A 114462-nucleotide genomic window follows, 5' to 3' on the forward strand; every position below is an offset into this window, starting at 1 on the left:
CTGCAGGGCGCCGCCGTCGGACGGGTCGGCCAGGTCCGCCCAGAAGTCGAGCAGGCCGCGCGGGCCGACGGTGGTGGCGAGCCTTTCCTGGAAGAGCCGGTCGTCCTTGTACTTGGCCAGGTCGGCGTTCAGCCTGTCGAACTCCTCGGGGGACATGTCGTCTCCCTTGGTTTTGAGGAGCTTCGCGATCCGGTCGGCGTCCTTTATGGCGTCTGCCGCGCGGTCGCGGTCGTAGTAGGCGGCGTCGGAGAAGCCGTACGGGGTCTGGCTGACCAGCATCGTCAGAGCTTGCGCCGCCGTGGTGTCGCTCTCGGTCGCACCCTCCAGGATCCGCTGCACCTCGTCCCGCAGTGCGGTCGCATCGGCCTCGGTGTGCTCGGGCACCGAGGTGCCCTTGGCGGCGCGGTCGGGGTGGACGTTCATCGTGACGGTGAAGCTGCCGTCACCCGTCCCCACGACCGTGAGGTTCTTCTCCAGCCCGCGCCGGATGGCTTCGTTCAGCCTGGTCTTGTAGTCGACGAGCTCGCCGTGGGTGTCGCGCAGGATGTTCCCGATGCTGGTCGCCTCGGTCGCGGCGTCCGCGAACTCCTTGGCGGTCTTGCCGATGAACTCCCGCGTCACGGTCGCGTTCACCCCTGCCCAGTCCGCCTTCGCGGCTTTCCCGCCGAGATCGCCGCGGGCATCCGACTCCAGCTCCCACAGCTTGGTGGCCATGGCCGTCCAGTCGGCCACGGCCGTGGACAGCTTCGAGAAGTCCGCGAAGCGCAGTGCGTCCAGGTCCATCAGTGCTGCGCCCTTTCCTCGAAGCCTGCGTTGAGCTGCGCGAACTTGAACTGGGTGGCGATCCAGTACTCGTCTTCGGCGTGCGCGTTCTGGGTGTAGTCCAGGTGGTTGGAGATGTGGGCGCAGGCGTCCAGCAGGGTGCCGACCTGGTCGTGCCATTTGTCGGCGACCGTCGAGAGGGCTGCACCCAGGGCGAAGTCCTTCTTCAAGGAGCCCGCAGCCTCGTACGTGCTGGCCTTGGCGTGGTCCCCGTCGGTGCCGAGCCGCTGGCGGAGCTTGAACGCCGCGTCCCCGACGGCGGCCAAGTCCTTCTGGGTGACCACCAGGTCCCCCTGCGGCCCCGCTCCTCCTCCTCCGGGATCCAGCTGATTGAGCCGCATGGCGGTCTGCTTGTCGGCAGCGGCTGACTTGAGCTGCGCCCATTCTTCGTCGAATGACATGCGTTCCCCCATGGTGGAAATGACCTCACCCTGTGTGATCCAGGGCCAGGACTGTGCGGTGCTGCGATGCCGGTGAATGCGAGATCACTCGGCCCGAAGACGGTGGGTTGGCAAGGACACGCCGGTCAGAGCCGTTCTGCGCCCGCATCAGTGATCGGCCGCGGGCAGGGACAGGACCATGGTCAGACCGCCACCAGGGGTGTCCTCAGCGGTGAGAGTGCCGTCCATGGCCTCGGTGAGCCCGCGGGCCAGGGCGAGGCCGAGGCCGAGACCGGCGGTGTTGTCGCGGTCGCCGAGGCGCTGGAAAGGCTCGAAGGCCCGCTCGCGGTCATCGGCGGCGATCCCGGGGCCCCGGTCGGCGATCCTGACCTCGACCCGGCCGGCCAGGGCGCTCGCCGTCACCAGCACGGGATGGTCCTTGGGGGCGTGGCGGACCGCGTTGCCGACCAGGTTCGCCAGGACCCGTTCGAGCAGAGGGGGGTCGGCCTGCAGCGCCGGCACGGTCTCCAGGTTCTGAACGTCGATGCCGGGCGTATCCGCCGACGGCAGGTCAAGTGAATCCAGAGCGGCGGGCAGGACTTCCTCGAGAGTGGTGGCCCGCAGTTCGAGGGTGAGGGCGCCGGCTTGCAGGCGGCTGAGGTCGAGCAGGTTCTCCACCAGCCGGTTCAGCCGGTTCAGAGACATCTCGGCGGATTCGAGCAGCTCCGCCCGGTCCTCCTCGGAGAAGTCCACGTCCGGGGCGCGCAGCGAGCCGATCGCGGCCAACGCCCCGGCCAGCGGGGTCCGCAGGTCGTGGCTGACGGCCCGCAGCAGGGCGGTGCGCAGGCGGTCGGCGGCCTTGATGGGTTCGACTTCGGCGGCGGCCTCGGCCAGGCGGGCCCGCTCGACCGCGGCGCCGACGTGGGCGGCGAAGGCGGCCAGGACGCGGCGCTCGGAGGACGGCAGCGTACGGCCGCGCAGGACGAGGACGTCCCCGGGTCCGGCCGCGACCACCAGGTCGGGGCCCGGTCCGCCACGGATGCGGTGCCCGCTCTCCGTACCGGAACCGGAGTCAGGCGCTCCCGGCGCCAGCTCGACGGTGTCCATGCCGAAGGTCTCCCGGGTCCGTTCCAGCAGGGCCGGTATCGTCTGGTCGCCGCGCACGATGCTGCCCGCGAGGGAGGACATCGTCTCGGCCTCGGCCGCGGCCCGGGCCGCGCGGCGGGAGAGCCGTAGGGACCTGTCCGCGGCGGCGGCCACGGTGGCGGCGACGACGGCGAAGACCACCAGCGCCAGCACGCTGTCCGGGTCGCTCATGGTGAACTCGCCTATGGGCGGCATGAACCAGTAGTTGAGGAGCAGGGCGGCGGTCAGCGCCGCGATCACGGCGGAGGCGACGCCTCCGATGCAGGCCACGCCCACGACCGCCACCAGGAACAGCAGTGCCTCGCTGGTCAGGTTCAGGGTGCCGCGCATCCGGTCCAGGGCGAGGGTGAGCAGTACCGGGAGGACGACGCCGGCCACGGGCCCGGCGATGAGGCGGGAGGTGGGCAGCGTGCGGCGGCGGGAGGGCAGCAGCCGGCCGTGGCCGGCCCGCTCGTGCGTGACGATGTGGACGTCGATGTCCCCGGAGAGCCCGACGACCGTCTCGCCGATTCCCGGGCCGGTGAGGAAACGTTCCAGCCTGCGGCGGCGGCTCGTACCGAGGACGAGCTGGGTGGCGTTCTCCGCCGTGGCGAAGTCCACGAGGGCGGTGGGTACTTCGTCGCCGACGACGGAGTGGTAGCTGCCGCCCAGGTCCTCGACGAGGGCCCGCTGCGCGGCGAGCGCCGCGTGCGAGACCCCGGCGGCGAGACCATCGCTGCGTGCGATGTGTACGGCGAGCAGTTCGCCCCCTGCGGAGCGGCCGGCGATGCGGGCGGCGCGACGGATCAGGGTCTCGCCCTCAGGGCCGCCCGTGAGCGCCACCACTACCCGCTCTCGGGTCTCCCAGACGTCCCCGATGCCGTGCTCGACGCGGTACTTGTGGAGCGCCTCGTCCACTCGTCCGGCCAGCCACAGCAGGGCCAGCTCCCGCAGCGCGATGAGGTTGCCGGGGCGGAAGTAGTTGGCGAGGGAGGCGTCGATCCGTTCCGGGGGATAGACGTTGCCGTGGGCCATTCGACGCCGAAGCCCCTCGGGGGGTATGTCGACCAGCTCGATCTCGTCGGCGCGGCGTACGAACTCGTCGGGCACCGTCTCGCGCTGCGGCACCCCGGTGATCTTCTCGACGACGTCGCTCAGCGACTCCAGGTGCTGGATGTTGAGGGTGGTGACGACGTCGATCCCGGCGGCGAGGATGTCCTCGACGTCCTGCCAGCGCTTCGGGTGCCGGCCGCCGCCCGGGACGTTGGTGTGGGCGAGCTCGTCGATCAGCACCACCTGCGGACGCCGGGACAGCAGCGCCTCCCGGTCCAACTCCGCGTACCGGCCCCCTCGGTAGTCGTGGCCGGCCAAGGGCAGCATCTCCAGGCCGTCGAGCTTCGCCTCGGTGTGCCGGCGCCGGTGGCACTCCACGAAACCGACCACCACATCCGCCCCGCGCGCCACCCGGCGGTGGGCCTCGTCGAGCATGCGGTACGTCTTTCCGACCCCGGGGGCCGCGCCCAGGAAGACCTTGAGCCTTCCGGGCCGGACGACCGGCTGTGCCGCCCCTGCCGTCAGGCCGGCCGCGTCCGTCGTCGTCATGCTCAGAACTTCTCGGGAAAGAAGAACGCCAGGATCAGATACCCGACCAGGCAGACCGCAATGATGACGCCGACGACATTCTCCGTACTCACCCGTACCCGACTCCTCCGGACGCCCTCAACCTCACCAGCGAACACCAGCGAGGTCGTGAACGAAACGTCCCTGATGCACTCCTAACGGCACTGGGGTGGGACTTTGACGGTGTATTGACGGCCGTTACATCGATAGGGTGAAGGCGGTGTGCCGGGAAGCCTGGTCGGCGTCGCGTGACCGCATGGTCCGCGTCGACTCGGGTGGGGGCGGAATGCGCAGCGTCGGTACGGTCTTGTTCCTCGTGGTGCTGGCCACGGTCGTGGCCACGGGTGCCCGCCGCTGGCGAATCCCCGCGCCCTCACTGCTCGTTGTCGCGGGCCTCGTCGTCGCGCTGATACCGGGCACCCCCGAGATCCGGGTCAGTCCCGAAGTCATCGGGCTCGTCGTGCTGCCGCCCCTGCTCTACGCCAGCGCGGAGGAACTGTCCTGGCGCGAGCTGCGCCTGGTGTGGAAGCCGGTCAGTGTGCTCGCCGTCGGCCTGGTGCTGGCCTCGGCGGCCGCGGTCGGGGTGATCGCGTCGCTGATCACTCCGCTGACGTGGCAGATGGCGCTGGTACTCGGGGCCATCCTCGCGAGCACGGACCCGGTGGCGGTCACCGCACTCGGCCGGCGCCTGGCCCTGCCGCCCCGCGTCCAGGTCCTCGTACAGGCCGAGAGCCTGTTCAACGACGCCACCTCGCTCGTGCTCTTCCGGGTCGCCGTCGTCGTCGCCGCGGCCTCTGCCGGAGTGTCCTGGCAGGCGGCGGGCACCGAGTTCGCACTGCTCGCCGGGGGCGGCACTCTCATCGGGGGAGCTGTCGCCGGGGTGGTGGCGCTGATCCGGCGCAGGACCGAGGACCCGGTACTGGAGACGGTCATCGCCCTGGTGACCCCGTACGCCGCCTACGTGCTGGCGGAGGCGGTGCACGCGTCGGGCGTGACCGCAGTCGTCGTGGCGGGTGTCGTGCTCGGAGGCCGGGCGGACCGGTTGACCAACGCCGGCATACGGATCCAGTTGCACGCCGTCAACGGCACCGTGGTCTTCCTGCTGGAGAGCGTCGTCTTCAGCCTGATCGGGCTCACCCTGCCGGGACAGGTCGCCGCGCTGACCGCCGCCGACGGACTCTGGCCGCTGTACGCCCTGGCGGTCGCCGCGACCCTGGTCACCGTGCGCCTGCTGTGGGTCCTGCCGCTCTCGGCCGTCGTCCAGCGCAACGCCGGCGTACGCCCGTCCTGGCGCGTCCCGGCCGTGCTGACCTGGGCGGGAACGCGCGGCGTCGTCCCGCTGGCCGCGGCGCTGTCCATCCCGGTCCTTGCGGACGACGGAAGCCCCCTGGACCAGCGGCCACTCGTACTCGTGCTGACGACGTCGGTGGTGGTGGTCACCCTCGTCGCCCAGGGCTTCACGTTGGCCGACGTGGTCCGCCGCTCCGGAATCGCCCTCGAACCGGACCACACCGAACGCGAGGAGGCCTCAGCCCGGTGCGCCCTCGCATCCGCCGGGATCCGGCGACTGGACGAGATGTCCGACCTCGAAGCGGTGCCGGACGTCGTGGCGGACCGCCTGCGGCGCAGTCTCCAGGCCCGCCTTGAACATGCCCACGACCGCCTGGAAGAAGCCGACCTGGCCGAGTCCGCGGACTACGTGTACCGGCTGCTTCGCCGTGACCTCATCCGGGTGGAGGCGACTGAGCTCCAGCGGCTGTACGACGAACACCACATCAGCGACACCACGCGCCGGAACCTTCAGCGCTCCTTGGACCTGGAGGAGGCACGGCTGGACCTGGCGAGTTGAGGTTCAACTGCGTTGGCTGGCTTGGCCGGTACTCGCCAGGTGATGGCGCCGGGTCAGCCGCAGCAGTCGCAGCCGGGCCGGCATCCGCACGCGTCCGTCGCCGTGTCGACGGACGGCACGACGGTGGCGGCGGGTGTCGCGCAGCAGCCATTGCCCTGCCAGGCGTCTCGGCCTTCCTTGAGCGCGATGGCGGCGATGACCAGGGCGGCGATGGGGTCGGCCCAGGACCAGCCGAGGGTGGCGTTGAGAACCAGGCCGACCAGGAGGACGGCGGAGAGGTAGGTGCACAGGAGGGTCTGCTTGGAGTCGGCCACCGCCGACGCGGAGCCCAGTTCGCGCCCGGCCTTGCGCTGGGCGGCGGACAGGAACGGCATCACCGCGAGCGAGAGGGCGGCGATGACGATGCCGGGAACGGAGCGTTCGGCCTCACCGGTGCCGGCCAGCGTGCGGGCGGCGTCGACGGCTACGTATGCGGCGAGCGCGAAGAACGACACCGCGATGATCCGTAGCGTGGTCTTCTCCCGGGCCTCGCGTACCGCATGCTCGCGAGCGGAGAACTGCCAGGCGACCGCGGCGGCGGAGGAGACCTCGATGACCGAGTCGAGGCCGAATCCGATCAGCGCGGTGGACGAGGCCATCGTCCCGGCGGTGATCGCGACGATCGCCTCGATCATGTTGTAGGTGATGGTGGCCGCGACCAGCAGCCGTATCCGGCGGGCCAGTACGTCGCGACGGGCCGGGGCCGGGCTTACGCCGATGGGTATCTCGGCGGCCATCAGCAGCACCCCTTTTCTTCTGCGTCCACACAGGTCTTGTCGGCCGCGACCGCCACCACGGCGGTGCGCAGGTCGTCGAGTGCGTGGCCGAAGCGTTCGTCGGCGAGCTCGTAGCGCGTGCGGCGGCCGTCGGGGACGGCGACGACCAGGCCGCAGTCCCGCAGGCAGGCGAGGTGGTTGGACAGCCGGGTGCGCGAGATGTCCAGGGCGTCGGCGAGGTCGGACGGGTACGCGGGGGCCTGGCGCAGCGCGAGGAGGATGCGGCAGCGGATCGGATCGGCGAGAGCGCGGCCGAACCGCACGAGGACCTCGATGTCGGAAGCAAGGGTCAGCACATCACGAAAGTACACCAGATCCTGAATTCAGGATATCGTGGATTGTGGTGGCTGGAGCGTCCTGGTCATAACGGATGAGGGCGAGCCGCGCGGCCGTCTGGTTGGGGTGTATGGCGATGAACCGGGAGGACGGGGCGATGAGGATCACGGTATTGGCCGTTGCGGACTGCCCGAACGCGACGCCGGCCATCGAGCGGATCGCCGCCGCGCTCGTGGGCCGCACCGCCGAAGTGGTACTCGTCGAGGTGCACGACCAGGCCCAGGCCGCCGAGTACGGAATGGCTGGCTCGCCGACGATCCTGTTCGACGGCGTCGACCCCTTTGCACCCGGGGGAGCGGCACCGAGTATGTCCTGCCGCCTCTACAGGCACGATGACGGCACGGTTTCCGGCGCGCCGAGCGAAGCCGCGCTGCGCGAGGCACTGGCGGGTACGGTCCTGCCACAGCCCGCCGCGTCGGGTGACCGGTGAGAGCACGACGTATTCGACGTGGTGAGTCGGCCATCAGGCCAAAGCTGCGGCCACGCCCGACGCCGGCACCGGCGTTGCCCGGACCTCGCGTACCAAGGCACGGCCCGTGGCGTGGTGGACGTATTCGCGGGTGAGCCGGAATCCGGCCGTCCAGGCCAGCAGCCGGCTGGGTCGGTTGTCGCGCGAGCAGCACCAGCTCGCGGTCCGTCCGCGTGCCTGGATATCGGCAGTCAAGCCGGCGACGCAGGCCAGTGCGAGACGTTCGCGGCGGTGGTCGGGCACGGTGACGACCGCGATGTCCTCGTAGGCGCTGCCGAGAAAATAGGTGCAGGCGACGGAGAGGATCCGGTCCTTGGCGAAAGCGGCCCAGGCGTGGCCCGAGGCGGCCAGCCCGAAGGGTCCACCCCAACTGGCGTGGATCCAGGCGTCCTCGGAGTCCAACTCGGCCAGCGTCGGAACGTCCTCGGGCGTCAGCCGCCTCACCGTCACGCCACGCGGCATACGGGGGAGGCATACCGATGCCTGCGCCTGGTGGACGTACAGCATCCGTTCCCACGGGACGACGCGCTCGAACGCGGAGCCGAGGGCGGGCCAGAAACGTGAGGGCGTCTCGACGTACTGGTCAGCGAACCGGGCCAGGGCATCCGGGGCGAGCACGCTGGGGTCCCCGCGCAGCAGCACGTGGTCCGCGCAGGTGACGGCGAGGACGCGGGGCCGGTCGGGACGATCGGCCCACCAGCAGCCGGCGCCCGTGGTCAGTACGTGCTCGGCGAGTGCCCCGAGACCGGGGGAGCCGGTGGGAAACCACCGGCTCAGGGTGGGCAGTTGCTGCGGTGCGATTTCGATCATCAACGCTCCCTTGTGGTGCGCGGGCTGTGATGCAGGGGAGTGAGGCGCTGCCTGACGGCGGCCGTCCCGTCCCGGGGTGGTTCGCCTTCAGGCGTCGCGGCCGACGAGCAGTCCGGCAAGCTCGCTCAGGCGCTGGATCGGGCGCTCCTCGGTGGGTGCAGACGGCCCGGGCCACGCGCTCATCACGGTCGTAGGACGCAAGGTGAGGCCCGGTGCCTGCCCGGCGGGGCAGGCACCGGGTGGAAGCGGCCGCCCGCTATACGGGCGGGGGCGGGCGGCCGCGGTTCGGAAGCGGTGCGTCAGCGCACCGGCAGGTGAGCAGCGCGCGAGGGCGGGCGCACCGTATGCGGTGGCCGGTCGTCGTGGCGCAGACCGCTGTTCACGTCACTCATCCAACTGCCTTGCGAGGTAAGGCTCAAGACAGTCATCCAGTCCTTGACACAGCTCTGATGCCGACGTGCCCCGGACGGATGATGCCGGGCATCAGAGCAGAGCGAGTTCACGCCCCAGGACCTGCCTGGGATGAGGCAAGGCAGGTCTCCCGTCGTGACGTATGAGCGGATAGCGTGCGGATCCATGGGTGAGCTGATAGTGATCAGGCACGGCCAGACCGAGTGGAGCCTGTCGGGCCGGCATGCCGGCCGTACCGACGTTCCGCTGACGGATGTGGGTGAGGCGGCAGCCAAGACGCTCGCTCCGAGGCTGTCCCAGCGCCGTCTGGTTGCCGTGTTCAGCAGTCCGCTGAACCGGGCCCTGCGGACGGCAGAGCTGGCGGGTCTGACCGATGTCAGGCCTGACCCCGACCTCATGGAGTGGGATTACGGCGCCTACGAGGGCCTGACCGCCGGGCAAATCCGGGAGACGAGGCCGGGTTGGGACCTGTGGCGGGACGGCGTCGTAACTGGCGACGCCGACCATCCTGGCGAGCAGCTCCAACAGGTGGCGGCCCGCACGGATGCGGTGCTGGACCGGATCCGGCCGCTCTTGGACGACGGCGATGTCGCCGTCGTCGCGCATGGTCATCTGGCGCGGGTGCTGACCGTGCGCTGGCTCGGCCTTGACGCGTCCGCCAGCCGACTGCTCGGCCATCCGCATCCCGGCACTCTCAGCTTCCTCGCCACCGAGGAGGGGCAGCCGGTCATCTCCGCCTGGAACGTGCCGTAGCGACAGAGGCGCTGCATCACGTCTACCGCGCGGGACGCCGGTCGCGGATGAGGGCGCCGGAGATGCCGATGGAGGCGCAGGCGGCGGCAGCCGGCCGGCCACCGGGACTCACCCGACATCAGCGGTGCGTCAAGAAGCACAGGCTGGCCGTAAGAGGGGTGTCAACGTGGCACGTCGGCTTCCGGCAGTGATCGCAGACTGAGCGCAGGGGGGAATCGGACGGCCGTCCGTGATGTGAGGTTGGAGGGCGCGAGTGATCTCCGCCGAGACCATGCCCAGCCCGGACCTAGGGGGGGCGGATTGGAGCCGGACGCATCACGGTCGGGCCGTCACCTCCGGGGGAAAGCCAACGGTCCGATCCGGATCTCCACATGCGACAGGAAGGCGGCGCGCCGATGCCTCGGGTGCTGGTGGTGGATGACGAACCGCAGCTTGCGCGGCTGCTGGTCATCAATCTGAAGGCGCGGAAGTACGAAGTCGACTGCGCGCAGGACGGGGGTACGGCCTTGGAGGCCGTGGCGGCCCGCCGCCCGGACGCGGTCCTGCTCGACCTCGGGCTTCCCGACATGGACGGGATCGATGTGATCAAGCGACTGCGCGTGTGGTCGCAGGTACCCGTCCTGGTGGTCTCCGCCCGCCACGGCTCCGAGGAGAAGATCCACGCCTTGGACGCGGGTGCCGACGACTACATCACCAAGCCCTTCAGCATGGACGAACTGCTCGCCAGACTGAAAGCCGTGGCTCGCCGCACCCCGACACAAGGCACGGCCGCACCGGACGAAGCGCTGGTCGAGACCGAGGAATTCACGGTCGACCTGCTCGCCAAGAAAGCCCGGCGCAGGGGGAAGAACATCAGGCTCACGCCGACGGAATGGCATCTGCTGGAAGTCCTGATCCGCAATCGCGGCCGACTCGTCAGCCAGCGGCGTCTGCTCCAGGAGGTGTGGGGCTCCTCGTACGGAACGCAGACCAACTACCTGCGGGTGTACATGGCCCACCTGCGGCGCAAGCTGGAGGCGGACCCGTCGCACCCGCGCCATCTGATCACCGCCCCCGGCATGGGCTACCGCTTCGAGGCGTGACCGAGGCGAGGCCGACGGGGCTTCTGGACGGGGCCCAGGTGCAGGGGAGCCGGTGTCAGTATGCGCCGAAGGACCAGAAGACCCCGACCTCTTCGTCGGACACGGCGATGAGGCCCAGTTCTTCGAACAGGTCGAGGCCGTTGATGTACTCGCCCGTGATGAACCCGTGGACCCTCGTCCCTTCCAGGCCGGCCTGGACGAAGTCCCGGGCGGGGTCCGAGGCCGCGTCCCGGGCATTCGTCCAGAACCGGGCGTCCGGGCCGTAGCGGTCCAGCAGGAACCGTGCGTCGGCCAGCAGGGCATCGCGCTCCGGCCGGCTTCGGACGGGCCGGCCTTCGTTCCACTCCTCCGCCATGACGGCGAGCGCGGTGACGGCCCCCGCCGGCTCCAGCTCGTGCAGGCGGTCCCGGAACTCGGCGGCGGGCGGCGGCTCGAAGGGGTACGCCGGCACGGCGTAGCGGGCGTTGTTGGTGCGGTCACCGTCGATCCGCAGCCAGCCGCGCGGGTCCGGGACCTGGCGGTGCATCAGGGCGAGCACGTCCTCGGCCCAGTCCTCATGGCGGCGCGGACCGGTGGCGAGGAAGACGTACGGGTCATCCAGCAGGCGCAGGGCTGCCGCGTTCCAGGGGCTGCGGCGCCGCCGCAGCTCCATGAGGGTGCTGCCGACGCTGCGGGCGAACACGTCGGCCGGTGAGCGCGGAATGCCGGCCAGCTCTCCGTACCCCCACCGCAGGAGTTCCGCGGACGCACGGTCCGCAGCGGCTCCGGCCAGCTCGCGCGGTGCCTCGGGGACGACGGCCCGGTTTCCCCGCTGGAGTTCGATGGCTGCCCGCCACATGTCTTCGAGATGGGAGTCGAGGAGGTCGAGGGCGATGCGGTCGTCGTCTGCCGTGCTCATGGTCCAATCCTAGGCCCGGCTCCGGATCTTGCTCCTTGGCGATGGCTGGGGGAGACGCGGGGTCGACAGGCCGGATTCGAAAGAGACGGTCTGGCGGTCCGAGCGGGCCGCTGACCGCACAGGCCCCGATGGCCGGCGAGGCGCTGCTGCTCACTGCAGGGTTGACCGTGCTGGGGCTGCGGCGACGGCTGGCCGAGTCCGGTGAGGGGGCCCCGCCGACTGCGGGGCGCTGCCGTCCCCGGGCTGCCCGCACGTCGCGTCATACGCCCAGGTGTGCGCGAATGAGCGTGTCGAGTCGCTGCCATGCCGGAGACGAGGCGTTGACCGTGCCTTGGATGAGGGAGGGGATCTCCGAGCCCGTATCCAGCGCGGGAAGTACGTCGCGTCCGTAGCGTTCCCGCGTCGCATCGGCGATCCGGCGGGCCAGATCGTCGATGCGGGGGTCGTCGGGGCCGAGGTCGTACGCGTGGTCGTAGTCGAGGTAGAGCTGCCGCAGCGCCGGGTCGGCCGTGGTCTCGGCCTGGTCGTGGAAGAGGATGAACGCGCGGTCCGGGTGGGTGGCGAACACGAGGATCCACAGATCGCGCTGCAGGTCCACCCACCTAGGCGTGAATCCCCAGCGAGCCAGACGCTCGAGATGGGCTCCGACCTCGGCGGGCAGCGGTGTCAGCCGGCCGGCGGCCAGCTGACGCAGGCGCCCTTGCGTTGCCTGCAGACCACGGATGCGGGCGGTGAGCTCGTCGTCGATCTCGCCCAAGGCCTGCTGGAACTCCGTGTCGGTAGCCGATCTCAGGCCTCGGATACGGGCCAGTGGAACACCTGCTTCGGCGAGCGTCCGGATCTTGATCAGATCGATGGCGTCGTTCGCGCCGTACCTGCGGTAGCCGGACGCGTCGCGGTCCGGTTCGGGGAGCAGGCCCTTGTCGTGGTAGACGCGGATGGTCTTGGTCGACACTCCGATGTACTTGGCCAGCTGCCCGATGGTGATCACCCGGTCATCGTCCCACTTGACCTTTCCCCTGGGGCAGGGTTGCAGCATGGCGTCATGGCGAACATGAACATGAGCTTCGACCGGGAGACCCTGCGCGAGCTGGCCGATGAGGGCAACGAGACCGCTCTGGACCGGCTGGCCGATATGGCCGACGCGGCCGGCGACCTCGGGGAGCTCAGCGAGCTGTTGGATGAGGGATGCATGCATGCCGGGTTCCTGCTCACGCGACGTGCGGCCGCGGCCCGCGATCTGCGGGAGCTGCAACGGATCTCCGATGCCGGGTACGACGAGGCGGGGGACGAGATGGATCGGCTGCTGAAGGGGAATGGCGAAAGCGGATCCGACCGGCCGCTGTAGTCGGCTGTCCAGACTTCGGCCACCGATGTCGCTTCATCCCGCGGCCGCTCTTCCGGTCGCCGCGGGTGCGCCGACGGCGTAGTGGGCGTACTCCCGCTCCGGGCGGAAGCCGGCGGTCCAGGCGAGCAGGCGGCCAGGGCGGTTGCTCGTCGAGCAGGTCCAGCTGGGCGTGTGGCCGCGGGCCGCTATGTCCGAGCACAGGGCGTTGACGCAGTCGAGCGCCAGGTACTGCAGGCGAGGGTCGGGCACGGTGACGCAGGCGACGTCCTCGTAGCTGGTGCCGAGGAAGTAGGTACAGGCCACGGCCACGATGCGGTCGCCTTGGAATGCGGCCCAGGCGTGGCCGGAGCGGGCGAGGGCCTCGGGGCCGCCCCAGGTGCGGTGGATCCAGCTCATCGCCGGCGGAAGCGTGGTGAGCGCCCGGGCATCCCGCGCGTTGAGCCGGCGCACGGTGACACCCCTCGGCGGTCGGGCGGCCGGCACGGAAGACCGCTTGACGTACACCACGCGCTGCCATGGCACCACGCGCCGGAAGGCCGCACCGATCAGCGGAAGGAAGCGGCCCGGAGCCTCGACGTAGCGGTCCGCGAAGACCGCGAGATCGCTCGGCGTGAGGGCCCGCGGGTCACCGCGCAGGAGTACGTGGTCCCCGCACTCGGCGGCGAGCACGCGCGGCTGGATCACGCGGTCCACCCACCAGCGGCCGGCCTCGGTGGTCAGCACATGCTCGGTCAGGGCGGCCGAGCCAGGGGCACCCGTCGGGAACCAGCGGACGAGGGCCGGGAGTCGGTGGGGCGGCAGGTTGATCACGAGAATCCTTGCTGGGACATGGAAGTGGGGCGGACCTGTCGGAGGGCCGCCCCACGGGGTGGGCTGATGACTAGCAGTTGGGTTTGCTGCCGTGGTTGGAGCCCTTCTTGCGGCGGGCCCTCTTCTTGCGTGCGCGCTTGGACATGTCCGTGGATCCCTTCAGGCGGTGTGGCCGACGAGGAGGTCGGCGAGCTTGTTGAGGCGCTTGACGGTGCGGTCCTCGGTGGCGGCGGGGGCCGGGGCGACGCGCTCGGAACGGTCGTAGTAGGCGCCGTTGACGATCTCGGTGGCCGGGTCGCAGAGCCGTACGACGTGCTGCGCGCCCTCGGCGGCCGGCGCGCCTTCGTGCCCGTACAGCGGGAGGAGGCCGGTCTCGCACACGCCGGGGTTGACGGAGACGGCGGTGACGCGCGGGTCGGCGGCGAAGACGGTCAGCGCCAGCTGCGACTGGGCGTACGCGGCGAGGCGCGAGTAACGCCGCACGCGCTGTGGGTCGTTCCACTGGATGGCGCCCGTGCGGTGGAGTGCGGAGGAGACGTTGACGACGCGACCACCGGGGTCACTGGTGAGGGCCGGCTCCAGCATGGTGGTGAGGAGGTAGTGGGCCAGGAAGTTGACCTGGAAGGAGATCTCGTTGCCGTCGGCCGTGAGCGTGTGGCGCTCGGGTGCCGCGATGGCCGCGTTGTTGACGAGTACGTCCAGGCGCGGGTGCTCCCGTACGACGGCGTGGGCGAGGTTCTCGACCTCCTCCAGGCGCACGAAGTCGGCGGCGAGCGGCCGGAGACGGGCGCCGTCCACCCCGGCGGTGGCAACGAGCCGGTCGGCGGCGGCCTGGGCCTCCTCGGGCGTACGGCCGTGGAGGAGGACGGTGGCGCCGCGCTCGGCGAGCTGGCGGGCGGTCTCGTAGCCGATGCCGGAGGTGGCGCCGGTGACGAGGACGGTACGGCCGGACAGGGATGAAGACATGTGGGATTCCTGGAAGCAGGCATGGCCGAAGCGCCCGGCGCCCCAGCGCGAGGCTGGTGCGTGGGCTCGGTCCATGCGGTGAAGGTGAGGATGCGTACGCGGCCTCGGTCAGCGCCCTTCAGGGGGCTGACGGCAGGTACGGGGAGGACGCGCGGCCGACGTCAGAGGGCCGGGCGGACAGCGGGCGCCGTCGGCTGCACCGGATTCGGTGGCCGATCGTCATAGCGCGGACCGCTGTTCATGGCGCAATCCCAGCGCATCGGGGACCCGGAGGCAAGCGCTCGAAGACTTCTTGACGGCCTCCTGATGACCCTTCGTCAGAGCCGCATCAAAGATCGACTTCCGTGCGGAAGGAACCCGTCAAGGAGTACTGCCAGGGCCATCCGCCTGGAGCAGACTGGTGTTGCGACGGAGCCGGACGACGGACCGGCGGCACGCGGCCGACGGGCGGTGACCTGAACACCGCCCGAGGGCGCATGGTCCCACCGTGGGGGTACGGGCCGATGCGACCGCGTGTCGGTCACCCGTCGCACAACACATGAGCCGTCCGGCTCTCCGGTGTGGGGATACCGGGGCCGGACGGCTCGCGTGTTTCTGTCATCAGCCCATACGCGGGGCAATCGCGGGACTGCTGCGCTGACTGATACGGAGACGATCGCGGGCCATGAGGTGACCCGCGATCGTCGGCCTGAGTCGCCCTGCCGGTCGCCTCGTCGTCAGGTGACCGCAGACGTCGGGAGCTCCGGCGATACCGGAGGGACGTCCCCTGCTATGGGGAGGGTTATGACCATGGTGAGGCCGCCGCCCGGGGTGTCCTCTGCGGTGAGGGTGCCTCCGATGGCCTCGGTGAAGCCGCGGGCCACGGCCAGGCCGAGGCCGACGCCGGCGCCGCGCGGGGCGTCGCCGTGGCGCTGGAAGGGTTCGAAGATGCGGTTCTTGGCCTCGTCGGGGACGCCGGGCCCGCGGTCGACGACGCGCAGCTCGACGCGGCTGGCGAGCGCGCTGGCGGAGACGTGGACGGGTTGGCCGTCGGGGCTGTACTTGACGGCGTTCTCGACGATGTTGGCGACGGCCCGTTCCAGGAGGCCGCGGTCGACGGCGACCATCGGCAGGGTCTCGGGGATGTCGAGCGCGACGCTGTCCTCGGGCACGCCGCCCAGGGCCATGGGGACGACCTCGTCGAGATCCGTTTCCCGGATCAGTGGGACGACGGTGCCGGTGTTGAGGCGGGACATGTCGAGGAGGTTGCCGATGAGGGCTGCGAGGCGGTCGGCTCCGTCCTCGATGCCTTCGAGGAGTTCGGCCTTGTCGTCCTCGGACCATTCGACGTCGTCGGAGCGCAGGGAGGTGACGGAGGCCTTGATCCCGGCGAGCGGGGTGCGCAGGTCGTGGCTGACGGCGGCGAGGAGCGCGGTGCGGATGCGGTTGGCCTCGGCGAGTTCGCGGGACTTCTCGGCCTCGTCGACGAGGCGCTGGCGGTCGAGTACGACGGCGGCCTGGGCGGCGAAGGCGCCGAGCACGCGGCGGTCCTCGGCGGGCAGGACCCGGCCTGTGAGGGCGAGGGCCATGTTGTCCCCTATGGGGAGGTCGACATCCGCCTCCTCGGGCCGGCTGACGGGACTGGTGCCGACGGACGCCGCCGTCGTCCAGGGGTCCACCTCGCTGCTGCGCTCCAGGAGGACGACCGACTGCATGGCGAAGGTCTCGCGAAGCCGCTCGAGGAGCGCGTCGAGGGAGTTCTCACCGCGCAGGACGCTGCCGGCGAGGAAGGAGAGGATCTCGGATTCGGCGCGCAGCCGGGCGGCCTGGTGCGTACGCCGGGCGGCCAGGTCCACCACCGAGGCAACCGACACCGCGACACCGACGAAGATCGCGATGGCGACGATGTTCTTCGGGTCGGAGATCGTGAACTCGTGCAGCGGCGGCGTGAAGTAGTAGTTCAGCAGGAGGGACCCGAACGCCGCCGAGGCGAGCGCGGGGAGCAGGCCGCCGAGCAGGGCCGCCGCCACCGTGAACGTGAGGAAGAGCAGCATGTCGTTCGCGAGACCGAGCTCGGGGACGAGCTGGCTCAACAGCACGGTGAGCAGGGCGGGGCCGGCGATGCCGGTGAGCCAGCCCCAGATGATGCGGGAACGGCCGAGCCGTGCGCCGCGGGCTACGGGCAGACCGCGGCCCTTGGCGGCCTCGTCGTGGGTGACGATGTGGACGTCGAGGTCCGGGCCCGATTCGCGGGCGACGGTGGCGCTGACACCGGGGCGGAACACGGACTGCCAGGAGCGCCGACGGCTGACGCCCAGCACGATCTGGGTGGCGTTGACCCCGCGGGCGAACTCCAGGAGCGCGTCGGGGATGCTGTCGCCTATGACGTGGTGGAAGGTACCGCCGAGGTCCTCGACCAAGGTGCGCTGGACGGCCAGTTCCTTGGGGGAGGCGGAGGTGAGGCCGTCGCTCGCGGCGATGTAGACGGCCAGGACCTCGCCGCCCGCGCCCTTCTCGGCGAGCCGGGCGGCGCGCCGGATGAGCGTACGTCCCTCGGGGCCACCGGTCAGACCGACGACGATGCGCTCGCGGGCCTGCCAGGTGGAGCGGATGTTGTGCTCGCCCCGGTACTCCTGGAGGTACTCGTCGACGCGGTCGGCGACCCACAGCAGGGCCAGCTCGCGCAGGGCGGTGAGGTTGCCGGGCCGGAAGTAGTTCGAGAGGGCGGCGTCGACCTTGTCGGGCTTGTAGACGTTGCCGTGGGCCATGCGGCGGCGCAGAGCCTGCGGGGACATGTCGACGAGTTCGATCTGGTCGGCGCGGCGCGCGACCTCGTCCGGGACCGTCTCCCGCTGGCGGACGCCGGTGATCGTCTCGACCACGTCACCCAGTGATTCGAGATGCTGGATGTTGACGGTCGAGACGACGTCGATGCCGGCCTGGAGCAGCTCCTCCACGTCCTGCCAGCGCTTGGCGTTGCGCGAGCCCGGCACGTTCGTGTGCGCGAGCTCGTCCACGAGAGCCACGGCGGGGCGGCGGGCGAGGATGGCGTCGACGTCCATCTCGGTGAACGTGGAGCCGCGGTACTCGATCTCGCGCCGCTCGATGAGTTCGAGGCCGTGCAGCATGACCTCGGTCCGCGGGCGGCTGTGGTGCTCGACGAAGCCCACGACGCAGTCGGTGCCCCGCTCGACGCGGCGGTGTGCCTCGGAGAGCATCGCGTACGTCTTGCCGACGCCCGGTGCCGCGCCGAGGTAGATGCGGAGCTTGCCGCGTCCCATGTGCAGACTCTTCTTCTCTGGTGACGATCGGATGGGCGGGTGGGTGGTCAGGGTTCGAAGCGGTAGCCCATGCCCGGTTCCGTGATCAGGTACCGGGGGTGCGAGGGGTCCGCTTCCAGCTTGCGCCGGAGCTGGGCCATGTAGACGCGCAGGTAGTTGGTGTTCTCCCCATAGCTTGGGCCCCAGACTTCCAGCAGGAGCCTGCTCTGGGTGATCAGCCGGCCCGGGTGGGTGATGAGGATCTCCAGCAGGTGCCACTCGGTCGGGGTCAGTCGTACGGTGCGTTCGCCGCGGTGGACCTTCTTCGCGATCAGGTCGACGCTGAACTCGTCGGTCGTCACGACGGCGACCTTGTCGGCCTGGGAGGCGGCAGTCGGTTCCTGCCTGCGGGCGGCGGCCCGCAGGCGGGCCAAGAGCTCGTCCATGCTGAACGGTTTCGTCACGTAGTCGTCCGCGCCGGCATCCAGCGCCCGGATCTTGTCCTCCGAGGTGTGACGCGCGGAGAGGACCAAGATGGGGACCCGGCTCCAGCCGCGAACGCTCTTGATGACGTCGATGCCGTCCATGTCCGGGAGACCGAGGTCCAGCACTATGACGTCCGGCTTGCGGGCGGCCGCGAGCCGCAGGGCCGAGCCGCCGTCGGAGGCCTCTTCAACGTCGAACTTGCGCGCCTGGAGATTGATCTTCAGTGCGCGGACGAGCTGAGGGTCGTCCTCCACCACCAGCACCCGGGTCATCGGTGTGCAGCCTTTCCTTCGTTGCGGGCACGGTAAGGGGCCGGCGGGACGCTGGGGGCTCCTCCCAGCGTCAGCTGGGGGAGTTCCGCGTCCCGCCGGCCCCCGGTCCGTGCGATGTGGAACATCAGCTCTTGGTCAGTGCCTTGAGGGCGGTGTTCAGTTCGAGCACGTTGACGCGGGGCTCGCCCATGAAGCCGAGGGTTCGGCCGGTGGTGTGGTCGGCGACGAGCTTCTCGACCTGCTTGACGTCGAGCTTGTTCTGCTCGGCGACCCGGTGGATCTGCAGCTCGGCGTAGGCGGGGGAGATGTCGGGGTCGAGGCCGGAGCCGGAGGAGGTGACGGCGTCGGCCGGCACGTCCGAGGGCTTGACCTGGTACGTCGCCGTGGAGTTGTCCGCGATGACGGCTGCCTTGGCGTCCTCGACCAGCTTGACCAGGTCCGGGTTGTCGGCGGCCTTGTTGGTGGCACCGGAGAGGATCAGCGAGTACTGGGTGTTGACGCTGTTGGAGCCGAGTCCGTTGGAGGGGCGCGGCTGGAACCACTTCAGGTCCGGCTTCGCCGCCTCTTCCGGGTCGTCGGGGTTCTGCTTGGGCAGGTTGTACGTCTGGCCGATGAGGGAGGATCCGACGACCTGGCCGCTCTTGTCCTTGATCTCGGAACCATTGGCCTTGTCGCCGAAGGCGACCTGGGCGATGCCGGTGACGGCCAGCGGGTACAGGACGCCGCAGACGATCGTCAGGACCAGCAGCGCGCGCAGACCGGCCCACAGCAGACGAGCGGTGTTTCCTACGGAGTTGTTCATGGCTCAGCCGATTCCGGGGATGAGGGAGATGAGCATGTCGATGATCTTGATTCCGATGAACGGGGCGATCAGACCGCCCACGCCGTACAGACCCAGATTGCGGCGGAGCATCTTGTCGGCGCTGGTCGGCTTGTACTGCACGCCCTTGAGGGCGAGCGGGACCAGGGCGATGATGATCAGCGCGTTGAAGACGACTGCGGACAGGATGGCCGACTCGGGCGAGGACAGGCCCATGATGTTGAGCTTGTCGAGGCCGGGGTAGACCACGGCGAACATGGCCGGGATGATCGCGAAGTACTTGGCGACGTCGTTGGCGATGGAGAAGGTCGTCAGGGCACCGCGCGTGATCAGCAGCTGCTTGCCGATCTCCACGATCTCGATGAGCTTGGTGGGGTTGGAGTCCAGGTCCACCATGTTCCCGGCCTCCTTGGCGGCCGAGGTGCCCGTGTTCATCGCCACGCCGACGTCCGCCTGGGCGAGGGCGGGGGCGTCGTTCGTGCCGTCGCCCGTCATCGCGACGAGCTTGCCGCCGGCCTGCTCCCGCTTGATGAGGGCCATCTTGTCCTCGGGGGTGGCCTCGGCGAGGAAGTCGTCGACGCCGGCCTCCTCGGCGATCGCCTTGGCCGTCAGCGGGTTGTCACCCGTGATCATGACGGTCTTGATGCCCATGCGGCGCAGTTCGTCGAACCGCTCGCGCATGCCCTCCTTGACCACGTCCTTGAGGTGGATGACGCCCAGGACCCTGGCGCCCTTGTCGTCCCTGACGGCGACGAGCAGCGGCGTGCCGCCGGCCTCGGAGATCTTGTTGGCCAGGAGGTCGGCGTCGTCGGAGACCTGGCCGCCCTGCTCCTTGACCCAGGTGATGACCGAGCCGGCGGCGCCCTTGCGGGTCTGCTTGCCGTCCACGTCCACGCCCGACATGCGGGTCTGGGCGGTGAAGGCGATCCACTCGGCGTTCGACAGCTCGCCCTGGTGGCGTTCGCGCAGGCCGTACTTCTCCTTCGCGAGAACGACGATGGAGCGGCCCTCGGGGGTCTCGTCCGCGAGGGAGGACAGCTGGGCGGCGTCGGCGAGTTCGGCCTCCGTCGTCCCCTTGACCGGGACGAACTCCGAGGCCTGACGGTTACCGAGGGTGATCGTGCCCGTCTTGTCGAGCAGCAGCGTGGAGACGTCACCGGCGGCTTCCACCGCACGACCGCTCATCGCGAGGACGTTGCGCTGGACGAGCCGGTCCATGCCCGCGATGCCGATCGCGGACAGCAGGGCACCGATGGTGGTGGGGATCAGGCAGACCAGCAGCGCAGTGAGGACGATCATGGACTGCTCGGCGCCCGCGTAGATCGCGAACGGCTGCAGGGTCACCACGGCCAGCAGGAACACGATGGTGAGGGACGCCAGCAGGATGTTGAGGGCGATCTCGTTCGGCGTCTTCTGCCGGGCGGCACCTTCGACCAAGGCGATCATGCGGTCGATGAAGGTCTCGCCGGGCTTCGTCGTGATCTTGATGACGATCCGGTCGGAGAGCACCTTGGTGCCGCCGGTGACGGCCGAGCGGTCGCCGCCGGACTCGCGGATGACGGGTGCGGACTCGCCGGTGATGGCGGACTCGTCGACGGAGGCGACACCCTCGACGACGTCACCGTCGCCGGGGATGATGTCGCCCGCCTCGCAGACGACCAGGTCGCCGATGCGCAGGTCGGTGCCCGGTACCTGCTCCTCGCTCTTGCCGTCCTGGGTCAGGCGGCGGGCGACGGAGTCGGTCTTGGCCTTGCGCAGGGTGTCGGCCTGCGCCTTGCCGCGGCCCTCGGCGACGGCCTCGGCGAGGTTGGCGAAGATCGTGGTCAGCCACAGCCAGGCGGTGATCGCCCAGCCGAACCAGTCCGTCGGGTTCTTGACCGCCAGGACGGTGGTGACGACCGAGCCGATCAGGACCACGAACATGACCGGGGACTTGATCATGACGCGGGGGTCGAGCTTGCGGACGGCGTCCGGGAAGGACTTCAGCAGCTGCTTGGGATCGAACAGGCCGCCGCCGACGCGTCCGGCGCCAGGCTTGTGGCCGGTGGGCACGTCCTGGTGCGGAGCCCTGGTGGGAGTGGCGGTGCTCATGATGCGAGCCCTTCGGCGAGCGGACCCAGCGCCAGGGCCGGGAAGTAGGTCAGACCGGTGATGATGAGGATCGTGCCGACGAGCAGTCCGGTGTAGAGCGGCTTGTCAGTACGGAGGGTGCCCGCCGTCTCCGGAACGGGCTTCTGCTCGGCGAGCGAGCCGGCCAGCGCCAGGACGAACACCATGGGCAGGAAGCGGCCGAGCAGCATCGCGATGCCGATGGTGCTGTTGAACCACTGGGTGTCGGCGTTCAGGCCCGCGAACGCGGAGCCGTTGTTGTTGGCGCCCGAGGTGTAGGCGTAGAGGACCTCGGAGAAGCCGTGCGCGCCGGAGTTCAGCATGGAGTGGGGCGGGGTGGGCAGGGCCATGGCCGCGGCGGTGAAGCACAGCACGAGCGCCGGGGTGATGAGGATGTAGCAGGCCGCGAGCTTGATCTGGCGGGTGCCGATCTTCTTGCCCAGGTACTCGGGGGTGCGGCCGACCATCAGGCCGGCGATGAACACCGCGATGATCGCCATGATCAGCATGCCGTAGAGGCCGGAGCCGACGCCGCCGGGCGCGATCTCGCCGAGCTGCATGCCCAGGAGCTGGATGCCGCCGCCGAGGCCGGTGAAGGAGGAGTGGAAGGAGTTGACCGCACCGGTCGAGGTCAGCGTGGTGGCGACCGAGAAGATCGCGGAGGCGCCGATGCCGAAGCGGGTCTCCTTGCCCTCCATCGCGCCGCCGGCTACCTCGAAGGCCGGGCCGTGGTGGGCGAATTCGGTCCACATCATCAGCGCGGTGAAGGCGAGCCAGATCGTCGCCATCGTGGCGAGGATCGCGTAACCCTGGCGCAGGCTGCCGACCATGCGGCCGAAGGTGCGGGTCAGGGCGAACGGGATCACCAGGATGAGGAAGATCTCGAAGAGGTTCGAGAACGGGGTCGGGTTCTCGAAGGGGTGGGCCGAGTTGGCGTTGAAGTAGCCGCCGCCGTTCGTTCCCAGCTCCTTGATGACCTCCTGCGAGGCCACCGCCCCGCCGTTCCACTGCTGCGAGCCGCCCATGAACTGGCCGACCTCGTGGATCCCGGCGAAGTTCTGGATCGCACCGCACGCGACCAGGACCAGCGCGCCGATCACGGAGATCGGCAGCAGGATCCGTACGGTGCCGCGTACCAGGTCGGACCAGAAGTTGCCGAGCTCACCGGTGCGCGAGCGCGCGAAGCCCCGTACGAGGGCCACCGCGACGGCCATGCCGACTGCGGCCGAGACGAAGTTCTGTACGGCAAGGCCGCCGGTCTGCACGACGTGGCCCATGGCCTGCTCGCCGTAGTACGACTGCCAGTTGGTGTTCGCGACGAACGACGCGGCGGTGTTGAAGGCCTGGTCGGGATCGATCGCGGAGAAGCCCAGCGAGCCGGGCAGGACGCCCTGGGCGCGCTGCAGGGCGTAGAGGAAGAGGACGCTGACCGCGGAGAAGGCCAGGACGCCGCGCAGGTACGCGGGCCAGCGCATCTCGGCCGACGGGTTGGCGCCGATGATCTTGTAGATCCACTTCTCCGGCTTGTAGTGCTTCTCGGAGGAGTAGACCCGGGCCATGTAGTCGCCCAGCGGGCGGTAGGCCAGCGCGAGCGCGGCCATCAGTGCGAGGAGCTGGAGCACACCAGCGAAAACGGGACTCATCGGTGGCTAGAACCTCTCCGGGTACACAAGGGCGAGGACGAGGTATCCGAGCAGGGAGACGGCCACGACGAGGCCGACGATGTTTTCGGCGTTCACAGCTTGGTCACCCCCCGGGCGATGAGAGCCACCAGTGCGAAGACCGCGACCGTGGTGACGACGAAGGCCAGATCGGCCACCGTGAGCTCCTGGATGAAGAGGGAAGAAATGAATCGGCCAGATGGCCGATGACGAGATAACCGTGTCTTCATCCCGGCGTTAAGACACCTTGACGGGGTCCATACGGACGCACGGGAACTCTTAACGCCGCCCTTACGTGAAGCGCCGGAGAAAGCCTGGTCAGCCCTGGTGGGACAGGCCGGCCGTGTCCAGGGCGGAGCCGGCCTGGGCGGCCAGTGCGACGGCCACCAGGCGGTCCTGTTCCGGGGGGAGCGGGCCGGGGAGCGGATCCAACAGGAAGCGGCCGTAGTAGTGCCCACCGCCGACGACGCGCAGCTCGGTCTCGCCGTCCGGCCAGCCGGCGTACTCCGTCACCCGCCCCGGGCGGTGCAGCCACAGGCCGCCGTCGTGCTCGAGGCGCGGCAGGTTTCCCATGAGGGTGCCGTATTCGAAGCGGCAGCCGCGCAACCCCAGCAGGCCGACGAGTTCCCGGCGCACGTATTCGACCACGGCCTCCGGCGAGCGGCCCTCCTCGGTCAGGCGGGCGGTGCCCTGGAGGCTCGACAGATGGGCCGCGTCAGTGATCACGGTCCGCCGGAGCCGCCGTGCGCGTACCGCCAGCTGAGAGACGACCAGGCCGACGACGAGCAGCAGGACCGCCGTCTCGATGTCATCGCGGCCGGCGATCAAGAACCGTTGATAGGGCTCGGTCAGGAAGAAGTCGAACCAGGCGGCGGCCGACAGCGCGGCCGCCGCTCCGGCGGCGCGTGTGCCGACGGCGGCGACCGCGACCACCGCGACGACGAGGATCAGGGCCGCGTTCGTCGCCGAGATATCCGTGCGGAAGGGCACGAGCGCGAGCGCCACGAGGAAGGGGACCACGAGGGCCGCGAGCAGGGCGGCCGCGTCGTGAAGTCGATACCCGGACATGTGATGCCTCCTGTCCGGACACGAGGGGTTCGAATATCAGAACTTCTCGGGCCTGATCAGAGCGACCACGAGATAGCCGAGCAGAGCGAGGGCGATGACCAGTCCGACCACGTTCTCCGCATCCATCTGGACCTTCTCCCTTTCACGGAGGCAGGCGGGGAAGCCGCCTGTATGAACACTGCCCCTTGGCAGAGGGACGGTCACACACTGCGGCCAGGTCTTGACGCACCTCATACGGCTGCCCCGCCTCGGCATCAAAGGCGCGTGAATACTGGAGCAGCGGCCGTATGGATGACGCCAAGAGCACTGGTAATCAAGCCACGGCGTTCCGACGCTGTCCTCACTTTGTCCAACGGAGGAACAGCGAAAGATGTCCATAGACATGGGAAAGCCGAGCACGGCAGGACAGGCCCCGGGCACGGAGGAGCCTCCTGATACCGGCGTACGGGCGCCCGCGGCAGGCGACCGCCACCGGCTGACCGCCCTCCAGGGACTGGCCGCACTGTCGCTGGACGCGATGGCTTCCGTCGCGTACGGGCCGGAGTCGATCGTGCTCGTCCTGGCCGCGGCCGGTGCTTACGGCATGGGCTTCACCCTCCCCGTCACCCTGGCGATCGCCGCCCTGCTCGCGGTCCTGGTGGCCTCGTACCGGCAGGTCATCGCCGCGTTTCCGGACGGCGGCGGCTCGTACGCCGTGGCCAAGCGGCACCTCGGTCGACGTACGAGTCTGGTGGCCGCGGCCTCGCTGATCCTCGACTACGTGCTGAACGTCGCGGTGTCCGTCACGGCCGGCGTGGCTGCCCTGACCTCGGCGTTTCCCGAGTTCTACGGGGAGCGGGTGTGGATCTGCCTGGGTGTCCTGGTGCTGGTCACGGCGGTGAACCTGCGAGGGGTCGTGGAATCCGCCAAGGCGTTCCTCGTGCCCACCGCCGTCTTCGTCGGGTCGATCCTCGCGATGGTCGTCGTCGGCCTCTTCCGCGACGGTCCCGTCAGCACCGCCTCCGCTGCCGGGCACGCCTCCGCGCTCGGCGAGGGAGCCACCACCGTCGGTGCGCTCCTGCTGCTGAAGGCCTTCGCAGCGGGCTGTTCCGCCCTGACGGGCGTCGAGGCCGTCGCCAACGCCGTGCCTTCGTTCCGGGCGCCGGCCGCCCGCCGGGCCCAACGCACGGAGGTCGCCCTCGGCGCCCTGCTCGGTGTGATGCTGATCGGCCTGTCGATCCTCATCGGCCGCTTCCACCTCCAGCCGGTCGAGGGCGTGACCGTGCTCGCGCAGCTCGCGGACGCCTCCTTCGGGCACAACGCGGCTTTCTACGTGGTCCAGTTCGCCACGATGGTGCTCCTCGCGCTGGCGGCGAACACCTCCTTCGGTGGTCTGCCGGTCCTGATGAGCCTGCTGGCTCGGGACAACCACCTGCCGCACGTCTTCGCGCTCAAGGCCGACCGTCAGGTCCACCGGCACGGCGTGGTCTGGCTGGCCCTCGTCTCCGCCCTGCTGCTCGTCTTCTCCGGGGGTGACACCAACACCCTCGTCCCGCTCTTCGCGATCGGCGTCTTCATCGGCTTCACCATCTGCCAGATCGGCATGGTCCGGCACTGGTACGGGGAACGGCCGCGCGACTGGCAGGCGAAGGCGGCACTCAACGGCTTCGGTGCCCTGCTGACCGGTGTCTCGGCCGTCGTCGTCACCGCCACCAAGTTCGCCGAGGGTGCCTGGCTGATCGTCGTCGCGCTGCCGCTGCTCGTTCTCGGCTTCGAGAAGATCCACCGCGCATACACCGAGATCGGCGAACGTCTGGAGCTCGGCCGGATTCCCCAGGCCCCGCATCGCTCCCGCTCCTTGGTCGTGGTTCCCGTCTCCGGTCTGTCCCGCCTGACGAGCCAGGCTCTCAACGCTGCCAGCTCACTCGGCGACGACGTCCTCGCCGTGACCGTCACCCACCCGGCCCCCGAGGACCACCAGACCGCTGAAGCCCTCAGGCGGGACTGGGAGTTGTGGAAGCCCGGCGTCGAGCTGATCGAGCTCTCCTCGGAGACCCGCTCTCTCGGCCGTCCCCTGGCGGCATACGTGCGGAAGCTGGCCCAGTCCCACCCGGACGCCCAGGTGACCGTCCTGATCCCGGAGACCGAACCGGCCCACCTGTGGCAGCGGCTGCTCCAGAACCAGCGCGGCTCCGTCGTGGCCCACGCGATCCGCCGCGACACCGACGCCGTGATCTGCCGACTGCGCTTCCGCATCACGGCAGACGCACGCTGACGTGCGTTGACGCACCTCTGACGGCGGCTTGACACGTCTCGTGCGCCGCCGTCAAGAAGGTGCCAATTCCCGCGCCCACAAGCGTATTTCCAAGGGAACAGGCAGTAGTTTCCTGCCTGTTGCGCTGCCGGGGACCTCTAATACTCACATGACGGCCGAGGGGGTCCATGGGGGACGGTTCCCGGCGGCGACACCCTCTTCCGCGCCCTGGCCGCGAGCTGCCGGGGCTGCCACGCCTCGAACCCATCCAGAAGGTCGCTTCATGCCTCCCGCCACCGCGCAGCACGTTCCTCCGGGTCTCGGGACACCTCCGCGGACTCCGACCAACCGACCGTCGCGGAAACGCTCCGGCCAGGTGAACGTGGTGGACCCCGAGCTGCTCGCCGCCTCCGCACGGGAGGCCGTCGGCAAGCTCCATCCGCGCGAACTGGTCAAGAAACCCGTGCTGTTCGTTGTAGCCGTCGGATCCGTGCTGACCACGCTCTCGGCGCTCATCCACCCGTCCGTCTTCACCTGGGTGATCAGCGTCTGGCTCTGGCTGACAGTCCTGTTCGCCAACCTCGCCGAGGCCGTTGCCGAAGGCCGGGGCCGGGCTCAGGCGGAGTCGCTGCGCAAGGCGCGTACGGACACCGTCGCGGTACGGCTCAACCACTGGACGTACGGGGCGAACCTGAACCGGGCCGAGACCGAGGTCGTCACACCGGCCGAGCTCCAGCCCTTCGACTTCGTCCTCGTCGAGGCCGGCGAGCTGATCCCGGCCGACGGCGACGTGGTCGACGGGGCCGCGATGGTGGACGAGTCCGCCGTCACCGGCGAATCGGCCCCCGTCTTAAGGGAATCGGGCGGCGACCGGTCCGGGGTCACCGGTGGCACGACCGTGCTGTCCGACTCGATCGTCGTACGGGTCACCTCGCGCCCCGGAAACAGCTTCATCGACCGGATGATCGCCCTGGTCGAGGGCGCCACCCGGCAGAAGACGCCGAACGAGATCGCGCTGAACATCCTGCTGGCCGCACTCACCGTCATCTTCATCCTGGTGGTCGTCGCCATCCAGCCGATGGCGGCCTACGCTCACGCCGCACAGTCCACGACCGTCCTGGTCGCCCTCCTCGTCACCCTCATCCCCACCACGATCGGCGCCCTCCTTTCGGCGATCGGCATCGCGGGCATGGACCGGCTCGTCCAGCGCAACGTCATCGCGATGAGCGGACGCGCCGTCGAGGCGGCCGGAGACGTGAACACCCTGCTCCTGGACAAGACCGGCACCATCACCCTCGGCAACCGCGAGGCCGCGGCCTTCATCCCCCTGCCCGGCGTGGATCACATCAAGCTGGCGGACGCCGCCCAGCTGTCCTCGCTCGCCGACGAGACGCCCGAGGGCCGCTCCGTCGTCGCCCTCGCGCAGCAGTACGGACTCCAGCCGGCCGCCGCGGAGGACCTCAGCAATCCCCGCTTCACCGAGTTCAGCGCCCGGACCCGGATGAGCGGCATCAACCTGAGCTGGGACAACGGCGCCGGCTGCGCCATCCGCAAGGGCGCGGTGACGCAGGTCTGCGACTGGGTGGTGGCGCGCGGCGGGACCGTACCGCCGCAAGCAGCAGCCTGGTCGGCCACCGTGTCCGAGTCCGGGGGTACGCCCCTGCTGGTGGCCGTCCACGACTGGGACGGCCCGAGGGTGCTGGGGATCATCCACCTCAAGGACGTGGTCAAGGAGGGGATCCGGGAGCGGTTCGCGGAGCTGCGCAGCATGGGGATCCGTACGGTCATGGTGACCGGCGACAACGAGCTGACGGCCCGCGCCATCGCGCAGGAGGCCGGCGTCGACGAATACCTCGCCGAGGCCACCCCCGAGGACAAGCTCGCCCTCATCAAGCGGGAACAGGCCGGCGGCAAGCTCGTCGCGATGACCGGCGATGGTACGAACGACGCCCCCGCCCTCGCCCAGGCCGACGTCGGCGTGGCGATGAACACCGGTACCTCGGCCGCCAAGGAGGCCGGGAACATGGTGGACCTGGACTCCAACCCGACCAAGCTGATCGACATCGTCGAGATCGGCAAGCAGCTGCTGATCACGCGCGGCGCCCTGACCACCTTCTCCATCACCAATGACGTGGCGAAGTACTTCGCGATCATCCCCGCCATGTTCACCGCGGCCTACCCGGGACTCGAAGCCCTCAACATCATGGGCCTGAGCAGCCCGACCTCCGCCATCACCTCGGCGATCATCTTCAACGCCCTGATCATCGTCGCCCTCATCCCGCTCGCCCTGCGCGGCGTCCGCTACAAGCCTGCCTCCGCACACGACCTGCTCCGCCGCAACCTGGGCGTCTACGGGCTCGGCGGCCTGATCCTGCCGTTCGTCGGCATCAAGCTCATCGACCTGCTGGTGTCCACCATCCCCGGCCTCGGCTGAACTGCGCCGGGTCCTCTGCGGGGGCGGTTCCCGTCCGGGCCGTCCCCGCTCCGGCAATCTCCGTCCTGAGCGTGAGTGCCTCCACTACGCCACAGGTGGCACTGTTTGCGTTAAGGACGCGTCAGGGTTTGTCCGCTCGCGTGCATGACTGATCAGCCTGCGTACGCTGGCTCAGCCGTCGATGTCGACGGCTGATTCTTTGCGTACGACAGGAGCACCCCACGATGGCCACCCCTGCCCGCTCCTCGCGCCTGCGCGCGTGGATGCTGGAAGGCTTGACCGCCCAGACGAGTTCGCCCGCCGCCAAGGAGGCGGCGGCCCAGCCCCACGGCCGGCCGTGGTGGCGCGTCATGTGCCTGACCGGTCTCGACTACTTCTCCACCCTCGGCTACCAGCCCGGCATCGCGTTCCTCGCGGCCGGACTGCTGTCGCCACTCGCGACCATCGTGCTCGTGCTGCTGACACTGTTCGGCGCGCTCCCGGTCTACCGGCGGGTGGCGGAGGAGAGCCCGCATGGCGAGGGCTCCATCGCCATGCTGGAGAAGCTGCTGTCGTTCTGGAAGGGCAAGCTGTTCGTCCTGACCCTGCTCGGGTTCGCGGCGACCGACTTCCTCATCACCATCACCCTCTCCGCCGCCGACGCGACCGCCCACATGGTGGAGAACCCGCACCTCACCAGCACCCTGCACGGCCACGAGGTACTGATCACCCTGATCCTGATCGCGCTCCTGGGCGGGGTGTTCCTGAAGGGGTTCAGCGAGGCCATCGGCGTCGCCGTGGTCCTGGTGGTCACCTATCTCAGCCTGAACGTCGTGGTCGTGGCCGTCGGGCTGTGGAACGTGTTCAGCGAACCCCAGGTCATCACCGACTGGACGACAGCCCTGACCACCGAGCACGGCAACGTCTTCATGATGATCGCCATCGCCCTCGTCGTCTTCCCCAAGCTGGCACTGGGCCTGTCCGGGTTCGAGACGGGTGTGGCGGTCATGCCACACGTCCAGGGCGAGCCCGACGACACCGAAGCCAAGCCTGCCGGCCGGATCCGTGGTGCGAAGAAGCTGCTGACCACGGCCGCCGTGATCATGAGCATCTTCCTGATCTGCTCCAGCCTCATCACGACCCTGCTGATCCCGGCCGACCAATTCGAGCCGGGCGGCGAGGCCAACGGCCGCGCCCTCGCCTACCTGGCGCATGAGTACCTGGGCTCCGCCTTCGGCACGGTCTACGACATCTCCACGATCCTGATCCTCTGGTTCGCCGGCGCGTCCGCGATGGCCGGTCTGCTGAACCTGATGCCGCGCTACCTGCCCCGGTACGGAATGGCCCCGCACTGGGCGAGGGCCCTGCGGCCGATGGTCATCGTGTTCACCCTGGTCGCGTTCCTCGTGACGTGGATCTTCAATGCGGACGTGGACGCGCAGGGTGGTGCGTACGCCACCGGTGTCCTCGTCCTGATCACTTCGGCCGCGGTCGCCGTAACCATCGCGGCGCGCCGGGCGGGGGAGCGCGGCTGGACGATCGGCTTCGGCGTCATCTCGGCCGTCTTCATCTACACGACGGCCATCAACGTCGTGGAGCGACCGGACGGCGTGAAGATCGGTGCCTGCTTCATCGGCGGCATCATGGCCCTCTCCCTCCTCTCCCGCCTCGCCCGGGTCTTCGAGCTGCGCGTCACGCACATCGAGTTCGACGACATGGCCCAGCGGTTCATCCGCGACACCGCCAACCGCACCATCCGGTTCATCGCGAACGAGCCCGACAACCGGGACCTCGAGGAGTACCGGCAGAAGAAGGCGCAGATCCGCGCGGACAACGACATCCCGGCCGAGGACGACGTGATGTTCGTTGAGGTCACCGTCCTGGACGCGTCCGAGTTCGAATCAGGCATGCGGGTGCGCGGTGAAGTCCTGCACGACCGCTACCGCGTCCTGACCCTGGAGAGCTCCAGCATCCCCAACGCGCTGGCCGCCCTCCTCCTTCACGTCCGGGACGAGACCGGCCAGCGGCCCCACATCTACTTCGAGTGGACCGAGGGCAACCCGATGGCCAACTTCTTCCGGTTCTTCCTGTTCGGCCAGGGCGAGGTCGCCCCCGTCACCCGCGAGGTCATCCGGGAGGCCGAGCCCGACCGCGCCCGCCGCCCCCACGTGCACGCCGGCTGACGCGGCGTAAGGAGCCCGACAGGAATCCCGCTGGACCCTCGCCACGGCGAAGGTCCAGCGGGATTCTCATTACTGTGAACACTCGCTCGCGCCCAGACCACCAGATCCGCCAGACCGTACTGGTCCTCGGAGCGGCCGGACTGACCGTCATCGCCACCGGCGCCGCACTGGACGCCCTGTGGCTGCTCGGGATCGGGGTCTGGGGCGTCATAGCAGCGATGGTGATCGAACTCGTCTACCAACCGTAGACGGGCATGCCGCAGGATCCGTTGCATCGGCCCTAACCGCCGATGTCGCGGTTGCGGAAGTCCTCCAGCGTCTCGCGCCGGACCAGCATCCGGGCCGAGCCCTCATGGACCGCGATGACCGCGGGCCGGCCCACGAGGTTGTAGCCGGAGGCCATGGACAGCTGGTACGCCCCCGCCACCGGTGTGGCGAGCAGGTCGCCGGGGTGGATGTCGCCGGGCAGCTCCACGTCGGCCGCGAGGATGTCGCCGGCCTCGCAGTGCCGGCCGACGACCGTGGCCGTACGGCGTCCGGCTGTCGAGGCGCGGCCGATCAGACGGGGCGCGTAGCGCACTCCGTACAGGGCGGGTCGAGGGTTGTCGCTCATGCCGCCGTCGACGGCGACGAACACCTTCTCCCCGGTGTGCTTGACGGCGAGGACCCGGTACAGGGCGACTCCGGCCGGCCCCACGACGGCCCGCCCGGGCTCGACGACGAGCCGGGGTACGGTCAGTCCGGCGGCCGCGCAGCCTTCGATGAGCTCGGCGCGCATCCTGCGCGCGAGCGTCGTGAGGTCGAGGGCGGGCTCGCCGGGCTGGTACGCGATGCCATGGCCACCACCCATGTCCAGCTCGGCCAGGACGACCCCGTGAGCGTCACGGACACGGGCCATCAGTCCGACCATGCGACGCAGCGCCACCAGATAGGGCTTCACGTCCGAGATCTGGGAGCCGATGTGGCAGTGCAGTCCGGTGAGTTCGAGCTGCGACTGACCGAGTACCCGGGTGATCGCGTGCTGTGCGCCCCCGTCGGTGAGGGAGAGGCCGAACTTCTGGTCGTCGGTACCGGTACGGATCTTGTCGTGCCCGCCGGCCGCGACGCCGGGCACCACCCGCACCATGACCTTCTGGCGCCCGCCGGGCCCGACGGCGGCCGCGATTCTCGCGATCTCGGACGGGCTGTCGATGACGATCCGCCCCACGCCGAGGCGCAGCGCCGCCTCCAAGTCGCGAGGCGACTTGGCATTGCCGTGCAGCACGATGCGGTCGGGCGGAAAGCCGGCCGTGACGGCGAGCTCCAACTCGCCCGCCGAGCACACATCGAGCCCCAGGCCCTCCTCGTCGACCCAGCGCACCATGGCACGGGAGAGGAACGCCTTGGCAGCGTAAAGGACATCGGCATCGGGGAACGCATCCCGATAGGTTCGGCACCGCTCGCGGACCTCGCCCTCGTCCAGGACGTAGGCCGGAGTGTCGAACCGCTCGGCGATCTCCGCCAGTGATACTCCGCCGACGGCCAGGCCACCAGGCGTCACCTGAGTCGTGGAGGCAGGCCAGATCGACAGGTCATCCGCACCGGCCTTGTGCTCGGACAGAACGGCTGTGGTCACCGTGTGATCCCCCATCAGGCGATCCGGGCCGCGACCGGGGAGGCCTGGGGCAGTGGAGCCGTGACCGGAGGCCCCGCGGTGACCGCCGGAGCGGTGAACGTCGGGTCGACGGTCAGCAGGGATACGCCGAGAGGCTCGGCCATCGCGCGGAGCGCGGTCTCGGAGAGCCGGATCCACGGCTGCTGGACGCCCAGTGTCGCGGCAAGACGGTCCGGGTCGGTGAAGCCGACGATGGTGCGAGCTCCCAGCGGGGTGCGGAACAGGCGCACCACCACCTCCGCTCCTCCCGGCCGGACCGGCACGTACAAGGTTCCGGCCGGGTCCTGTTCTTCAGGTTCGGGATCGTCGTCGTACTGGAACAAACACATGGGGCCCTCCCTGAGGAACCATGAGCGGTAGGTGACGCCCCGGGTGCGGGGAGGCAGTCCGGGGCGCGGGTCCGAAGCTATCTCCGCCTCCCCGCACCCGGGGCCACCCCGTAACGAGACCCATACGGGGGCGGGCCAAGTCCTGACGGATCACTGACATCGGAGGGTTGGGGCATCAGAAACCCGTCATGGTCAGGGATCTCCGCGCTAGAAGCCCATCAGCAACCGCACCTCATCGTCCGATGAGGCCCTTTCATGGGGACCGTCGGACGAGACGAGAGGGAAGACGCCATGCGGAGAGTCGTGGCCGGTGTGACCGGAACGGTGGGCAATCTGGCCGCGTTGCACCGGGCGGCCGCGGAAGCGCGCGTACGTGGTGCGGACCTGTGGGCCGTCCTGGCCTGGCAGCCACCGGGCGGCGGACTCGGAAGCCGCAACGGCCTCGGGCCCCATGCCCTCGCCCAGTGCCGTGCCGCGGCCGCCGAAAGACTCCGCGAGGTCCTCGATACGGCGTTCGGCGCCGTGAAGCCCGGTGTCACCCTTGAGGGCATCACCGTACGGGGGACCCCGGGGGCGGCCCTCGTCGACGTCGCCCGCGATCCGGAAGACCTCCTCGTGGTGGGCACGGGATCCCGCGCCGCGCTGCGCCGCCTCGTCCGCCCCTCGGTGGCCCGCCACTGCCTCGCGCACGCCGCCTGCCCCGTGTTGGTGGTTCCCCCGTCCCCGCTTCAGGCCGAACTCGACGCGGCACACCGACGCAACTTCTGGAGAATGCCGCTGGACCCGCGGGAGCTCGCGCAGTGAGTCGCACGCATCGGTGACGTCGTACGCTGCCGGAGCTCCACCACGTCAGCCGCCGACCGGGAGAATCCGCGTGACCGAGCCGCAGCCGTCCAAGCCCGTTCTGTACGTCGTCGTTTGCGCTGCCGGGATCGCCGGCGACGTGCGGAAGCTGATCACTGCCGCTCAGGAACAGGGCTGGGAAGTGGGTGTGGTGGCCACCCCGCAGGGTCTGCTGTTCCTCGACACCCATGCGATCGAGGCACAGACCGGAATCCCGATTCGCTCGGCGTGGCGCTCGCCGAGCGAATCACGGTCTTTCCCGCCTGCAGACGCCATCGCCGTGGCGCCGGCGACGTTCAACACGGTCAACAAGTGGGCAGCCGGCTTCGCTGACAACCTGGCCCTGAGCATCCTCTGTGAGGCCCCGGGCATGGGCATCCCCATCGCTGTCCTTCCATACGTGAATACGGCTCTTGCCGCCCATCCCGCCTACCGGCGCAGCCTCGCCGAACTCCGCGAGATGGGAGTCCTGCTCGGCAGCTACGAGCCTCACCGTCCCAAGGGGGGCGGAGGCGCCGACCGCTTTCACTGGGACGAAGCGGTCCAGCTGCTGGCTCCGTCCATGCGGAACCAGCGTGCCTGACGGCCGTCCTCCGGGGAGCGGGGCTGGTGGTGCTCGGCTGCGGGTGGCCGCCGCCGTCGTGGTGCACGAGGACCGGGTCTTGTTGGTGCGGCGTCGAGTGGCGGAGGGGAACCTCTCGTGGCAGTTTCCGGCGGGCAAAGTCGAACCCGGGGAAGCCTGGCAGGCCGCGGCTGTACGGGAGACGAAGGAGGAGACCGGCCTGGACGTATCGGTGGTCGGGGTACTGGGCGAGCGGGTCCACCCGTCCACCGGACGCCTGATGTCGTACGCCGCATGCGATGTCGTGGCTGGTTCCGCCCGCGCCGCCGCCCCGACTGAGATAGCCGAAGTCGCGTGGGTAACCCTCGCAGAGCTCCCGCGGTACATCCCGGACGGGATCCACGAGCCGGTACAGCGGTACTTGGACACCGCACTCACGTGACTCGTTCTGCGACGGACCCCTGTATCGCTCTCCGCCCGCACACGGATCGAGCCGGTCACGACGAGGCACGCTCTGAAGCCGGCCCGGGCTTGACCTTCGAGTCGGGTCGAAGGTTTACCGTCGGAGGCATGAGCACCTACCGGATCTCGCAGCTGGCCGAACGCAGCGGCGTTCCCGCCACCACGCTGCGCTTCTACGAAGACGCCGGGCTCCTCCCAGCCGAGCGGACCCCTTCGGGCTACCGCGTGTACGGGGACGACGCCGTCGAGCGGCTGGGCTTCATCTCCTCGGCCAAGCTGTTGGGCCTGGCCCTGGATGAGATCCGCGAGCTGCTGGAGGTCCGGGAGGAAGGGGTGTGCGCGGAGGTCCGTACGCGGATGGTGCCGCTGGTCGCCAGCCGGATCGCGGAGACCGAGATCCGGATCGCCCAGTTGTCGGCGTTCTCCGCGCGTCTGGCAGCCGTGCACGCAGACCTCTCGGGTCCGGCCCCGGAGGGAGCATGCGGGCCGGACTGCGGCTGCACGACTGGTCCGGCCGCGGCCGGACCGGTGCCGGTGACGCTGTCACCCACTGGGCCCGCCGCGCCGGTATCGGCAGCCGAGTCCTGGCGGGAGGCTCCGGTGGCCTGCGCCCTGGGCGGCTCCGTGCTGGAAGGCCGCACCCAGGAGTGGCGGCAGCTGGTGAAGCAGGCCGCCACTCGTGAAAAGGCCCCTGACGGCCTGCGGCTTACGTTCCCGGCTACCGCGGAGCTGGCCGGGCAGGTCGCGGCCCTGGCGGCGGCCGAGCAGGGGTGCTGCTCGTTCTTCGACTTCACCCTCCACCTGACCCCTACCGCACTGGAGCTGACCGTGCGCGCGCCCGAAGCCGCGGCACCGCTGCTGGCCGACCTGTTCGGAGTCACCACATGAGCCACCCCGCCCCTTCCCCCTCCCGCAGCAACGGCCCATGGGGGACGGTGGGCGCCGGCCTCGCCGCGGTGGCCGCTTGCGCAGGGTGCTGCGCGGGCCCGCTACTGGCCCTGCTCGGCAGCATCGGCGCCGCCTCCGCGCTCGCCTCGTTCTGGATTCCCGCCCTCGCGGTCGTGGCGGCGGCCGCCACCACAGGCGCGTACGTGCTCCACCGCCGACGTCGGGCCACCGCTTGCAAGACGACGCCGGGCCCGGTCGACCTCGGCTTGCCCGCCGTCGGCACCACCCCGCACGACCGAGCACGCTGAGCTGGGCAGAGTCAGCCCGCCGGCCTGTGAGGATGAGGGAAGCGGTCCGTCACCAGAGGCGGGTCGGTACGGGCAGGGAGCAGTCGGGTGTCGCAGGAGCCGTCAGGTCTGGTCGAGCGGATGGAGCACCACCAGATCGCGGTGTACCTCGGCGCGATGGCGGCGGGCGCGCTGGTGGGCTGGGCCGCACCGTCGGCCGGGCCGGGCCTGGAGCAGGCCATCAACCCGGTGCTCGGCGCGCTGCTGTTCGTCACCTTCCTCCAGGTACCGGCCGCCGAACTGCTCCGCTCACTGCGCGACGGACGGTTCTTGTCCGCCACGCTGGTGGTGAACTTCGTGGTGGTACCGCTGGTCGTCGCCGCGATGTTCGCCTTCCTGCCCGCCGACCAGGCGGTGCGGATCGGTGTCCTGCTGGTGCTGCTGTGCCCGTGCGTGGACTACGTGATCGTCTTCTCAGGGCTGGCAGGCGGCTCCAGCCGCCGTCTGCTTGCAGCCACCCCGCTGCTGCTGGTCGTCCAGATGCTTCTGCTGCCCGGGTTCCTGTACCTGTTCATGGGCTCGGAGCTCGCCGACATCGTTGAGGTCGGACCGTTCGTCGAGGCGTTCCTCGTCCTGATCGTCATCCCGCTGGCCCTCGCGTGGACCTTGCAGGCGTGGGCGGCTCGCCGTCCGACCGGGCAGAAACTCTCCGACGCCGCGACGACCACGATGGTCCCGCTGATGACCGCCACCCTGTTCGTGGTGGTCGCCTCCCAGGTCCCCAAGCTCGGGGACAGCCTCACCGACGTCGCGGCGGTCATTCCGTTCTACGCGGCCTTCCTCGTCGTCATGGCGTTTGCCGGCAAGGCCGTCGCCCGCCTGTTCCGGCTGGACGCCTCCGCCGGACGGGCGGTCGTCTTCACCGGCGCGACCCGCAACTCCCTGGTGGTCCTGCCCCTCGCACTCTCCCTGCCCGACACCTTGGCCGTGGCCGCGGTCGTCGTGGTCACCCAGACCCTCGTCGAAGTCCTCGGCATGGTCGCCTACGTCCGCCTCGTCCCCCGCCTCGTCCCTACGGACGAGCGCCCAGCGACCTCAGTCGGCACCTGACCGCGCCTGCGGATGATGGGCTGGCCCCGACACCCGGCGGAGATGCTCTCCGACTATCGGAGCTGACCGCGACCCGGACAGGATGAGAGGGGAGAAATGGGGCTGGTCAGCCGCTCGGCGTCGTCGGGCGCGGCGGGACGTTCTGACATTGCAGGCGTCTTCGCGGGTGGGCATGGTTGAGGTATGAGGCCCCGCACGGTGCTGGTGACGCTCTATGACGGCGTCGAGGCGCTGGATGTCACCGGCCCCGTGGGCGTACTGGCCGGGGCCAACGCATACCTCGCTGCCACCGCGCCGGGGCAGCCCGGGTACCGCATCGCTACGGCTTCCCCGGGCGGCACCGCCGTGGCGTCGCTCAGCGGTGTGACCCTGATGCCTGACGTGGACCTGGCGGAGGCGCAGGCTCCCCACACGCTGCTCGTGCCCGGCGGTGCCGGAGGCGTCCCCGAGCCGGGTGCTGGTCATCCGGACGTCGTTTCGTGGCTGAAGGCGAACGCGCCGAAGGCGGAGCGAGTCGTCTCCGTGTGTACGGGCGCGTTCCTGCTCGCCGAGGCAGGTCTGCTCGCAGGCAGGAGGGTGACGACGCACTGGGACAGCGCCAACGAGCTGGCGCAGAGGTATCCCGGCGTCGCCGTCGAATCGGACTCGATCTTCATCCGGGACGGCTCGGTGTATACCTCCGCGGGCGTCACTGCCGGCATCGACCTCGCTCTTGCCTTGGTAGAGGAGGACATGGGGAGGGACGCGGCCCTGACAGTGGCGCGATACATGGTGGTCTTCCTGCGGAGGTCCGGGGGCCAAGGGCAGTTCAGTACCCAGCTGCAGTCACAGCTCGCGCATCGCCAAGAACTCCGTGAACTCCAGCAGTGGATCGCCGACCACCCGGACGCAGACCTGTCGGTCGACGCCTTGGCCCAGCGCGCGAATCTGTCAGCTCGCCAGTTCACACGGGCGTTCGCCGAGGAAACGGGCGTCACCCCCGGACGCTACGTCGCCAACACCCGGCTGGAGACGGCGAGGCGGCTGCTCGAGGACACCGACGACGATGTCGCGCGCATCGCTGCTCTGAGCGGATACACCACTACCGAGGCGATGCGCCGCGCCTTCCAGCGAGTTCTCGGGCTCTCCCCGTCCCAGTACCGGACTCGCTGTGGCTGAGTCGTTCTGCATGGTCTGACGCGGTCGCGTTCGACGAGGGCCTCGGGGCACCCCAAATGTTGATCACCTGGGGCGCCACCGCCCTCCTGCAATGGCGGCTCGCTCGGACCGGCAGCACCCCGGCCGGCCGAGGAATCCTGCGCCGGCCGACTCGACCGGATAGGCGGGTCAGTCGTCGATTGCCTGGTAGAGGGTGGTCCAGAAGTCCTGCATGGCGCGCGCGGAGTCCGGGGTGGACATCCCGGTCTGGGTGAGCAGGATGCCGACGAGCTGGTTGTCCGGGTCGGCGTAGGTCGTGGTGCCGGCTCCGCCGTCCCAGCCGAACTGGCCGATGGGCGCGTAGTCGCCCCGGTAGGTGCGCACCGTCATCCCGAAGCCCCAGCCGCCGGTCTGCCCCTGGCCGTGTGAGAGATGTACGACGTTGCGGGCCCAGGCCTGCAGGGCGGCTGTCTGCTCGGGGGTGAGGCGGTTGGTGGTCATCAGCTCGACGGCCGGCCGGGACAAGATCCGCTCGGTGCCGTGCATCCCGTGGTTGAGCAGCATCCGGAAGTAGGCGTGGTAGTCGTCGACGGTGGAGTCGAGTCCGCCGCCGCCGGACTGGAACGCCGGGGGCTTGCTGTGGTGTCCCCCCTCGGCCGGGTCCTCCACGGTGAACGCCCCGGTCTGCGGATCGGGGGCGTAAAGGGGAGGCAGCCGGTGAATCTTGTCGGCGGGCACGTGGAAGCCGGTGTCCTTCATGCCCAGCGGGTCGAAGATGCGCTCGCGCAGGAACGCCTCGAACGACTGGCCGGTGACCCTGGCGACCAGCACCCCGAGCACGTCGTCGCTGACGTTGTACAGCCATCGTTCTCCGGGCTGGTACATCGAGGGGAGCGCGCCAAGTCGGCGCATCCACTCGTCCGGCTCCACTGCCGGCAGCATCCATCCGTTCTCGCCGTAGACCTTCTGCTCGAAGTAGGCGCTCATCATCGGGGAGCCCATCGCCGTCATGTCCAGCCCGAGCCCGCAGGTGGAGGTGAGCAGGTCCCGCACGGTGATCGGACGTCGCGCCGGCACGGTGTCGTCCAGCGGGCTGTCGGGCCGCTGGAGTACCCGCCGGTCGGCCAGTTCCGGCAACCACTGGTCTATCGGGTCGTCCAGCCGCAGCCGGCACTCGTCCAGCAGGACCATGGTCGCGGCAGCGGCGACCGGCTTGGTCGTCGAGGCCATCCGGAAGATGGTGTCCCGGCGCATCGGCGCGCCGCCGTCATGGCGCATCGTCCCGATCGCCTCGACATGGGTATCGCCGCCCCGTCCGACCAAGGCGACGAGTCCGGGGATCTTCTTGGACTCGGCATGAGCTTCCAGTACCTCGCGCAGTCGGCGAAGCCCCGCTTCGGACAAGCCGTTCTTGCCTTTTCCCATCATGAATCTCCTTGCACGCAGTGGTCGGTATCGACGATGCCGCCGACAGGCGGCGAGAGGCGGCCGAGAGGGCATGGCTCCGCGGCCGTGCTGTGCAGAAAAAGCGATGAAAGTGGTGCTCGGCCCCGGGCGGGGCGATGTGCCGAGGCCCGATCAGACCGTCTCGTCCTCTGCCCCGGTCTCGTCAGCAGCAGCACGCTCGATGTCGTCGGTGAGCCGCTTTCGTGCGCGGGCCGGGGCGTAGCCGCCCTCCGAGTAGTTCTGGACGAAAGCCTCGACGAACTCCACCGGGTCCTCCCCGACAACCCCACGGATCGGCGTTCCGTCCGCCACGGCCTGCTCGAACAGGTCGGCCAGGTCTTCGAACATCGACGCATTGCTGTCGCCGTCGGTCGGCACGAAGTGCATCAGGTACCGCTCGACCGCCTCGACCGCCGCGCGGTAGTTCTCGGGAAGCTCCTTGACGCGCGCCTTGTACGCCCGCCAGCGCTTCTTGGGCCCGATCACCTTCGAAATGAAGCCGGCCTTCTCGGCATCAGACATGGTTACTCGCCCTCCCCTTCGCGGAGCTGTTCCAGTCGTTCCATGAGGAAGCTCCACGTCCTCCAGAACTCCTCGAGGTACTCGCGTCCCTGAGCGTTGAGGGAGTGCACCTTGCGTGGCGGCCCCTTCTCGGAGGGGACCTTCTCCACGTCGACGAGGCCGCGCTTCTCCATCCTGATGAGCAGCGCGTAGATGGTTCCTTCGGCGATGTCGGAGAACCCCTGCTCCCGCAGCCGTGCCGTGATCTCGTAGCCGTAGGCGGGGCGGCCGGACAGGGACGCGAGGATGATGCCCTCCAGCGTGCCCTTGAGCATCTCCGTCAGCAGCTTGGCCATGGGACACCTCCTCCCTGCGCTAGTCAGCGCTATTGAGTACCGCTATACAGTAACGCTGACTAGTAGTACCTAGCAAGACCGAGTAGGTGAAGCGTGGGTGGGCACCGCAACCGCCCAGTTCAGCAGCATCACTGGCGGGATCGCGCGCCCGCCGCACTGCGTGTGGAGGCCGACGGGCGCCTGAACGTGCGCTGCGTTGCCACCCGTTAAGGACTCTGCCTGTCGCCGGCCACCCGGAAATCTTCGAGGCTCCGGGGTGAGAAGTCCGTACTGAGGTTGTGTGATGGGCCGGCTCCGGTGGGGCTGAGCTGGTTGCCAAGGTCTAGCAAGAGATCGATGGCGGCATGGTGCGGGATGAGGAGTTCGTCTATCTGCTTCGCGGCGGTCGGGCCATCGGGGGCCAGGGTCGAGCGCAGCAGGTTCTGGTACTCCCGCCGAGCTCCCGCAGAGAGCGCCGCAATCGGGATGCGCGCGAGGGCTTCCTGCGTGCTGAGGTTCTCGAAGGCGACCGTGCCGCCCGCCTCGCACGTCGCCCAGATGACATTCCGCCCCGAAGAATCCGCCGTGAGCCGGGTACCCCGGCCGGCAGCCTCACTGAGGGCCGGTAGATCAACGGGGGAGGAGCCAGCCAGCGAGCGTGCCGCCTCGAAGGAGTCGAGTGCCCAGTACGGACGCGGTGGGGATCCCCCGAGCGGCCGTGGAGGGGCGACGTGGCCTCTGCTGACCTCGGCCGCAGAGGGACTCCGGCTGGCGGCTTCGGTCCCAGGGTCTTCGCGGCTGCCGAGCCAGGTGATGGCCACGAACCGGAGGTCCGGGAAGGCGGCGGGGAAGAGCAGCTGGGTGACGACCTCTATGTCCTTGTGGTCGAAACGAGAGATGTTCAGCCGGAACACGTGGCCGTCCCGGTGGCTCACCAACTCCGGCTTGCTGTCCCAGATGCGTCGGCAGTCCTCGTCGGCCAGGACCTCGTTCAGCACCGAGACCAGTTCGGGCGGCCGGTCGTGTTTGACCAGTGCCATTCTCACCATGGCGAGGGAGATCCGTGCGTGCTCCTCCCACTCCACGTACTGCTCCCGGGCATCGGGATCCAGCAACACCCAGCGCATCAGGTTGGCGCGCGGCTTCAAGACCCACGGGAACCACTGCGCCATGGCCCGGTTGTACCCGACGATGTTCCAGGCGGCATCGCTGAGGTACGCGGGCCTGGGCATCTGATGGTCGAGAAGCAGCTGTAGCGGGTGCAGGCCGTCGGTGTATCCCAGCGGCGTGGGAGAGCGGGGCGGGGAGCCACCGTCCGTGTAGAGGTAGAGGGTCTCGCGCTGGTCCTCGTCCAGTATCAGCGCCTCTGCCAACTGGTCGATCTTCGGGCGCCTCAGGCGGGGAGATGCCCCGCGCTCCAGTTCCCCGTACCAGCGCTCGGTCATCCCGGCCCGGGCTGCCACTTCGGCCTGCGACAGCGGCTTGCTGCGCCGCATTTTGGTACCGGCTGCTGCCCGCCACGCTCGCAACAGTCCTGCGAGCCCGATCAGCTCATCCAGTGCAGGCCGCCGGTCGGGACTTTGGTCCCGACTTTGGGTGGGCGTAGGCATGATTCCTCCCTCGCTCCCGGTGGTGCCGTCCTTGCCTCAAGTGACCCTCTCGGTCGTCGGCCCAATGGCGACAAGCCCTGTGGGGTTTCGGAGGGGCCGGTCTGCGGCGTCGAAACCATAGGGACTTTCGTCCCGGAAGTCGCACTTCCGGAAGCAGAGTTCCTTTTGGCTGCTGGGACGCTTGGAAAGACGGCGTAACGCCCGATTGATACCCGCCGGGTCTGCACCTACGCGCCCCGCTCGGCGGATGACGGAATAGGAGGGGGATATGGCGGACACGGCGTGTGATCGCGTATTCCACGTGCAGCGAACCCTGGCGGCTATGGATGGCCCGTCTCACGGGCCGCGTGCGATTGCCAGAGAAGCCGGTCTCAACAAGAGCACGGTGCACCGAATACTCAATTCAGGGCTGGCCTACGACGTGTTCGTGCGGGACGAGGCTGGCAAATACCGCCTCGGTTCCGGCGCCGTGAGACTCGGGATGCGAGCGGCGGCCTATCGGTTCAGTGAGGCGCCCCAGCGCCAAATTCTGGCCCGGCTGCTCCGCGAGGCGAACGGGATGCTCTGCGCGATCGAGTCGCTCACCCCGCTGACCTCGGCGCGACGCAGGACAGAGCAGTACGTCGCCCGAGGCGGGGTGTTGGCGGAGCCAGGGGCAGTCGGCGACGGCTTCATGGCCTCGGCCCGCTCACTGCGTGCCGGTGCTGCAGGCAGGGTCTTGTTGTCCGACCTGCCGGCAACCGTGCAGAGAGCTGTGGCGGCTGAGGCGCTCTCGGCTGCGCTGACGGGACCCGGTTACATCCACGACGCCCGCGAGTTTCTGCGTGCGGTGGGTGACGTGGCTTCGCGTGGCACGGCCGTCTCGTGGGAGGAGGTCCGAGCCGGTTGGTGTGCCGTGGCTGCTCCGATCGGACGGAATGTCGTCATGGGTGCCGTGGTGCTGGCGAAACCGCGCGCGGACATGACTCCCGGTGCGACAGAAGAGGTAGTGCGCACGCGGGAGGCAGCTGCTCGAATCACTGACCTGTTGGGGGAAGCCTCAGCAACGTAGACCGGGAATGTGGTGATCGTGAGAATGTCCCTGAGGGCGGGACAAGAAATTCCTCTGTCGCATTTTCCTGGCCCAAGTGTTTCGCGTACGGGGACATTCTAAACTTCGACGGATCAATTCAGCGAGAGTTATTGACGTCGATCTTTGAGGCTCATTAAAGTCGCCCTCCAGTGCACGGCCGCCTTGGCTGGACGTCGCCGCCTGCCCCTGACCACCACCCCAGCGCCTCGCAGCGGTGTCTTCCTGTGCGGCCTCGCGGGAGCGTATGTCGAGTCGGTGTCGATGGCAGCCAACACCCTCTGAACGCTGGAGTGTTCCGGATGCCATGCATATGTTGCTGCTCCCTCGGGTCACCACCGGGGAATCGCGCCGCTCCGGATGAGAGCGGTGCCCAGGAGTTAGCCGCTCCTGGGCACCGCGCCGACACCCCGGAGGGCGCGGATTCATAACCGGGTGCGGGTCGGCTGGCCTTTTCGACGAGAACGGCCGCCCCGCCCCACCTACGAGTGAGGAATTCTCGCATGCCCGAGTACCGGAGCCCACGGGCACACCGGCTCGCCCGCATCCTCGCGGACATGGCGCCCGGAGCCGCAGTCCTTCGCATCTCCCAGCTCGATCCGACCCAGAGCTGGCCCAGCCCCTTCTGCCGCGCCTACGACAGGCTGGGTCGCGGTATACCCCTCACGCGGGTCCGCGGCCTCACCGCCGCGCGCTGGGTCATCCGAGCCCACCCCGACGTCCCCTGGGATCAGCCGTACGGCCTCGACCTCGACAGCGGGGTCCTGCGCCCCACGACCGAACTGCACGCCACGGTCGAAGGGACGCGCTGACCATGGCTCGCATCAGAACCATCAAGCCGGAGGCCTTCGCCTCCGAGTCCCTCGCCGCGGTCTCCCTCACCGCCGAGCGCACCTTCTTCGGCCTGCTCACCCAGGCCGACGACCACGGACGCTTCCGGGATCAACCCGCAGTCCTCGCCGGGCTGCTGTGGTCCCTGCGCCCTGACCACGGCCCCGTCGGTGTGGAGGATGACCTGGCCCAGCTCGCGGGCCAAGAACTCGTCTGCCGGTACGCGGGTGAGGACGGCAAGCGGTACCTCCACATCATCACTTGGCATCAGCACCAGAAGATCAACCGGCCCAGCGGCATACGCCACCCCGCCTGCGCACAGCACGACAGCGCGGGCGCGGCGGCCGCAGGACCCAGGAGCCCTCACGGAGCAAGCCATGAAGCCTCCATGCCCGCTCACCGAGGACTCACGGAGGGCCCGGAACGGATGCATGAGCCCTCAATCAATCAGAAAACCGCAGCTCGGAGGGCATTCACTGAGTCCTCCATGACGACTCACGAAGCCGTCAGTGAGCCCGCAGTGATGCCTCACGGTCCGGATCTAGGACCTAGGAACGTGGATCTAGGATCTCTACCTTCGGGGAGCGCGAGCGCTCCCGCGCCCGAGTCCGCCTCGGCACAGCAGCTCATCGCCGAGTACGCCTCCGCATGCACGCACCGACCGCCCCGCGACGTACTCGGCCGCCTCGGTCGCGAGACCGCCAAGCTGCTGGCCGAGGGCATCGACCCGGGCCACGTGCGCGACGGCCTGACCAAGCACCGCGCCAAGAGACTTCACCCGAGCACGCTGCCCAGCCTCGTCCACGAGGCGATGAACGCCGCACCCACCGGCTTGGCCCGGACGGGACCGCGGTCCAACCTCCCCTCTCACCGGGGCTGGGCCAATCCGACCGACCCGGCCACCGCCTACGCCGAGGAGCTGTGATGCGCGACCACGACGCCCAGCGCATCGGCGGCCTCGCCCGCCGTCTCACCAGCATCCTCATCTCCCGCGGCCAGAACCCCGATATGGCCCCCGCGACGATCGAGGAACCGCTGCCTGCCCTCCAGGCGGCCGAGGCACGTATCCCCGCCCGCTACCGCAACGCGGTCGCCGATCACCCGGCCATCAGCGCCTGGGTACGGGACATCGCGCAGGCCGGCCGTCCCGGACCCGGAGGAGCCCCGGGCATCGCGCACGGTAGGTCGCTCCTCATCGTCGGCACCACGGGCACGGGCAAGACGCATCAGGCGTACGGGGCGATCCGCTGCCTAGTGTCGGCCGGGGTCCGCCTCCGCTGGAAGGCGACGACAGCCGCCGACCTCTATGCGGACCTGCGACCCCGCCCCGGACACGACGGCGAGCGGGAACTCATGGGCCTCGCCCGCTGCCCCCTCCTGATCATCGACGACCTCGGCGCCGCCAAGAACAGCGAATGGACCGAGGAGATCACGATGCGACTCATCAACCGCCGCTACAACGAGATGCTGCCGACGCTGCTCACGACGAACCTCGGCATGGCCGACCTCCGAGAACACATTGGCGACAGGGTCGCGTCCCGCCTCACCGAGATGACCGACAAGGTCATCCTCGACGGTCCGGATCGCAGACGAGCCCTGGCAGCCCAACGCCGCCGCTTCGACGCGGCCACCGCCATCTGACCTCCCCCCGGGCGAGACACCGCAGCCCACCCCCTCGTACGCACCAACCCCCGGCCTGCACCTGCCTCAGCGCAGGCCGGGGCGATACGGAGACACCCGCATGACCACCCCCGACCCCTACACGCCGCGCACCCTCGGTGACCACACCTGGCAGGACCGTGCAGCCTGCCGCTCAACCCCGCACCACCGAGTCGACCTTGGCCTCTTCTTCCCCGAGCCCGACGAGACCGACCGCATCCACGCGGCGAAGGCCCTGTGCCGTCAGTGCCCCGTCCGCCGCACCTGCCTGGACGCCGCCCTCGAGAACGGCGACCGCGAAGGCATCCGAGGCGGCATGACGGAAGAAGAACGCACCTCGCTGCACAGCACGCTGGCCAACCGGCTGGACTACGCCCGGGTCGAAGCCGCCCTCGCAGGACGCGACATCCACCTCACGGGAGCCGAACGCCAAGCCGTCGCCCGCGCCGCCTACCAAACCGGCACCGACATCGACCGGCTCGCACGCCTCCTCAAGGTCACTCAAGACCACGCCGGGAAGCTCTACCGCCAGACCCGCCGCGAGCTTCGCAACCGAGCCATCGGCACCAGGAAACCCCGGAAGACGACCAGGCCCGTCGACGTCGCGCCGCCGACCGACACCACCGCGCAGGGACCTGGCGACACCGAGCTCGGGAGGGCCGCGTGACGGACCGGGCAGCCGCCGCGCGCATCACCGGCTGGGACCGCGCCGCCATCGTCACCCTCGGCGCTGCCGCCTGCGCGCTCTCGTACGACGCACTCCAGCAGATGGCCACCGCCATCCACGTCCGCGGATTCCTGACCTACCTGTTCCCCCTCGTGATCGACGGCTTCATCGCCTACGGAGTGCGTGCACTGCTCGTCATGAGCACCGCGCCACTCACCGCCCGCACCTACGTCTGGACGCTCTTCGGAAGCGCCACGGCCGCCTCGATCTGGGCCAACGCCCTCCACGCCATCCGCCTCAACCAACAACAGCCCTCCGGCGCCGGACTTCGGCTCGGCGACCTGACCGTCGGCATCCTGTCCACCCTCGCGCCGCTCGCCCTCGCCGGCAGCGTCCACCTGTACATCCTCATCGCCCGCCGGGCAGAGGTGTCCGGTGTCCCCGGTCAGCCGGAGGACGGGGACGGCCGACCTGTCCGAACGACCGTCACCCGCCCAGCGACTGCTGATCGGCTGTCCGGCTCGCCGACTGACCGGACGGGACAGGACAGCCACCTCCCGGTCACCCCTGAGCGGAGAATCGTGCAGCTCACCGGGGCGAACCGAGCCGGTGACCAGAACCCAGCGGGCAGCAGACCCGCTCCAGCCGTTCACCAGCACCCGACGATGCCTCCCGCTTCCCGTCCAGCACGCGGCCTGCGGACAGCTCAGCCGGCGCCCCAGGACACCATCCCGCCGGTCGATGACCTCCTCCCGATCGCCCGCCGCGCGGTGACCGAAGCAGGCAAGGCCACCCGCCAGGTCGTCGCGGACGCCATCCGAGGTCAGGGCCTCCCGCTGGCCAACGACCGTCTGACCGGCCTGATGGACCAACTGCGGACGGAGGCCGTCGGCCAGGACACCCGGCCTCGGTGACCCCGGACGATCCCATGCACCACCCCGGCGCCCAAGCAGGGGCAGCCGCTGGCCCAGAACCCGACCACCACCATCCCCACGCACCACCGGAGACATCATGCGGCGCACCACTCCCGCGACCCGAGCCGAAGTCGACACCTGGCTGACCGTGCTGCTCGGGCATGGCCACCTGCACCGGTTCGAGCACGGCCCCGACGGCGCCTGGACCGTCTGGCGCACCACCACCAGCACGCCCTTCACACTCCACCACCCAGTGCTCGCGATCGACTACGTGGCCCGGACCCTCCTCGACCTCCGCCGCCCCGCATCGGAGCGGCACCGGTGAGTCGTGCCGGCGAACGGGCCGAGCCTCCCACCGGCCCCGAGCAGCACCACTGCCCGGCACCCGGCCGAGCAAGCTGTAGCTTCCGAAACTCCTCCGCAGCCCGTGGCCGCGGAGGAGTTTCGGAAGCGCATGCCCCCGCCCCCTCAGGGGCGGCGGAGGACCGGCACCAGGGGGCGCCGGATCCGATCGCTGCGACCGAGGGCGGACCGCAGCCAGGAGAGGAGAATCCACCCAGCTCCGCCCCGCGCACGCGCCCCCGCCTGCGCCAGCACGAGCAGCGCGACCACGTACGTAGCGTCCGCCTCACCCGTCACGAGCTCGACGACATCCAACGCGCCGCCGAGGCCGTCGGACTGAAGACCGCAGGCTTCCTCGCCGACGCCGCAGTCGCCGTCGCACGAGCCCAGGACGGTCCGAAGACCTGGCTCCTCGACCAGCGTGGCCTCGTCGCCGAGCTCATGAGCGCCAGCACCCAACTCGTCCGAGTCGGCAACAACCTGAACCAGATTGCCCGCGTACTGAACAGCGGCGGCCACGCCGACTACGCCGACGAAGCCGTACGCCGCGTCCTGCGCGCCGCTACCCGGGTCGAAGCTGCCGCAACCCAGATCGCGAAGCGCTGACCGCGTGGTACCCGACATCTCCACCGGCAGCCGGACGTACGGGCTCCTCGCCTACCTCTACGGGCCGGGCCGCCGGGACGAACACACCGACCCCCACCTGGTGGCTTCCTGGCTGCCAGAGCTTGCCCCTGACCCGGGCGGAGACTCCGCCGTCACCCTCAAGCAGCTCACCGACCGGCTGGACCTGCCTGTCCTAGCCCTACCGAAAGACCGGCGGCCGGCTCGCCATGTCTGGCACTGCCCCGTACGAACCGCCCCCGGCGACCGCCACCTGACCGATGCCGAGTGGGCGCAGGTCGCCCGGCGGATCATCCACGCCACCGGCATCGCCGAAGAGGGCGACAGCCAGGCCTGCCGCTGGATCGCCGTACGGCACGCCGAGGACCACATTCACCTCGTCGCCACCCTCGTGCGCGAAGACGGGCGCCGACCGCGCCGGCACCAGGATGGAATCAGGGCTCAGGCCGAGTGCCGCAGGATCGAAGCGGAGTTCGGCCTTCAGGCCCTCAACCCCGGTGACCGCACCGCCGCCCAGCGTCCGACAAGTGCCGAACGATCGAAGGCCGAACGCACCGGACGCTCCGAGCCGAGCCGGGAGACGCTCCGTGAGTCCGTCCGCCAGGCACTGGCCGGAGCGGCGAACGACGAGGAGTTCTTCCGTCGACTCAGGGATGCAGGGCTCCGGGTCGAGAAGCGACTCGCGCCCTCCGGCGACACCCTCGGCTACAAGGTGGCCCTCCCCGGTGACCGCACCCGCGACGGGGAGCCCATCTGGTTCTCCGGCTCGAAACTGGCCCCCGACCTCTCACTCCCGAAGATCCGCCAACGCCTCGCTGCGGGTCCCTTGGACGACGGCCCCAGCGGGGACGACCAGGATCGCCCGCGCCCGGCCCGTACCCGTCGCACTGCCTCCCCACTGGTCGAGCGAGCCGCAGCGACTCTCACGGCAGACGACGACGAAGACGCGGCCGCCCAGCTCGTCGGCGTGGGAGAACTGCTGGACGCCCTCGCCCAGACCTCACCCGTCTCGACACGCGGCGAACTGCATCAGGCAGCCCGTGCCTTCGAACGCGCCACCCGCTCCCACATCCGCGCAGAGCGCTCGGACAACCGCGCCATCCGCTCCGCCGCACGAGGCATCCTCCGTGCCGGCGACGCCCTCGGTCGAGGTGAAGACGGCGGCGCCACCGCGATGCTGCTGTCCACACTCGTCCTCGCCACGATCGCCGCCGTGCACTGGCACTCCGCCCGCGGGCACGCCCAGCAGGCCGCCGCCGCCCGCCAGGCGGCATGGCACCTCCGAGCGGCATACCGTTCGTCCTCCGCGTCCCCGCTTGGCGCGATGCGCGAGCAGGGTCGACGGCTCACTCCATCCGCTCGGCGACGACATGCTGACGCCCTGGGCTCGGCTCTTCCCGACCGTGTCGATCAGCTTCTGACCGATCCTGGTTGGGACGCACTCGCGGCCACGCTCGACGAAGCCGAAAGGGCAGGCTACGAGCCGACAGCACTACTCCAGGGAGTGATCGACCAGCGCGAGTTGGAGTCTGCGGACAACCTCACGGACGTCCTGGTCTGGCGCCTGCGGCGAACAGCGAAGCTCCCCGCAACGTCTGGCTCCGCACCCCACCGTCCGGGAACCAAGGCGGTGAGCGTCCGGCAGGGCGCTGCGGAGCTCACCGATGCAGCAGGCCGTGCTGTTGCCGGGGCGAATCGCCGCCCGCGGCGATGACCCTCACCGGACTTGGGTAGTAGCCCGGCAGCTGGAGCACACGAGTGGACTGGACCGGCCGTAACGGTGGATGGGTTCCGCGCAGAGCATGCACGGTCCGATCTCCCACGGCGGACAGCCGAGCTCGGTTGCAATGACGGCGCGTTCGCGGGCGGACAGGCGCCGCAGTTGCACCGGCCGACTGGGGGAGCGGTACGGGTGGTCGGGGGCTTCGTCGAATGTGTGCAGACCCGTAGCGGAAGACATGTCTCGCCGTGGCCGGGGGTCGCTGAAGTGACGGCCGTCATGGTGGCCGTACCGGCAAGAGCTGTCGAGTTCTTCCTCGGCGAAGGTGACCGGCTCGTCATCCGTCGGCTGCTCCTCCGGTGGGCTGTCGGCTTCGCCCGTGAGGTCGCGCCAGCGTTCCACATCCTTCGCAAGGGCCCAAAGGTAGGAGGTCCGCCTGGGATCATGGCTGTTGCGGACGCGGACGGCCACGTGCTCCCCGTCGGCGCTGGTGACGACGAGTTCATCCAGAGCCGTGGCGCGCTCTCGTGGGACGCACAGGGCGGGGAGGAACCAGCCACTGTGGAACTTGCCGCAGTGCTGACCGGTTTCGGGGCACGGCCGCTCGCTGCTCGGCGTGCACTTCCAGATCTGCAGGTGCCGCACACCACCACGGACGACCATCGCGAGCGGTGAGACGATGCGCTGCCACGGCACGTCGTCGACCCGGGTCCAGGGTGCACGGTCGATGATGGATGATGACGCGTCGCCGGTGACCCAGAGCGGTGCGATGCCGTTCTCCCGCGCTCTTCCGGAGCGTCGCCGTACCGTGCTGGCACTGATGGGGGAGTACTGGGCCTCCCATCCCACCCGAGCCCCGGCGCCGGATACCAGAACGTCGGTGACTACCCGGCCGTCCGCCGACCGCGCCTCCACCTGCACGTCCAGCCCATGGCGCGAAGCGGAGCGGGCTATTCGCTCTTTCATCGCCTTGTGCTTGTCGCTTTCCTCGGGCGTCGCAGCGTGAGTCAGCGGAAGATGCGCGGCCACCCACGCGACTCGGCCACCGCGGCGCTGTCGACGTACGAACATCCAGGGCGTCTTGTCGGCCAGCGCGCACTCGCACTGTCCGCCCTTGTAGTCGGTCAGGCACTGCAGGAGGTCGCGCTCCCGCTCGCCGACGGGTCGCGTGACTTCTTCCAGCAGACCGGGGCGATCGCGGTGCCCCAAGTCTTCGAAGGTCAAATTGATTTCGATGCCGTACTTGGTGTGGAACACCCCGTTGGCCATACAAAAGACGATAAGCACTCACACGGCTGGCTGGAAGAGTGCCTGTCGGACCGTGCCGGAGGCGTCAGGGGCATCCCAGGAAGGCCAATGCGATTCGCTCTTCGCAGCAATCTGGGTGGCCGCCTCAAAATGATCGCGATCCTTGTCAGTTGTTGCGGCGGATGCGCGTCTGCCGTGGGCGAAGCGCCTCTGCCCGCCTGGGCGTCAGCGCTGCCGGCGGGGCGGGGAGGAGTAGGCGGCCTGAGCCGGAGCGGCGGGCGAAGCGCCGTCGGGGGTCCGTGGCACCCTCGTGGACCGGGCAAGGGCTGCCGCGGTTCGCGGTCGCTGCGGGGCGGAGGCGGTGGCGGGTTGGACGGTGACCAGTGGGAGATGAAGCTCCGGGATCGAGTCGGCGGACCGCGAGACCGGCTCGCGGTCCGCGAGCGCCATGGCGGAGGCTGCCACCAGGTGCTGGGGCGTGCTGGTGCTGAAGTACGCCTGCCAGGTCGGCGTGGTGAGGGGATCCAGGCCCCCGGAGAGTCGCCATGTGGAGAGCTCGGGGTCCATCAGTTCGTCGTATTCGTGCAGCCGGCCGATGCGTATCCGATAGGCGGCATGGCCGTCCGGCGAGAGCTGGTAATGGGATCCGGGCTGGCGGTCGGCCGGTTGCCAGTCGCGTTGGGAGAGCAGGGCTGCTGGGCTGCTGGGGGCGAAGTGCTGCCCGCCCTGGAGGCGGTCGCGGAAGGTGTTGCCCAACCCCTCGACGAGTGTGGTGGTGAAGGCGTTGACCACCTCGGCTGGCGTGTCCCGGTCGAACGTGGTGATCCAGTCCGGTACGCCGAGAGCATCCTCGGCGAACGTGATGGTCCAGCCTCCGTAGTGACTCTCCACAGGGTTCGCGATCCGCACTCGCTGACACGGGCTGGTGTAGTACGCGTCGGTTCCGAAGGCGATGACCTTGGACCAGCCTGCGGCCCTGTCCATAGGTTCGGAGACGGTCCGGCTGGATCCGCTCCCGGCCAGGGCCACGGGAGCGACGAGGACCTCCTCGGTATTACGGGGTCCTGCGTCCGGGCCGGGCTGCGGAGCGGACGGGGGAAGAGGCAAAGGCGGGAACCTCCTGGAGTGACGGCTCTCGTACGGACATGGGGTGCATGGATCGGGCGCGGGCCGCCTGCGCTCGCGGGTTGACGCGGTCGGGGGTCTCGATCGGTGCCGTGTGGTGGAGGCGTCGCGCGGCGGTGCGGTAGACGGCGTTGTCCTGGCGTTCGCCGACCGCGAGCAGGTATATCTCCCGCCGGTGTTGGGACGAGGGCGGCGCGTCGCGGAATTGGATGACCAGTCGCCAGCGCGTCTCTGGATCCACGTAGACCTTGTGACAGCCGGCGAGCTCGCGCTGCATGGCTGCCCCGCGTTCGTTGCCGTGGACGAGGTGCTGCAGTTCCAGCAGGGCCAGATCCCGAATCTGGTCTGGCACCCGGCGCAGGTCGGCCAGGGCGTCAGGATGAGCGGCGAACGCGAAGCGGGCCGTCTTCATCGCGAGCCCCTGCGGGTGGCGGATGCAGGTGTCCTTCCGACTCGATCACCGGTCTTGGTGGCATCCGAGGGTGCGGAGGGTGCTGCGTTGGCGCACGTAGTCCGGGCCCGAGCTGCGTCAGCACGCCGCCCCTGGACCGGCGCTGGTGCAGGCGGCAGCGGTAGGTCGACAGCGGCAATCCAGAGGTCCGCAGCCTCGATACTGCTGAATGCTCCTTCCCGCACGGTGTAGGTCTCGAAGTCCAGGGTGACCTCTTCCAGGAACACCCTGTACGGGTGGGTAGCGGAGAGAGGGTGGCGATCGTGGACGAGGGTCGAAGTCCGGGCCCCGGCGTCGGAGCTGCTCTGGTGATCGGTGTAGTGGTCCAGAACCAGGTACCGCTGCCCGACATTGGTCCGAAGGAGTCCTTCGAGCCGGGAGGTCAGGGCGTCTGCCGGCTGGGGCCCGCGGTGGGTGAATGCTCGGATGGCATCCAGCGGACAGCCCTTCTCGATCAGCCAGTTCTGTGCCAAAGGCACGAGAGGGTGGTGCGCGTGATCGAAGTCGAAGACGCGCCGCTCGAGGTCCCTGGTGACGTGCACGGCGACGTAGGCCGGGGCGCCCGGGTGGCCGTAGATCGCTGCGGCGTCGTAGAGGACCAAGTAGGTGTCCCTGCCGTTGGCGCTGTGGTGCGCAGCAACGACGGCAAGGTCCTCCGCTGCTGAGGCGACGAGCTCGTAGGAGTCCTCGGTCACAGCGTTGGCCGGTCCGAAGCCGGTGATCCGGTAGTCCGGCGGGCCTGCAGGTTTGTCGGTGGATCCCATCTCAGACCACCGCTTCGGGCGCAGAGAGGAGCCGGTGCGCGGGCCGTGTGGGGCTGGTGGTGCAAGCGCCGAAAGGACCGTCAGGGGAACGGAGTTGCTGCCAGGCGGGATCAAGGTGGTCCCGGTGCCATGTGGAGGGTCCGGCGGGGCCGGCCTCGGCATCGGTGAGCTGCTGCCATGCCAGCCACAGGCCGTGGAGGCGGGCGACTGCCTCGGGGTGTTCGGACCACTGTCCGCACCAGGGACGACTGGTGGTGATCTCCCGGCCGTATACCGGCAGCAGAAGGTGGTGGACCCAGTCCGTCAGGGCAGCCAACTCGTCCGCGTACGCAGTGCCGTCCAGTGCCAAGATGAAGAAGGAGGACGAAGCGTCCGAAGGAGGGTGGGGTGCGTCTCCTGAGCCGGACAGCACCGGCCGCACCGTCGAGGCCAGGTCGGAGTCCTCGATCAGTTCCGCCGGTTCTTCCAGGCGCGCGATCTTCTCGTCGTGCTTTCGGCTGTCAGTGACCAGCCGTGTAACCGTGGCGACGAGATCGTCCAGGTCGTGGTCCGAGACACGTACCGGCCCGGCGTGGTCATGTTCGGGCATGGCGAGCCCCTTGGCGGAGTCGAATAAATGGCATGTCGAGGGTCCGTGGAATCGGCGATTTGGCTCGGCCGGAGATCCGGAGTACAGCCGCGCCACTTCACTTCGCCCGCCTATGTGGGCAGCCCTGTACCGGAGGGCGAGTCCCGCGAGAGCGGCCACGGCTGGCTGCACCATCACCGGGGGCGTCTGGCACTCGTACTACGACGGCCTCGTCACCGGCTCCGTCGGAATCGATATCGACCACACAGTGCCCCTCGTGGAACTCCATGATTCCAAGTAGGCGGAGTCGGGCTGGACGTATCACTCCGTGGTTGCCGCGCGTGGCTCTGTGCACCAAAGATGCGGTGGCATCGCTCGTCCAGGTGACAGTGTCGGGTTCTGGACCTAGGGGGTCGGGCATGATGCCACGATGTTGTACGTCCTGGAGCCGCTGAGGAACAACTCCGAGACCTGGAGTAGAACGCGATGCCGCGTGGGTTGAGAAGTCAGGGAGGCGGTTGACGGCAAAGCTGATGGCAGGTGGCCAAGAAAACGTCAGTGCCTGCGCCTGGTGTGGGACGGTCTATTTCTTGCAGGTGATACTGGGAAACGACAGTAGGGGAGTCATCATCCATGGAAATTCTGGGGAACTGCGATGAACACATCGCGCCCTAGTCTTCCCGCCGCATTGAAGCGCGATCTGCGACTAGAAGTGGGCGGAGTCTGTCCTTTCACTCACTGTCGCATGCCAGCTCAAGAGGACTGTCACATCTGGGATCGCTCTAAGGGGGGACCTGATGTTTTCGGGAACCTGCTTCGAGCGTGTGCGGCGCATCACCATCAACACACGGCTGGACTCATCCACGACCATGATCTGCGCGTACTCAAGGCTCGTCTGGCCTGGAAGAACGACAGGTATACGCACGCAGAATATCTCTGGCTACAGGTTTTCGCACAGCTGGGATCGACACATTTCAAGCACCCCACACTGGAGCGTTCCTGCCTTCGGTTCCTGGAAGCTGACGGCTATATCGAGCTAGCCGATACATCGAATACCACTGGTGCTGTGGGATCTATGGACGTATGGAGATTGGTCGAGATCGGTCAGTGGTTTGCCAGGGCTTGGCAGGAATCTGGGGCCCTCCCGATTGAAATCAGGCGTCGGTAAGAGCGGAGGGGTGGGTGGATATGCCACTGGGAGAAGATGATCTGCGCCTGTTTACTGCTGTTGCCGAAATTTCAGTATTGCGGGCACTTGAATTAGCGGGTGACCGGATCATTCGAAGGGTGGAGCGATCTTCGAGAGGGCCGCTGAAAGAATTTAAGCCAATTTTGGTGCATGTCCATCGGCCCGTCCAAGAACTCGACCTGGCTACGATCCTTCCCGATGAGGCTTGGGCCATCCCTGCAGCTCTAGGACTCGCGGATGAGTTCATCGAGGCCCTCGACGGACATACTCGTATCCTCCTCGCGGCTGGACTTGAGTTCCGTCGAGAGGATCTTGTTCTCACACTTTCTCGGCTTCCGCTCGAAAATTTTCCACTTCCCTGGGGTTCGCCAGGTGGTGAGCTGTAGCGGGCACTGGGGGTCTGCCCGCAGCTGCGGCGGTAGGCGCCAATAGCACCCAGATTGCACAACCAGGTGTTGCTGCCGGCGACTGATTGACCGACGAAGCCTCGGCGGGATCGCGGGTTCGAATAGCGCGCCCCGCCAGCTGGTGGCTAAGGCTGGACCACCGAGTGGCGCTGCACGGACGGACGACAAGTGCCGGGCGAGGATGCGCGAAGCGCCGGGATCGATGTCGGCGTGCCACGAGACAGTCCTGCCCAGAGCTGCTGCGCACCCAGGTCGAGACCGCCGTAGCCCGACACAGGCTCCCGATCAGAGGCCCGCTGCTCGGCCCCATCTGGTCATCGGCCATGACAGGGAGCGGGCGTGTACGCGAGCCGTGCGGGTGTCGTCGAGCGGGGTGCCGGGGCGGTAGGAGTGGTCGCGTCCGTGATGCGGGCAGACCGGTTGAGCGCGACCACGGGGCGTGGCGTGGTGGGGCCGATCCGGTCAGCGGTGCTGGGCAGCGCCGCCGAGCTCCGCACGTACGGTCTTCAGACGATCCTGCACCACTAGGAACGCCGCTTCCCGACCCTCCTCGAGCTCCGGAGCGCCGGGCAGGACGTGGGCGAAGCGTCGGAGGAAGCCGAGCTGCTCGGCCGAGGCGGTCAGACCCTCCATCGCCCGTCCGGCGGGTACGAGCGCCGAGGTATAGGCCAAGATCACCGGTCCCGGGTCGGGCTCCGCCGTATCGGTGGCAACGCGGAAGAGGACTTCGTCAGATACGTCCGCGATCAACGCAGAAAGATGCTGAAGCGGTCGGCTGCGACGAAGAGATCGGGTATCTCCTGTCGGCTCGAGGGCACTTTGACGATGTCCCGCAACTCCTCGAAGGCGCGGGCGGTGGCGTTGAGCGCAAACGTCTCGTCGGGCGGGTGGACTGCTCGTTCGGTCATGAGGGACTCCGTCGTGGGGCAGGGCGGAAGGAGATGGGACGTGGAGTGGAGGCTGGTGCTGGGGGCGAGCCCGGACGACGGGCGCTGCTGCGGATGCGCGCGGCGTCAGCTCGCGCTTCACGTGCCGGTGCCGCCCTGGCAGGCGCAGGCGGGGAGGCCAGCACGTCACCGGTGGCTGTGCGCAAGCGGTCGCGGACGGCGCTCAGAGGCCCGAGCGCATGCAGGGCGTGGCCGATCAGCCTCCCCGGAGCGAGGGATTCGTCGTCGGCCAGGGCATGTACCCGACGAGCGGTGTCGGCGGCGGTACGGACGAGGGCTGCGCGCACCACGCGCTCGCCGTAGTGCTCGGCAGCCCCGCCGAGCGATGAGCTGTCGCAGATCCGCAGCACTCGATCCGTATCCAGCGTCTGGTCGGCGAGCGCGCCGCGACGCTGGATCTCCCACAGCACGGTCAGCTGGTCGACGGGCTCACCCCGATGGTGCAGAGCTCCCAACGCTCGGTAGACCTGCTGATGGCCGGCGTCGGCGAAGTCCCCGGGATGCAGCCAGCTCACCACCTGGCCCAGCTGCTCGGGGCGGGCACTGAGGCTGCCGAGCAGGTACTCCTCTTCAGCCAGCAGTTGTTCGTCCGGTTCGGCCGGCACGGATGAGGGTGGCAGCGGGTGAGGAACCGGCTGTACGTCGGTACCCCACCGGCCGCCGAGGTCGCTGAGGGCCATCGCGAGCGCCTCGGCCTGGCGGACCGAATCCTCCGATGTTCCTCGCGGAGCATCGGCGCGAGCGGCCTGATGGAGCTGGGTCGCATGCTGCGCGACGGAGCGGCGGATCGCTCCCTCCAGCACCATCCGCCCGTAGACCACGGCATGACCTGGGCGGGGACAGGAGGACACGACCTGGTGGGCGTACGACGCGGTGACGCCCCGGGTCTGAGTGCCGGCCTCGACGACGGTGTCGGCCAGCCACGACAGGGGGACCGGCTCCTCCGCCCCGAGCGAGGCGGCGGGATGACCGTCGTCCCTCAGCTTGAGGGCCGCGGCGTACAGGGCCTGGTGGATCGGACGGTAGAAGTGGGCCGGCTGAAGCCAGGGCGCGAGTCCACCGAGCTGGTGTGGCTCCAGGAGCACCGCACCCAGGGTGGCTTGCTCCGCGTGCAGCAGCGGTGTCATACCTACGCCGCCTTGCCGAACTCGTCCTGGTCGACGGCCTTGCCGACGGCCCGCTCGGTGATGGCCGCGGTGGCCTTCGCCGATGCGGTGGCGAGCCGGTCGGCGTCCGTCTCCCGGTACCAAGGCTTCAGGCTGAGGAGAGCCGGCCGGATGCCGGTCGCGAGGAGGAGCGCGGACCCCTTGGGCAGGGCGCGGATCGCATCCGCAGGCAGCACCCGTTCCTGCCGCATGGACACCGAAGTCGACCTGCCGGACTCGCTGGTGGACACCGAGACGGTGCGCACGTCGTGGTCGCCCACGAGCCGCGAGAGCTTGTCGGCGAAGTCGGCGTCGTCGATGCCCGATCCGATGAGTTTGATCGTCGAAGCGCTCCAGAGAGCGTCCATCCCGGCGTCGCCCCAGACGCGCTGGCCCTGCCGGTAGCTCTGAAGGATCGTGATCGGGATGACCCCGCGGGACCCCAAGTGGGAGTACAGGTCGGGAAGGTCTTTGATCTTGCATACGTTCGCGGCCTCGTCGAGGATCGCAAGCAGGGGAGGGTCGAGCCGGCCGCCGTCGCGTTCGGCCTGGATCACCGCGGCGCGCATTACCGCGTCGGCCGCGGCCGCGATGATCGCGGAGGCGGACCCGCCTCCGTCCTTCGACAGCAGGAACAAGGTGTCCTTGCTGGTGGCGAACGTCTCCGGCCGGAACTCCCGCACCTCGACAGCATCCTGGGGAGGGGTGACCCAGGAAGCGATACCCGGGTCGAGCAGGCAGCTCGCGTACTGCCTCGCCGTCTCGAAGATGCCGTCGCGCGTCTCGACGGCGCCCGCAACCGTGCCGTGGAGCTGGGCGGCCACGGCTTCCAGCCCCGCATCGTGCAGCAGGTCGACGGGAGTGCGGTCAGCGGGAGAGGCGAGCCAGCCGAGTACGTCGGTGATCGGGCGGCCGTCGTTGGCCGCAGCGAGGAAGAGCGCGGTGAGGGTGTTGGCGGCGGCCGTGGACCAGAAGTCGCCTGCGCTCGATTCGTCGACGCAGGCGGTCACGAAGTGTCCCGCCAGACGGCGGGCGCCGGCCAGGTCACGGGCGTCGGCCAGGATGTCCCACCACATGGTTCGATCTGCGTGGGCGATCTGCTGAGGGTCGAGTGTCCAGACCCTCCCGACGCTGGCGCGGGCGCCGAAGGTGGCAGTGAAGGCGTCGTTGGCCGCTTTGTTGGAGGTCAGCAGAATCGGCCCGGGCGCGCGGAGGATCGCGGGTATCGCGAGGCCCGAGGTCTTGCCGGAACGCGGCGCCATGATGGCGAGCAGGACGTCCTCCCACGAGGAGTGGATCTCCCTGCGACCGGGCTGCAGCGTACCGAGCAGCACCCCGCGATCGTTCGGGGCCACGTCCTTGGGCTTGCTGCCCGAGAGGCTGGGACGCAGGCTGATGGACTTCGCCGCGCCCTCCTTCGGCAGGAGGGACGCGAGCTCACGCTGTCCGGCCAACCCCCTCGGATTGCCACGGAGGCGGAGCCAGATACCTCCGCCCACCAGCGCGGCCGACAGGACGGTCAGCGAGGGCAGGACGTAGCAGGCGATGACGAGAGCCACCCGGGGGAGACCCGGCCAGGCCTCGGACGAGTGGAGCAAGACCGTCATCGGTTTGTACGCGCTCCAGGGCCCGGAGGACCCGATCAGCGAGTAGGCAAGGTTGCCGAACAACCAGGCCAGGGATCCGGCACCGATTCCGAGCCCGACAGCTGCGAGGAGGACGCAGAGGAGGAAGTCGGTGCCGGTGGTGGACGTGGGCGTACTGGTACGAGGTGAGGGCAAGTCACAGTCCGGTCAGGGGAAGTGAGGGTGGGCGAGACGGCCGAGACGGCGAAGGATCTGCGGTTCACAGAAGGACTCCTGGATTTCTGCGGGGTGGCCGGTCGAGCACCTGACCTGTGCACGTGCGGTTCCGGAGTGCGGCTCAGAAGAACGGGTTCTCGGTGGGCCGGTCGTCCGAGGTGGCGGCTTCGACGAGCTCGGGAAGGTCCTCCGGGTCGGCATCCCGCCGGTCGATCCACCAGCCGGCGCGGGTGAGTGGCCGCAGAGAGCCCTCGAACCCCTCCCACTCGGCGTCGCTCATCTCGCCTTCCACGACCAGGGCCGTGTAGGCGGCCGTCACCAGCTGGTGACGGCACCTCGACCCCCAGGCGAGAGCACGTCCGACGCCCTCAAGCGGCGGCATCCGATACCGCTCGGCCCACTCGTCTGCGCGGGCCTGTTCGGCGGAACGCTCCTGCTCCAGCCAATCCGATTGCGACGTGGCGTCCTGGCTACGGCAGGACTGCCAGCAGTCCGTGCAATCACGACGGGCAAGCCAACGTGCGTAGCCGGCACGGCGATCGGCCGGACGATCGGAGAAATCGGCCTGCGTGGTGTGCCCGCAGTCGTGCTCGATCGACCACAAGGTCTTGACGGCCATGGAAGTGCATTTCTCTCGGGGACGAGGGGGACTGGTCAACGGGAACGGTTGGGCCTGACCGGAGGGGAGTCAGGGCGTGGGGCGGCAATGGGTGCGGTCGGTGCCGAGGCCGGGCGACGAACGGAGGAGGCCGTGGCTGCCTGCGCTTGTGCAGCACGGCTCGCCGGCCTGACTGACGTGTTCACCTCGGCGGAGAGCGATCGGAGATCGTCAGCGAGGTCCTCCCCACTGGACGTGCCCATCCGGTCGCACCAGGCGGCCGCCGTGTCGATGAACGCCCCGAGATCGGTGACCGAGCCGCCGTGCTTGTCGCGGATCTGCTCCAGGACTTCGCCGACACCGCTTGCATGCCGTGGGCGAGGGCCGTCGGACATCGGAGCCTCATGGGTGTCAACCTGAACGGCCGTGAGCCGGGGATCGGCCATCACGGTCAGGTGAGCCTCCTGAAAGCGGCGGCTTGCGCTAGCCGCCGCACGTACCGCGGCCGCGTGCGGTGTGCCCGACGGCAGCAAGTAGAGGTCCCTGCCCGCGTTGTGGCTGAAGCCGTGTTGACGCAGGACCCCATCGATGTACGGACGCGCGTCAGCGACGGCCGCCGCAACACCGAGGTCGGGGTGCCAACTGAACGCGACGTCTGGCTCATTGGGGAGGGCCACTGGCTGGGGCTCCTTGCTCGTACCGATCTCGGTGCGGAGTTGGCATCAGCGGAGCCGTTACAGGCCCGCAAGGCCGTGGAGCGCAAGGGTCAATCCGGAGACCGGGCTTGGCCGAGCCGTGGATCAGGTGTATGCGGTCGCGACACGAGGTTCGGCGCCCGTGCTCGGGCAGGACGAGGGTGGTTTGTCCGCGCGGATTTGGACGGTGTTGGCCGTGCCTTGCCATTCGACCGATCGGCGGACATGAGCCACCGCAGGCGTGGGACAATCCGCGCGTGAGTTCCATTTCGCCTCGGACGGCGCCGCCCCAGCCCTGCTCAGAGCCAAGCTGTCCGCAGCCGGCCGCGTTCCGGACGCGCTCACGCGCTGCCTGGTGTGATGCCCACATCACCGCGATTCTTCGCAGGGGCGATCTCGAACCGCTGGAACCCTTCGTCAAGCCGACGGCCTGGCGCTTGACCCGGTGCCTGGTGTGTGGCTGCGAAGCGCATTACAGACTCGAGTACACCGTCGAGAAGAACGCGAGCGGGGAAGCCACATGCCGGGCGTGCTACTGGAAACGGTGGGCACAGGGCTCCCGTGACCTCAAGGGCGCATACGCGAACTTGGCTCCCGTCACATTCGCCGAAGCACGAGAGCACGCCGAGAAGAATGGCTACGACTACATCGGACCTTTGACCGATCCGTCGCTCGAGGACGACCCGCACCACGTTCGCTGCCGCTTTTGCGGGCGCTTGAGCGCAGACCGGATGGGGGACATTGCGTTCGGGTGCCGGTGCCAGACCAACCCCCGTCGTGACCAGCAGACTTCCCGTGTGTCGCAGCCGAAGACGAAGCAGCGCGATCTACTCAAGGACAGCGGCCTTCACGTCCTCGACTGGTGGGATCACGGAACCAACGACGCCGCTGCATGGGAGACCGTCGGTCTCAGAGCGCTTCGAGAGGTCTCGTGGTGCTGCCCCGATTGCGGACTGCAGTTCCTGAAGAGAGTGATCGACATGGTCACGATCCCGAAGTGCCCCGATTGTGAGCCGAAACGCCGCGCCGCATGGAACGCGGAGTACGAGCGCTACAAGGCGACACCGGTTGCCGACGTACCCGAGTTGCTCGCGGCGTGGGCCGATGACGCGGATCCGCGCACCGTGTCAGTCGCGGGTTCTGGGCCGCTGCGCCGATTCCGTTGCCCGCAAGGACACCACCCGCGTCTCTCGCCTCACACGTACCTGCAGTCGGGGTGCCCGTCCTGCCGCGGCCAGGACACGCGGATCGAGCGGATGCTGGATGGTGAGCTCGATCCCGCTGCCTTCGGGCTCGGTGCGGAGATCGCCTCGCAGTGGCATCCGGTCAAGAATGGGGCCGTCAAACTGGCAGCGGTGTCACCTGGGTCGCGCAAGGCCCGGTGGTGGCAGGATCCGAACTGTGGCCATGAGTGGGAGGAAACACCAGCACAGCGTGACAAAGGGCAGCGACTCCGATGTCCCGTCTGTCGCACGATCCTCGACTCGCTCGCCTACCACTTCCCTGAGCTGGCAGCGGAGTGGTCATCCGCGAATCCGGTTTCCGCTTGGCACGTGCGCCCGACGGGTCAGACTCCGTTCGTGCCCACCTGGGTGTGCGCGGCAAGCCCCGAGCACGTGTGGCAGGTCTCCTTGGCGTCTCGGTCGGCTGGCAGCGGCTGCCCCGAGTGCCGGGAACACGGTAAGTCGCAGGTTGAGCTGGATCACCACGCGGCTGCGGAGCGGGTCTTCGGCAACGCTGCATCCGGTCAGTCACTTCGCCACGATGCGTTCACCCGTCGTGCAGCGTGGCTTGTCGACATCTCGGTTGACCTCGCCCACGGCCAGAAGCTCGTCATCGAATACGACGGTTCCTACTGGCACGCGGACAAGGGCGACCTCGACCTCGAAAAGTCTCGGGACCTGCTCGCCGCCGGGCACCTCGTGGTCCGCCTGCGCGAGCATCCCCTCCCGGCACTGCCGATCTCCGAGCCGGGTTACACGGAGTTCGTCGTCTACTCGACGGCGGCTGACCCGAATGGCACGATTGCGCGCGTCAAGCAGTGGGTGCTCGGGCACGTGACGCCGGGTTCGGAGTGAAGCTGCCTCTGCCTTGCCACGGCGTGCGTCAAACGCTCGACGTGCGGGTCACGTCGGCTCGCTGATCACGGCTACCGGAGTGCCCGTGACCTACGCGGCCATGCGGAGATCGGTGTCGAACAGTTCCCGTTCCCGCGGGTGGAGCAGGTGCTGAGTGATGAAGCTCCTGCCGGCGACCTTCCACAGGCCGCGGCCCTTCGTCAGGGCGGAGACCGCCTGGGTCTCCACCCCGGTCAGTCCGAGCACGGCGGCCGCGGTGGCCAGCTGGTCGGCCTCCTGGCGGTAGATGATCCGGGTCGAGCAGTCGGTCAGCAGGCCCTCGGCCAGGGCTCGTCCCCGCGACCCCGCATCCCCGGCGGTCAAGAGGTCGGACAGCCTGTGGATGACCATCATGTTTGCGATGCCCAGGCCTCGGGACAGCTTCCACTGGGACTGCATGCGCTCCAGCAGGGCGACGTGCCGCATCACGCGCCACGCCTCGTCGTAGATCACCCAGCGGCGCCCGCCGGTGGGATCGGACAGGGCGGATTCCATCCAGGCGCTCGCGCAGGTCATGGCGAGGACGAGGCCAGTGTCGTCGCCTGCCCCGCCGAGCCGCGACAGGTCGATGGACAGCATCGGCGCGCCGGGATCGAAGCGGACGGTCGACGGTGCGTCGAACATGCCGGCCAGGTCACCGTGGATGAGGCGACGGAGCGCGTGGGCGAGGTCTTCGGCAGCGTGTCCGAGGCGTCCCGACCGGTCGCCGGTTGCGGTTTCGAGCTGCTCGGGGGAGCCGAGGACGTAGGCGATGTCGCCGAGCAGTGGGGTGGTGCCGGTCGAGGTGCGGTACGCCACCACGTGGTCGAGCGCGACGTCGAGGGCGGTGTGCTCCATGGGGTGCAGCTCGCGTCGAAGAACGGTCTTCGCCAGCGAGCCGAGCAGCAGGAGGCGCCGCTTGCGGACCTCGGTGGTCCAGTCGGCCTCGCTGATGGCGTGCGGCCTGGCCGGAGCGTCCAGGGGATTCAGCCGACCGGGGAGACCGGGGCCCAGGGCGATGGTCTGGCCGCCCAGTTCCTGGGCGACGACCGTCCACTCGCCCTTCGGGTCGCAGGGCACGTAGATGCGGTACCCGAAGGCCACGGCGCGCACGGCGAGGGACTTGGCGAGGGCGGACTTGCCCATGCCGATGATTCCCGCGAGCAGGATGTTGGGGTTGGTGAAGCCCTCCAGACGCCCGTAGAGGGCGAACGGGTCGTACGTGAACGCCGCTTCCGCGTGGACGTCCTGGCCGACGTAGATCCCCTGGGCGCCGAGACCGCCTTCGGCGAGGAAGGGGTACGCGCCGCTCGCGGTCGCGGTTGTCATGCGGTGGGCGGGGAGCTTGAGCCGCCCACCGCGGCCGGAGGCCGGTCCGGGGCGGCCGGCGGCCGGGTAGGTAGGGCGCAGTTCGGGGTCGGCGCCGGTCTTCGTACGGAGGGTCTCCGGCTGGGAGGCGTGCCTCGCCTGTACGCGGGCGGCGGCGAACTCGTCACGGGCCACGCGGGCGGAGCGGCGGTCGGTCTTGTGTGGGACGAAGAGGGGGCTGGCGGTCGCCCGGGTGCGGGAGGACATGGTGGTGGTGCTCCTGGATCAGAGTCGGGTGGACGGGCCGCGCAGCTCGGCGGGGGTGTGGTAGCGCCGTACGAGGACGGCGGTCTCCAGGTGGCGTCGGCAGATGGTCAGCTCGGGCGCTCCCTGCGGGAGGCGGCTGTGGCACTCCTCGCGCGAGGGGATGACGCCGGTGCTGGGGCGGGGAGCTGCGTGAAAGGCGTCGTGGAGATGCTCGGCCGCCTGCCATATCCGGATCCGGGCCGCCCGCAGCTGGTCGGCCTCCGCCCTGGCCAGCGGTCGAGTACGAGTCGCGTGGGCGTCGAACAGGGCGTACAGGGAGAGGAGATGGCGGTGCAGGCCGTCCAGTTCGGTGCGGCTCGCTGCGACGGGTCCGGCCGGGACGGTGATCGCCCGGTGGAAGTCGAGGGCCTCGGTGGCGTACGCCAGCTCCGCCTGGGACTCGGTCGGCATGAGGAACCCCTTCGGTCGGCTACGGGCGGGCGAGCGGCAGCGCGGCGTTCGTGAAGGCCTCGGCTTGCTGCCAGGTCAGCGGCCGGAGGTCGACGAGGGCGGCGACGGCCGCGGTCTCGATGGCCGCGCAGGCGGAGTTGAGCTGCTCGGCGGTGTCGGCGGAGACGGTGATCAACCCGGTCAGGGCGACGTCGGCGTGGCCGGCGATGAGCTGGCGTTCGCGGTCCTTGATGTCCGCGTACTCCACCGAGTCCTCTTCGGAGTCAACCTGGCCCTTGCGCTGACGCTCGGCGGCGTCCGCGATCACGGTGGCCTTCTTGCGCTGCACGTCCTTGAGCGCGGCGTCCAGCCCCTTGGGCTCGTAGGTCAGGGACAGGGTGCGTCGTACCCCAGAGGTGAAGAGAAGCTGGTGCAGGAAGCCGGGAGAGGTTTCGATCCGGGGCCAATTCTCGATCCAGAAGGTGGCGTGGTGGGCCGAGTCGGTTTCGATCCGGTCTGCCTTCTCGACCAGGACGACGGGGCCTGCGGCAGCCGGGTCGGCCTGCGGTCGTCCGGTGGCCGACCACTGGTCGAGGGCTGCCAGAGCCTTGGGGTCGTAGGCGGTGCGGATCACCGCGGCGATCTCGGTGGCGAGGAGCCAGCCGCCCGGGGTGAGGCCGGAGGTGCGGGCGGCCTGGTCGAAGGTGGAGGTGAGCTGGGTGAGGACGGCGAAGCTGCCGGTGAGCCCGCCGCCCGCCTGGTTGATCAGACGGCGGCCTGCCTTGAGGTCCAGGGCGAGCGCCACGTAGCTCTCGTGCGGGGCCGCGGCCGGGCCAGCGGCGGTCAGCAGGTCGGCGTAGATCGGCCCGGCAAGGTGCGCCTGGGGATTGCCGTACGCGCCCCAGTACCGGTTCAGGGAGTCGCCGCTGTCCGGCACGGTGCGCTCCAGCACCTGGACCCGGGCGATATGGCCCGTGCGGGCGAGCGCGGCGAGAGTGCGGCCCCAGCTGGCGACGTTGTGGTTCTGGGTGGAGGGATCGAGCAGGGCGAAGGCCCGCGAGGACACCTTGACCACCGCGGTGAGTGTCCCGTTGTGGGGATCGTGGACGGCGCTGAGACGGCCGTCCGCCGAGGTGACGACGCGCAGGGAGGCCGCGGTGCCAGGGAGGTGGAGCAGTCCGTCGCGCCGCGGTCGGCTGGAGGGCCGGGTGAGCCAGACCAGCTGGCACTTGCTACGCCGCCATGTGTACCGCAGGGCGATCGGTGCCCAGTCGGCGAGCGACCGGCCGCGATGGCGTACGAAGACGGCCGAGAGGATGAGCGCCCACAGGGGTATCAGTTTGAGCGCGCCGGCCACACCGGAGGCCATCAGCACCGCGAGCAGGAGCAGGCCGGTGATGGTGGTGGCGACGAGCTGTGGCGCGGACAGTCCGAGCAGGACGCCCCGGCGCGAGCGGTGGGGGAACTTCACCGTGGCAGGGCCGTCGGGCTGTGGAGAGTCGAAGGGCATGGCGGGGCCGTCCTTGGAACGTCGAGAGAAAGCGCGAGGTGAGGGAACGGGGGCGGGCTGAGGCCGTACAGACCACGGCCCGCCCCCTGGTTGGGCAGGGCTAGGAGGCCGGACCGTTCTGCTGGCTGGGGTAGACCCACCACTGCGATGTGGCGCCGCCTTGCGGTGTCGGCCCGCCGACGGGACCCGCCGAGCCGGTACGAGGCGCGGCCCGGTGCACCTGGATCGGCTGCGTGGCCGATCCCCCGGAGCCCTGCGGCGTGGGCCCGGACGCGGCGGAGGCAGCCTGGGCCGACGCGCCGCCGACGTCCTGGCCGGGGCGCTGGATCAGCGGCTGCCCGCGATCGCCGTCACTGGGGGGCCGACGGATGAGCGCGCGGCCCTTGTCGCCCGTGGCAGCAGCGTCCTCGCCGAACCGGAAGCTGGTCTGCTTCTGCTCACCGCCGGAGATCTCTCCCGAGCCTCCGCTCGGATCGATCCCGGACACGACACCGTCGGAGCCCTGCCCCGGCACCTTTGCCGGTCCCTGTGGAGCAGGCATACCGGTACCGGCCTGAACAGCGAGCTGCCCTGCCGTCTTCGCGGCTCGAGCGGCCACCGCCGCGCCCGCCACACCGGTGCGGTGCAGATCCTCCTGGCCGCCGCCGTCCGCAGCCCAGTGGACGAACTTGTAGGTCGCGTACGGACACAGCAGAACCAGCACCATGATCACGATGCCTGCCATTGCGTCCGACAGGGCACCGAGGCCGTCCGCCGGATCAGTCTTGCCCATGGCGGAGATGCCGAGGAGGAACACGATCGTCATCAGCATCTTGCTGACGATCAGCGTGCCGGTGGCCTCGATCCAGCCGCGCCGCCAGCGCCGGGCGACCTCCCAGCCGCCGCCGGCACCCGCGAAGACCGCCAAGGTGACCAGGACCAGGATCCCGATCTTGCGGGCGACCATCACGGCCCAGTACAGGAACGCCCCGACGGCGGCGCCGAGAGCGACGATGGAGGGGATGCCCCAGCCCAAGCCGTACATCGCGCCGTAGAGGTTGACCTTGATCATGCGCCGTACCGCGTCGTCGATCGAGCTGTTTGCCGCCTGGAACAAGCCGGCGCTCAACGCGTCGACCACAGTGAGGGCGACGGTGGTGAAGGCGATGGCGGCGAACGCGAAGATCACGCCGCCGACCGTGCCGCTGACGGCCTGGGCGAGTGCCCGCTCGTCGCGGCGCCACGCGGCGCGCATCAGCTGCAGGCAGAAGGTGCCGACGGTCAGGATGAGGCCGATCGGCAGCAGCAGCTCGTAGTTCGAGCGGAACCACTCGGCATTGAGATCGATGCCGGTCGTCTGGTCGACGGCCTGGGCGGCGAGATCGGCGCCGCCCTGGGCCATCTCGCCCATGGACTTGGCGATCCAGGCGCCGATGCCGTCGGTGACGGCTTCGCCGGTGGAACCGACCACGCCGCCGACGATGCCGCAAACCTTGTCCATCATGGGGATGTCGCAGGCTCCCACAAGGGGTACCTCCTTTCAGGGACGGGGGGAGTCATGGCGAGACGGTCGGCAGTACGCCGGCCAGCGCACAGCTCTGCTGCGGCCGGCACTGAACCGCGAGCGTGAGGGAGCGGGCCTCCGCTCCACCGCCGGCACCGGCCCAGGCGATGGACTGACGCCCCGAGACGGTGACGGCGTAGACGTAGGCGGTGGTGATGGCCCCGGGATCCGAGGCGAGAGCAGCCTTGAACGCCTCCGGGAAGTGGCCCTCGCCCACGGTGGCGGTGATGTGCTGCTGGTTGTCCCGCAGCCGGGACCACAGCACAGGATCAGGGATCTGCTTGGTGACGGAGGCCCAGTCCGCGTACTTCGCCTCGCTTGTCATCCACCGCTGGATGTCGGCCAAGTGCTCCGGCTGAGAGAGGGCGCGGGTGTCATAACTCCACAGGGCCTGGGCTGCTGCTTTCCCGAAGACGATCGGGTCACTGGTCGTGGGCGGCGTCGGGGCGCTGCCCCCCGATCCCGCAGAGGGCTTGGCCGGGACGGACGGAGCGGCCGACGCCCTGGCTTCCGGTTCCTTCGCGCTACCGCCGGCATCGGTGCGGGTGAAGTAGGCGAGCAGTCCGGCCACCCCGGTCAGGACGGCCAGCACGACAGCACCGATCAGGGTCCGCCGCCAGACCGACGAGGTGGCAGGAGCGCTGTGCCTGCCCTCGGAGAGACGCTTCTTCGGCATCAGTGGACCTGCGTGCCCATCGCCGAGAAGAACGCGACGATGCCGTTGGCGGCGCCGAGCAGTAGGGCACAACCCGCCGCGACGACGGTGCCCTTCTTGCCGTTCGCCTCCGCCTGGTGGCCGCCGCTGTGGTGGCCCCAGGCCCAGACGAGCGCGGAGATGGCCAGCGCTCCGACGACGGCGATGATGCCGAACAGGTTGATGGAGCTGATCACGTTCTTGAGGACGTCGAGTCCGGGAAGGCCACCCTCGCGGGGCGTGACGCCAGGGTCGTACGCGAGGAACTGGGCCTTCTCAACGAACTTCATGGGGAACTCCAGTTTGAAAATGGGCATGGGGAGGCCCGAGAGTGCGATGGGGGAGAGAGGGGGAGGGCGGGAGATCGGTCAGACGACGCGACGGACTGCGAGTACGTCCGGCTTCCAGTCCGCGAGGGTCGAGATCTTGACCACGTCACCGGTCCGAGGTGCGTGGAGAATCAGCCCCGAGCCGATGAACATCCCGACGTGTTCGGGTACGGCGGCCGTGCCGCGCGTGAACAGCAGATCGCCGGGCTGGAGGGTGTCGACGCTCACCGCACGGCCTTCGTTGACCTGCGTGTACGTGGTCCGGGTCAGCGAGACTCCGCCGGCCTTGAAGGACATCTGCATCAGGGAGGAGCAATCGCACCGCCCCATGGGGTCCGGCCCCCGCGGCTCGGTGCAGGTGCCGCCCCACTGGTACGGGGTACCGAGCTGTCCCAGGCCCCAACGGATAGCCGTCTGCACGGCCTTCGGGGCATCCGCCGGAATCTGGTACCCGTCCGGGAGCGAGCCGGGCGGAATCGGGCCGAAGGCCGTACCGTCAGCGCACCCACCGCCAAGGGCTGTCGGGGCTGGAGTGCCTCCCGCAGGGCTGGCGTTGGCTCCACCCTGGGGAAGGGCGGTGCTGATCGCCTTCTGCAGGGCTGTCGCCAACGGCTCCCACTTCGCGTACGCGTGGGGGAAACCGCTGGCCTGCACTGCCTGAGCAGCCTGGGCGACGGTCATTGACTCCCATCCCGACACCTCGAGCAGTCCCTCGTAGAACTTCGTCGAGGCGTAGACGGGATCGCGCACCTGCTCCGGCGTCCCCCAGCCCTGCGATGGGCGCTGCTGGAACAGCCCCAAGGAGTCCCTGTCCCCGTAGTCGAGGTTCCGGAGCCCTGACTCCTGCAGGGCGGTGGCCAGCGCGACGATCTGCCCGCGAACGGGCACCTTCATCGCCGCGCCGGTCGCCTGGATCGCCTTGGCGTTCGGGATCTGCTCCTTGGGGTCGTCCAGGCCCGGCACGGACACTGAGCTGCTGCTGCCCTTGAGGACCGACTCCACCTGCCCGGCCACCGCGGCCGTATCGACACCCTGCTGGTCACCGCAGGCAGCCTGTGCGTTCGAGGAGCCGATCAGAGCAACAGTGAGCGGCGCGATCAGGATCAGCGGAGCGACCGCCACCGCGCCGGCTATCGCGGCAACCTTGATCATGGGTGACCGCCGGATATTCGCTGACACCGAAGCCTGGGCCAGGGAGTTGGACGTGCCCGGGCAAGCTGCATCCGCAGCTCCTTACTCGTAGACAGGGCAGCACCGGAGTTCTCGTCGAAAGGCCACCGGTGCCGCACTGGTCGTGAATGCTCGGCCTCAGCGGGCCAAGAGGCAGTGATGACGCAGGGGAGCGGCTAACTCGCACCTACGTCCCTGGTGGTGGCGTGCGGCAGCCAGCCGCGCTCGTAATCTCATTCGGCACATGAGAGGTACGTCCTTCCGAATCTCCAGCAGCTCCACTGCTTGAACTCGGCGAGACTGTATGGACGGAATCCGGCCGCACCAAGCAGGCTGAGAATTCGTGCAGGTCCCTCTTCGAGGGGAGCGCGGTCCCATTCGGCATGGCTGAGTAAGTCGGTTAACCTCCACCGCACCAAACCCACGAGAGCGCCGCCCGAGGCTCTACGGAGGGGTAATCCCCGGTGCGTACTCCCGGAATCCACAACAGATCTGGGATCGCGACCGACCGCAAGACGAATGAAAGGCCGCACCTGTGTCGTACACGCTGCACCGAGGAGATGCGCTCACCGTCCTCAAATCCCTGCCGAACGCTAGCGTGGACGCAGTGATCACCGATCCGCCCTACAACTCGGGCGGCCGCACCAGCTCGGATCGAACCGGGCGGACCGCCCGCGCGAAGTACACCAGCGGCGACGCCAAGCACGACCTGCAGAACTTCCCCGGTGAGAACCGCGACCAGCGCTCGTACCGCGCCTGGCTGACCGACCTGCTCACCGAGTCGTACCGGGCCTCCCGCGAACACGCGGTGGCGATGGTCTTCACCGACTGGAGGCAGGAACCGACCACCACCGATGCCCTCCAGATGGCCGGCTGGACCTGGTCCGGCACCATCCCCTGGATCAAGCCGGCCTCCCGGCCCCGCAAGGGCGGTCCGAAGCAGGACTCGGAGTTCATCGTCTGGGGCGTCAAGGGCAGCCTCGACAACACCCGCGATCTCTACCTGCCCGGCCACTACATCGCGTCCCAGCCCCGCAAGGACCGCGTGCACATCACCCAGAAGCCCGTCGAGGTCATGCAGCAGCTCGTCCAGGTCTGCCCACCGGGAGGCACCGTCCTCGACCCCTTCACTGGCTCAGGTTCCACCGGCGTTGCCGCGTTGAAGGAAGGCCGCCACTTCATCGGTGTCGAGCTCTCCGCCCACTACGCCGGCCTTGCCGAACAGCGCCTCCGTGCAGCCCTCGGCCAGGAGGCCTTCGAGCTGGCGGGGCCGGAGCTCTGAGATGACGGGCTCAGGCAGAGCACGCAGAGACAGGCGGACGGACGAAGGGCGGTCGCCGTACCGGAACCCCGGATACGGCGACCGCCCTTCGTGCATCGAGGTCTCAGCCGGCCGTGATGCTCCGCTGTATGAGAGCGCCCGCCCGTTCCAGATCCTCCTGGGATCTGATCCGCACCTCGATCCCGCCCCGGAGCCCCAAGCAGCCCACCCCGCTGACGTCCCGCGTGAACCCGTTCTCCAACTCGACCGCGTCGGGCGGTACACGCAGGTTGACCACGAGGGCACGATTTCTGGGCTGAACGCGGACAGTCGCCACGCTCTTGATCCGGCGGTACGAGAAGTAGTGCAGCTGTGCTTCCCTCCGTACGTCACCATGGGCGAGCAACACCGCGTCCAGGTCTGCGAACAGGGCTCTCAGCCCTGACGGTGACTCGTCCAGGAACTGCTGCACCGACTTCACGCTCGTACGCGCGCTGGCCGAGGCGGAGGCGAGAGAAGGCCGCCGCTGGGCAAGAGCTGCTGTCCCAGCTACTGAGGCGACCAGCCGGAGAGTGAGTACGTCCTCGAACGCGCGGTAGGCGACGAGGTCGATCCTTCGGCCGATGACCTCCAGCGCGACGGCGCTGTGAGGTGTGAAGTCCCCTGCGATGCAGACGACCCGGGGGTTGCTCCAGTCGACTGCCCCGGCGGCCTCGGAGCCGAGCCGGTCTGCGACGAGCCGCTCGAACTCGTGGTGATTGTCCTCCAGCCACGCCAGGTACGACAGGGCCTGCGGGAGCAGCTCCTTGTCCCGGGTCCGCTTGTACTCGGTGATCACCGGCGTCCCGTTCTCGTCCAGGCCCAGAGAGTCGATACGGCCTCGGTGACGTCCGGTGGGGTACTCGCTGGCCAGGAACCGGATGCCCAGCATCGCCTCCATGTTGGCTTCGATGAGAGTCTGCAGCTGCCTTTCCAGGGCAACGGCCGACCCCTGCATCTCCGTAGCCGTCCCGTCGTGAACACGAAAGGCTCTCAGATCACTCACCGGCATGCCCCTGTTCTCCTGATTCAGATCCAGGGAACCGAGAATCACCCGGCAGCCACAGTTATTCCCAGAACTCGCCTGCAACCTGCGGAAGTCGCGAGGCGGCCGGATCATAGCGCCGAGTCACGGCAGGGCCAAGCCTGTTCCGTCGTGAGAGGCATAGAGCAAGACCAGTGCCGGGATTTGAATTCCGGTCCTCAAGCTCCAGGGAGTTCCGATGGTGCCGCAGTTCATGGATGTGAGAGAGACCGCTCAGTACCTGAACATGTCGGTGCAGTGGGTGTACAGGGAAGCACCTCGGGCAGGGCTCGCCGTCTACCGGTTCGGTGCCGGTCGGAACGCCAAGATCCAGTTCAAGGTGTCCGAAGTGCACGCCTGGGTCAAGCAACAGCGGGTCGACATGCAATAGGACAGGTTGCCGAGAGTGGCACTTCCGCAGCCCGATACGTATGTTCAGTGAGACGGCTCAGCGACTCAGGCCACGAACTCCCATACGGGGAAACCAACCCGAGTTGAGCTCCCTGTGCGATCTTCAGCCGAAGTCGCCGAGGGCGTTCTTCGCCGAGCGCTTGGTGCCGTGTGCGTAGATCGCATTCACGGTGAGGCGCCGATCCTTGCTGCCCGGGGCCGGGTGCTTCGGCTCGAAGCCGCGCGTGCCGATGTACGTGTACAGCGGGGCGGACCCGGGCGGCGAGCTCACTGCTGGCGAGCTGCGGAACCCGCAGCAGGTTCGGGCTGATGTCCCGGCCTACTTCGGTGTCGGCCTTGAGGATCTCCCGTCACGTAGGTACCAGCCGTCGTGTGTTGGTAGGCGCCGGTGTCGACCACGGAGTGGCTTTCTGGGTGCCACTGCTTGATCGGGCGGTCGTCCGGAGTGTCCCGACGGGTATGGCGACACTGTCGGTGTAGAGCACGGGTGGGCTGCCGGGCGTGTTGGCGGGGATCACGACCCCCACACTCGCAGCAGCACACCGACTTGAGTCCCCTGCATCAACCCCGTTGCCCGCGTTGGGGGCTCCAGCGTCCATACGTGAAACGCTTGGCCCCCGCCGCCAACTACTTGACGATCTGCCGCCACAGGGGAGTCATCGGTTCAGCGGATCAGGTGGTTGAGCCCCACAGTGACGGCCGTGCCACAACGGCTCCCCCGGCGACACGGAGGAGGTGTGTGAGGAGGCCCTTCCGCCATGCCGGGCGGCGGTCCCCGACGGGTCGGCGGCGGCGGATGGGGTAGCGCGTACGGTGGTACATGGGCCCTCCAAGGGGTGCCAGGCCCTCGTGCCGCCGACTTTGCGAGAGGGAGCGGCGCGAGGGCGTTTCGTTGCTCCTTACTCTGGGACAGCGGAGCCTGAGAAGTCCCGCTCGATCGCCTCGATCCCGGTGTAAGTTCCAGCCCATGACAGACCAGCTGGGCGAGTGGTCGGCCGGGACGGCTGACGACCTGGTGGAGGATGCCCGCTCCCTGGGAATCACGGTGAGTCCGCGGACGGTCACCGACTACGTCGAGGTTGGTCTCCTTGCGCCGCCGCTCTACCGGAAGACAACGCAGCGAGGCAGCGATCGCCGGCTCTATCCGCCGGAGCAGCGTCGGCTGTTCTACGAGCTGAACGCGGCCAAGCTCAGGTCACCACTCGCACGCGTACCGCATCGGACCATGATCCCCGTGGTCCTGTACTTCTGGTGCATGAACGACACCGTCGTCCCGGGCGTCCAAGCCCGTAGGGCACTTCGTACCTGGGCGCAAAGTGTCGGCATCAACTCCGGCCCGCGCCGTAGAAGCACTGCGAACAAGGTTGTCGCTCAGTTTGCAGATCCTGCGGCGACCAGCGGTCAGCGTCGGATCGCGGAACAGTGGATCCGCGCCGGGGAGGAGAGCCGGAGGCCGGACTTCGACAACATCGCGGACGCTCTCAGTACCGTGGCGAGTCCGTGGCGGACGCGGGGACTCCCTGAGATCGTCCGCGGCTTCGGTCCCGCGGTCGCGCCCATCACCACGGATCAGGCCGTGGCCATGTGGGAACTTCAGTTGCAGGTGAACGAAATCCTGGCATTCGAGGCGGTGCCTGAACACGTCCTCCGTCACGCCCGCGAAGAGCACCGAGAGAACTGGCAGGCGTATCAGGGGGTTCGCGCCGACTGGGCTGCGCAGGCCGGCGCCATGGCGGACATCTTCGCGATGCCGACGAACCAGGAGCAGGCTGCCCGGCAGCAGGTGAACGGGTTCGTCGCGGTTCTCGGAAGCACCCTCGATCTCACAAGGCCGACCTTCGAGCGCGCCCAAGCGAGGGCCAGGGCTCGTATCCGCTAAGCCATACCGACCGCTCACACAAAGGGTTTCTCCACTGCCGTACTGAAGACTTTAGTGCAACAAGTTCAGAAAGGGGCAGCGGTGGTTTCGCTGCAAGAAGTGCACGACTTCGTCGCTAAGTGCATCGTCGCCGAGGGGAAGATCGCCTTCGCGGTACAAGCGGACCTAAACGGCGAGCGACCCGCGTCGTGGTGGCAGGGTGCTGGCGCGGACTTCTCGACGCTCATTCTCGCGGCGCCGGACGGTCCCAATTTCGACGCAGGCACTCCACAGAGAGCCGCCTTCGTCGTGCTGAACGACCCGGCCCACGCCCTCAGATTCCTCGACTACCTACGATGGACTGTCAAGCAGCACGAACCCGTTCTCGTGGCCGCAGAGAAGGACGGTGAGACGATCCCGATGGAGGCCTGTCCCATCGACGGAGCGGAGTGCGAGCCGTTGCTCCGCATGGCGGTCGAGCTCTTTGCTGGCCAGCCGGGCTTCAAGAGTGACTGGCGAGTGTAGTGATGACAACCGCGACCACGTTTTCCCTCACCCAAGCTCGCGATCCTCTGCAGGCTGCAAAGGAGTTCCCAGAGACCAGCAGTGAGGCTGCCCATACGGCGAACACGTCGAGTGTCTGATTTCAGGGGACAAAAGGTGGGGAGAAAGAAGCACAACACGTGGGTTTGGCTCATGGTCCTGTCAGCGAATGACGGGAAGTGTGTCTACTGCGACAGCACGGCCGAGACGATGGACCACGTCATACCTTGGTCCAGGGGTGGGCTGGACAGCTACTACAACCTGGTCCCGGCTTGCGACAGATGCAACGATACGAAGAGCGACAAGACCCCGATCGAGTGGGCGGTACAGCGGGAGTTCAGGGAGCACTGGCCGCTGCGAACGAGGCGACGGAATAATCACACGCTCCGGGGCGCGTTCGAAGAGGCGCAACAGGTCTGCGCGGACCTGCTGGATCACCTCGACGTGGTCCAGGCCGAGATCACAGATGGTCGCCGGAGTGACTGGTTCTTCGAGCGCTACTGGAGGCATCGATCATCTGACTCAGTCTGGATCAGCATCATGCGGGAATGGGGTGCTAACTCCATCGCGGAGGCGAAGGCCAACGGGTGGGCCCTACCGCCGCCGCCGAAGCCGAAGCGCTACCGCGTGACCCGGAAGTACCTCGGGCAGGTCATGGAAGAGATCCCCGATGACGAGTAGCGGCCAACGCATGAAGCTACGAGCGGCATAGCGGACGCACAGCCTCGTCGCGGTGGTCGCGAAAGCCAGGCCGCCAGGCCCGGTGAACTCCTGCGCACCTTCCTCACCTCATGAACTCGTGATGCTCCTGCAGGCTCGGGTTACGGCAACGTGGGCGCGGCAGAGTGGCTGGGCTGGGATGATGGGTGCGCTGATCTACCGAATTGGGGGGGGGGGCTGATGGTCTTGGCACACGGTGTCCGTCGGGCGAGCCGGTGGCAGGACGCAGTACGGCTGCTACTTCTGATCAACGCTTCGGCCCAGCCGGTACCTGCTGGCCTCAACTGCCCTGACACCGCAGTGGGTGTGGTGCGGACGCAGGTGCGTCTGCAAAAGCTGGATTTCTGGCTCCGCTATCCCGACTACCTGGCGTACGAACTCATGAACGAGTATGAGACGCATCCGGACGACAGCGGCCTGCTGGATCTGGCTGAGGAGATCCTTGGCTCTGAGGAACCGGACCTCCGGCGCTTCCCCATGCTGAGGCACCGCTTCGGGGCGTTCGAGGAGCTGGATGAGGCCCTGGCTCTCCTGGTGGAACGGGGATTGGTACGCAAGACACAGGTCCTGGGAACGAATCGAGTGGCAGAGCACCTCTACTTCTTGCTGCAGCTAGGACGTGAGGTGGCAAGCGGTCTGACCACTGATGCTCCGGCCCTGGAGTGGTACATAAGCCGCACCAAGCAGCTGGTGGCGCTGGTTGACGGGCTGGGAGGGACACAGCTGAAGAATCGGCAGTACCTCATGAAGGACTATGCGGAGACCTCGATCGGCCGGCACATCGCCCCCATCACCGAGCAGGCACGGGAACGCCTCGCCCGCTTGAAGGCTTGCCAACCCGCTTCTCTGCCTTCCACCAACTAGGAGTACCCCGTGATCGTTTCTGCATCCGGTTCCGGCCCACTGGCACCGGGTGCCGGGCAGCTGCTGGAGGAAGTGGCCGACATGGTCGGCCTGAAGGCCGGGCAGGTCGACGGCATCCTCCAGGAAGCCGGCATAACCCTGAAGAGCCCGGCACCGGCAGACCGGCGTCTGACTGTGCTGCGGCTGAGGATGAGCGGCATCAAGCATTCAGGCGACGTTTTCGGCTTCGAGCAGTTCTTCGGCCCGGGCGTGTGGGTTATTGCTCATCCCGCCAACAGTGCCGGCAAGACGAGCCTGCTGGAGTGTCTGGTCTGGCCGCTACGCGGCGCCCCCAGAGATCTGCCGCCCGATGTCCGCTCCTGGTTGCGGACGCTGTCGGTCGACGTGATGGTCGCGGGCCGACCCACACGGATCGCCCTGGCATTCACACCCGCGTCCCGTCCGGCAGCAGCGTGCCGCATCTCGACCGCCGACTCTGAAGCAGAACTGCTGGAATCAGCGGACGGGGAACTGCGCTTGGTCGCCGAGGCAACCGGCTTGGAGGACACCAGTCGCGTCATCTCCAGCTACCTGATGGATGTGCTGCGCATGGAGCACACCAGCATGTGGCAAGGCAAGGGTGGTGCCGACGGTGAAGGCGCCGCGCAGGTCCACGGCTGGGCGTCGTACTTCGGTGCCTGCTACCTCAACCCGGGCGGCGACGAGATTTTGCTGGGGGACGTCAGCGCGGTCGGGCTGCCGGGCCGGCTGCTGGAACTGTTCGTCGACGTCCCCTACAGCACGGCGCTCACCCAGCTGTCCGTGGCCGGAAAGCGGGAGACGAAGCTGGTGCGTCAACAGGAGCGGCGTGCCCAGGACGACGAGGCAGCCCGGAAGGCAGACCGAGAGACCTGGCGCAGGGAACTGGCCGGACTGGGTAAGGAAATCGCGGAGCTGCGCGCCGACCAGCAGCGCGATGTGACACCGCTGCTGAACGCGGCGGACCAGGCTGGCGCCGTTCTGCGTGAGCGCTTGGAACAGCTGGATGACCTTGAGCAGGCACTGGCGGATCTGACGGCCGCCCGGATCCGGGCGCAGCAGGCGCTCATGGACACGCGAGAGACGTGGCAGGCCCGTCGAGTGCTGGGCCGCCTGAATCCGGTGTGCTGCCCCCGGTGTGAGGAGCCGCTGGAGGCGGAGCGGCGGGCCGATGAGCGCGAGAGCGCGGCGTGCGCGGTGTGCACGAGGACGCTGCCGGAGATCGACGCTGAGACGGCGGAGGCCGTGCTCGAGGGGCTGCAAGTGGAGCTGGCGTCGGCCGAAGCCGCCGAAGCGAAGGCCCGGCAGCAGCGGGACGCAGCCAAGGCGGGGGTAGAGCAGGCCCAGACAGGCCGGGAGCAGGCGCATGCCGATCTGCAGGGCGTTCTCTCCGTGTCCGGAGTGCATCAACGGCTGCGTGACCTCGAGCTGAGGGCGGCGGTGCTGCAAGGGCAGTTGGCCGCTACCGGCCCGCAGCTGGGAGGTGGGCAGACGGGGCAGGCGAACGTGGATGGTCCCGATGCGGTACTGGAGACGACGCACGATGTGGTGCGCCGCTACGTCGATGCCGAGGCGAAGAGGCTCTTCCCGGTAATGGACAAGCAGATCGTGGAGTTGGCGGCCCGGTTCGGTGTACAGAATTTGGACAGCGTCAGGTTGAACCGGGCGGGGCAGGTCAATGCCGTCAAGGCGGGTGTGGGGACGGCCTTCAAGCGGCTGAGCCGTGGTGACCGGCTGCGGATGCGGATCGCGACGGTCATTGCACTGCTGCGGGTGGGAGCTGCTCGGGGCGTTGCTACCCATCCAGGCCTGCTGTTGATCGACTCGGTTGCGGCGGAGGAGGTCACAGAGGTACCTGCGCGCACGCTGATCGCTGAGCTGCAGGCGCTGTCGGAAGAGCTGCCGGGCCTCCAGGTGGTGCTGACGACAGCGCAGCCGGAGCTTGCGGAAGGTCTGCTACCGAGGGAACGTATTCTCACCGGCAGCGGCGAACATATGTTCTAGTGTGAGGGATGGGTGATCGGTGTGGGCCGCGGGGACGCAGGGGGGTATGACGGTGAGTGACGTCGAGCAGCTCCTTCAGCAGTGGGCGACCCAGGCCAGTGACGAGGACTTGGATGCCGGCCCGACGTTTGCCGATCTGGGTGGCAAACCCGCCGTGGTGCGTGAGGCGGCCGCCATCGCCCTCGGACCGCAGCTGCCGTACCTCCTCCAGGCCATGGCCAAGGACACCGCTGGCGCCGCCGACCTGGAGCACGACGGACTTGTTGCTGCGGCGATCCGAGGGCTGAGCAAGCCGTACGCGGCCTGGGTCTTGTCCGACGCACTGGACGTGTTGTGTTCCTCCTCAGTGTTGCTGGATGAACTGGGCAAGCAGGCGGGGCGTGTTCTAGCGACGCATGCCGAGGAGGCCCTAAGCGGGACTGCGGGTCCGGCCTTTGCACAGCCGGCGATTGTCGGGCTTCTTCGACTGTGCGTGGCCGGCAAGTCCAGTCCGCACCGCCTGCTCCTCATCCTGACGGAGATCACCGGTCAGGAACCTGTAGAAGCCCTGGAGCGACTGCCGTTGCTGATCGGTATCACTCACGACCACTATCCCGATGGCGGCCTGCTGGAAGTGCTCTGCATCCTGGAGAACCACGCTGCCCTTGCACCTGGCTCCCAAGCCGACGCCGGGTTCGAAGTCGCGGTAGGGGAACTGCGGCGCGCGCTGGAGGCGGCCGACCACGCTGAGGCGGAGGCGTGCATGCGCCGCGCCCTGCTGCGGTTCACGGAGCTCGACCGTACCCAGGAGGCGCGCCTGGACGCACGGGCGTACGCGGAGGCTTTGGGCTGCGTACTGGCCTTCGCCGGACCACCGGTCAGTAAAACGGCGGCGCCATCGCGATCCGAGGTCGAGGCGGGCGCGGCGCGCCTGGAAGAGGCCGTGGCTCAGCTCAGTGCCTGGCGCGGCCGCATGGACGAACTCAGTTGGCTCAGTGCCCGCGGGCTGAGCCAGAGCGCCTGGTCGAGACTGGTGGACGGCCTGCGTACTGCGGCGTTGCACCTAGACCAGCCAAGCTGGTACTCCCCAGCCACCGCCCTCAACGACCTATTGCAGGTCTACCAGGCCAGCCGTTCGGTCCACACCAGCATGACCAGCTCAGCCTCTGAGGGGCACGGTCTTGCCCTGCTCATTCCCCCGGCCGTGGAGGCACCCTTTCTCCGCCGTGAGGGACTGCTCCACCACCTGGAGCAGGCACTCGCCGGCGATCCGGCGTTCGCCAGCCATCCCGATGCCCAGGCACTGCTCGCCGCAGTACAGCAGCGCCGCAACCAGACAGCGAGAGCCCAAGACGTGTTGCCGGGAAAAGCGCTGGATGGGCGCCCTGGGCTCAGTATCCTTTTTGGCTCGGCACTGGCGCCCGACGGGCTTGACCCCGACCTGCTGGACCGGATCGAAAGCCTGATCCAGCAGGCCGACCGCGGCTACACTCCCACCGGCAACGCCCGGGTCGACGCCAAATTGGAGTCCCTGCTCGCAGTCCTCGAACGCAGCCCGGCGTGGCAGGTGCCGGACAGCACCTACTACACCGTCTTGCTCGAACACTTCCTGCGCTTTCTGCACGACCGGTTCGACGGACAGGCCGACCTGTACGGCGATCGGACCGCCTACCTGGGGCCTGCGCCCGACAAGAACGACGGATCGCCCGGAACCTGGCCGGAGAAGTCTGTCCAGGACGACATCCACCAGCACCTCAGCGGTGTACTCACCCCGGGTACCGTCCAGCGGGAAGTCGTCGATGTGGCGTCGGGACGCACCGATGTCACCTACACGCCGGAGCCTGGGCGGCGGTTCGTGATCGAGGTCAAACGCCGCAAGACTAAAGCGCCCCCCGAGCTCGTGGAGCGGGACTATCTTGCCCAGGCTGCCAACTACACCGCCACGGGGCCACCGTTCGGGATGCTCTTGGTCGGCGACCACAGCAACCATCAGGCCGGATACTCCGACTTCGGCGACCGTGTATGGATCACCAGCTACGCCCGAAGTGCCACCGAAGTGCCCCGTCTGATCGTCATTGGTGTCTTGCCCATCGGCCGCCCCACACCCTCGGCGCTTCGAAGGCCAACGAGCTGACTCCACTGGGCAGGGCCGAAGCCGACATCCGGCTTGGTATCCGGTTCTCCACACGCCCGAAGGCGTCTGCCGAGCAAGCGCTTTCGAGGGTGCGGTGCGGGCGTGACGGTGGAGCGGCAACTGGCAGATTGGGAAACTCGACTCCCGCGCAGACAGGTTCGTTCGGGTTGCATGCGCATCCGCTGCTTCAGCTAGTTTCAGCGCTCTGGTGAAGGCACCAACGCCTGATACCCAGCGCACTCATGAGGGCGCATTGACGACTCCGAACGGTATGTGCACGCTGGGTGTTGCCGACGCAGTGCCATTCAGGTGGGAGACCTGATCGTCGAAGAAGATGTGCGGATCCAGGGCACCGATGACGGGAGCCTTGTCGATGCCGCCGAGGAAGAAGGCGTCATTGACCCGTAGCCCCCACTGCTTGAGGCTCAGCACGGCACGCTCATGTGCGGGGGCGTCCCGAGCGGTGACCAGGGACACTCGAAGGCGAGGCTGATACCCGGGATTTTTGCGGCGCTCGTCCTCCTCGCGGCGCTGGATGCGGTTGATGCCAGCGAGGAACGCGCTCAACGGTCCTGGATCGTGAGGTGTGGTCGCATTGCGGACCTCGTGCGCACGGAACTCGTCGATGCCAGCGTTTTGGAAGATCCGCTCGGCTGAGTCACCCGCCAGCACACCGTCGAAGTCGAAAGCGATGCGCAGTTCAGGGTCGGCCTCGTCATCAACCCGCGCTGTCTCAAGCACGTGACCCGCTGGCATTCCATCTGCCACCGCCTCATGAACGTCAGCCCCATTGGCAGACAGGAACAACGACATGTTCAGTGCCGGCATGAACCTGTGTGACGAACGTCCCTGCCGAAAGACGGCTCGGCTGATGGGCAGGCCGTGCGCTTCGATCGAACGCATTACCCGTAGGCCTGTGTCGGGGTCGTTTCGCGACAGGATGATGACCTCAACCAGCGAGTCGGTTGGTTCCGCTAGGTCGTTCAACGACAGCAGGCGCCGGACGAAAGGGAAGGCAACGCCCTTTGCCAACACGTCTTTCACGTGGGCCTCTTGGTAAGCGCGGTAGGCATCCTCTCCCCGCTCTCGAAACACTGCGTCGCAGTCGGTGAGGTCGAACAGTGCACTGGAGGCGATCCCTACCACCAAGCGACCGGACAGGTCGTACTTCATGACACCCCCTGCTGGCGTGCGCGCAGTATTGGGATGGTTATCTCCCCGGCGCATATGCCGAAAACATGTGCGACCTCCTTGGTTGCTGGAGTACGCAAGCGAGGGATCGAGTAGGGCGCTTGCTCCTGAGCCTCGCCGGTCAAGCCGCCAGGCCGACGTTCAGGATCTTGGCGGCCTTGCCGATGGAGCCGGGCATGAGGTGGCGGTAGATCTTGAAGGTGATGTCGAGGCTCTTGTGGCCCATCCATTCGGCGACGTCGGTGATGGGGATGCCGTTGGTGAGGCAGTTCGAGGCGAAGAAGTGGCGGAGGCTGTAGATCACCATGCCGTCGGGGACGTCGACTTCGCCGGCGCGCTTGATGCGCTGCCACTGGTTCTGGAGGTAGTAGGCCAGGAACGGCCTCGTGGGGTCCTGGGGGTGACGCAGGAGGTAGCCGTCGACCGTGCCGTGTTTGTCGGCGTACCACTCGATCGTCTCGCGGACGCGGGCCGGGAGCGGGACGTCGCGGTAGTCGGTGGGTTTGCGGTGCTTGAGTCGGCCGTAGGTCTTGGTGGTCTGGTTCACCTGTTCGGTGATCCGGTAGACGTCGCTCGCGACGATGTTGGTCAGGTTGACGGCGAAGGCCTCGCCGTTGCGCATGCCGCAGCCGCTCATCAGGTCGGCGATGAGGAGGAAGCGGTCGTCGCCGGCGATGCGTATGTCGCGGAGCTGGGCGGGGGAGGGGATCACCGCGCGCTCGGGGTCGTACTGCGGGGGCTTGACGCCCAGGACGGGGTTCTCGGTGTAGATGCCGAGGCGGTAGGCGTCCAGGAGGACCGACTTGACCTTGTCGAAGGCGTTGGACTGGGTGGCCAGGCCGGCGCCGTTGCGCTCCATGGTTCGGATGAAGCCGTCGACGACCTTGTGGTCGAAGGTGCTCATCCGGCGGCTGCCGAGGGTGGGCAGGATGTGGTGCCCGAGCAGGGACTCCAGGGTGCGGAGCGAGGACTCGGCGAGGTCGCGTTGGCCGGCCTTCCACTCCGCGGTGTACTCGCGGAACTGCATCGCACCGTACTTCTGGATGCGGTCGGCCTTGCTCTGATTCCTGGGTGCTGCCTTCTTCTCCTGGTAGATGGTGGTGAGGCGGGCGATGGCCTTCTCCTGGGTGGAGAAGCCGGCCTCCTCGGTCTGCTTCCCGGCCGCGTTGCGGTAACGGAGCGTGTAGTCGTGCGGGCACTTCGACCAGCGGGACTGCGGGTGCTCGCAGTCCTTGTAGAAGGTGCCCATGCCATGGGGCAGAGACTTCGTTGCCATGCGGTGCGGGACTCCTGGGGCGCCAATGCTGACCTTTTGCTGACCCCAGAGGTTCCAATCCATTCCTGACCTGCACGAAGACGGATATCTCGTGTTACGTTCTGGAACTGGATCGGCCGGTCCCACGATGACATCGCGCAGGCCCGAGAAGACTGGATGAACGGGTCCCGATTCGGCGAGGTCAAGGGCTACGACGGCCCTCCGATTCCGTCCCCCGAACTCCCGCCGACGCACCTGAAAGCCAGGGGAAGAGTGCGTTGACCTGCTGGTCCGTGTGCACGAGGGCTGGGTGCGACCGCCGCATCCAGCCCTCCGTCCTTCTCAGTGGAAGGGAGGCTGCCGGACATGGCCCGACAGCCTCCGGTGCCGGTGGCCACGTCTCACGCTGTCGTTGAGCTGCTGGCGCCTGCGGCCTTGTCGGCGGAGCAGCCCACGCGTGCGATCCGTCGGTGGAGTGTGTGCGTGGGCACCTGGCAGCCCTTGTGGACAGGTGACAACAGCCTCGCTGGTCCGGTCCCGACCGCCAGGCGGTGGCGAAAGCCTGCATGGGCGCGGGAGGGAACCTGATGAAGGATCATTTCAGGATGCGGCGGCACCCGCCATCTGAAGCGGGCAAGCGGAGTCAGCTTCGGGGCATCCTCGGCAGGAGATCCTTCCAGGCGTGTTCGCCGCCGGCAGCCTCCATCACCAGCCAGGGATTCCAGAAGTCACGGAAGAGCACGATCCTTCCCTGCACGTAGCGCACCACCGACAGGTAGGTCTGGTGGTAGTGGCCCCCGGTGGCGAGCAACGTGCAGTCGGCGGTGAAGGTCGCAACGACCAGGCCGTCCTCGGTGGTGGCGTAGAACTCTGGCTCGGAAAACGCGACCTTCAGCTGGTCACGGAACATCGTCATCTGGGCGAGCAACGCCTCCCGGCCCTGCATCCGGGTGGGGAGGCCCCATGCCGGATAAGGGAATTCGAGCACGCCGTCGTCGGCGAAGCCGTCGATCCACTCCTCGATCTTCCCCTCCTCCAGCAGGTCCAGGCCGTGTTTGAACAGGTCCTTCAGCTCCTGCGTCGCGCTCATACCGGCGCTCCTCTCTGAATGTTGTGGTACCGGGTGGTGAGGACTGTGGTCATCTGGCGGGTGTGACGATCCCGCCCAGAATGCGGTCGATCGCCCGGTCAGGCAGCAGCCTGGCCAGCACGCGGCTTCCCCTGGCGTCGTGGCCGACCCCGTAGCGGGTCCCGGGCCGCTTGGCGACCAGTGCTCGGAAGATCACTCGGGCCACGTCGTCGGGGGTCGTGCGGCTGGTCCGGGCCGAGGTCTCGTTGTTCACCATGAACCGCGGGAATGTGCTGCGGTAGAGGTTGTGGACCGGCTCCGGGGCGCTCTCCAGCGCCCGACTGCCCGCGTCGGACATCTTCTCCCACAGCGGGGTGAGGACGGCGCCGGGCTGGACCACGGTGACGGGGATCCCCTGCGGAGCGAGTTCGCGGCGCAGCGCGTCGCTGAGTGCCTCCTTGGCGAACTGGGCGGCGGCATAGGCGCCGAGGTAGGGAATGGCCACGTTCCCGAGGCCCGAGGTCACGTTGACGATCCGTCCGGAACCGGCCCGCAGCAGCGGCAGAAAGCCCTGGATCACCAGCAGTTGACCCGTGACATTCGTGTCCAGTTGCCGACGCATGAGCTCGCTGGGAACGCATTCGAGCGGAGCCGTGACGGCGATGCCCGCGTTGTTGACGAGCCCCCACAGGCCGGCCTCACCGACCGCCCCGGTGACCTCGTGCACAGCGGCCAGGACCGTCTTCTCGTCCGTCACGTCGATGACGACGGGGGTCAGCCGTCCGGTGGTGGACAGGCGCAGCCCCTCGCCGTCCTCAGGACGGCGCACTCCGGCGAAGACGTGAAAGCCGACCCTCGCCAGGTGGAGCGCGCATGCCTTCCCCAGACCTGATGAGGCCCCAGTGATGACCACGGGTCGGCCTGCAGGTGGTGTCGTGCGCGAAGCTTTCGACATGTCATTCCTCCCAGAAGCAGGACTTGGACGCGGACACGATCGCGCCCGGAGACTCCGCTGCCGAACCGCTCCACCGGCTGTGCGGCGATCACCCCGCTGCACGAGAAGGACGCAGACTCCGACCCGTCAGCGGCCGGTATCGACTGCGACGCGCAGGAGGGGCCCGTCAGGGCTGGACGTGACGGACGCACCGTGAGTCCGCGGTGCGCCTGAGCAGCGGGCCCACGCCTCGCTCACCCTCTAAGGCAACTATCGGGGTGTCTCGCATGTTATGGAGTGAGTGCATGTTTTCATCCCTATAGGTGAAAGATTGACCCATCTGCTTGCAGGTTATGAAGAGAGATCTACCTCGCCGCTATTGTTCGTTTCATCCCCCCTCCGCCCAGAGGATGAGAATGGCCACTGCGACCCAGGACGTCATCGTCATCAAACTCGAACGTATGTTCCAAACCTTGGACCGCCGACAGCGCCGGCTACCAGGTCGCATCAGGAACTCATCCCCGTGGTGCGCGAGCACTTCCTCTCGAACGCCCCTTCCGGTCAGTGAGCCAAACGGGCTCGGCTCGGCCTGGGCCCTTGCGCATTCCGGTCCCCGGTCGTGACAGCACCGTTCCGGGCAGCAGTCGGCCTCTCCTGCTGACGCAACGGCACTTGTTTCTTGCACGAACGGGCTTCTGAAGGCCGGTGGCTGGGGCTCCGAGCCCCCGGTCCAGGGGCCTGCTCCCCCTGCTCCCCTCTATGGGCGCGCTTCACCTTTCCCGTGCCGCAACCAGCTGTCCGGGCGTCACGTCCTCTCGCAACCCTGGCAAGCAGCTCATTGAACTGTGAAAGGTCGCTTCATGCTGACGCAGCAATCCCACACGTCCGGCGACGTGGGGACCTTCTACAACCGTCACACGGATGTGTACGACGAGGCGCTCGGCGGAAACATCCACGTCGGCTACTGGGACGGCGAAGCGGACGACAGTCCCATGCGGGTGGCGACCGACCGGCTGACGGACCTCGTCGCCGAACGCCTCGTCCCGGCCCGGGGCCAGCACCTGCTCGACGTGGGCTGTGGACACGGGAGCACCGCGGCACGCATCACCGCGCACCACGCCGTACAGGTCACCGGAGTCAGCGTCAGTGACTACCAGGTCGAACTGGCCAACAGCCGACCGCAACCGCCGGAGCTTCCCGGACGGGCCACGTTCCGGTTGGCCGACGCCATGGAGCTGCCCTTCCCGGACGAGTCGTTCGACGGCGCGTACGCCATCGAGTCCCTGATGCACATGAAGGACAAAGAAGCGGCCCTCGGCCACATCGCCCGCGTCCTGCGCCCCGGCGGGCGGCTCGTCATCGCCGAGCACGGCCTCGAAGGCGAGCTCGACGGGCCGGACGCAGACCGCATGGCCGACGCGTGCAAGTTCTTCATGGTCTCCCTGAGCGCCGACCGGTACGGCAAGCTGCTCGAGCAGGCGGGACTGACGGTCGTGGACTACACCGACACGACCGAGAACGTACGCCGCTCCTACGACAGCATGACCGACGGCTGGCGGAAGGCCGCACGCGACCTCGACGGCCAGCAGGCCCACGAAATGGAAACAGCGGCCGAACTGGGCACGTGCTTCTTCGAATTCCCACAGCTGCGCTACGGACTCCTGACCGCCGTACGCACCTGAGTCCGACCGACACCGCCGAAAGCGTAGGAAATGTCCTCCCTCCCATCCCCCAGATGCTGCCCCTACCGGCTGGATGGCAGCGCCGCGGACATTCACGGCGAAGCCACAGCACTGCGTGCCGCGGGGCCGGCGGCCCGAGTCGAGCTGCCCGGCGGTGTACCGGCATGGTCGGTGACCGACCCGGGCCTCGTCCGGCGGTTGCTGGTCCACCCCCGTATCTCCAAGGACGCCCATCGGCACTGGCCCGCATTCCTCGACGGTGACCTCCCCACCGACTGGCCGCTGAGGATCTGGGTCGACATCCGCACCGTCCAGACCGCATACGGGCCGGACCACAGCCGACTGCGTCAGCCGCTGGTCCCCACGTTTGCCTTCCGACGTGTACGAGCGCTCGCCCCGTGGCTCGAGGAGACGACGGCCGCGCTGCTCGACGACCTGGCGGTGGCAGCGGCCGCCGTGCCCGACGGGGTCGTCGATCTGCGGAGGCACTTCGCGGAGCGGCTGCCGTGGCGGACGGTCACTGCGCTCCTCGGCCTGCCGGAGAGCATGCAGCACGGTTTCCAGGGCATCAACGACACGGTGTTCATGACGAATCTGACCGCGGAGCAGGTAGCCGCCAACACGGCTGAGGCCGAGCGGCTCCTCGGGGCTTTGATCGCGCTCAAGACCGAACGCCCTGGTGACGACGTCAGCACCGCTCTGGTCCAGGCCCACCACGCGGGCCGGCTCACCGAACGGGAGCTGGCTGACAGCCTCTGGATGATGATGGGTGCCGGCTACGGCACCACGGCGAACCTGCTGGATCACGCCGTGGTCAACCTGCTCACGCACCCGGCCCAGCTGGACCTGGCCATGGCGGGCCGGGTCGGCTGGGAACAGGTGGTGGAGGAGACCCTGCGCCACCAGGCGCCGGTGGCCAACTTCATGATGCGGTTCCCCACGGAGGACCTGTACGACGAGGCGACCGGACTGACGTTCCTGCGAGGCGACGCCATCGTCATCAACTATGCCGCGGCCGGCCGCGATCTCGAAGTCCACGGCGCGGACGCCGATCTCTTCGACATCACCCGTGCCACGGCCCGCGAGCACGTGGCCTTCAGTCACGGCAGCACCTACTGCCTGGGCGCCGAACTCGCGCGTCTGGAAGGGCGCATCGCGCTGAAAGCCCTCTTCTCCCGGTTCCCCGCACTCGAACTCGCCGTCGAAGCCGACTGTCTGGTGCCGTTGCCCTCCCTGATCTTCAACGGGCACCAGGAGGTCCCGGTACGGCTCGAAGGAAACCCCGATAAGTGAACGTGAAACACGAGACGTCGTGCCCCTTGACGGCATGTCAGCGACATCTGTGGTCGCTTGGCTCGCAGGCTCCGGAAGGCATGACCAGCGGCCGCGTTCACCTCGTCTACGCCCCCGGCGACCGCTCGACGATCACGAAGGAACCGTACATGGCGCGTGTGGCCGGCCCCGTCGCCGAGCTGAGCAGGGCCGACTTCGCCCACGCCGGTCAGGGGAGCTGACATCGTGTTGTGTGAACGGCCCGTGAGGGCCCTGGTCATCGGTGCCGGTATCGGCGGTCTGACCTGTGCGATCGCGCTGCGACGCGTCGGCATCGACGTCGAGGTCTACGAACGCGCCACCGAGCTCCGCGCCGCCGGCTCCGGTCTGGCGGTCATGAGCAATGCCGTCACCGCCCTGTCCGGCTTGGGTATCGATCTCTGCCTGGACAAGCGCGGTCAGGCCGTGGAGTCGTTCAGAATCATGAACCGGCGTGGCAGGAGGATCAGAGACCTTCCGTTCAATGACGCCTGCGACCGCGCGGGCGCACCCAGCTACTGTTTGAGCCGTACCGCCCTCCAGGAAGCCCTGCTGGCGGAAGCCGGGGACTGCCCGATCCACCTCGGCGCGACCGCTGTCGGCTTCGAGACAGCCGGGACGGGCGTCTTCGTCCGCTTCGCCGACGGACGTTCGGCGAGCGGAGACATCCTGATTGGCGCCGACGGCTTCAACTCGGCTGTCCGACACCATCTCGTCGGGCCGGAGAGGGCCCGGGGCACCGACCACCACTTCCGGCTCGGCATCGCCGAGTTTCGGCATCCTCTCCTCACCACGGGCGCCGTGCGCCATTACTGGGGCAGCGGACAGCGTTTCGGCCTCATCGACATCGGCCACGGACGCTGCTACTGGTGGGCGGCCATGAGGACGCCCGTCGACGCATCTCCCGCACACGGGGTCAAGGACAGCCTCGGCCAGGCGTACGAATGCTGGGCCGACGAGGTGCGGGCGGTGATCGAGGCCACTCCGGAACAGGACGTCCTCACCGTCCCCTCCCATGACCGGGCCTTTCTGGAGCGCTGGGGCGACGGCCCCGTCACCCTGATCGGCGATGCCGCCCACCCCATGCTGACCACGCTCGCCCAGGGTGCCGGCATGGCGATGGAGGACGCGATCGTATTGGCGCGCACGCTCGCCGAGCCCGCGACGGGTGACGACCTGGTGGCAGGTTTGCGTACTTACGAAGGGCGACGCCGGGACCGCACCAGGTCGATGGTGGCCGAGTCCCGCAGGATGAGCGAGCTCGAGCAGGCAGCCCGTCCCGTCCCGCGGCTGGTCCGGAACAGCTCCTTCCGGCTGACCCCGCGCCGCATCCTCACGCGGCGGATCGCTCAGGCACTCGTCTTCCCGGACGGCCCCGCGGTCGAGCCGAGCAGTGTCCGGCGCGAGCCGAGCTCACGGACGCACGTCACCGTCACTGCACCGTCGCTCCCTGACTAGGGGCGCCTCCGTGGATCAGGGTGCGGGCCGGCGAGATGAAGGCGTCGTGCAGTTCGGTGCCGTCCATCGCAGATCTCGCGGTGTTCGCTGCCCGTCTCGCGCCGGTCGACCGGCGGCGGACCGGTGTCGGCGCCCCCGGCCAAGGATCTTCGGAGTGGTCACGGATCGGGTGACGGCTGGCCTCGAGCGGGCTTTCGCCCCGACTCACGTCAATCATCCGGGCCGTCCTCGCCCAGGAGAAGCACCGCTGAACATCCTTACTCAGTCGGACGCCGGCTTGCGGGCGCGGAGAATGACGTCGAACCGCCCGGAAACTTGGCGATCCATCGGCTCGAAACCCGCTTCGGTGTACCACTGCTCGAATTCCCGTGGGGTGTAGGTACGGCCCTCGGGAGACGCGACCGTGTGGAGGTACGCCGACAGGAACGCGGCGTGCACGGGGCCGGTCTCGTCATCGTCCTGAGCGCAGGTGACGATCACCAGGTGACCGCCCGGCTCCAACGCTCTGTAGGTTCGCTCGAAGAGGTCGCGGACCTGCTCCGGGGACCAGATTTCGAGGAACCGTGAGAACACGACGCAGTCGTGAGACGTGGGGAGCTCGTCCTGCATGACGTCGGTTCCGACCGCGCGAATCCGCTCGGACAGGCCGGCCTCTGCGATCCGGTCGTTCGCCATCTTCGCCACGTTCGGCAGTTCGAGGATGGTCGCCTGGAGGTGGGGCCACCGCTGAGCGAAGCTGATGGCATTGGTGCCGGTTCCCCCGCCGACATCCAATACGTGGCGATATGGTGAAAGATCCACAGCGTTGACAAGGTCCTCGACCGCCGTGCGGCTCTGGTGCTCCATCATGGCGGTGAACAGCTTCTCAAGGTTCTCGTCCTCGGCCAGGCGTTCGTAGAGCGTGGTCGCTGACGAGCCGGCGAGCAGTTCGCGGTGCAACCCCAGATTGTCGTTGTGCACCAGCGATTCGTAGAGCCAGCCGATCGGCCGGTACAACATCTCGTGCGTGTACCGGATGATGACAGGCATGAGCTCGCCGGGATCGCCCGCCACGAGATTGGTCGCTGCGGTGTTGTAGTACCCATCGCCGTCCTTGCGTACGAGCTCGAACGCACAGCATCCCAGCAGCAGCACGTGGCCCGCGCGCTTTTCCAGCCCCAACGCGTCGGCGATCTCGTCGAGAGTGCTGCCTGGCCGCTCTTTGAGCAGGGTGAACAATTTCAGGCGTAGTGCGGCGTGCAGGAACGGAAATCGAAAGCTGGTGTATACCAGTTTCCATAGCTCGTCCATGCCGGTCGCCGAATGTTCGGTCATGCTGATTCCCCTTCACGGTGAGGGTGCGCCTGGAGTGTGCACCTTCGGCCGAATCGCAATTGAGGTTAGCATTGTCCGGTGCGGTCGATCGATATCGACCGGGGCGGGCAATCGGATATGCGCACTGCGGACTGACCGTATATATGTAATGAAAGAGGGAAAGAATCGCAAACAGGCGACAGTGAAGGCTGTTTCGTTACTGGCTCAAAATGCGATGTAGATATTGCACCAGATCGGCGAGGTGGTCAGGTGGTCGCGCACGCCGGCGACACGGGGCCCTCCCGGGCCGTGTCCGAGGTTAAGGGTGGGGAAGTGAGGGATCGAAGAGTTCCGGCGTCCGTCCTGGTGGGTGTCGGGTCGCGCTTGCCACCGCGTCGGGTGGCCAATGAAGAACTGGTCGAGCGCCTGGGGCGGTCGCCCGATTGGATGTTCCAGCGCTCCGGCATCCGGTTCCGGCACGTCGTTGAGCCGGGTACCACCAGTGGGGACCTGGCGGTCGCGGCCGGCCGTGAGGCCCTGGCCCGTTCCGCGGTCGGCGATGTCGCAGCCGTGGTCGTCGCCACCACATCGCCGGACAGGCCGTGCCCCGGTACGGCTCCGAGCGTTGCGTCACGGCTGGGTATGACGGGCGTGGCCGCGCTGGACGTCCAGGCGGTGTGCGCCGGCTTCATCTATGGCCTGGGTGTCGCACAGGGCCTGATCGCCGCGGGCACGGCCGACAGCGTTCTGGTGATCGGGACAGACGCGCTGTCGCTGAGCGTGGCCCCGGATGACCCCACGAGCATGCTCTTCGGCGATGGAGCCGGCGCTGTCGTTCTGCGTTCGGGCCACCACGAGGAACCCGGCGCCCTGGGGCATTGCGTGCTGGGCAGCGATGGCGGTGGCCGCGACCTGATCACCGTACGCGGCGGCGGATCCGAGGAACGCTCAGCGCTCGGCGGTACCCCGGCGGACTCGTATCTGCGTCTGGAGGGGCAAGAAGTGTTCTGGCGAGCAGTGGAGCACATGACGTCCGCCTCCAGGGCGGCTCTGGACGCCGCGGAATGGAAGCCGCAGGACGTGGACCGGATCGTCCCCCACCAGGCGAACGCACGGATCATCTCCATGCTCGCAGGGCGGTTGGGCATCACGGCGGAGAGCGCACTGTCCAATATCGAGGAGGTCGGCAACACCTCGGCCGCCTCGATCCCGATCCTCCTTGACCACGCCAACCGCACAGGAAGCCTCAAGCCCGGACACCGGGTCCTGCTGACGGCCTTCGGTGGCGGCTTGGCGTGGGGCGCCACCACCGTCGTGTGGCCAGACCTCGCCCGCCCGCACTGACTCATTCGGAGAAGCGGTATGTACGACATCCTGGTCAGCATCCTGACCGACAAGTTCCAGGTGCAGCCCGAGCTGGTCTCCCCGGAAGCCACGCCGACGGCTCTCGGCCTGGACTCACTGTTCGTGGTGGAGTTGTCCCTCGTGCTGGAAGGCGACCCCGGATTGCAGATCAGCTTCGACGAACTCGCGGGAGCGAACACTCTGGGAGAGATCGCGCAGTTGATGCTCGACAAACAAGACGCGCCGGTCTGAAGGGCCACGATCGCTGGGGTAGTACACCCGCCCACCTGCAGGATCGTTCGGCAGCTGCACCGCGTGGGCAGACCACGGCGGCAGCCCGCCGCGGCTCAAGCATTCGTCGAGGGTGCCGCGACGGCCGGGGTCCCGATGGGCCCGCCGAGTAGTTCGGCGAGCCGATCCGCTCCGGTGCTGTCAGGCAGCGCTGAAGTGATGTCAGCGGCCGGTGGCGTTCCCAGGGCGCCGGAACATCAGGGCGTGCACGGTGAAGCGCGACCCGTCGAATTCCGCCCGGCCCGTTGCTCGCCGTTCTTTCAGGAGGGTCAGCACGGTCTCCTTGTGCTCGGCGTACGCCAGGAGCGGGATGTCCATCTCGAAGACCTCAAGCGTCTCGGCCTCATAGCCACGCGCTGTGAGTTCATTGACGGTCCGGGGAATGTCGGCGAGTGATGAGTGGGCCATGAGCAGCGTGCCGCCCGGCACGAGGAGCATGTCCATGCGCTCGACGACGGAGTCGTACACCGCGCGGCCGCCCCTGCGGGCGACGAGAGCTGTTTCCAGCCCGTCCTTCCTCGCGTAACTCGGATCGTACGGCAGGTGCGGCGGATTGGTGATCACCAGGTCAAACCGCTCGTCCGGTGTGTACTCCTCCAGCGGCGACGTGACGCAGGTCAGCCGCGTCGCGTCGAGACCATTGGCCATCACGTTCACCGTCGTCTGGGCGGCTGATGCGGGGTTGATGTCCAGAGCGGTCACCCGCTCGGCGCCGCCCGCGAGCAGGGCGACGCTGTAGAGGCCGGAACCGGCCCCGATGTCCAGGGCGTTGACGCCTTCCAGATCAAGGGTGCTGTCACCGTTGAGAGCGGCGATCAGGCTCAGCCCGCAGTCGGTCGGGAACAGGACTTCCGTGGGGTCCTCCACCGTGAGCCGTAGACGCATGCCGTGGAATTCGAAGATCCCGCACGAGGGGCGAGCCTCCCACAGCGAGCCGTTCTCGCCGACGGGAAGGACACGGTGCCGCGTCAGCGTCTGGATCGCAGTATCGGTCATCGAGGAACCTTTCGATGGGAAGGGAGCGGCCGGCGGGGTTGGACGAACGAGACCACGGGGACCCGCGAGATCCGGCACGTATTCGGCTCGACCGGTCACTCGCCGAGGGCGGACAGTACGGTGCGGACGGAGTCGTCGGCGATGCGCCGTGCGCGCGGCGTCGGGATCAGGCCGTCGACGTAGCTGAAGTTCCAAGCGAGTTGGGTGTGACTTGTGGTCGCCGTCGCCACGATGGCGCCCATCACCGAGACACCCGTGAGGAACTGGGCCTCACCGACTCGCCACGAGCCCGCCCGGTCGGGGAACTCGTAGCGGCCGACGTTGGACAGGCACAGGTTGATGGGCCCCTTCTCGTCCATGAACCGCATGAACGGCTCGCTGTCCGTCAGTGACGCCGGTCCTGTCCAGCGCGGCAGGCTGATCGTGGCCAGGTGCTCCTGGCGCCTCCGGCGCCGCACCAGGTCCCGGGTGATGGCCCGGGCCATCGGCCACAGCGGTCGGCCGGGCTCGTAGCGGACGCGGGAGGGAACCGTGGCCACGTAGGTGCCGACCTCGTCGGAGGACACGGCCGGTTCGAGATCACTGCGGAAGTCGACCGGCGAGCCGATCGAGAAGAGTGCCGTCGCCGAGGTTCCCGCGTCCCGGGCGACCGCCGTCACCATCGCGGCGGCGAGAACTCCGTGGACCGTGGTGCCGTGCCGTTTGGCCGCAGCCACCAGCAGCTCCAACTGCTCGGCGGTGAGGAACCTGTGCACCATCAGGGTGCGCCGCTGCTCGAATGACACCGGGTGACTGGGGACGATCCGCTGCGCGGGGCGCCGTCGGGCCGCCTGCTGAGCCCGGCGCATCATGGCCTCGAAGCCGGCGACACCCGCAGCGCCACGGTGGCGGGGAGGGAGCAGGTCGTCCGTCGCGGGCAGTGCCCGTCGCGGTGTGGCCGGAGGCCGCGAGCCGCAGTCCAGCTGCGCTGCCACTTCGATCCACTCCCGGACCAGAGACAGGCACGTCTTGCCGTCGGCGATGATGTGCGAAGCCGTCAACAGCAGGTCGTGGACGTGCCCTTCGTCATCGCCGCCCGTTGCTCCCGAGGTGATCACCACCGCGCGCAGCAGTGGCCCGGCGCGCCAGTCCACACTTTCCACGAGCTCGCGGTCGTTCACCTCGTGCACCCACCGGGCGTCGGCCATGGGATCGTCCGGCGGTACGTGGGCGAACCGAAGCGGGATCTGGCGCCCGTCCAGCGGGACGAAGGCGGGGTGTGCTCCGGTACCGTCATCGGCGATCGCGACGCGCAGCAAGGGGTGCCGGAGCTGGAGGGTGTCCAGTGCGCTGCGGTGCAGCGACGGGGGCAGGTGTCCGTGCACGCGGGCGCGGGCGATGACGTTGAGCGGTGAGGTCTGGTCGGCGATCCAGTACAGGCGCTCCAAAGGGCTCAGCTCGCGGTGGACGCTGCTGGGTTCGGTGGCCGGACTGTCCGGAGGGTCTTGGGCGGTTCGCTGGGTGAGGGCATGACGGGGTGCCGGCCGGAGGTGGGCGCTGCGGACCAGCCGCCGACGGAGTCGAAGTCCGTCTTTGATCCGGTTCGGGGAGGGCGTCTCCTCGGGCGTGCTCATGGCCGCCCACCGGTGGCGGACGCCGTGGCCGATGTCGATGAGGCCGAGACGCTGTCCGCCGGCCCCGTGGTGGCGCACGGCACCCGTGGTGAGGATGCGTGCCGGAAGGGGACGGTGGAGAGCGGGAAGAGGTAGCCGCTGTCTCCGTCGATGCCGGTACCGATGACCGAGGCTTTCACATGCCGTTCCGATCGCATGAGTCAGCTCTCCCGGCCGGTTCGGGTGAAGTCGGTGCCGATCAGCTCCGCGACGGTATGGGCCAGGGTGGCCACGTGTGGTTCTTCCATGATCGTCATGTGGTCGCCGGGGACACGGACCACCTGGATCCGCCCGCTGGTCATGGCACTCCAGCCGTTGCAGGGGTCCTGATGACGGGTTCGGGCGGCGCTGTGCATGGCGGACAGGACGGCGGGCAGGGGCTCGGCGGCGCGGATCAACGTGAGGTCCTGCTCCTCGCGCGGGGGCCGGTAGGCCAGCGTTGCCTGCCAGTTCGCCCGGTAGACGCCGAAGAGGCGGCGGATGACGGCTCCCGGGCTGCCGGCCGGCAGGACGCCCCGCTCGCTCGCCAGGCGGGCCATGAACGCGAACTTCTCCTCCAGCGATTCGAGTCCTTCCGGGATGCCCCGTGCGGGTGATGCGCCGCCGTCCCGCAGCCAGAGCAACTCGTGGAAGAACCAATCCAGTAGACCGTCGTCGTCATGGGCGACGCGCGGGCCCTGGTCCAGGGCGGTGGTGTCCAGCACCAGCAGGGCGGTCTGCTCGCCCGCGGCCCGCAGCCGACGGGCGATCTCGAAGGCGACGAAGCCGCCGAAGGACCATCCGCCGATCGTATAGGGGCCGTGTGGCTGAGCCGTCAGCAGCGCGGCGAGGTAGCTGTCCGCCAGGTCTTCCACCGTGCAAAGAGGTGCGGTGCCGGGCTCGGCTCCGGCGGCCTGGAGCGCGTACAGCGGCTGGGTGTCCGGGAGATGCCGTGCGAACCCGGCGTAGCAGAGCACGTTGCCGCCCATCGGATGGACCATGAACAGCGGCGTGCGGGTGCCCTGTGGGCGGATCGGTACCAGGGGGTCGAACGTGGCTCTCGCCCCTCCCTCGCGCAGCCGGGCCGCGAGTCCGGCGGGGGTGGGTGTCGCGAGGAACTCCGACAGGGGGATGTGCACCCGGTAGCGCTGTTCGATCCGGACCACGAGCCGCATCGCGGACAGAGAGGTGCCGCCGAGGTCGAAGAGGCTGTCGTGCACTCCCACCGAGTCCAGGGACAGCACGTCCGCCAGCATCTCGGTCAGCGTCCGTTCGTAGGCGTCGCGCGGCGGCGCGGTGGCCGGGGCGCGGCCGGAGGTGGGGGCGGTCAGCGGGGCGCGGCGCAGTGCGGCGTCGTCCCGCTTGCCGCTGGGGGTCAGCGGCCACTGGGAGACCCATTGCAGGTGCGAGGGGACCATGTAGTCGGGCAGGGTGGCACGCAACCGCTCGCGGACGCCGGCCAGGTCCTCGCTCGTGCCCTCGCCGAGCAGGAAGGCGGCAAGGAAGACCTCGCCGTTCTCGTGCCGCCGAGCGACGACCGCGGCGTCACGCAGGCCCGGATACCGCTCGGCCAGATCTGTGACGGCCAGTTCCACCTCGGCCGGCTCCACGCGAAAGCCGCGTACCTTGACCTGTGCGTCGTCGCGTCCGAGGAAGACCACATCTCCACCGGGAAGCACCATGCCGACATCGCCCGTGTAATAGAGCCTGTGATCTCCGTCCGCGAAGGGATGTGGGACGAAACGCTCCTCGGTCAAGTCCGGGCGCCCCTCGTAGCCGTCGGCCAGGCAGCCGCCGCCCAGGTAGATGTCGCCCCGCGCCCCGACCGGCACCGGCCGCATCCGCTTGTCCAGGACGTGCGCTTCGGCCCCGTCGATGGCGCGGCCGATCGGCGGCAGCGCGGGGAAGGCCGCGGGATCACCGGTCATGGTGTAGGCGGTGACCACGTGGGTCTCCGTCGGACCGTAATGGTTCTCCAGCACCACCTCCGGGAGTCTGGCGCACAGCGCGCGGATCTCGGGAGTGACGCGCAACTGCTCGCCGCAGGTGATCATCACGCGCAGGGCCCGTGGGGTGATGCCCAGTGTGCCGGCGGCTTCGGCCAGTTGGTGCAGAGCCACCGGGGGGAGGAAGACCTGCTCGACGCGCTCGCGGTCGAGCAGGCGCAGCAGCGCGGGCATGTCGCGCCGCTCCGCGTCGCCGACCAGGCACAAGGTGCCGCCGAAGCACAGGGTCGAGAAGATCTCCTGGAAGGAGATGTCGAAGCTCAGCGGTGCGTACTGCAGAGTCACACCGCCCGCGGCCGCGCTGGGGGCCCCGGCCTGCCAGGCCACCAGGGCGGCCAGGGTGCGATGCGGCATGGCGACGCCCTTGGGGGTCCCGGTGGAGCCCGAGGTGAACAGGACGTACGCGGTGCTCTCCGCGTCCGGCCCGCTTCTCGCCGGGCACACCGGCGCCGGCGCGGCCACCGACTCGGCGGGCAGCAGCAGCCCCGGGTCACCGGCCAGGTGGGCGTACGGGGCTTCGGCAACGACGCGGAAGGGCCGGGCCTGCCGGACCATCGTGGCCAGCCGGGAAGCGGGGTAGCTGACGTCCATCGGGACGGCCGCGCATCCAGCCCGCATGACACCCAGGAGTACCGCCATGGCCAGCGGGGAGCGGTTCATGGCGATCCCGATCCGGGCGTTCGCCGGGGCGCCGAGCGCGCCCAGCCGCCCGGCCACGGCCTCAACGGCCTCGGCGAGCCGGGCGTAGTTCCACCGCTCCCCGCCCATCACCACGGCAGTCGCGTCCGGCGTGCGCGCGGCCTGTTCGAGGAAGCGCGCCACGACCGTGGGGCACTCCGCGGGCGAGGCGAGGACGGGACGGGAGGCGAGGAAGGCGAAGTCCGGGGTGTCGTGCGGCCGTTCCACCATACGGCGCAGGATGCTCAGGTAGCCGGCCGCGAAGAGGTCGCCCTGCTCGGCCGAGAACGTCGCACCGTCGCAGTCGATGCGCAGCCACATGCCGGAGCCGTCCGGTTCGGTGATCGCGTTCACCAGGAGGCGGAAGTCGTTCTCCTCCCAACTGCGGAACTCCCCGAGTCGCAGACCGGGCAGGCCCAGGACATGGGACAGCTGACGGAAGTGCACGTAGTTGAAGGCCGTGTCCAGAACGGGCCCGCCGTGGTCCTCGTGGATCGCGCTCAGCGGGTACCGCCGGTGGGGATGACCGTCCTGCTCCTGGCGGAAGCCTTCGCGCGCCACCTCCAGCCAGCTGTCCCGTGCGGTGTCCAGACGGACGGGCACGGTGTTCAGGAAGAGCCCGGCGATGCGTTCGGCTCCGGCCAGTTCGGGGCGGCCGTGGGTGATCAGGCCGGTGGTCACGTCACGGGTGCCGGCGAGCATGGCCAGCGTCATGGCGTGTGCCGCGAAGAGTACGGACTTCACGGGCACGTGGTGTTCGGCCGCGAAGTGCCGGACCTGCTCGACGAGGGGGCCGGGCAGGTCGACCCGCCGCGAGGCCGGTTGGTGGCCGGTGCCGGACAGATGGGGCGAAAACGCCTCGATCTGCAGGGGTTCGCAGTCGGCCAGCCTTTCCCGCCAGTAGCGCCCGGACTCCTGCGAACGCAGGGCGCTCTGCTCCAGACGCACATGAGCCGCGGGTGAAGGAGGCGCCGTGCCCTCGACGGGGCCGATGCCCAGGCCGAGGCCGTGGGCGTAGTCCTGGAGCAGCTCCTGGAGCAGGGTGGCGACGCTGCCGCCGTCCAGGAGCGCGTGGTGGAAGCTGAGGACCAGGTCGACGGTCGCGGGCCGTACATGGCCGCGGAACAGGTACAGCGGCGGTCGCTCGAACACGTAGGGGTGGTGTCGGCGTTCCTCGATGTGCGCGCGCACCGCGGCCTCGGCCGTCGCGCTGTCGAGCGAACGCAGGTCGACGATCTCCAGGCCGCCGCGCAGTCGCCGGTGGACGACCTGTAGCGGTTCGGCGCCGGCCACGTCGAAGCCCGAGCGCAGCGCCGGGTGCCGTTCCGTCAACCGGTCGAAGGCGCGGCGGAAGAGCTCTGCGTCCCACGGCATTTCCAGGGTGTACCGGAAGACGTCCCGGTACTTGGCCGAGGTTTCATGCCTGCGGCTGTGGTACAGCAGGCCGAGCTGGAGCCGGGTCAGCGGGTAGGCGTCCTCGGCATCCCGCAGACGGGCCCGGTCGACGTCGGCCACCAGGGCGAACGGAGCCAGGGCGGCCTCGGTCCCGGATGCGTCGCACTCCTCGACGCGCGTGGCGAGTCCGGCCACCGTCGGGTTGCGCAGGAGGTCGGTGAGCGAGAAGCGCAAGCCCCGGGCCTCCGCCTCGGAACGCACCCTGAGCATCGTGATCGAGTCGCCGCCGAGGGCGGAGTAGTCGTCGTGGATCCCGACGGCCTCATGGCCCAGAACACGGGCCCAGACCTCGGCCAGTACGGTCTCGGTCCGGTTGCGCGGCTGCCCGCCCGCGGTGGCCTCCGGGACATCGTGCGGTGGTGGCAGCGCGTCGCGGTCGGCCTTGCCGTTGGGGGTCAGCGGAATGCCGTCGATCCGGGTGAAGGAGGCTGGAACCATGAACGCCGGCAGCGTATGCCCGAGCCGATTGCGCAGCACTGCCGTGTCGATCGGGGCCTCGGCGACGTAGTAGCCGGCCAGGACGGTTCTCCGGTCGGGGGTGTTACGGCCCACCACGATGGCGTCCCGTACCCCGGGGACGGCGCGCAGGGCGGCGGCCACCTCGTCGGGTTCGACGCGGTTGCCGCGGATCTTGACCTGGTCGTCGATCCGTCCGAGGTACTCCAGGGTGCCGTCCGCGAGCCACCGCGCCAGGTCCCCGCTGCGATAGAGCCGGCCGCCCGGCACGAACGGGTCGGTGCCGAACTTCTCGGCGGTCAACTCCGGACGACCGAGGTACCCACGGGCGACACCCACCCCGCCGATGCACAGCTCCCCGGCGACACCGACGGGTTGCGGCATGTCGTCGGCGCCCAGGACGTACAGCCTGGTGTTGTCGATCGGCCGGCCGATGGGCACCCGCGCGATGGTGTGGGCGGGGTCGGCCGGGCACTCGTAGAACGAGACGTCGACCGTGGCCTCGGTCGGGCCGTACAGGTTCACGAGCCGTACCGGCCGCTCCGTGCCGCGCTCACGACGGCACCGGTCGACCAGGCGGTTGAACTGCTCCACTCGGGGGGCGGGCAGGGCCTCGCCACTGCAGAAGACATGCCGCAGGGTCCGGACGGCCTCGCGGGCCGGCGCCGACTCCTCCAGCAGGTCGAGGAACGGACCGAGCATGGAGGGGACGAAGTGCACGGCGGTGACCCGGTGCTCGCCGATCGCCCGCAGCACCTCGCGCGGGTCCTTCTGGCCGCCGGGCGGCAGCAGGGCCACGGCCGCGCCCTCGACGGCCCACCAGAACAGCTCCCACACGGAGACGTCGAACGAGATAGGCGTCTTCTGCAGGAGGACGTCCCGTTCTCCGAGCGGGTAGCGGTGCTGCATCCACGCGAGGCGGTTGACCACACTGTGGTGCTCGACCACGACGCCCTTGGGCTGTCCGGTCGAGCCGGAGGTGTAGATGACGTACGCGACGTCACGGGAGGTGGCGAGCGGCTCGACAGGGGCACCGCTGCCGGTCAGCAGACCGCCCACGCAGCGCACGGCCGCGTCCGCGGCGAGCCCGGCGTCGGCGCCGTCATCGACGATCACCACCTTGGCACGGCTGTCGCGCAGCAGGAACCGCACCCGATCGGCCGGGTAGCCGGGATCCACCGGTACGTAGGCGCCGCCGGACTTCAGGATGCCGAGCAGCGCGACCAGCACCTGCGGACCCTGCTCCATCACCACCGCGACCCGCTCGTCCGGGCCGACGCCCTCCGCGCGCAGGGCGCGCGCGACTCGGTTGGCCCGCTCGTCGAGTTCGGCGTAGGTCAGTGTCTCCCCGGACGCCGCGATGACGGCGGTCTGGTCCGGCCGGCGGGCGGCCTGTGCCTCGAACAGTCCGTGCAGGGTGGCCTGGTCCGCGTAGGACTCCGGCCGGCCAAGGGCACGCCCGGCGGTGAGGTCCTGGTACTCGGCCGGGGAGAGCATGGGGACGTCGGACAGCGGCCGGTCCAACAGGTCCAGACCGTGCTCCAGGAGCGTCGAGATGTGACCCGCCACGGAGGCGATGGGGAGGTCCTCGTCGAAGACGTCGCGGGCGTAGTCCAGGTCGACACGGATGTCGGTCGTGTCATCGAAGGCGGACACCAGGACGCCCAGTGCGTCCTGGTCGTGCGAGGGGGCCATCAGGGTCCCTCGCCGCACCACTCCCGGGACTTCCGGCCGGGACCAGTTCATGTAGGAAAGCGTCACGTCGAAGAGCTGCCGCGGGCCCTGAGCCGCTGTGGGCACTTCCCGCAGGATGTCGCCGAGAGCGAGCCGCTCGTGACGCCGGAGCGCGCGCGTAGTGTCCTGGATTCCGGTGAGCAGTTCCCGAACGGTCAGGGCACCGGGAGCCGCGACCCGCAGCGGCAGGGTGTTGGCGAACTGACCGAGCACGTCCCTGTGCCGCTCCGTCGGGCGGTTGAGGAAGGGGACGCCGAGGACCACCTCCTCGCTCCTGTGCAGGCGCGTCAGGTACGTACCGAGCATGGCAGCGACGTACGTGAACGGCCAGTAGCCCGCGGCGCGGACCCGGCCGACGAGGGCACCGTCGATCACGAGCGAGTGACGGCCGCGGTCGCGCGGACCGCTGTCTTTCGTACGGGTGAAGAGCGCGGGTGCCACGCCACCGAGGTATTCGCGGTAGAAGGCACGGTCGCGGTCGCCGTCCGTCCCGCTGTGGTAAGCGGTGTCCTCCTCGACGAACGCCAGATAGGAAGGCGTTTCGCCTGCGCTCCGCTGCGGATCGGCGTGCTGCGGCCGGGCGTATTCCTGGAGGATCTCGTGGCTCAGCCGGTCGAGGGTCCAGCCGTCGGCGACGATGTGGTGCGCCTTGATGTGCAGATGCGTGACATCCGGGCTCTCCAGGAGGAGGGTGGCTTCTACGAGGGGACCGCTGCTGAGTGGCAGGGCGCCGGCCATCGATCTGTGCATCCACTCCGCGCAGGCGGTGTCCGGCCCCGGCTCGTGCGAGAGGTCGATCACGGGGACGGGAACATGGTCCTCGGCCACTCGTTGGAAGGGGATGCCGGCGCGTTCGGCGAACTGGAGCCGGAACGTCTCGTGGCGGCGCAACACGCGCTCCGCGCAGACGGCGAGCCGCTCGTGGTCGACGCCGCCGTCGAGACGCTCGTGGAGAACGCAGTTGAACTGTGGTGACTGCGGAGCCTGGGAGCCGACGGACCATACGTCGCGCTGGTACGCCGTCAAGCGGTACAGCGTGTGGTGGTTCATGTTCAACTGTTGGGGTTTCCTTCGAGCCGTACAGGGATCTCTTGGTGCCCGTCGAAGATGAGGGAAGGCAGCGGAGACAGACAGCCTGGTCCTACGGTGAGTTCGACGGCGGGTAACCGGGAGAAGAGCGCGGACAGGGCGGTGCGGCCTTCGTCAGCCACGGCAGTGCGGGGCGAAGTGCTTCCGCAGGTCCACCACTGCGCCGGGAGCGGCGGCAGCCGCATCCACGAGGTCGTCCTCCAGCATGGTGGTGGTCTTCTCGGTCCACGGTGCGAGCGCCCGTACGCGGTGGGCGGTGAACGCGGGGACCAACGGATGGGGAAGCCGTCTCCGGTCGGGTCCGTAGGCGGTCTGGACGGTGCGGATGCCGACCGGGATCCGCACCGTCCACTCGGAGGGAAGGCCACCGTTGGCGAAGGCGGGCCAGTGCTGGTGAGCGTCCTCGGGGGCCCGGGGGTGGATCGATTGCCGCCGGACGGGGCCGGGGCGCGGGTCGGTGACCGACCTTGCCGGTGCGTCACCGGGCAGTACGACCCGGGTGGCGGGCCCCGGAGCACGCAGCGCCGCGGCTTCGCCGTGGACCTCCGCGGCGCCGCCGTACAACCGGCAGGGCCAGCGGTTCCCGGACATGGGTGTACGACCTCGGCGGCACCAGTCGGGACTCAGGTGCGTACGGCGGTCAGGAGTCCGTAGCGCAGCTGTGGGAATTCGAAGAAGCACGTGCCCAGTTCGGCCGCTGTTTCCATTTCGTGGGCCTGCTGGCCGTCGAGGTCGCGTGCGGCCTTCCGCCAGCCGTCGGTCATGCTGTCGTAGGAGCGGCGTACGTTCTCGGTCGTGTCGGTGTAGTCCACGACCGTAAGTCCCGCCTGCTCGAGCAGCTTGCCGTACCGGTCGGTGCTCAGGGAGACCATGAAGAACTTGCAGGCGTCGGCCATGCGGTCTGCGTCCGGCCCGTCGAGCTCGCCTTCGAGGCCGTGCTCGGCGATGACGAGCCGCCCGCCGGGGCGCAGGACGCGGGCGATGTGGCCGAGGGCCGCTTCTTTGTCCTTCATGTGCATCAGGGACTCGATGGCGTACGCGCCGTCGAACGACTCGTCCGGGAAGGGCAGCTCCATGGCGTCGGCCAACCGGAACGTGGCCCGTCCGGGAAGCTCCGGCGGTTGCGGTCGGCTGTTGGCCAGTTCGACCTGGTAGTCGCTGACGCTGACTCCGGTGACCTGTACGGCGTGGTGCGCGGTGATGCGTGCCGCGGTGCTCCCGTGTCCACAGCCCACGTCGAGCAGGTGCTGGCCCTGGGCCGGGACGAGGCGTTCGGCGACGAGGTCCGTCAGCCGGTCGGTCGCCACCCGCATGGGACTGTCGTCCGCTTCTCCGTCCCAGTAGCCGACGTGGATGTTTCCGCCGAGCGCCTCGTCGTACACATCCGTGTGACGGTTGTAGAAGGTCCCCACGTCGCCGGACGTGTGGGATTGCTGCGTCAGCATGAAGCGACCTTTCACAGTTCGATGAGTCGTTCGCCGGGGTTGCGGATGAGACCGGCCGGCCCGCGCGAAAGCTACTGCGACGAAGAGGGAGCGAAGATATGCGATAGATGGAAGCAGGGCAGCTCAGACGGGGCGGTGAAGGACGGGTTCGTCCGGAGCGCCGGACATACCTCCACGCACCCAGAAATCCCACTGAGGAAACCCTTCGGGGATGTCCTGCTGAAATACCGAAGGGCGGTACTGCAACCGCGCTCGGAGTGCTACCGCCCGTCAGGGGGATACACCACACGGCGTCCCGTTCTCCCGGAGGTGATCACCCCCTCGCCAGAGTGCTGCTACGGCCAATTGCTCAGCCGGGGCGCATTCCGAGGACGCGATTGCAGTACCAACTCACCCGGATCTGTTTACACGTGCCCGAAGAACAGGCTGCCCGGCGCATCCGGGTCGTTCGAGAGGAAGTGCTCGCGCACGGCACGGATGAACTCGTGTCGCGAGATCGCGCCGTCTCCGTCGGTGTCCAGCTTGGCGAACACGTCCATCGCCTCGGGCGCGTCGATCTTCCACACGTCCCTCAGGAAGCGGGCGAACTCGTCCTTGCTGATCTCGTTGTCGCCGTCGACGTCGATGACGTCGAAGATCGCATGGCCGCCGCCCTCGGTCACGTTGAGTCGGCTGGTGTCGATCACCGCGAGGCGGTTGGCCGTGACGAACTGTTCCTTCGTGAGCCGGTCCCCGTCGACGCCGGCGTGACGGAGCAGCTCCAGCCAGTAGATCTGGCAGAAGGTCTGGAGCGCCCTGGCCCGGCGGTCGTCCTTGCCGAGCTTGTACGCCTTGATGTAGCGGTCGGCGAGCTTCTGGTAGTCCGTCCAATCCAGGTAGCCGTCCTGGTTGGCGTCCATGGTCTCGAAAGTGCGCTCGAGCTTGACGGTGACGATGTCCTGTGCCGCAGCGGTCACGTGTCCTCCTTGAGGATGAAGGGGGAATGTCATGATCACCATGGCTTGGTTCGTTAAATGGAACAACTTGACGAAAGGTTCCTCTTCCACCTTTTCATTCATTCGGACGCAGTCGGCATTGGAACGCATCTGCCGCGGCGGACCACGTGCCTGACGCGCTCGATCAACCGGGTGTGCACCATCGGCCGGTAGGACGTACGCGGCGCGATTGGTCTCCGGTCGGCCTCCGACGCGCGTTCTTCCCGACCCATTCCTGCGTCCCTCGACTGTGAGATGGCCCGTACCCTCTGCAGACGGTGAGACCCGAAACCGTTCGGTCGCAAATGGGGGTTATCGGCGATAGACGCTGCCGCATGGACGCAGGGGGCCCTGGCCGGGCCCGGGCACTCACCGAGAGAGCCTGTATGCCGCCCGTTTGCGCAGGTGGCGCAGGTAGTCGTCGAAACTGCCGTGGGCGTGGTCCTGGGCTCCGTGGCGGTGGAGCCGGAGTTGTCCGTCAGGGGTCACGCGGACGGTGGTGGTTGCCCGTCGCGGCTGCGTGCCAGCCTGCGGGCGTGGGTGTTCGGGATCGGTCAGGTGCAGGACGGGCACCGCGGGCGCGAACATCGCGAGAGCCTCGCCGGTGTCGGCGGCGGGTGGGTGGCCGGTGAGGTTCGCGCTGCTGACGTACAGCACCGGGTGGTCGTCCAGTAGAGCGTGCAGCGGTCGCCAGCGGGCGCCGAACAGCAGCATCCAGCCGTCCTTCACCGCAGGCCCCATCCAGGAGGGGAGGGTGGCGTGGGCGCGCACCGGCAGGAGGACGGTGAGGTGTTCCTCGGCCAGCAGGTGGAGTGCCGTCGTGCAGGTCTGGGGGGCGAGGTCCCACAGGCCGGTGAGGGTGTCGAGGGTGTCGTGGTGGTGGGCCCAGAGGGCGACGGGCTGGCCGGCGGGCCGGTACTTGGCCTGGTTGACCGCGGTTGCGGTGGTCGCGGCGACGACGTGGGTGAGGGGCGCGGGGTTGGGGAGCACGACCGCGCTGCCTTGTCGGAGGGTGTGCCGGGCCTGGGTCAGGGTGGCCGGTGTGCGGGTCGGGGTGTGGTCGGCGGCGTTCAAGGGGTGCTCCCGGCGGTGGTCCGGGTGAGGCCTTCGAGGTAGGTGGCGAAGGTGGCGTCGTCGGTGACGGACCGACCGGTGCGGTAGGAGCGGGTCTTGGCCCAGTTCATGGCGGCGCGGGCCTGGTCCGGGTCGAGGGTGTGTCCGAGGCGGGCGGCGACGGCGGTGACGACACGTGCGCTGCCGAGCTGGGTGAGGACCACGTGCGGTTCGATGCCCAGCACCTCGCGGGGGTCGAAGGGCTGGAACAGCTCGGGGTGAACGAAAGGGGTGCCCGTGGAGATGGTGCCGACACCTGTGCCGACGATCGGGGTGCTGACGCCCAGGGGCGCACCCGTTTCCTCCGCCACCATGCGTGCGATGCCGGGCAGCCGGGTCAGATCGGGAGCCGTCCACCACGGTTCCGCGTCCGCTCCGAGCAGTTCCCCGCCGTGCCTGGCGAGGAGGAAGAGCAGTTGCTCGGTGGCGACCATGCCGGCCCGCTCGGCGATGCCGAGCCAGGAGCTGGAAACCACCCGCACGCCGGCTGCCAGCGCTTGAAGGGAGTTGGCCAGGCCGAGCCCGAGGTCGTTGTGCAGGTGCGACGCCAGGACCACTTGCGGGCCGCATGCCGCCCGGACCCGGGTGAACATGTCGTGGCAGGTGCGGGGGAGCTGGGATCCGACGGTGTCGGCCAGGACGACCAGGGCCGAGCCGGCGGCGGTGACGGCCTGTGCGTAGTGGGCCATGAGCGCGGTGTCGGCGCGGGAGGCGTCCGCCAGGCAGATGTCCACGGCGACGCGATCGTCCCGGTCGCGGGCCCGTTTGACCAGGTCGACGGCCGCTTCGAGGGCCTGGGCGGCGGTGCGGTGGACCATCACCTGCGCCATCGCGTCCGATGCAGGAATCACCACCATCACCCGCGCGTGCCGACTGTCGCGCACCGAGGCGACGGCCTGCTCCACATCCCGTTCCACGCCCCGGCACACCGCGGCGACACTCACCGCGCCCTCGGCCTCCACCGCGACCTGCCGTACGGCCTCGAACTCCTCGGCGCACACCGCCGGGAAGCCGGCGGCGAACACCACGTGCCGGGGGCCGTCGGCACCGAAGATCCGGCCCGTCTCCCGGGCCAGCCGCACCCGGAACCCCGCCCCCATGAGGGTCTTGGCCTGCGCGCCGTCCCGCGCGGACTCCTCCCAGAACACGACCCGCCCTTCCCGGGCCGACTCGCGCACCACGTCCACTCCGCACCACACCTCTCCGCCCACCTGATCGCCCGTTGGGGAAACGTTCTCCTGGACGGGGGCCCGTGGCCGTCTCCCGCCGCCGGGATCACCCGATCGAGCGAGCAACCGTGCCCTCCGTCGCCGGCGGCGCTGTGGTCGACGGGCGACCTGCCCGAGGTCGAGGGCGGCATCGAGGGCCTTGCCCGCGCCGGTGAGCCGGTTGACGAGTCCGTGCCGGGCGGCGTCCGCCGCCGGGAGGGGGGAGCTCGTCAGGAGCATCTCCATGGTCAGGTGGTGGGGGATCCGGGCGGGCAGGCGAATGGCCCCGCCTTCGGAGGCGACGAGCCCGCCGGCGGGCTCGGGGAGGCGGGGCGGCGGCCGGCCAGGCGGATCAGGGCGCGGAGGCGACCGTGCCGAGATCGGTCCAGCCGCCGGCCCCGTTGCCACCATTCCAGAGGCGGACGCTGGTGGACCCGTCGGGGCCGGTCAGGATGTGGTCGCTGTGGCCGTCGCCGTCGAAGTCGGCAAAGGCCGTGTACCGCTGGTCCCCGCTTGTTCCCGTGGGGATGGGCGCCCCGGGAGAGAGCCAGCCTCCGTGGCCGTCGCCGCCGCGGTTGAGGTAGCTGTCCACCGATCCGTCTGGCCGGACCACGGAGTAGTCCGCGTAGCCGTCCCCGTCGAAGTCGGTCCATCGGACCCGGGCGGGATCGTCGGTCACGCCGGTGGCAACAGTTCCGCGGTCCTGCCAGCCTCCCCGGCCGTCGCCGCCCTTGTTGAGGAAGACGGTGACCGGCCCGTCGGAGCGCACCAAGGCGTAGTCGGTGCGTCCATCACCGTCGAAGTCCACGAACCGGACCTGCTCGGCGTCCTGGGTGAGCCCGGTCGCGACGTCGGCCGCGAGGCTCCAGCCACCGTGGCCGTCGCCGCCCCGGTTGAGGTATACGGACACCGAGCCCGTCTCCGAGACCCAGATGTAGTCGGCCTTGCCGTCGCCGTCCCAGTCCGCGAACCTGACGCGCGTCCGGTCCGTGGTCAGTCCGGTCGCGACCTGACCGTAGTCCTCCCAGCCGCTTCGCCCGTCGCCGCCGCGGTTGAGCAGCACGCGGACCGCTCCGCTGTCCGCGACCAGGACGCGGTCGGCGCGCCCGTCACCGTCCCAGTCGGCCCAGCGCAGCCGGTCGGCGCCACCGGACTCCGTTCCGGCCCGGCCCCTGTGGGTACGGGTGGCGGTGCCGTCCGCTACGGCCTTGTCGACGCCTTCGAAGAAGGCGTCGCCCATCTTGCGGTAGCCGACGTCGTTCGGGTGCAGGCCGTCGGCCATTTCACCGGAGGCCAGGGCGGGCGCGTCGACATAGCGGACCTTGGCGCCTGCCTGTGCCTTGGCACTGACCCATCTGCGGACCGCGGAGTTGAAGGCGGGCACTCCGGCCGGGCCGGACGTGGGGATCAGGCCCATCACAACGACGGTCACGCCCGGGCGCGCGGCCAGGATCTCGTCGGTCACCGCCGCCAGCCGGGCCGGGGCGTTGGCCTTGTCGGTTCCGCGGTCCAGGTCGTTGACGCCGTGGTGGAGGAGGACGACGTCGGGCTCGGCGCTGCGCACCCAGTCCCCGGCCTTGCCACGGAAGTCGTTGATCATGGTGGCGCCGTGGGCTTCGTTGTCGGAATCCGGTGCCGAGCCGGACTGCCGCGATCCGACGAAGTCGACACGGAAACGGGGGTGCGCCTGGGACTTCTGCCAGAGCTGGAGCCGATAGCCGGCGTAGGTCGAGCTCTGGTAGCCGTCGGTGATCGAGTCGCCCAGCGGCAAGACACGCAGCACGGGCGGTGCGGGGGGCGCGGCGGCGACGGCGGGCACGGCAGCCGAGAGGGCGGTCCAGGCTCCGAGGGCGGCGGTGAGAGCGAGGCGGGTCATCCTGCGGGGCATGCGGGGTTCTGCCTTCCGTTGGTGGCCTTCTGCGGCATGGGGACGGGTTCCGGGCGCCCGGTCACGAGGGGCGGGGGATGGTGCCGAGGCGGGTCCAGCCCGCCGGGTCGGGGTCGCCGCCGTTGAAGGCGTAGACGGTGGTCGCGCCGTCGGCTTCCCGCAGGAGATAGTCGGCGTGGGTGTCGGCGCCCAGGTCTGCGAGTTGCACGCGGCCTTGGTCGGTGGTCACACCGGAGGCGGTTCGGCCCGCGTACTGCCAGCCGCCGTGGCCGTCCCCGCCGTGGTTGGCGTAGGTTGTAACGCTGCCGTCGGGGTTGACCGTCCAGTAGTCGGCACGGCCGTCGCCGTCGAAGTCCGCCAGGCGCACGCGGCTGCGGTCGGTGGTGGTGCCGGTCGCGATCTGCCCGATCCCGACCCAGCCGCCCCCGCCGGCGGGGTCACCGCCGCGGTTGAGGTGGGCGGTGACGGCCCCGCTCTCGGCGATGGTCAGGTAGTCGGCGCGGCCGTCGCCGTCGAAGTCTGCGAACCGGACCTGCTCGTGCGAGCGGGTGGTGCCCCAGGCGACCTTGCCGCGCTCCTGCCATCCGGCACCGACGTCTCCGCCGCGGTTGAGGTAAGCCGTGACACCACCGTCCGGGGCGATGTACAGGTAGTCGGCGCGCCCGTCCCCGTCGAAGTCGGCGAGGCGTACGCGGGTGCGGTCGGTGGTGACGCCCGTGGCGACCCGGCCGATGTCCTGCCAGGAACCGGCGCCTTCACCGCCGCGGTTGAGCCGGGCCCGGACCTCTCCCGAATCGGCGATGGTGAGCTGGTCCGTGCGCCCGTCGCCGTCGAAGTCCGCCCAGCGGACCCGGTCCGTACCACCCGACTCGGTGCCGGCCCGCGGCGCGGGGGCCGGGTGCACCCACCCGTCGGTGACCGCGGCCTTGAGGCTCTCGTAGTATGCGTCGGCCATCTTGAGGTACCCGGCGTCGTTGGGGTGGAGGCCGTCGGGCATCTCGGTGGCCGGATCCAGGCGCGGGGACGCGACGTAGCGTACGTGGCGGCCGGCCTTGGACCGGGCGTCGACCGCGGCGAGCAGGTCGGTGTTGAAGGTGGTCGTGCGCGCGAACTGGCCGCGGGTGTCGGTAAGCAGGCCCTGGACGATTACGGTGACGGCGGGGTTGTTGGCCTGCAGGCGGTCGATGAGGGAGACCAGGTCGGCCGCGGCGGTGGCGGGGTCAGCGTTGTGGGAGTTGAGGTCGTTGATTCCGAGGTGGAGCAGGACCACGTCGGGCGCGGCGGCGTGCTGCCACTGGTCGATGCCGTCGCGAATGTCCTTGATGGTGTACCCGCTGTGTCCCTCGTTGTCGGGGTCGGGCGTGTTGCCCCAGGAGCCCGATCCGACGAAGTCGGAGGTGTAGCCGCCCCGGGCGGTGATCCGGCTCCACAGCGGGGCGCGGTATCCGGCGCCGCCGGAGCTGCCCGCGCCGGCCGTGATGGAGTCGCCGAGCGGCATGATCCGCACCAACGGGGCGGCCGGCTGCGGTGCTGCGGAGGCGGGGATCGCGCCCGACAGACCGAACGCGGCGGCCCCGGCGAGCACGGTGGTGGCGATGGTCAGAGGGGTGCTGCGCTGTTTCACTGGGGTGGCTTTCGCGATCGTCGGCGTTCGGCCTCGCCAGGAGGCGGGCCCAGCCGGGTTGACGGACAGAAGGGACGGCCGTCCCGTTCCCGCCGAGGGCAGGACCGGGACGGCCGTTCTCATGGGGCCGTGGGAGCTCGACCCGGAAGGACCTTTACGGCTCAGGTGCCGCTGGCCACGACGCCGATGCCCTTCCAGCCGTTGGCACCGGACTGATCGCCGCCGTTCCAGAGCCACACGGAGGCGCTGTTGCCGTCACCGGCGACGATGTAGTCGGCGCGGGTGTCTCCGTCGAAGTCGGCGAACTGGACCTTGGTGTGGTCGGTGGTGACACCGCTGGCGATCTGTCCGACGACCTGCCAGCCGTTCGGGACGACGTCGCCGCCGCGGTTGACGTACAGGTCGACCTTGCCGTCGGGCTTGACGTGGAGGTAGTCGGCCTTGCCGTCACCGTCGTTGTCGGCGAACCGGATGCGGCTGCGGTCGTTGGTGACACCGGCCGCGACCTGGCCGACAGCGGGCCAACCATTGCCGGACTGGTCGCCACCTCGGTTGAGGTACGGGTGCACGGAGCCGCTGTCGGAGAACGCGATGTAGTCGGAGCGGCCGTCGCCGTCCCAGTCCGCGAAACGGACCTTGCTCGGGTTGTTGGTGACGCCCACGGCGACCTTCCCGATGTGCTTCCAGCCGTTGGCGCCCGCCTGGTCACCGCCCTGGTTGAGGTACACCTCGACCGAGCCGTCGGTGTTGATCAGGAAGTAGTCGGCCTTGCCGTCGCCGTCGAAGTCAGCGAAGCGGACCCGGTTGCGGTCGGTGGTCAGACCGGTTGCGACCTTCCCCAGGCCCTGCCAGCCGTTCGCACCGGCGGGGTTGCCGCCGCGGTTGAGCCAGACGGAGACCGAGCCGTTGTCGTCGATGTTGAAGTAGTCGGGCTTGCGGTCGCCGTCGAAGTCGGCCCAGCGGATACGCCCGTTGCCGCCGGACTCGTTGACCGCGGCGGAACGGCGCGAGGTCAGCGTACCGATCCACGAGCCGAGGCCGTCGACGCGGGCGGAGATCGCACTGGTACGGGTCTCGGCCGCGGCGGTGCCGAGGCAGCCGCCCTGCCAGGAGCGGGAGTTGACGCCCACGATCTCGCCGGCCGCGTTCAGCAGCGGGCCGCCGGTGTCGCCCTTGCAGATGGAGTCGGTTCCCTTGCCGGTGATGTTGAGCTCACCGGCGGTGGTGGAGTCGACGGTGAACGAGCCGGTGTGGAGCTTGTCCGTGACCCACTCGGTCTTGGTCCGTCCGAACCCGGCCGCCGTCAGGGTGGCGTTCGCGGCGGGGGCGGAAGCGGCCAAGGCGGTGGTCTGCATGCCGTAGGCGGGCACGGCCAGTCGTACGAGTGCGGCGTCCCGGTCGGTGCGGGGGGCGATCTCGACGACGGCGAGGGACTTGCCGTCACTGAGGGCCGCGGTGGCATTCAGGGCGGGCTTGCCTGCCGGGACCGGGCTTCCGGGTACGGTGGCGAAGCAGCTGGCGGCGGTCAGCACCCACAGCTTGTCGACCAGTGTGCCGGTGCAGGCCCGGCTGTTGGCCTCGTCACCGATGCTGAGCTTCACCGCGGAGCGGAAGGCGCCGGCGGCGGCGTCGGGGCCGACCACCGCGACGGCGGGCGTGGCCGGGAACAGACCCACGGAGGTCACAGCGGTAACGGCGAGCAGACCGCTGAGCCGCGCGGTGCGCGGACGAGGTTCGGACATCTTCTTCCTTCAGGAGAACAGGCGCCGGCAAGCCGTCGCGGGTAGACGCGGACGGATGAAAGCCGACGGCCGAATCGGGGGAGCCGCCCGTCCGACGGTGCGGAGCAGCGGGCGGGCGTCAGCGGCGCTCCGGAGCGGTGGCCATGACGGGCGACTCGGGACTGGCGTGAGCGACCGCGAGGACGGTGCTCCTCAATGGCCTTGGAGCACGGCCTACTTGGCCCCCGCGGTTCAATCCCCTTTATATAAGCGGGATTTGACAGCACTCGTCCAATTCCCAAATCGGACGAATCTGGACAATTGTCTACTATTCATCGTGATGTCCGTCACCCGTCAAAACGGTTGTAGTGATCTTGGTCAAGAGTCGGTATCCGATGTGGCGGAGCGTCATGCGGAAAGCAGCGGTACACCATTGGGACGGAAAGGCGGCGGCATCGCAGGGTCTACGGTGCGGCCGCTTTGTGGAGCTTCGGCAATTGCTTTCCGTCGTGATCGAAACGGAACTCCACAGTCCCCCGCCCAACTCCCACCGGCCGTGGAAGTTGGCGGGAGCAGAGGACGTATCAGTCGATACGCCGGTGGCGGAGAACTTCCCGTCGGACCCCAGGAGCAGCTCGCCATCCGTCTTGCCGTCCCGGTACGCCCTGGGCATTACCGCCCCAGCGTGACGTTGAACTCGATGACCTGGGTCTTGGGGGCAGCGGCCCGGAGTCGCCTACGACCTTCTGCACGAGCGAACCGACGGTGTTGCTCCACCAGTCCGTGTACCGGATGACCGGGGGGTGGGTCGCGGACTCGATGTCCGACTCGTTGTGGAAGGGGGTCATCCCAACCTGGTGCCCGCGTCCATGCGGTCGGAGCACCCGACCGGTGTGTGGTGGTCCGTCAGGAGGTCGAGACGGTCGCCGGGCCACGCCCGGGATGCTCGGGATCGCAGTGGGCCGTGCGCTGTTGAGGCGGCGCGGACCGGATGCCGAGCCGACGGCCGGATGCCGAGCCCGCCCGAAGGGCGCTCAAGCCGGGTGCACGGGTTCGAGCCGACAGCGCACGTCGACGACGCCCTCCACGGCGCGGGCGAGGCGTGCTGCCACCGGGATCAGGCCCGCGTCCCGTACCTGTCCGGTCAGGGTGACGACACCTTGGGAGACCGTGACCTTGACATGGTTGTGGGAGACGGGGAAGAGGAGGAGCACCACGTCGCGCCTGATCTCCTCGGTGAGTGCGTCGTCAGAGCGCAGGAAGACCTTGAGGAGGTCGGCGCGGCTGACGATGCCCTTCAGGTTGCCGTCCGCGTCGACGACCGGGAGCCGCTTCACGTGACGTTCGGCCATGAGGCGGGCGGCCTGGGGGAGCGTGGCGTCAGGATGGATGGTGATGGCCGGGGTGGTCATCAGCTCTTCGGCCCTGAGTGAGCCCGCCTTTGCGGTGTCGCCGAGGTGGCGCATCTGTTCGATCATGCCGGGACGGTGGTCGTGGAACTCCTCCTT

The 114462-nt window shown here is 68.9% G+C and carries 105 protein-coding genes and 2 pseudogenes (2 of these 107 cut by a window edge); 42 read left to right on the top strand and 65 right to left on the bottom strand.

All coding sequences use genetic code 11. The annotated features are described in order from the left end of the window. The 4 genes from ACXNSR_RS33965 to kdpF (ACXNSR_RS33980) all read right to left on the bottom strand — a co-directional run. Positions 1–783 carry the beginning of a hypothetical protein gene (locus tag ACXNSR_RS33965; protein WP_458639168.1) on the bottom strand. The gene continues 1281 nt to the left of window position 1, outside the view, so only the first 783 of its 2064 coding nucleotides appear in the window; the start codon lies at positions 781–783; the stop codon falls past the left edge of the window. Further along, the gene (locus ACXNSR_RS33970; protein ID WP_458639169.1) at positions 783–1223 is read right to left on the bottom strand and encodes a hypothetical protein; all 441 of its coding nucleotides are present in this window, start codon (positions 1221–1223) and stop codon (positions 783–785) included. Before ACXNSR_RS33970 ends, ACXNSR_RS33965 begins: the two co-directional genes overlap by 1 nt. Before the next feature lie 147 nt (positions 1224–1370). Then, positions 1371–3929, bottom strand: a complete 2559-nt coding sequence (locus ACXNSR_RS33975; protein ID WP_458639170.1) for a sensor histidine kinase — start codon at positions 3927–3929, stop codon at positions 1371–1373. 2 nt (positions 3930–3931) lie between these two features. Beyond that, on the bottom strand, positions 3932–4021 hold the full coding sequence (gene kdpF, locus ACXNSR_RS33980) for a K(+)-transporting ATPase subunit F (protein WP_132753770.1): 90 nt from the start codon (positions 4019–4021) through the stop codon (positions 3932–3934). Between the two features lie 212 nt (positions 4022–4233). Between kdpF (ACXNSR_RS33980) and ACXNSR_RS33985 the strand changes: the two genes are divergently transcribed. Further along, positions 4234–5796: a Na+/H+ antiporter gene (locus tag ACXNSR_RS33985; protein ID WP_458639171.1), complete on the top strand. Its 1563-nt coding sequence runs from the start codon at positions 4234–4236 to the stop codon at positions 5794–5796. 53 nt (positions 5797–5849) lie between these two features. Here ACXNSR_RS33985 and ACXNSR_RS33990 read toward each other — a convergent pair whose 3' ends face one another. Together ACXNSR_RS33990 and ACXNSR_RS33995 are read right to left on the bottom strand one after the other, a co-directional pair. Further along, on the bottom strand, positions 5850–6572 hold the full coding sequence (locus tag ACXNSR_RS33990; protein ID WP_458639172.1) for a cation transporter: 723 nt from the start codon (positions 6570–6572) through the stop codon (positions 5850–5852). Then, positions 6572–6907, bottom strand: coding sequence for an ArsR/SmtB family transcription factor (locus tag ACXNSR_RS33995; protein ID WP_458639173.1), 336 nt, complete (start codon positions 6905–6907; stop codon positions 6572–6574). Before ACXNSR_RS33995 ends, ACXNSR_RS33990 begins: the two co-directional genes overlap by 1 nt. Positions 6908–7044: 137 nt before the next feature. Between ACXNSR_RS33995 and ACXNSR_RS34000 the strand changes: the two genes are divergently transcribed. Next, positions 7045–7377, top strand: a complete 333-nt coding sequence (locus tag ACXNSR_RS34000) for a hypothetical protein (protein ID WP_458639174.1) — start codon at positions 7045–7047, stop codon at positions 7375–7377. Between the two features lie 33 nt (positions 7378–7410). Here the strand turns inward: ACXNSR_RS34000 and ACXNSR_RS34005 are convergent, their stop codons facing one another. Further along, a complete protein-coding gene (locus tag ACXNSR_RS34005) occupies positions 7411–8226 on the bottom strand; it encodes a GNAT family N-acetyltransferase (RefSeq protein ID WP_458639175.1) in 816 nt (271 codons plus the stop codon). Positions 8227–8802: 576 nt separating this feature from the next. On the opposite strand from ACXNSR_RS34005, the gene ACXNSR_RS34010 reads away from it, so the two are divergent. Together ACXNSR_RS34010 and ACXNSR_RS34015 are read left to right on the top strand one after the other, a co-directional pair. Next, positions 8803–9390: a histidine phosphatase family protein gene (locus tag ACXNSR_RS34010; RefSeq protein ID WP_458639176.1), complete on the top strand. Its 588-nt coding sequence runs from the start codon at positions 8803–8805 to the stop codon at positions 9388–9390. A 395-nt stretch (positions 9391–9785) separates the two neighbouring features. Next, positions 9786–10472 (top strand): response regulator, encoded by a 687-nt coding sequence (locus tag ACXNSR_RS34015; RefSeq protein ID WP_389129038.1) that lies wholly within the window; start codon positions 9786–9788, stop codon positions 10470–10472. Positions 10473–10527: 55 nt separating this feature from the next. Here the strand turns inward: ACXNSR_RS34015 and ACXNSR_RS34020 are convergent, their stop codons facing one another. After that, positions 10528–11370, bottom strand: a complete 843-nt coding sequence (locus tag ACXNSR_RS34020) for a hypothetical protein (RefSeq protein WP_458639177.1) — start codon at positions 11368–11370, stop codon at positions 10528–10530. A gap of 259 nt (positions 11371–11629) precedes the next feature. Next, a complete protein-coding gene (locus ACXNSR_RS34025) occupies positions 11630–12361 on the bottom strand; it encodes a MerR family transcriptional regulator (RefSeq protein ID WP_399804822.1) in 732 nt (243 codons plus the stop codon). Between the two features lie 54 nt (positions 12362–12415). On the opposite strand from ACXNSR_RS34025, the gene ACXNSR_RS34030 reads away from it, so the two are divergent. Further along, entirely contained in the window at positions 12416–12718 is a 303-nt protein-coding gene (locus ACXNSR_RS34030) for a hypothetical protein (RefSeq protein WP_458639178.1), read from the top strand. A gap of 33 nt (positions 12719–12751) precedes the next feature. Here the strand turns inward: ACXNSR_RS34030 and ACXNSR_RS34035 are convergent, their stop codons facing one another. The 12 genes from ACXNSR_RS34035 to kdpF (ACXNSR_RS34090) form a co-directional block, all read right to left on the bottom strand. Then, positions 12752–13528, bottom strand: a complete 777-nt coding sequence (locus ACXNSR_RS34035; protein ID WP_458639179.1) for a GNAT family N-acetyltransferase — start codon at positions 13526–13528, stop codon at positions 12752–12754. A gap of 70 nt (positions 13529–13598) precedes the next feature. Next, entirely contained in the window at positions 13599–13673 is a 75-nt protein-coding gene (locus ACXNSR_RS34040; protein ID WP_371681089.1) for a 50S ribosomal protein bL37, read from the bottom strand. A gap of 14 nt (positions 13674–13687) precedes the next feature. Then, a complete protein-coding gene (locus ACXNSR_RS34045; protein ID WP_384727558.1) occupies positions 13688–14494 on the bottom strand; it encodes an SDR family NAD(P)-dependent oxidoreductase in 807 nt (268 codons plus the stop codon). Positions 14495–15210: 716 nt separating this feature from the next. Continuing rightward, positions 15211–17754, bottom strand: coding sequence for an ATP-binding protein (locus ACXNSR_RS34050; protein WP_458639180.1), 2544 nt, complete (start codon positions 17752–17754; stop codon positions 15211–15213). 47 nt (positions 17755–17801) lie between these two features. Beyond that, on the bottom strand, positions 17802–18491 hold the full coding sequence (locus ACXNSR_RS34055) for a response regulator (protein WP_328775431.1): 690 nt from the start codon (positions 18489–18491) through the stop codon (positions 17802–17804). Between the two features lie 124 nt (positions 18492–18615). Continuing rightward, positions 18616–19293 carry a potassium-transporting ATPase subunit C gene (locus ACXNSR_RS34060; protein ID WP_458639181.1) on the bottom strand — a complete coding sequence of 226 codons (678 nt, stop codon included), beginning with the start codon at positions 19291–19293 and terminating at the stop codon, positions 18616–18618. A 3-nt stretch (positions 19294–19296) separates the two neighbouring features. Beyond that, positions 19297–21402, bottom strand: coding sequence for a potassium-transporting ATPase subunit KdpB (gene kdpB / locus ACXNSR_RS34065; RefSeq protein WP_458639182.1), 2106 nt, complete (start codon positions 21400–21402; stop codon positions 19297–19299). Further along, positions 21399–23063, bottom strand: a complete 1665-nt coding sequence (gene kdpA, locus ACXNSR_RS34070) for a potassium-transporting ATPase subunit KdpA (protein WP_458639183.1) — start codon at positions 23061–23063, stop codon at positions 21399–21401. The genes kdpB (ACXNSR_RS34065) and kdpA overlap by 4 nt, the downstream gene beginning before the upstream one ends. 6 nt (positions 23064–23069) lie before the next feature. Then, positions 23070–23159 carry a K(+)-transporting ATPase subunit F gene (kdpF, locus tag ACXNSR_RS34075; protein ID WP_037789535.1) on the bottom strand — a complete coding sequence of 30 codons (90 nt, stop codon included), beginning with the start codon at positions 23157–23159 and terminating at the stop codon, positions 23070–23072. Next, complete coding sequence (locus ACXNSR_RS34080; RefSeq protein WP_008734570.1) at positions 23156–23311, bottom strand: hypothetical protein; 156 nt, start codon at positions 23309–23311, stop codon at positions 23156–23158. The genes kdpF (ACXNSR_RS34075) and ACXNSR_RS34080 overlap by 4 nt, the downstream gene beginning before the upstream one ends. An 88-nt stretch (positions 23312–23399) precedes the next feature. Then, positions 23400–24149: a DUF4118 domain-containing protein gene (locus ACXNSR_RS34085; RefSeq protein WP_328775427.1), complete on the bottom strand. Its 750-nt coding sequence runs from the start codon at positions 24147–24149 to the stop codon at positions 23400–23402. A gap of 36 nt (positions 24150–24185) precedes the next feature. After that, the gene (kdpF, locus tag ACXNSR_RS34090; protein ID WP_037847856.1) at positions 24186–24275 is read right to left on the bottom strand and encodes a K(+)-transporting ATPase subunit F; all 90 of its coding nucleotides are present in this window, start codon (positions 24273–24275) and stop codon (positions 24186–24188) included. 244 nt (positions 24276–24519) lie between these two features. Here kdpF (ACXNSR_RS34090) and ACXNSR_RS34095 point away from each other — a divergent pair, with 244 nt between their 5' ends. From ACXNSR_RS34095 to ACXNSR_RS34110, 4 genes are all read left to right on the top strand, one after another. Then, positions 24520–26403 (top strand): APC family permease, encoded by a 1884-nt coding sequence (locus tag ACXNSR_RS34095; RefSeq protein WP_458639184.1) that lies wholly within the window; start codon positions 24520–24522, stop codon positions 26401–26403. A 262-nt stretch (positions 26404–26665) separates the two neighbouring features. Then, positions 26666–28816, top strand: coding sequence for a potassium-transporting ATPase subunit KdpB (gene kdpB, locus ACXNSR_RS34100; protein ID WP_458639185.1), 2151 nt, complete (start codon positions 26666–26668; stop codon positions 28814–28816). 224 nt (positions 28817–29040) lie between these two features. Beyond that, positions 29041–30978, top strand: coding sequence for an APC family permease (locus ACXNSR_RS34105; protein WP_458639186.1), 1938 nt, complete (start codon positions 29041–29043; stop codon positions 30976–30978). A 74-nt stretch (positions 30979–31052) separates the two neighbouring features. Then, complete coding sequence (locus ACXNSR_RS34110) at positions 31053–31226, top strand: hypothetical protein (protein ID WP_383394468.1); 174 nt, start codon at positions 31053–31055, stop codon at positions 31224–31226. A gap of 32 nt (positions 31227–31258) precedes the next feature. Here ACXNSR_RS34110 and lysA read toward each other — a convergent pair whose 3' ends face one another. Next, positions 31259–32608: a diaminopimelate decarboxylase gene (gene lysA / locus ACXNSR_RS34115; protein ID WP_458639187.1), complete on the bottom strand. Its 1350-nt coding sequence runs from the start codon at positions 32606–32608 to the stop codon at positions 31259–31261. Beyond that, positions 32608–32961: an SAV_915 family protein gene (locus ACXNSR_RS34120; RefSeq protein ID WP_458639188.1), complete on the bottom strand. Its 354-nt coding sequence runs from the start codon at positions 32959–32961 to the stop codon at positions 32608–32610. The genes lysA and ACXNSR_RS34120 overlap by 1 nt, the downstream gene beginning before the upstream one ends. Positions 32962–33252: 291 nt before the next feature. On the opposite strand from ACXNSR_RS34120, the gene ACXNSR_RS34125 reads away from it, so the two are divergent. From ACXNSR_RS34125 to ACXNSR_RS34155, 7 genes are all read left to right on the top strand, one after another. Beyond that, positions 33253–33765, top strand: coding sequence for a universal stress protein (locus ACXNSR_RS34125; RefSeq protein ID WP_458639189.1), 513 nt, complete (start codon positions 33253–33255; stop codon positions 33763–33765). A 70-nt stretch (positions 33766–33835) separates the two neighbouring features. Beyond that, a complete protein-coding gene (locus ACXNSR_RS34130) occupies positions 33836–34387 on the top strand; it encodes a flavoprotein (protein WP_458639190.1) in 552 nt (183 codons plus the stop codon). Between the two features lie 43 nt (positions 34388–34430). Next, positions 34431–34808: an NUDIX hydrolase gene (locus ACXNSR_RS34135; RefSeq protein ID WP_458639191.1), complete on the top strand. Its 378-nt coding sequence runs from the start codon at positions 34431–34433 to the stop codon at positions 34806–34808. Positions 34809–34936: 128 nt separating this feature from the next. Further along, a complete protein-coding gene (locus tag ACXNSR_RS34140; RefSeq protein WP_458639192.1) occupies positions 34937–35716 on the top strand; it encodes a heavy metal-responsive transcriptional regulator in 780 nt (259 codons plus the stop codon). Continuing rightward, positions 35713–36024 (top strand): hypothetical protein, encoded by a 312-nt coding sequence (locus ACXNSR_RS34145; RefSeq protein WP_458639193.1) that lies wholly within the window; start codon positions 35713–35715, stop codon positions 36022–36024. The genes ACXNSR_RS34140 and ACXNSR_RS34145 overlap by 4 nt, the downstream gene beginning before the upstream one ends. Before the next feature lie 87 nt (positions 36025–36111). Next, the gene (locus ACXNSR_RS34150) at positions 36112–37113 is read left to right on the top strand and encodes an arsenic resistance protein (protein ID WP_458639194.1); all 1002 of its coding nucleotides are present in this window, start codon (positions 36112–36114) and stop codon (positions 37111–37113) included. 183 nt (positions 37114–37296) lie between these two features. Next, positions 37297–38271 (top strand): GlxA family transcriptional regulator, encoded by a 975-nt coding sequence (locus tag ACXNSR_RS34155; RefSeq protein WP_458639195.1) that lies wholly within the window; start codon positions 37297–37299, stop codon positions 38269–38271. Positions 38272–38439: 168 nt separating this feature from the next. Here the strand turns inward: ACXNSR_RS34155 and ACXNSR_RS34160 are convergent, their stop codons facing one another. From ACXNSR_RS34160 to ACXNSR_RS34175, 4 genes are all read right to left on the bottom strand, one after another. Next, positions 38440–39675, bottom strand: coding sequence for a serine hydrolase domain-containing protein (locus tag ACXNSR_RS34160; RefSeq protein ID WP_458643468.1), 1236 nt, complete (start codon positions 39673–39675; stop codon positions 38440–38442). 153 nt (positions 39676–39828) lie between these two features. Then, on the bottom strand, positions 39829–40218 hold the full coding sequence (locus ACXNSR_RS34165; protein WP_328775412.1) for a DUF1048 domain-containing protein: 390 nt from the start codon (positions 40216–40218) through the stop codon (positions 39829–39831). 2 nt (positions 40219–40220) lie between these two features. Then, complete coding sequence (locus ACXNSR_RS34170) at positions 40221–40553, bottom strand: PadR family transcriptional regulator (RefSeq protein WP_328775411.1); 333 nt, start codon at positions 40551–40553, stop codon at positions 40221–40223. Positions 40554–40759: 206 nt separating this feature from the next. Next, a complete protein-coding gene (locus ACXNSR_RS34175; RefSeq protein ID WP_458639196.1) occupies positions 40760–42142 on the bottom strand; it encodes a helix-turn-helix transcriptional regulator in 1383 nt (460 codons plus the stop codon). 268 nt (positions 42143–42410) lie between these two features. Here ACXNSR_RS34175 and ACXNSR_RS34180 point away from each other — a divergent pair, with 268 nt between their 5' ends. The 9 genes from ACXNSR_RS34180 to ACXNSR_RS34220 all read left to right on the top strand — a co-directional run bounded on the left by ACXNSR_RS34180 (position 42411) and on the right by ACXNSR_RS34220 (position 49962). Then, positions 42411–43193: an IclR family transcriptional regulator domain-containing protein gene (locus ACXNSR_RS34180; protein WP_458639197.1), complete on the top strand. Its 783-nt coding sequence runs from the start codon at positions 42411–42413 to the stop codon at positions 43191–43193. Positions 43194–43714: 521 nt separating this feature from the next. After that, a complete protein-coding gene (locus ACXNSR_RS34185; protein WP_458639198.1) occupies positions 43715–44023 on the top strand; it encodes a hypothetical protein in 309 nt (102 codons plus the stop codon). Between the two features lie 2 nt (positions 44024–44025). Continuing rightward, positions 44026–44967 carry a hypothetical protein gene (locus ACXNSR_RS34190; RefSeq protein WP_458639199.1) on the top strand — a complete coding sequence of 314 codons (942 nt, stop codon included), beginning with the start codon at positions 44026–44028 and terminating at the stop codon, positions 44965–44967. Continuing rightward, the gene (locus ACXNSR_RS34195; RefSeq protein ID WP_458639200.1) at positions 44967–45683 is read left to right on the top strand and encodes an ATP-binding protein; all 717 of its coding nucleotides are present in this window, start codon (positions 44967–44969) and stop codon (positions 45681–45683) included. Before ACXNSR_RS34190 ends, ACXNSR_RS34195 begins: the two co-directional genes overlap by 1 nt. Before the next feature lie 100 nt (positions 45684–45783). Beyond that, positions 45784–46368, top strand: coding sequence for a WhiB family transcriptional regulator (locus tag ACXNSR_RS34200; protein ID WP_458639201.1), 585 nt, complete (start codon positions 45784–45786; stop codon positions 46366–46368). Then, the gene (locus ACXNSR_RS34205) at positions 46365–47282 is read left to right on the top strand and encodes a DUF2637 domain-containing protein (protein WP_458639202.1); all 918 of its coding nucleotides are present in this window, start codon (positions 46365–46367) and stop codon (positions 47280–47282) included. Before ACXNSR_RS34200 ends, ACXNSR_RS34205 begins: the two co-directional genes overlap by 4 nt. Before the next feature lie 97 nt (positions 47283–47379). Continuing rightward, on the top strand, positions 47380–47607 hold the full coding sequence (locus tag ACXNSR_RS34210) for a hypothetical protein (RefSeq protein ID WP_280913888.1): 228 nt from the start codon (positions 47380–47382) through the stop codon (positions 47605–47607). After that, positions 47604–48230 (top strand): MobC family plasmid mobilization relaxosome protein, encoded by a 627-nt coding sequence (locus ACXNSR_RS34215; RefSeq protein WP_458639203.1) that lies wholly within the window; start codon positions 47604–47606, stop codon positions 48228–48230. Before ACXNSR_RS34210 ends, ACXNSR_RS34215 begins: the two co-directional genes overlap by 4 nt. A 4-nt stretch (positions 48231–48234) precedes the next feature. Next, a complete protein-coding gene (locus ACXNSR_RS34220) occupies positions 48235–49962 on the top strand; it encodes a relaxase/mobilization nuclease domain-containing protein (protein WP_458639204.1) in 1728 nt (575 codons plus the stop codon). A gap of 3 nt (positions 49963–49965) precedes the next feature. Here the strand turns inward: ACXNSR_RS34220 and ACXNSR_RS34225 are convergent, their stop codons facing one another. The 5 genes from ACXNSR_RS34225 to ACXNSR_RS34245 all read right to left on the bottom strand — a co-directional run bounded on the left by ACXNSR_RS34225 (position 49966) and on the right by ACXNSR_RS34245 (position 54145). Next, positions 49966–51237, bottom strand: coding sequence for a competence protein CoiA family protein (locus ACXNSR_RS34225; RefSeq protein WP_458639205.1), 1272 nt, complete (start codon positions 51235–51237; stop codon positions 49966–49968). Between the two features lie 204 nt (positions 51238–51441). Further along, on the bottom strand, positions 51442–52200 hold the full coding sequence (locus ACXNSR_RS34230) for an SPDY domain-containing protein (protein ID WP_458639206.1): 759 nt from the start codon (positions 52198–52200) through the stop codon (positions 51442–51444). Positions 52201–52270: 70 nt separating this feature from the next. Further along, entirely contained in the window at positions 52271–52753 is a 483-nt protein-coding gene (locus tag ACXNSR_RS34235) for a hypothetical protein (protein WP_458639207.1), read from the bottom strand. Then, a complete protein-coding gene (locus ACXNSR_RS34240) occupies positions 52750–53556 on the bottom strand; it encodes a hypothetical protein (protein WP_458639208.1) in 807 nt (268 codons plus the stop codon). Before ACXNSR_RS34240 ends, ACXNSR_RS34235 begins: the two co-directional genes overlap by 4 nt. 1 nt (position 53557) lies before the next feature. Continuing rightward, on the bottom strand, positions 53558–54145 hold the full coding sequence (locus ACXNSR_RS34245; RefSeq protein ID WP_458639209.1) for a DUF4913 domain-containing protein: 588 nt from the start codon (positions 54143–54145) through the stop codon (positions 53558–53560). Positions 54146–55306: 1161 nt separating this feature from the next. Here ACXNSR_RS34245 and ACXNSR_RS34250 point away from each other — a divergent pair. Then, positions 55307–55699, top strand: a complete 393-nt coding sequence (locus ACXNSR_RS34250) for a hypothetical protein (RefSeq protein WP_458639210.1) — start codon at positions 55307–55309, stop codon at positions 55697–55699. A gap of 483 nt (positions 55700–56182) precedes the next feature. On the opposite strand, the gene ACXNSR_RS34255 is transcribed toward ACXNSR_RS34250, so the two are convergent. From ACXNSR_RS34255 to ACXNSR_RS34280, 6 genes are all read right to left on the bottom strand, one after another. Then, positions 56183–56470: a hypothetical protein gene (locus tag ACXNSR_RS34255; protein WP_458639211.1), complete on the bottom strand. Its 288-nt coding sequence runs from the start codon at positions 56468–56470 to the stop codon at positions 56183–56185. Next, positions 56467–56628: a hypothetical protein gene (locus tag ACXNSR_RS34260; protein ID WP_458639212.1), complete on the bottom strand. Its 162-nt coding sequence runs from the start codon at positions 56626–56628 to the stop codon at positions 56467–56469. The genes ACXNSR_RS34255 and ACXNSR_RS34260 overlap by 4 nt, the downstream gene beginning before the upstream one ends. After that, on the bottom strand, positions 56625–57794 hold the full coding sequence (locus tag ACXNSR_RS34265) for a DnaB-like helicase N-terminal domain-containing protein (protein ID WP_458639213.1): 1170 nt from the start codon (positions 57792–57794) through the stop codon (positions 56625–56627). The genes ACXNSR_RS34260 and ACXNSR_RS34265 overlap by 4 nt, the downstream gene beginning before the upstream one ends. 2 nt (positions 57795–57796) lie before the next feature. Continuing rightward, the gene (locus tag ACXNSR_RS34270) at positions 57797–59593 is read right to left on the bottom strand and encodes a type IV secretory system conjugative DNA transfer family protein (RefSeq protein ID WP_458639214.1); all 1797 of its coding nucleotides are present in this window, start codon (positions 59591–59593) and stop codon (positions 57797–57799) included. Between the two features lie 142 nt (positions 59594–59735). Then, positions 59736–60233 carry a hypothetical protein gene (locus ACXNSR_RS34275; protein WP_458639215.1) on the bottom strand — a complete coding sequence of 166 codons (498 nt, stop codon included), beginning with the start codon at positions 60231–60233 and terminating at the stop codon, positions 59736–59738. A gap of 35 nt (positions 60234–60268) precedes the next feature. Next, entirely contained in the window at positions 60269–60889 is a 621-nt protein-coding gene (locus ACXNSR_RS34280; RefSeq protein WP_381590842.1) for a hypothetical protein, read from the bottom strand. Positions 60890–61704: 815 nt separating this feature from the next. Between ACXNSR_RS34280 and ACXNSR_RS34285 the strand changes: the two genes are divergently transcribed. Continuing rightward, a complete protein-coding gene (locus tag ACXNSR_RS34285) occupies positions 61705–62985 on the top strand; it encodes a zinc-ribbon domain-containing protein (RefSeq protein ID WP_458639216.1) in 1281 nt (426 codons plus the stop codon). A gap of 90 nt (positions 62986–63075) precedes the next feature. On the opposite strand, the gene ACXNSR_RS34290 is transcribed toward ACXNSR_RS34285, so the two are convergent. The 7 genes from ACXNSR_RS34290 to ACXNSR_RS34320 all read right to left on the bottom strand — a co-directional run bounded on the left by ACXNSR_RS34290 (position 63076) and on the right by ACXNSR_RS34320 (position 70235). Continuing rightward, positions 63076–64578, bottom strand: coding sequence for an ATP-binding protein (locus tag ACXNSR_RS34290; protein WP_458639217.1), 1503 nt, complete (start codon positions 64576–64578; stop codon positions 63076–63078). A gap of 18 nt (positions 64579–64596) precedes the next feature. Next, positions 64597–65028: a DUF6238 family protein gene (locus ACXNSR_RS34295; protein WP_458639218.1), complete on the bottom strand. Its 432-nt coding sequence runs from the start codon at positions 65026–65028 to the stop codon at positions 64597–64599. Between the two features lie 19 nt (positions 65029–65047). Further along, positions 65048–66517, bottom strand: coding sequence for an SCO6880 family protein (locus ACXNSR_RS34300; protein WP_458639219.1), 1470 nt, complete (start codon positions 66515–66517; stop codon positions 65048–65050). Positions 66518–66617: 100 nt separating this feature from the next. Next, positions 66618–68021: an SCO6881 family protein gene (locus ACXNSR_RS34305; RefSeq protein WP_458639220.1), complete on the bottom strand. Its 1404-nt coding sequence runs from the start codon at positions 68019–68021 to the stop codon at positions 66618–66620. A gap of 31 nt (positions 68022–68052) precedes the next feature. Further along, entirely contained in the window at positions 68053–68736 is a 684-nt protein-coding gene (locus ACXNSR_RS34310; RefSeq protein WP_458639221.1) for a hypothetical protein, read from the bottom strand. After that, entirely contained in the window at positions 68736–69044 is a 309-nt protein-coding gene (locus ACXNSR_RS34315; protein ID WP_257553120.1) for a DUF6112 family protein, read from the bottom strand. The genes ACXNSR_RS34310 and ACXNSR_RS34315 overlap by 1 nt, the downstream gene beginning before the upstream one ends. Positions 69045–69122: 78 nt before the next feature. Continuing rightward, complete coding sequence (locus ACXNSR_RS34320) at positions 69123–70235, bottom strand: C40 family peptidase (protein ID WP_458639222.1); 1113 nt, start codon at positions 70233–70235, stop codon at positions 69123–69125. A 553-nt stretch (positions 70236–70788) separates the two neighbouring features. On the opposite strand from ACXNSR_RS34320, the gene ACXNSR_RS34325 reads away from it, so the two are divergent. Then, positions 70789–71535, top strand: coding sequence for a DNA-methyltransferase (locus tag ACXNSR_RS34325; protein ID WP_458639223.1), 747 nt, complete (start codon positions 70789–70791; stop codon positions 71533–71535). A gap of 103 nt (positions 71536–71638) precedes the next feature. On the opposite strand, the gene ACXNSR_RS34330 is transcribed toward ACXNSR_RS34325, so the two are convergent. After that, the gene (locus ACXNSR_RS34330) at positions 71639–72607 is read right to left on the bottom strand and encodes a DUF5655 domain-containing protein (protein WP_458639224.1); all 969 of its coding nucleotides are present in this window, start codon (positions 72605–72607) and stop codon (positions 71639–71641) included. A 169-nt stretch (positions 72608–72776) separates the two neighbouring features. Here ACXNSR_RS34330 and ACXNSR_RS34335 point away from each other — a divergent pair, with 169 nt between their 5' ends. Then, positions 72777–72968 (top strand): helix-turn-helix transcriptional regulator, encoded by a 192-nt coding sequence (locus ACXNSR_RS34335; RefSeq protein WP_458639225.1) that lies wholly within the window; start codon positions 72777–72779, stop codon positions 72966–72968. 123 nt (positions 72969–73091) lie between these two features. On the opposite strand, the gene ACXNSR_RS34340 is transcribed toward ACXNSR_RS34335, so the two are convergent. Continuing rightward, positions 73092–73259 carry a hypothetical protein gene (locus tag ACXNSR_RS34340; RefSeq protein WP_458639226.1) on the bottom strand — a complete coding sequence of 56 codons (168 nt, stop codon included), beginning with the start codon at positions 73257–73259 and terminating at the stop codon, positions 73092–73094. Between the two features lie 696 nt (positions 73260–73955). On the opposite strand from ACXNSR_RS34340, the gene ACXNSR_RS34345 reads away from it, so the two are divergent. The 6 genes from ACXNSR_RS34345 to ACXNSR_RS34370 all read left to right on the top strand — a co-directional run bounded on the left by ACXNSR_RS34345 (position 73956) and on the right by ACXNSR_RS34370 (position 81108). Then, positions 73956–74867 (top strand): hypothetical protein, encoded by a 912-nt coding sequence (locus tag ACXNSR_RS34345; RefSeq protein ID WP_458639227.1) that lies wholly within the window; start codon positions 73956–73958, stop codon positions 74865–74867. A 99-nt stretch (positions 74868–74966) separates the two neighbouring features. Further along, a complete protein-coding gene (locus ACXNSR_RS34350) occupies positions 74967–75371 on the top strand; it encodes a hypothetical protein (RefSeq protein ID WP_458639228.1) in 405 nt (134 codons plus the stop codon). A gap of 135 nt (positions 75372–75506) precedes the next feature. Further along, positions 75507–76070 carry an HNH endonuclease gene (locus ACXNSR_RS34355; protein WP_458639229.1) on the top strand — a complete coding sequence of 188 codons (564 nt, stop codon included), beginning with the start codon at positions 75507–75509 and terminating at the stop codon, positions 76068–76070. Positions 76071–76289: 219 nt separating this feature from the next. Next, positions 76290–76973 (top strand): hypothetical protein, encoded by a 684-nt coding sequence (locus ACXNSR_RS34360; RefSeq protein WP_458639230.1) that lies wholly within the window; start codon positions 76290–76292, stop codon positions 76971–76973. 9 nt (positions 76974–76982) lie between these two features. Continuing rightward, positions 76983–78995, top strand: coding sequence for a coiled-coil domain-containing protein (locus ACXNSR_RS34365; RefSeq protein WP_458639231.1), 2013 nt, complete (start codon positions 76983–76985; stop codon positions 78993–78995). A 52-nt stretch (positions 78996–79047) separates the two neighbouring features. Then, on the top strand, positions 79048–81108 hold the full coding sequence (locus tag ACXNSR_RS34370; protein WP_458639232.1) for an NACHT domain-containing protein: 2061 nt from the start codon (positions 79048–79050) through the stop codon (positions 81106–81108). Positions 81109–81348: 240 nt separating this feature from the next. On the opposite strand, the gene ACXNSR_RS34375 is transcribed toward ACXNSR_RS34370, so the two are convergent. Together ACXNSR_RS34375 and ACXNSR_RS34380 are read right to left on the bottom strand one after the other, a co-directional pair. After that, positions 81349–82281, bottom strand: a complete 933-nt coding sequence (locus tag ACXNSR_RS34375) for a 5'-nucleotidase (protein WP_458639233.1) — start codon at positions 82279–82281, stop codon at positions 81349–81351. A 139-nt stretch (positions 82282–82420) separates the two neighbouring features. Continuing rightward, positions 82421–83548 (bottom strand): tyrosine-type recombinase/integrase, encoded by a 1128-nt coding sequence (locus ACXNSR_RS34380; RefSeq protein ID WP_458643469.1) that lies wholly within the window; start codon positions 83546–83548, stop codon positions 82421–82423. A gap of 120 nt (positions 83549–83668) precedes the next feature. Here ACXNSR_RS34380 and ACXNSR_RS34385 point away from each other — a divergent pair. Next, a pseudogene (locus tag ACXNSR_RS34385) lies at positions 83669–83836 on the top strand (pirin family protein); the annotation flags it as partial. Positions 83837–84197: 361 nt separating this feature from the next. Here the strand turns inward: ACXNSR_RS34385 and ACXNSR_RS34390 are convergent. Together ACXNSR_RS34390 and ACXNSR_RS34395 are read right to left on the bottom strand one after the other, a co-directional pair. After that, complete coding sequence (locus ACXNSR_RS34390; protein ID WP_458639234.1) at positions 84198–84644, bottom strand: nuclear transport factor 2 family protein; 447 nt, start codon at positions 84642–84644, stop codon at positions 84198–84200. 49 nt (positions 84645–84693) lie between these two features. Next, positions 84694–85578, bottom strand: coding sequence for an SDR family oxidoreductase (locus ACXNSR_RS34395; protein ID WP_458639235.1), 885 nt, complete (start codon positions 85576–85578; stop codon positions 84694–84696). Positions 85579–86417: 839 nt separating this feature from the next. Between ACXNSR_RS34395 and ACXNSR_RS34400 the strand changes: the two genes are divergently transcribed. The 4 genes from ACXNSR_RS34400 (at position 86418) to ACXNSR_RS34415 (ending at position 90008) form a co-directional block, all read left to right on the top strand. After that, on the top strand, positions 86418–87239 hold the full coding sequence (locus ACXNSR_RS34400) for an SAM-dependent methyltransferase (RefSeq protein ID WP_458639236.1): 822 nt from the start codon (positions 86418–86420) through the stop codon (positions 87237–87239). A 171-nt stretch (positions 87240–87410) separates the two neighbouring features. Continuing rightward, the gene (locus ACXNSR_RS34405) at positions 87411–88532 is read left to right on the top strand and encodes a cytochrome P450 (RefSeq protein ID WP_458639237.1); all 1122 of its coding nucleotides are present in this window, start codon (positions 87411–87413) and stop codon (positions 88530–88532) included. 80 nt (positions 88533–88612) lie between these two features. Then, positions 88613–88753, top strand: a complete 141-nt coding sequence (locus ACXNSR_RS34410; RefSeq protein ID WP_458639238.1) for a hypothetical protein — start codon at positions 88613–88615, stop codon at positions 88751–88753. Positions 88754–88775: 22 nt separating this feature from the next. After that, entirely contained in the window at positions 88776–90008 is a 1233-nt protein-coding gene (locus ACXNSR_RS34415; RefSeq protein WP_458639239.1) for an FAD-dependent monooxygenase, read from the top strand. Between the two features lie 261 nt (positions 90009–90269). Here ACXNSR_RS34415 and ACXNSR_RS34420 read toward each other — a convergent pair whose 3' ends face one another. Next, positions 90270–91322: a methyltransferase gene (locus ACXNSR_RS34420; protein ID WP_458639240.1), complete on the bottom strand. Its 1053-nt coding sequence runs from the start codon at positions 91320–91322 to the stop codon at positions 90270–90272. 378 nt (positions 91323–91700) lie between these two features. On the opposite strand from ACXNSR_RS34420, the gene ACXNSR_RS34425 reads away from it, so the two are divergent. Then, complete coding sequence (locus ACXNSR_RS34425) at positions 91701–92645, top strand: beta-ketoacyl-ACP synthase 3 (protein ID WP_458639241.1); 945 nt, start codon at positions 91701–91703, stop codon at positions 92643–92645. 18 nt (positions 92646–92663) lie between these two features. Continuing rightward, positions 92664–92897, top strand: coding sequence for an acyl carrier protein (locus ACXNSR_RS34430; RefSeq protein WP_458639242.1), 234 nt, complete (start codon positions 92664–92666; stop codon positions 92895–92897). 201 nt (positions 92898–93098) lie between these two features. Here the strand turns inward: ACXNSR_RS34430 and ACXNSR_RS34435 are convergent, their stop codons facing one another. The 13 genes and pseudogenes from ACXNSR_RS34435 to ACXNSR_RS34495 form a co-directional block, all read right to left on the bottom strand. Continuing rightward, the gene (locus tag ACXNSR_RS34435; RefSeq protein WP_458639243.1) at positions 93099–93932 is read right to left on the bottom strand and encodes a methyltransferase; all 834 of its coding nucleotides are present in this window, start codon (positions 93930–93932) and stop codon (positions 93099–93101) included. A gap of 95 nt (positions 93933–94027) precedes the next feature. Next, positions 94028–95623, bottom strand: coding sequence for a phthiocerol/phthiodiolone dimycocerosyl transferase family protein (locus ACXNSR_RS34440; RefSeq protein WP_458639244.1), 1596 nt, complete (start codon positions 95621–95623; stop codon positions 94028–94030). A gap of 122 nt (positions 95624–95745) precedes the next feature. Beyond that, positions 95746–102942, bottom strand: coding sequence for an amino acid adenylation domain-containing protein (locus tag ACXNSR_RS34445; RefSeq protein ID WP_458639245.1), 7197 nt, complete (start codon positions 102940–102942; stop codon positions 95746–95748). 153 nt (positions 102943–103095) lie between these two features. Continuing rightward, entirely contained in the window at positions 103096–103572 is a 477-nt protein-coding gene (locus tag ACXNSR_RS34450) for a hypothetical protein (RefSeq protein WP_458639246.1), read from the bottom strand. A gap of 32 nt (positions 103573–103604) precedes the next feature. Beyond that, positions 103605–104426: an SAM-dependent methyltransferase gene (locus ACXNSR_RS34455; protein WP_458639247.1), complete on the bottom strand. Its 822-nt coding sequence runs from the start codon at positions 104424–104426 to the stop codon at positions 103605–103607. 404 nt (positions 104427–104830) lie between these two features. Continuing rightward, on the bottom strand, positions 104831–105382 hold the full coding sequence (locus tag ACXNSR_RS34460) for an EF-hand domain-containing protein (protein WP_458639248.1): 552 nt from the start codon (positions 105380–105382) through the stop codon (positions 104831–104833). 387 nt (positions 105383–105769) lie between these two features. After that, positions 105770–106474 (bottom strand): Sua5/YciO/YrdC/YwlC family protein, encoded by a 705-nt coding sequence (locus tag ACXNSR_RS34465; protein WP_458639249.1) that lies wholly within the window; start codon positions 106472–106474, stop codon positions 105770–105772. After that, positions 106471–107700: a 2-isopropylmalate synthase gene (locus tag ACXNSR_RS34470; protein WP_458643470.1), complete on the bottom strand. Its 1230-nt coding sequence runs from the start codon at positions 107698–107700 to the stop codon at positions 106471–106473. The genes ACXNSR_RS34465 and ACXNSR_RS34470 overlap by 4 nt, the downstream gene beginning before the upstream one ends. Positions 107701–107865: 165 nt before the next feature. Further along, positions 107866–108132: pseudogene (locus tag ACXNSR_RS34475) on the bottom strand (enoyl-CoA hydratase-related protein); the annotation flags it as partial. Next, positions 108074–109597, bottom strand: coding sequence for an FG-GAP-like repeat-containing protein (locus tag ACXNSR_RS34480; protein ID WP_458639250.1), 1524 nt, complete (start codon positions 109595–109597; stop codon positions 108074–108076). The gene ACXNSR_RS34480 and the pseudogene ACXNSR_RS34475, both read right to left, overlap by 59 nt. A gap of 73 nt (positions 109598–109670) precedes the next feature. Then, positions 109671–111233 carry an FG-GAP-like repeat-containing protein gene (locus ACXNSR_RS34485; RefSeq protein ID WP_458639251.1) on the bottom strand — a complete coding sequence of 521 codons (1563 nt, stop codon included), beginning with the start codon at positions 111231–111233 and terminating at the stop codon, positions 109671–109673. 161 nt (positions 111234–111394) lie between these two features. Continuing rightward, positions 111395–112975 carry an FG-GAP-like repeat-containing protein gene (locus ACXNSR_RS34490; RefSeq protein ID WP_458639252.1) on the bottom strand — a complete coding sequence of 527 codons (1581 nt, stop codon included), beginning with the start codon at positions 112973–112975 and terminating at the stop codon, positions 111395–111397. A 1013-nt stretch (positions 112976–113988) separates the two neighbouring features. Then, positions 113989–114462: the 3' portion of a CBS domain-containing protein gene (locus ACXNSR_RS34495; RefSeq protein WP_458639253.1), read on the bottom strand. It continues 180 nt past the right edge of the window; only the last 474 of its 654 coding nucleotides appear in the window; its start codon lies beyond the right edge, outside the window; its stop codon occupies positions 113989–113991.

Source organism: Streptomyces sp. NC-S4 (genome assembly GCF_054353315.1).

Coding starts and splice junctions, on each gene's coding strand:
- ACXNSR_RS33970 (WP_458639169.1), bottom strand. CDS start 1,223: ATGTCATTCGACGAAGAATGGGCGCAGCTCAAGTCAGCCGCTGCCGAC.
- ACXNSR_RS33975 (WP_458639170.1), bottom strand. CDS start 3,929: ATGACGACGACGGACGCGGCCGGCCTGACGGCAGGGGCGGCACAGCCG.
- ACXNSR_RS33985 (WP_458639171.1), top strand. CDS start 4,234: ATGCGCAGCGTCGGTACGGTCTTGTTCCTCGTGGTGCTGGCCACGGTC.
- ACXNSR_RS33990 (WP_458639172.1), bottom strand. CDS start 6,572: ATGGCCGCCGAGATACCCATCGGCGTAAGCCCGGCCCCGGCCCGTCGC.
- ACXNSR_RS34000 (WP_458639174.1), top strand. CDS start 7,045: ATGAGGATCACGGTATTGGCCGTTGCGGACTGCCCGAACGCGACGCCG.
- ACXNSR_RS34005 (WP_458639175.1), bottom strand. CDS start 8,226: ATGATCGAAATCGCACCGCAGCAACTGCCCACCCTGAGCCGGTGGTTT.
- ACXNSR_RS34010 (WP_458639176.1), top strand. CDS start 8,803: ATGGGTGAGCTGATAGTGATCAGGCACGGCCAGACCGAGTGGAGCCTG.
- ACXNSR_RS34015 (WP_389129038.1), top strand. CDS start 9,786: ATGCCTCGGGTGCTGGTGGTGGATGACGAACCGCAGCTTGCGCGGCTG.
- ACXNSR_RS34020 (WP_458639177.1), bottom strand. CDS start 11,370: ATGAGCACGGCAGACGACGACCGCATCGCCCTCGACCTCCTCGACTCC.
- ACXNSR_RS34030 (WP_458639178.1), top strand. CDS start 12,416: ATGGCGAACATGAACATGAGCTTCGACCGGGAGACCCTGCGCGAGCTG.
- ACXNSR_RS34045 (WP_384727558.1), bottom strand. CDS start 14,494: ATGTCTTCATCCCTGTCCGGCCGTACCGTCCTCGTCACCGGCGCCACC.
- ACXNSR_RS34050 (WP_458639180.1), bottom strand. CDS start 17,754: ATGGGACGCGGCAAGCTCCGCATCTACCTCGGCGCGGCACCGGGCGTC.
- ACXNSR_RS34055 (WP_328775431.1), bottom strand. CDS start 18,491: ATGACCCGGGTGCTGGTGGTGGAGGACGACCCTCAGCTCGTCCGCGCA.
- ACXNSR_RS34060 (WP_458639181.1), bottom strand. CDS start 19,293: ATGAACAACTCCGTAGGAAACACCGCTCGTCTGCTGTGGGCCGGTCTG.
- kdpB (WP_458639182.1), bottom strand. CDS start 21,402: ATGAGCACCGCCACTCCCACCAGGGCTCCGCACCAGGACGTGCCCACC.
- kdpA (WP_458639183.1), bottom strand. CDS start 23,063: ATGAGTCCCGTTTTCGCTGGTGTGCTCCAGCTCCTCGCACTGATGGCC.
- ACXNSR_RS34080 (WP_008734570.1), bottom strand. CDS start 23,311: ATGAAGACACGGTTATCTCGTCATCGGCCATCTGGCCGATTCATTTCT.
- ACXNSR_RS34085 (WP_328775427.1), bottom strand. CDS start 24,149: ATGTCCGGGTATCGACTTCACGACGCGGCCGCCCTGCTCGCGGCCCTC.
- kdpF (WP_037847856.1), bottom strand. CDS start 24,275: ATGGATGCGGAGAACGTGGTCGGACTGGTCATCGCCCTCGCTCTGCTC.
- ACXNSR_RS34095 (WP_458639184.1), top strand. CDS start 24,520: ATGTCCATAGACATGGGAAAGCCGAGCACGGCAGGACAGGCCCCGGGC.
- kdpB (WP_458639185.1), top strand. CDS start 26,666: ATGCCTCCCGCCACCGCGCAGCACGTTCCTCCGGGTCTCGGGACACCT.
- ACXNSR_RS34105 (WP_458639186.1), top strand. CDS start 29,041: ATGGCCACCCCTGCCCGCTCCTCGCGCCTGCGCGCGTGGATGCTGGAA.
- lysA (WP_458639187.1), bottom strand. CDS start 32,608: ATGGGGGATCACACGGTGACCACAGCCGTTCTGTCCGAGCACAAGGCC.
- ACXNSR_RS34120 (WP_458639188.1), bottom strand. CDS start 32,961: ATGTGTTTGTTCCAGTACGACGACGATCCCGAACCTGAAGAACAGGAC.
- ACXNSR_RS34125 (WP_458639189.1), top strand. CDS start 33,253: ATGCGGAGAGTCGTGGCCGGTGTGACCGGAACGGTGGGCAATCTGGCC.
- ACXNSR_RS34140 (WP_458639192.1), top strand. CDS start 34,937: ATGAGCACCTACCGGATCTCGCAGCTGGCCGAACGCAGCGGCGTTCCC.
- ACXNSR_RS34145 (WP_458639193.1), top strand. CDS start 35,713: ATGAGCCACCCCGCCCCTTCCCCCTCCCGCAGCAACGGCCCATGGGGG.
- ACXNSR_RS34155 (WP_458639195.1), top strand. CDS start 37,297: ATGAGGCCCCGCACGGTGCTGGTGACGCTCTATGACGGCGTCGAGGCG.
- ACXNSR_RS34160 (WP_458643468.1), bottom strand. CDS start 39,675: ATGGGAAAAGGCAAGAACGGCTTGTCCGAAGCGGGGCTTCGCCGACTG.
- ACXNSR_RS34165 (WP_328775412.1), bottom strand. CDS start 40,218: ATGTCTGATGCCGAGAAGGCCGGCTTCATTTCGAAGGTGATCGGGCCC.
- ACXNSR_RS34170 (WP_328775411.1), bottom strand. CDS start 40,553: ATGGCCAAGCTGCTGACGGAGATGCTCAAGGGCACGCTGGAGGGCATC.
- ACXNSR_RS34175 (WP_458639196.1), bottom strand. CDS start 42,142: ATGCCTACGCCCACCCAAAGTCGGGACCAAAGTCCCGACCGGCGGCCT.
- ACXNSR_RS34180 (WP_458639197.1), top strand. CDS start 42,411: ATGGCGGACACGGCGTGTGATCGCGTATTCCACGTGCAGCGAACCCTG.
- ACXNSR_RS34185 (WP_458639198.1), top strand. CDS start 43,715: ATGCCCGAGTACCGGAGCCCACGGGCACACCGGCTCGCCCGCATCCTC.
- ACXNSR_RS34190 (WP_458639199.1), top strand. CDS start 44,026: ATGGCTCGCATCAGAACCATCAAGCCGGAGGCCTTCGCCTCCGAGTCC.
- ACXNSR_RS34195 (WP_458639200.1), top strand. CDS start 44,967: ATGCGCGACCACGACGCCCAGCGCATCGGCGGCCTCGCCCGCCGTCTC.
- ACXNSR_RS34200 (WP_458639201.1), top strand. CDS start 45,784: ATGACCACCCCCGACCCCTACACGCCGCGCACCCTCGGTGACCACACC.
- ACXNSR_RS34210 (WP_280913888.1), top strand. CDS start 47,380: ATGCGGCGCACCACTCCCGCGACCCGAGCCGAAGTCGACACCTGGCTG.
- ACXNSR_RS34225 (WP_458639205.1), bottom strand. CDS start 51,237: ATGGCCAACGGGGTGTTCCACACCAAGTACGGCATCGAAATCAATTTG.
- ACXNSR_RS34230 (WP_458639206.1), bottom strand. CDS start 52,200: ATGGACAGGGCCGCAGGCTGGTCCAAGGTCATCGCCTTCGGAACCGAC.
- ACXNSR_RS34235 (WP_458639207.1), bottom strand. CDS start 52,753: ATGAAGACGGCCCGCTTCGCGTTCGCCGCTCATCCTGACGCCCTGGCC.
- ACXNSR_RS34240 (WP_458639208.1), bottom strand. CDS start 53,556: ATGGGATCCACCGACAAACCTGCAGGCCCGCCGGACTACCGGATCACC.
- ACXNSR_RS34245 (WP_458639209.1), bottom strand. CDS start 54,145: ATGCCCGAACATGACCACGCCGGGCCGGTACGTGTCTCGGACCACGAC.
- ACXNSR_RS34260 (WP_458639212.1), bottom strand. CDS start 56,628: ATGACCGAACGAGCAGTCCACCCGCCCGACGAGACGTTTGCGCTCAAC.
- ACXNSR_RS34265 (WP_458639213.1), bottom strand. CDS start 57,794: ATGACACCGCTGCTGCACGCGGAGCAAGCCACCCTGGGTGCGGTGCTC.
- ACXNSR_RS34275 (WP_458639215.1), bottom strand. CDS start 60,233: ATGGCCGTCAAGACCTTGTGGTCGATCGAGCACGACTGCGGGCACACC.
- ACXNSR_RS34290 (WP_458639217.1), bottom strand. CDS start 64,578: ATGTCCTCCCGCACCCGGGCGACCGCCAGCCCCCTCTTCGTCCCACAC.
- ACXNSR_RS34295 (WP_458639218.1), bottom strand. CDS start 65,028: ATGCCGACCGAGTCCCAGGCGGAGCTGGCGTACGCCACCGAGGCCCTC.
- ACXNSR_RS34300 (WP_458639219.1), bottom strand. CDS start 66,517: ATGCCCTTCGACTCTCCACAGCCCGACGGCCCTGCCACGGTGAAGTTC.
- ACXNSR_RS34310 (WP_458639221.1), bottom strand. CDS start 68,736: ATGCCGAAGAAGCGTCTCTCCGAGGGCAGGCACAGCGCTCCTGCCACC.
- ACXNSR_RS34315 (WP_257553120.1), bottom strand. CDS start 69,044: ATGAAGTTCGTTGAGAAGGCCCAGTTCCTCGCGTACGACCCTGGCGTC.
- ACXNSR_RS34320 (WP_458639222.1), bottom strand. CDS start 70,235: ATGATCAAGGTTGCCGCGATAGCCGGCGCGGTGGCGGTCGCTCCGCTG.
- ACXNSR_RS34335 (WP_458639225.1), top strand. CDS start 72,777: ATGGTGCCGCAGTTCATGGATGTGAGAGAGACCGCTCAGTACCTGAAC.
- ACXNSR_RS34345 (WP_458639227.1), top strand. CDS start 73,956: ATGACAGACCAGCTGGGCGAGTGGTCGGCCGGGACGGCTGACGACCTG.
- ACXNSR_RS34360 (WP_458639230.1), top strand. CDS start 76,290: ATGGTCTTGGCACACGGTGTCCGTCGGGCGAGCCGGTGGCAGGACGCA.
- ACXNSR_RS34375 (WP_458639233.1), bottom strand. CDS start 82,281: ATGAAGTACGACCTGTCCGGTCGCTTGGTGGTAGGGATCGCCTCCAGT.
- ACXNSR_RS34380 (WP_458643469.1), bottom strand. CDS start 83,548: ATGGGCACCTTCTACAAGGACTGCGAGCACCCGCAGTCCCGCTGGTCG.
- ACXNSR_RS34390 (WP_458639234.1), bottom strand. CDS start 84,644: ATGAGCGCGACGCAGGAGCTGAAGGACCTGTTCAAACACGGCCTGGAC.
- ACXNSR_RS34395 (WP_458639235.1), bottom strand. CDS start 85,578: ATGTCGAAAGCTTCGCGCACGACACCACCTGCAGGCCGACCCGTGGTC.
- ACXNSR_RS34400 (WP_458639236.1), top strand. CDS start 86,418: ATGCTGACGCAGCAATCCCACACGTCCGGCGACGTGGGGACCTTCTAC.
- ACXNSR_RS34410 (WP_458639238.1), top strand. CDS start 88,613: ATGACCAGCGGCCGCGTTCACCTCGTCTACGCCCCCGGCGACCGCTCG.
- ACXNSR_RS34420 (WP_458639240.1), bottom strand. CDS start 91,322: ATGACCGAACATTCGGCGACCGGCATGGACGAGCTATGGAAACTGGTA.
- ACXNSR_RS34430 (WP_458639242.1), top strand. CDS start 92,664: ATGTACGACATCCTGGTCAGCATCCTGACCGACAAGTTCCAGGTGCAG.
- ACXNSR_RS34435 (WP_458639243.1), bottom strand. CDS start 93,932: ATGACCGATACTGCGATCCAGACGCTGACGCGGCACCGTGTCCTTCCC.
- ACXNSR_RS34445 (WP_458639245.1), bottom strand. CDS start 102,942: ATGAACCACCACACGCTGTACCGCTTGACGGCGTACCAGCGCGACGTA.
- ACXNSR_RS34450 (WP_458639246.1), bottom strand. CDS start 103,572: ATGTCCGGGAACCGCTGGCCCTGCCGGTTGTACGGCGGCGCCGCGGAG.
- ACXNSR_RS34455 (WP_458639247.1), bottom strand. CDS start 104,426: ATGCTGACGCAGCAATCCCACACGTCCGGCGACGTGGGGACCTTCTAC.
- ACXNSR_RS34480 (WP_458639250.1), bottom strand. CDS start 109,597: ATGACCCGCCTCGCTCTCACCGCCGCCCTCGGAGCCTGGACCGCCCTC.
- ACXNSR_RS34490 (WP_458639252.1), bottom strand. CDS start 112,975: ATGTCCGAACCTCGTCCGCGCACCGCGCGGCTCAGCGGTCTGCTCGCC.